120 protein-coding genes and 2 tRNA genes are annotated in these 115,343 nt (G+C 41.9%); 53 read left to right on the top strand and 69 right to left on the bottom strand.

Annotation, left to right across the window (positions count from 1 at the left end):
- Window positions 1–156: 156 nt before the first annotated feature.
- The 3 genes from FTU19_RS05200 to slyD all read left to right on the top strand — a co-directional run bounded on the left by FTU19_RS05200 (window position 157) and on the right by slyD (window position 3,588).
- Window positions 157–1,470: a D-alanyl-D-alanine carboxypeptidase PBP6B gene (locus tag FTU19_RS05200; RefSeq protein ID WP_180130303.1), complete on the top strand. Its 1,314-nt coding sequence runs from the start codon at window positions 157–159 to the stop codon at window positions 1,468–1,470.
- A 212-nt stretch (window positions 1,471–1,682) separates the two neighbouring features.
- Window positions 1,683–2,969 (top strand): NAD(P)/FAD-dependent oxidoreductase, encoded by a 1,287-nt coding sequence (locus FTU19_RS05195; RefSeq protein WP_166136073.1) that lies wholly within the window; start codon window positions 1,683–1,685, stop codon window positions 2,967–2,969.
- Between the two features lie 136 nt (window positions 2,970–3,105).
- Window positions 3,106–3,588 carry a peptidylprolyl isomerase gene (gene slyD, locus FTU19_RS05190; protein ID WP_004784172.1) on the top strand — a complete coding sequence of 161 codons (483 nt, stop codon included), beginning with the start codon at window positions 3,106–3,108 and terminating at the stop codon, window positions 3,586–3,588.
- A gap of 139 nt (window positions 3,589–3,727) precedes the next feature.
- Here slyD and FTU19_RS05185 read toward each other — a convergent pair whose 3' ends face one another.
- The 5 genes from FTU19_RS05185 to FTU19_RS05165 form a co-directional block, all read right to left on the bottom strand.
- A complete protein-coding gene (locus FTU19_RS05185; RefSeq protein WP_125279059.1) occupies window positions 3,728–4,501 on the bottom strand; it encodes a M48 family metallopeptidase in 774 nt (257 codons plus the stop codon).
- A 112-nt stretch (window positions 4,502–4,613) separates the two neighbouring features.
- Window positions 4,614–4,922: a hypothetical protein gene (locus FTU19_RS05180; protein ID WP_180025523.1), complete on the bottom strand. Its 309-nt coding sequence runs from the start codon at window positions 4,920–4,922 to the stop codon at window positions 4,614–4,616.
- Between the two features lie 93 nt (window positions 4,923–5,015).
- The gene (locus FTU19_RS05175; protein WP_179993213.1) at window positions 5,016–5,801 is read right to left on the bottom strand and encodes a M48 family metallopeptidase; all 786 of its coding nucleotides are present in this window, start codon (window positions 5,799–5,801) and stop codon (window positions 5,016–5,018) included.
- Between the two features lie 129 nt (window positions 5,802–5,930).
- The gene (locus tag FTU19_RS05170) at window positions 5,931–7,250 is read right to left on the bottom strand and encodes an adenylosuccinate synthase (RefSeq protein WP_004784184.1); all 1,320 of its coding nucleotides are present in this window, start codon (window positions 7,248–7,250) and stop codon (window positions 5,931–5,933) included.
- 79 nt (window positions 7,251–7,329) lie between these two features.
- A complete protein-coding gene (locus FTU19_RS05165; RefSeq protein ID WP_159123236.1) occupies window positions 7,330–8,496 on the bottom strand; it encodes an ATP phosphoribosyltransferase regulatory subunit in 1,167 nt (388 codons plus the stop codon).
- Window positions 8,497–8,969: 473 nt separating this feature from the next.
- On the opposite strand from FTU19_RS05165, the gene FTU19_RS05160 reads away from it, so the two are divergent.
- Window positions 8,970–9,716 carry an AzlC family ABC transporter permease gene (locus tag FTU19_RS05160; RefSeq protein WP_166136064.1) on the top strand — a complete coding sequence of 249 codons (747 nt, stop codon included), beginning with the start codon at window positions 8,970–8,972 and terminating at the stop codon, window positions 9,714–9,716.
- A complete protein-coding gene (locus tag FTU19_RS05155; protein ID WP_166136061.1) occupies window positions 9,713–10,012 on the top strand; it encodes an AzlD family protein in 300 nt (99 codons plus the stop codon). The genes FTU19_RS05160 and FTU19_RS05155 overlap by 4 nt, the downstream gene beginning before the upstream one ends.
- Before the next feature lie 36 nt (window positions 10,013–10,048).
- On the opposite strand, the gene FTU19_RS05150 is transcribed toward FTU19_RS05155, so the two are convergent.
- Both FTU19_RS05150 and FTU19_RS05145 read right to left on the bottom strand, forming a co-directional pair.
- On the bottom strand, window positions 10,049–10,345 hold the full coding sequence (locus FTU19_RS05150; protein WP_004815405.1) for a hypothetical protein: 297 nt from the start codon (window positions 10,343–10,345) through the stop codon (window positions 10,049–10,051).
- Between the two features lie 179 nt (window positions 10,346–10,524).
- Window positions 10,525–11,553 carry a type I glyceraldehyde-3-phosphate dehydrogenase gene (locus FTU19_RS05145; RefSeq protein WP_166136058.1) on the bottom strand — a complete coding sequence of 343 codons (1,029 nt, stop codon included), beginning with the start codon at window positions 11,551–11,553 and terminating at the stop codon, window positions 10,525–10,527.
- Window positions 11,554–11,962: 409 nt separating this feature from the next.
- Between FTU19_RS05145 and alaS the strand changes: the two genes are divergently transcribed.
- The 3 genes from alaS (at window position 11,963) to csrA (ending at window position 16,507) form a co-directional block, all read left to right on the top strand.
- Window positions 11,963–14,656: an alanine--tRNA ligase gene (gene alaS / locus FTU19_RS05140; RefSeq protein WP_180130300.1), complete on the top strand. Its 2,694-nt coding sequence runs from the start codon at window positions 11,963–11,965 to the stop codon at window positions 14,654–14,656.
- 64 nt (window positions 14,657–14,720) lie between these two features.
- Window positions 14,721–16,001, top strand: a complete 1,281-nt coding sequence (locus FTU19_RS05135; RefSeq protein ID WP_166136055.1) for an aspartate kinase — start codon at window positions 14,721–14,723, stop codon at window positions 15,999–16,001.
- 248 nt (window positions 16,002–16,249) lie between these two features.
- The gene (gene csrA / locus FTU19_RS05130; protein ID WP_004784202.1) at window positions 16,250–16,507 is read left to right on the top strand and encodes a carbon storage regulator CsrA; all 258 of its coding nucleotides are present in this window, start codon (window positions 16,250–16,252) and stop codon (window positions 16,505–16,507) included.
- 79 nt (window positions 16,508–16,586) lie between these two features.
- Here csrA and rnhB read toward each other — a convergent pair whose 3' ends face one another.
- The 7 genes from rnhB to yaaA form a co-directional block, all read right to left on the bottom strand.
- The gene (rnhB, locus tag FTU19_RS05125; RefSeq protein ID WP_180130298.1) at window positions 16,587–17,177 is read right to left on the bottom strand and encodes a ribonuclease HII; all 591 of its coding nucleotides are present in this window, start codon (window positions 17,175–17,177) and stop codon (window positions 16,587–16,589) included.
- Between the two features lie 57 nt (window positions 17,178–17,234).
- Complete coding sequence (locus FTU19_RS05120) at window positions 17,235–17,615, bottom strand: hypothetical protein (RefSeq protein WP_159123230.1); 381 nt, start codon at window positions 17,613–17,615, stop codon at window positions 17,235–17,237.
- A gap of 184 nt (window positions 17,616–17,799) precedes the next feature.
- Window positions 17,800–18,144, bottom strand: a complete 345-nt coding sequence (locus tag FTU19_RS05115; protein WP_004815392.1) for a hypothetical protein — start codon at window positions 18,142–18,144, stop codon at window positions 17,800–17,802.
- Window positions 18,145–18,226: 82 nt separating this feature from the next.
- A complete protein-coding gene (locus FTU19_RS05110; protein WP_004815391.1) occupies window positions 18,227–19,228 on the bottom strand; it encodes an adenosine deaminase in 1,002 nt (333 codons plus the stop codon).
- Window positions 19,229–19,305: 77 nt separating this feature from the next.
- Complete coding sequence (locus FTU19_RS05105) at window positions 19,306–20,628, bottom strand: NCS2 family permease (protein ID WP_004815389.1); 1,323 nt, start codon at window positions 20,626–20,628, stop codon at window positions 19,306–19,308.
- A gap of 441 nt (window positions 20,629–21,069) precedes the next feature.
- On the bottom strand, window positions 21,070–21,258 hold the full coding sequence (locus FTU19_RS05100; protein WP_180130295.1) for a hypothetical protein: 189 nt from the start codon (window positions 21,256–21,258) through the stop codon (window positions 21,070–21,072).
- Window positions 21,259–21,736: 478 nt separating this feature from the next.
- Window positions 21,737–22,519 carry a peroxide stress protein YaaA gene (yaaA, locus tag FTU19_RS05095; RefSeq protein WP_179993206.1) on the bottom strand — a complete coding sequence of 261 codons (783 nt, stop codon included), beginning with the start codon at window positions 22,517–22,519 and terminating at the stop codon, window positions 21,737–21,739.
- Window positions 22,520–22,641: 122 nt separating this feature from the next.
- Between yaaA and FTU19_RS05090 the strand changes: the two genes are divergently transcribed.
- Complete coding sequence (locus FTU19_RS05090) at window positions 22,642–23,274, top strand: alpha/beta hydrolase (RefSeq protein ID WP_159123226.1); 633 nt, start codon at window positions 22,642–22,644, stop codon at window positions 23,272–23,274.
- Between the two features lie 138 nt (window positions 23,275–23,412).
- On the opposite strand, the gene FTU19_RS05085 is transcribed toward FTU19_RS05090, so the two are convergent.
- The 5 genes from FTU19_RS05085 to pheA form a co-directional block, all read right to left on the bottom strand.
- Window positions 23,413–23,853, bottom strand: coding sequence for a GNAT family N-acetyltransferase (locus FTU19_RS05085; RefSeq protein ID WP_227607381.1), 441 nt, complete (start codon window positions 23,851–23,853; stop codon window positions 23,413–23,415).
- Window positions 23,841–24,206 (bottom strand): hypothetical protein, encoded by a 366-nt coding sequence (locus tag FTU19_RS05080; protein WP_166136040.1) that lies wholly within the window; start codon window positions 24,204–24,206, stop codon window positions 23,841–23,843. Before FTU19_RS05080 ends, FTU19_RS05085 begins: the two co-directional genes overlap by 13 nt.
- A 100-nt stretch (window positions 24,207–24,306) precedes the next feature.
- Window positions 24,307–26,553 (bottom strand): bifunctional prephenate dehydrogenase/3-phosphoshikimate 1-carboxyvinyltransferase, encoded by a 2,247-nt coding sequence (locus tag FTU19_RS05075; RefSeq protein ID WP_180130293.1) that lies wholly within the window; start codon window positions 26,551–26,553, stop codon window positions 24,307–24,309.
- Between the two features lie 3 nt (window positions 26,554–26,556).
- A complete protein-coding gene (hisC, locus tag FTU19_RS05070) occupies window positions 26,557–27,648 on the bottom strand; it encodes a histidinol-phosphate transaminase (protein WP_179993203.1) in 1,092 nt (363 codons plus the stop codon).
- A 66-nt stretch (window positions 27,649–27,714) separates the two neighbouring features.
- A complete protein-coding gene (gene pheA / locus FTU19_RS05065) occupies window positions 27,715–28,824 on the bottom strand; it encodes a prephenate dehydratase (RefSeq protein WP_125279073.1) in 1,110 nt (369 codons plus the stop codon).
- Between the two features lie 487 nt (window positions 28,825–29,311).
- On the opposite strand from pheA, the gene FTU19_RS05060 reads away from it, so the two are divergent.
- A complete protein-coding gene (locus tag FTU19_RS05060) occupies window positions 29,312–29,830 on the top strand; it encodes a DJ-1/PfpI family protein (RefSeq protein ID WP_180004045.1) in 519 nt (172 codons plus the stop codon).
- 82 nt (window positions 29,831–29,912) lie between these two features.
- Here FTU19_RS05060 and FTU19_RS05055 read toward each other — a convergent pair whose 3' ends face one another.
- Entirely contained in the window at window positions 29,913–31,055 is a 1,143-nt protein-coding gene (locus tag FTU19_RS05055; protein ID WP_180130291.1) for an acyl-CoA dehydrogenase family protein, read from the bottom strand.
- A 167-nt stretch (window positions 31,056–31,222) separates the two neighbouring features.
- Complete coding sequence (locus FTU19_RS05050) at window positions 31,223–32,566, bottom strand: dicarboxylate/amino acid:cation symporter (RefSeq protein WP_005236469.1); 1,344 nt, start codon at window positions 32,564–32,566, stop codon at window positions 31,223–31,225.
- Between the two features lie 414 nt (window positions 32,567–32,980).
- Between FTU19_RS05050 and FTU19_RS05045 the strand changes: the two genes are divergently transcribed.
- On the top strand, window positions 32,981–33,982 hold the full coding sequence (locus FTU19_RS05045; RefSeq protein WP_166136025.1) for a glycosyl transferase family protein: 1,002 nt from the start codon (window positions 32,981–32,983) through the stop codon (window positions 33,980–33,982).
- 59 nt (window positions 33,983–34,041) lie between these two features.
- Here FTU19_RS05045 and FTU19_RS05040 read toward each other — a convergent pair whose 3' ends face one another.
- Window positions 34,042–34,314 (bottom strand): YeaC family protein, encoded by a 273-nt coding sequence (locus FTU19_RS05040; protein WP_180011681.1) that lies wholly within the window; start codon window positions 34,312–34,314, stop codon window positions 34,042–34,044.
- 2 nt (window positions 34,315–34,316) lie between these two features.
- Entirely contained in the window at window positions 34,317–35,255 is a 939-nt protein-coding gene (locus FTU19_RS05035; protein ID WP_125279078.1) for an NAD(+) kinase, read from the bottom strand.
- 191 nt (window positions 35,256–35,446) lie between these two features.
- Here FTU19_RS05035 and mrcB point away from each other — a divergent pair, with 191 nt between their 5' ends.
- Together mrcB and FTU19_RS05025 are read left to right on the top strand one after the other, a co-directional pair.
- Window positions 35,447–37,837 carry a penicillin-binding protein 1B gene (gene mrcB, locus FTU19_RS05030; protein ID WP_180130289.1) on the top strand — a complete coding sequence of 797 codons (2,391 nt, stop codon included), beginning with the start codon at window positions 35,447–35,449 and terminating at the stop codon, window positions 37,835–37,837.
- Between the two features lie 14 nt (window positions 37,838–37,851).
- Entirely contained in the window at window positions 37,852–38,400 is a 549-nt protein-coding gene (locus FTU19_RS05025; RefSeq protein WP_125279080.1) for a tetratricopeptide repeat protein, read from the top strand.
- 41 nt (window positions 38,401–38,441) lie between these two features.
- On the opposite strand, the gene FTU19_RS05020 is transcribed toward FTU19_RS05025, so the two are convergent.
- Window positions 38,442–39,341 carry an NUDIX domain-containing protein gene (locus FTU19_RS05020; protein ID WP_180130287.1) on the bottom strand — a complete coding sequence of 300 codons (900 nt, stop codon included), beginning with the start codon at window positions 39,339–39,341 and terminating at the stop codon, window positions 38,442–38,444.
- Between the two features lie 138 nt (window positions 39,342–39,479).
- Between FTU19_RS05020 and hemP the strand changes: the two genes are divergently transcribed.
- Window positions 39,480–39,650: a hemin uptake protein HemP gene (gene hemP, locus FTU19_RS05015; protein WP_004784247.1), complete on the top strand. Its 171-nt coding sequence runs from the start codon at window positions 39,480–39,482 to the stop codon at window positions 39,648–39,650.
- Window positions 39,651–39,736: 86 nt separating this feature from the next.
- On the opposite strand, the gene FTU19_RS05010 is transcribed toward hemP, so the two are convergent.
- The 4 genes from FTU19_RS05010 to FTU19_RS04995 all read right to left on the bottom strand — a co-directional run bounded on the left by FTU19_RS05010 (window position 39,737) and on the right by FTU19_RS04995 (window position 44,085).
- A complete protein-coding gene (locus FTU19_RS05010) occupies window positions 39,737–41,062 on the bottom strand; it encodes a HAMP domain-containing sensor histidine kinase (RefSeq protein ID WP_180130285.1) in 1,326 nt (441 codons plus the stop codon).
- Window positions 41,059–41,730: a response regulator transcription factor gene (locus FTU19_RS05005; protein WP_180002863.1), complete on the bottom strand. Its 672-nt coding sequence runs from the start codon at window positions 41,728–41,730 to the stop codon at window positions 41,059–41,061. The genes FTU19_RS05010 and FTU19_RS05005 overlap by 4 nt, the downstream gene beginning before the upstream one ends.
- Window positions 41,731–41,866: 136 nt before the next feature.
- On the bottom strand, window positions 41,867–42,232 hold the full coding sequence (locus FTU19_RS05000) for a NirD/YgiW/YdeI family stress tolerance protein (RefSeq protein ID WP_034170733.1): 366 nt from the start codon (window positions 42,230–42,232) through the stop codon (window positions 41,867–41,869).
- 95 nt (window positions 42,233–42,327) lie between these two features.
- The gene (locus FTU19_RS04995; RefSeq protein ID WP_180033818.1) at window positions 42,328–44,085 is read right to left on the bottom strand and encodes a GspE/PulE family protein; all 1,758 of its coding nucleotides are present in this window, start codon (window positions 44,083–44,085) and stop codon (window positions 42,328–42,330) included.
- 212 nt (window positions 44,086–44,297) lie between these two features.
- On the opposite strand from FTU19_RS04995, the gene FTU19_RS04990 reads away from it, so the two are divergent.
- Together FTU19_RS04990 and FTU19_RS04985 are read left to right on the top strand one after the other, a co-directional pair.
- The gene (locus FTU19_RS04990; protein ID WP_180130283.1) at window positions 44,298–45,563 is read left to right on the top strand and encodes an MgtC/SapB family protein; all 1,266 of its coding nucleotides are present in this window, start codon (window positions 44,298–44,300) and stop codon (window positions 45,561–45,563) included.
- A gap of 130 nt (window positions 45,564–45,693) precedes the next feature.
- Window positions 45,694–46,734 (top strand): hypothetical protein, encoded by a 1,041-nt coding sequence (locus FTU19_RS04985; protein ID WP_180130281.1) that lies wholly within the window; start codon window positions 45,694–45,696, stop codon window positions 46,732–46,734.
- Window positions 46,735–46,836: 102 nt separating this feature from the next.
- Here FTU19_RS04985 and tsaA read toward each other — a convergent pair whose 3' ends face one another.
- Window positions 46,837–47,547, bottom strand: coding sequence for a tRNA (N6-threonylcarbamoyladenosine(37)-N6)-methyltransferase TrmO (gene tsaA, locus FTU19_RS04980; RefSeq protein ID WP_180130279.1), 711 nt, complete (start codon window positions 47,545–47,547; stop codon window positions 46,837–46,839).
- Window positions 47,548–47,652: 105 nt separating this feature from the next.
- Here tsaA and FTU19_RS04975 point away from each other — a divergent pair, with 105 nt between their 5' ends.
- Both FTU19_RS04975 and FTU19_RS04970 read left to right on the top strand, forming a co-directional pair.
- Window positions 47,653–48,432: a ferredoxin--NADP reductase gene (locus FTU19_RS04975; protein WP_005236496.1), complete on the top strand. Its 780-nt coding sequence runs from the start codon at window positions 47,653–47,655 to the stop codon at window positions 48,430–48,432.
- Window positions 48,433–48,606: 174 nt separating this feature from the next.
- A complete protein-coding gene (locus FTU19_RS04970) occupies window positions 48,607–51,021 on the top strand; it encodes a membrane-bound PQQ-dependent dehydrogenase, glucose/quinate/shikimate family (RefSeq protein ID WP_180130277.1) in 2,415 nt (804 codons plus the stop codon).
- 68 nt (window positions 51,022–51,089) lie between these two features.
- Here FTU19_RS04970 and FTU19_RS04965 read toward each other — a convergent pair whose 3' ends face one another.
- From FTU19_RS04965 to FTU19_RS04955, 3 genes are all read right to left on the bottom strand, one after another.
- Window positions 51,090–51,272, bottom strand: coding sequence for a hypothetical protein (locus tag FTU19_RS04965; RefSeq protein ID WP_005236502.1), 183 nt, complete (start codon window positions 51,270–51,272; stop codon window positions 51,090–51,092).
- An 18-nt stretch (window positions 51,273–51,290) separates the two neighbouring features.
- Window positions 51,291–51,482 carry a hypothetical protein gene (locus tag FTU19_RS04960; protein WP_227607384.1) on the bottom strand — a complete coding sequence of 64 codons (192 nt, stop codon included), beginning with the start codon at window positions 51,480–51,482 and terminating at the stop codon, window positions 51,291–51,293.
- 249 nt (window positions 51,483–51,731) lie between these two features.
- On the bottom strand, window positions 51,732–52,355 hold the full coding sequence (locus FTU19_RS04955; RefSeq protein ID WP_179993298.1) for a cation transporter: 624 nt from the start codon (window positions 52,353–52,355) through the stop codon (window positions 51,732–51,734).
- A gap of 85 nt (window positions 52,356–52,440) precedes the next feature.
- Here FTU19_RS04955 and FTU19_RS04950 point away from each other — a divergent pair, with 85 nt between their 5' ends.
- From FTU19_RS04950 to FTU19_RS04940, 3 genes are all read left to right on the top strand, one after another.
- Window positions 52,441–52,851, top strand: coding sequence for a Cd(II)/Pb(II)-responsive transcriptional regulator (locus FTU19_RS04950; protein ID WP_180130275.1), 411 nt, complete (start codon window positions 52,441–52,443; stop codon window positions 52,849–52,851).
- A 133-nt stretch (window positions 52,852–52,984) separates the two neighbouring features.
- Window positions 52,985–54,394, top strand: a complete 1,410-nt coding sequence (yegQ, locus tag FTU19_RS04945; RefSeq protein ID WP_180130273.1) for a tRNA 5-hydroxyuridine modification protein YegQ — start codon at window positions 52,985–52,987, stop codon at window positions 54,392–54,394.
- A 3-nt stretch (window positions 54,395–54,397) separates the two neighbouring features.
- A complete protein-coding gene (locus tag FTU19_RS04940) occupies window positions 54,398–54,652 on the top strand; it encodes a YfhL family 4Fe-4S dicluster ferredoxin (RefSeq protein WP_180130271.1) in 255 nt (84 codons plus the stop codon).
- Window positions 54,653–54,899: 247 nt separating this feature from the next.
- Here the strand turns inward: FTU19_RS04940 and ahpF are convergent, their stop codons facing one another.
- The 4 genes from ahpF to FTU19_RS04920 all read right to left on the bottom strand — a co-directional run bounded on the left by ahpF (window position 54,900) and on the right by FTU19_RS04920 (window position 59,588).
- Entirely contained in the window at window positions 54,900–56,465 is a 1,566-nt protein-coding gene (gene ahpF, locus FTU19_RS04935; protein ID WP_180053890.1) for an alkyl hydroperoxide reductase subunit F, read from the bottom strand.
- 226 nt (window positions 56,466–56,691) lie between these two features.
- Complete coding sequence (locus FTU19_RS04930) at window positions 56,692–57,609, bottom strand: hypothetical protein (protein WP_166135984.1); 918 nt, start codon at window positions 57,607–57,609, stop codon at window positions 56,692–56,694.
- A gap of 37 nt (window positions 57,610–57,646) precedes the next feature.
- Window positions 57,647–58,780, bottom strand: coding sequence for a toxic anion resistance protein (locus tag FTU19_RS04925; protein ID WP_179993421.1), 1,134 nt, complete (start codon window positions 58,778–58,780; stop codon window positions 57,647–57,649).
- 16 nt (window positions 58,781–58,796) lie between these two features.
- Entirely contained in the window at window positions 58,797–59,588 is a 792-nt protein-coding gene (locus FTU19_RS04920) for a tellurium resistance protein (protein WP_180130269.1), read from the bottom strand.
- Between the two features lie 400 nt (window positions 59,589–59,988).
- Here FTU19_RS04920 and FTU19_RS04915 point away from each other — a divergent pair, with 400 nt between their 5' ends.
- The gene (locus FTU19_RS04915; RefSeq protein ID WP_005236522.1) at window positions 59,989–60,477 is read left to right on the top strand and encodes a TIGR00645 family protein; all 489 of its coding nucleotides are present in this window, start codon (window positions 59,989–59,991) and stop codon (window positions 60,475–60,477) included.
- Between the two features lie 63 nt (window positions 60,478–60,540).
- Here the strand turns inward: FTU19_RS04915 and rnk are convergent, their stop codons facing one another.
- The 3 genes from rnk to FTU19_RS04900 form a co-directional block, all read right to left on the bottom strand.
- Window positions 60,541–60,945, bottom strand: a complete 405-nt coding sequence (gene rnk / locus FTU19_RS04910; protein ID WP_034171243.1) for a nucleoside diphosphate kinase regulator — start codon at window positions 60,943–60,945, stop codon at window positions 60,541–60,543.
- Window positions 60,946–61,338: 393 nt separating this feature from the next.
- The gene (gene glyA / locus FTU19_RS04905) at window positions 61,339–62,592 is read right to left on the bottom strand and encodes a serine hydroxymethyltransferase (RefSeq protein ID WP_004784306.1); all 1,254 of its coding nucleotides are present in this window, start codon (window positions 62,590–62,592) and stop codon (window positions 61,339–61,341) included.
- Between the two features lie 154 nt (window positions 62,593–62,746).
- Window positions 62,747–63,976 carry an alpha/beta fold hydrolase gene (locus FTU19_RS04900; protein ID WP_179993420.1) on the bottom strand — a complete coding sequence of 410 codons (1,230 nt, stop codon included), beginning with the start codon at window positions 63,974–63,976 and terminating at the stop codon, window positions 62,747–62,749.
- 351 nt (window positions 63,977–64,327) lie between these two features.
- On the opposite strand from FTU19_RS04900, the gene FTU19_RS04895 reads away from it, so the two are divergent.
- A complete protein-coding gene (locus FTU19_RS04895) occupies window positions 64,328–65,026 on the top strand; it encodes a putative quorum-sensing-regulated virulence factor (RefSeq protein ID WP_179993419.1) in 699 nt (232 codons plus the stop codon).
- A 278-nt stretch (window positions 65,027–65,304) separates the two neighbouring features.
- On the opposite strand, the gene FTU19_RS16465 is transcribed toward FTU19_RS04895, so the two are convergent.
- On the bottom strand, window positions 65,305–65,433 hold the full coding sequence (locus tag FTU19_RS16465) for a hypothetical protein (RefSeq protein WP_354667255.1): 129 nt from the start codon (window positions 65,431–65,433) through the stop codon (window positions 65,305–65,307).
- On the opposite strand from FTU19_RS16465, the gene FTU19_RS04890 reads away from it, so the two are divergent.
- A complete protein-coding gene (locus FTU19_RS04890) occupies window positions 65,377–65,673 on the top strand; it encodes a hypothetical protein (protein WP_373684928.1) in 297 nt (98 codons plus the stop codon). The two genes, FTU19_RS16465 and FTU19_RS04890, sit on opposite strands and share 57 nt — an antisense overlap.
- A 263-nt stretch (window positions 65,674–65,936) precedes the next feature.
- Here the strand turns inward: FTU19_RS04890 and FTU19_RS04885 are convergent, their stop codons facing one another.
- Together FTU19_RS04885 and FTU19_RS04880 are read right to left on the bottom strand one after the other, a co-directional pair.
- A complete protein-coding gene (locus FTU19_RS04885; protein ID WP_180130265.1) occupies window positions 65,937–66,161 on the bottom strand; it encodes a hypothetical protein in 225 nt (74 codons plus the stop codon).
- 621 nt (window positions 66,162–66,782) lie between these two features.
- Complete coding sequence (locus tag FTU19_RS04880; RefSeq protein ID WP_166138274.1) at window positions 66,783–67,436, bottom strand: outer membrane beta-barrel protein; 654 nt, start codon at window positions 67,434–67,436, stop codon at window positions 66,783–66,785.
- A 197-nt stretch (window positions 67,437–67,633) separates the two neighbouring features.
- Here FTU19_RS04880 and FTU19_RS04875 point away from each other — a divergent pair, with 197 nt between their 5' ends.
- The gene (locus FTU19_RS04875; RefSeq protein ID WP_180130263.1) at window positions 67,634–67,807 is read left to right on the top strand and encodes a hypothetical protein; all 174 of its coding nucleotides are present in this window, start codon (window positions 67,634–67,636) and stop codon (window positions 67,805–67,807) included.
- Window positions 67,808–67,867: 60 nt separating this feature from the next.
- Here the strand turns inward: FTU19_RS04875 and FTU19_RS04870 are convergent.
- Window positions 67,868–67,943 (bottom strand) — tRNA-Arg (locus tag FTU19_RS04870).
- A gap of 189 nt (window positions 67,944–68,132) precedes the next feature.
- Here FTU19_RS04870 and FTU19_RS04865 point away from each other — a divergent pair.
- The 7 genes from FTU19_RS04865 to FTU19_RS04835 all read left to right on the top strand — a co-directional run bounded on the left by FTU19_RS04865 (window position 68,133) and on the right by FTU19_RS04835 (window position 74,206).
- On the top strand, window positions 68,133–69,068 hold the full coding sequence (locus FTU19_RS04865) for an ABC transporter ATP-binding protein (RefSeq protein WP_180002841.1): 936 nt from the start codon (window positions 68,133–68,135) through the stop codon (window positions 69,066–69,068).
- On the top strand, window positions 69,065–69,838 hold the full coding sequence (locus tag FTU19_RS04860) for an ABC transporter permease (RefSeq protein ID WP_180130261.1): 774 nt from the start codon (window positions 69,065–69,067) through the stop codon (window positions 69,836–69,838). Before FTU19_RS04865 ends, FTU19_RS04860 begins: the two co-directional genes overlap by 4 nt.
- Complete coding sequence (queF, locus tag FTU19_RS04855) at window positions 69,838–70,653, top strand: NADPH-dependent 7-cyano-7-deazaguanine reductase QueF (protein WP_180130259.1); 816 nt, start codon at window positions 69,838–69,840, stop codon at window positions 70,651–70,653. Before FTU19_RS04860 ends, queF begins: the two co-directional genes overlap by 1 nt.
- A 19-nt stretch (window positions 70,654–70,672) precedes the next feature.
- Window positions 70,673–71,326, top strand: a complete 654-nt coding sequence (locus FTU19_RS04850) for a hypothetical protein (RefSeq protein WP_180002837.1) — start codon at window positions 70,673–70,675, stop codon at window positions 71,324–71,326.
- Window positions 71,327–71,615: 289 nt separating this feature from the next.
- Window positions 71,616–72,617 carry a lytic murein transglycosylase B gene (gene mltB / locus FTU19_RS04845; protein WP_159124080.1) on the top strand — a complete coding sequence of 334 codons (1,002 nt, stop codon included), beginning with the start codon at window positions 71,616–71,618 and terminating at the stop codon, window positions 72,615–72,617.
- Window positions 72,618–72,906: 289 nt separating this feature from the next.
- Window positions 72,907–73,521, top strand: coding sequence for a septal ring lytic transglycosylase RlpA family protein (locus FTU19_RS04840; RefSeq protein WP_004784482.1), 615 nt, complete (start codon window positions 72,907–72,909; stop codon window positions 73,519–73,521).
- A gap of 229 nt (window positions 73,522–73,750) precedes the next feature.
- The gene (locus FTU19_RS04835) at window positions 73,751–74,206 is read left to right on the top strand and encodes a DUF962 domain-containing protein (protein WP_180130257.1); all 456 of its coding nucleotides are present in this window, start codon (window positions 73,751–73,753) and stop codon (window positions 74,204–74,206) included.
- Window positions 74,207–74,251: 45 nt separating this feature from the next.
- Here the strand turns inward: FTU19_RS04835 and FTU19_RS04830 are convergent, their stop codons facing one another.
- The 3 genes from FTU19_RS04830 to rpsB form a co-directional block, all read right to left on the bottom strand.
- The gene (locus tag FTU19_RS04830; protein ID WP_180130255.1) at window positions 74,252–74,758 is read right to left on the bottom strand and encodes a DUF3465 domain-containing protein; all 507 of its coding nucleotides are present in this window, start codon (window positions 74,756–74,758) and stop codon (window positions 74,252–74,254) included.
- 75 nt (window positions 74,759–74,833) lie between these two features.
- Window positions 74,834–75,709, bottom strand: coding sequence for a translation elongation factor Ts (gene tsf / locus FTU19_RS04825; protein ID WP_004784491.1), 876 nt, complete (start codon window positions 75,707–75,709; stop codon window positions 74,834–74,836).
- Between the two features lie 141 nt (window positions 75,710–75,850).
- Complete coding sequence (gene rpsB, locus FTU19_RS04820) at window positions 75,851–76,597, bottom strand: 30S ribosomal protein S2 (RefSeq protein WP_004784492.1); 747 nt, start codon at window positions 76,595–76,597, stop codon at window positions 75,851–75,853.
- A gap of 207 nt (window positions 76,598–76,804) precedes the next feature.
- Here rpsB and map point away from each other — a divergent pair, with 207 nt between their 5' ends.
- Together map and FTU19_RS04810 are read left to right on the top strand one after the other, a co-directional pair.
- Window positions 76,805–77,632: a type I methionyl aminopeptidase gene (gene map, locus FTU19_RS04815; RefSeq protein ID WP_180130253.1), complete on the top strand. Its 828-nt coding sequence runs from the start codon at window positions 76,805–76,807 to the stop codon at window positions 77,630–77,632.
- 253 nt (window positions 77,633–77,885) lie between these two features.
- The gene (locus FTU19_RS04810; RefSeq protein WP_005236666.1) at window positions 77,886–79,121 is read left to right on the top strand and encodes a pyridoxal phosphate-dependent aminotransferase; all 1,236 of its coding nucleotides are present in this window, start codon (window positions 77,886–77,888) and stop codon (window positions 79,119–79,121) included.
- Between the two features lie 44 nt (window positions 79,122–79,165).
- Here the strand turns inward: FTU19_RS04810 and FTU19_RS04805 are convergent, their stop codons facing one another.
- Both FTU19_RS04805 and FTU19_RS04800 read right to left on the bottom strand, forming a co-directional pair.
- Window positions 79,166–80,428, bottom strand: coding sequence for an MATE family efflux transporter (locus FTU19_RS04805; RefSeq protein WP_373684927.1), 1,263 nt, complete (start codon window positions 80,426–80,428; stop codon window positions 79,166–79,168).
- 482 nt (window positions 80,429–80,910) lie between these two features.
- Window positions 80,911–81,321: a GFA family protein gene (locus FTU19_RS04800; RefSeq protein WP_180130249.1), complete on the bottom strand. Its 411-nt coding sequence runs from the start codon at window positions 81,319–81,321 to the stop codon at window positions 80,911–80,913.
- A gap of 161 nt (window positions 81,322–81,482) precedes the next feature.
- Here FTU19_RS04800 and FTU19_RS04795 point away from each other — a divergent pair, with 161 nt between their 5' ends.
- Window positions 81,483–81,926, top strand: coding sequence for a PaaI family thioesterase (locus FTU19_RS04795; RefSeq protein WP_180130247.1), 444 nt, complete (start codon window positions 81,483–81,485; stop codon window positions 81,924–81,926).
- Between the two features lie 12 nt (window positions 81,927–81,938).
- Here FTU19_RS04795 and FTU19_RS04790 read toward each other — a convergent pair whose 3' ends face one another.
- Complete coding sequence (locus FTU19_RS04790) at window positions 81,939–82,382, bottom strand: hypothetical protein (protein ID WP_159124074.1); 444 nt, start codon at window positions 82,380–82,382, stop codon at window positions 81,939–81,941.
- Window positions 82,383–82,618: 236 nt separating this feature from the next.
- Here FTU19_RS04790 and FTU19_RS04785 point away from each other — a divergent pair.
- Window positions 82,619–82,694, top strand: a tRNA-Asn gene (locus tag FTU19_RS04785).
- Between the two features lie 375 nt (window positions 82,695–83,069).
- On the opposite strand, the gene FTU19_RS04780 is transcribed toward FTU19_RS04785, so the two are convergent.
- The 11 genes from FTU19_RS04780 to FTU19_RS04730 all read right to left on the bottom strand — a co-directional run bounded on the left by FTU19_RS04780 (window position 83,070) and on the right by FTU19_RS04730 (window position 92,435).
- Window positions 83,070–83,723 carry a tRNA-(ms[2]io[6]A)-hydroxylase gene (locus FTU19_RS04780; RefSeq protein ID WP_179992703.1) on the bottom strand — a complete coding sequence of 218 codons (654 nt, stop codon included), beginning with the start codon at window positions 83,721–83,723 and terminating at the stop codon, window positions 83,070–83,072.
- A 15-nt stretch (window positions 83,724–83,738) separates the two neighbouring features.
- The gene (gene pdxJ, locus FTU19_RS04775) at window positions 83,739–84,464 is read right to left on the bottom strand and encodes a pyridoxine 5'-phosphate synthase (protein WP_034171229.1); all 726 of its coding nucleotides are present in this window, start codon (window positions 84,462–84,464) and stop codon (window positions 83,739–83,741) included.
- Between the two features lie 13 nt (window positions 84,465–84,477).
- Entirely contained in the window at window positions 84,478–85,188 is a 711-nt protein-coding gene (locus FTU19_RS04770) for a DNA repair protein RecO (protein ID WP_034171228.1), read from the bottom strand.
- Between the two features lie 11 nt (window positions 85,189–85,199).
- Complete coding sequence (locus FTU19_RS04765) at window positions 85,200–85,397, bottom strand: NF038104 family lipoprotein (protein ID WP_179992702.1); 198 nt, start codon at window positions 85,395–85,397, stop codon at window positions 85,200–85,202.
- Window positions 85,398–85,415: 18 nt separating this feature from the next.
- Window positions 85,416–86,444: a GTPase Era gene (era, locus tag FTU19_RS04760; RefSeq protein ID WP_004784513.1), complete on the bottom strand. Its 1,029-nt coding sequence runs from the start codon at window positions 86,442–86,444 to the stop codon at window positions 85,416–85,418.
- Window positions 86,444–87,142 carry a ribonuclease III gene (gene rnc, locus FTU19_RS04755; protein WP_004784515.1) on the bottom strand — a complete coding sequence of 233 codons (699 nt, stop codon included), beginning with the start codon at window positions 87,140–87,142 and terminating at the stop codon, window positions 86,444–86,446. The genes era and rnc overlap by 1 nt, the downstream gene beginning before the upstream one ends.
- Window positions 87,114–87,485, bottom strand: a complete 372-nt coding sequence (locus FTU19_RS04750) for a DUF4845 domain-containing protein (RefSeq protein ID WP_034171224.1) — start codon at window positions 87,483–87,485, stop codon at window positions 87,114–87,116. Before FTU19_RS04750 ends, rnc begins: the two co-directional genes overlap by 29 nt.
- 24 nt (window positions 87,486–87,509) lie before the next feature.
- Window positions 87,510–88,337: a signal peptidase I gene (gene lepB, locus FTU19_RS04745; protein ID WP_159124070.1), complete on the bottom strand. Its 828-nt coding sequence runs from the start codon at window positions 88,335–88,337 to the stop codon at window positions 87,510–87,512.
- A 21-nt stretch (window positions 88,338–88,358) separates the two neighbouring features.
- Window positions 88,359–90,176: a translation elongation factor 4 gene (lepA, locus tag FTU19_RS04740; protein WP_004784519.1), complete on the bottom strand. Its 1,818-nt coding sequence runs from the start codon at window positions 90,174–90,176 to the stop codon at window positions 88,359–88,361.
- Window positions 90,177–90,436: 260 nt separating this feature from the next.
- The gene (locus tag FTU19_RS04735) at window positions 90,437–90,922 is read right to left on the bottom strand and encodes a thioesterase family protein (protein ID WP_166138319.1); all 486 of its coding nucleotides are present in this window, start codon (window positions 90,920–90,922) and stop codon (window positions 90,437–90,439) included.
- A gap of 127 nt (window positions 90,923–91,049) precedes the next feature.
- Window positions 91,050–92,435: a Do family serine endopeptidase gene (locus FTU19_RS04730; RefSeq protein WP_004784522.1), complete on the bottom strand. Its 1,386-nt coding sequence runs from the start codon at window positions 92,433–92,435 to the stop codon at window positions 91,050–91,052.
- A 236-nt stretch (window positions 92,436–92,671) separates the two neighbouring features.
- Between FTU19_RS04730 and nadB the strand changes: the two genes are divergently transcribed.
- On the top strand, window positions 92,672–94,300 hold the full coding sequence (gene nadB, locus FTU19_RS04725; RefSeq protein ID WP_180130245.1) for an L-aspartate oxidase: 1,629 nt from the start codon (window positions 92,672–92,674) through the stop codon (window positions 94,298–94,300).
- Window positions 94,301–94,420: 120 nt separating this feature from the next.
- Here nadB and FTU19_RS04720 read toward each other — a convergent pair whose 3' ends face one another.
- The 4 genes from FTU19_RS04720 to pabC form a co-directional block, all read right to left on the bottom strand.
- A complete protein-coding gene (locus tag FTU19_RS04720; RefSeq protein WP_179992698.1) occupies window positions 94,421–94,861 on the bottom strand; it encodes a PaaI family thioesterase in 441 nt (146 codons plus the stop codon).
- A gap of 90 nt (window positions 94,862–94,951) precedes the next feature.
- Entirely contained in the window at window positions 94,952–95,551 is a 600-nt protein-coding gene (gene tmk, locus FTU19_RS04715) for a dTMP kinase (RefSeq protein ID WP_180130243.1), read from the bottom strand.
- 2 nt (window positions 95,552–95,553) lie between these two features.
- Window positions 95,554–96,612, bottom strand: a complete 1,059-nt coding sequence (gene mltG, locus FTU19_RS04710; RefSeq protein ID WP_180130241.1) for an endolytic transglycosylase MltG — start codon at window positions 96,610–96,612, stop codon at window positions 95,554–95,556.
- A 1-nt stretch (window position 96,613) separates the two neighbouring features.
- Window positions 96,614–97,429, bottom strand: coding sequence for an aminodeoxychorismate lyase (gene pabC, locus FTU19_RS04705; protein ID WP_180010709.1), 816 nt, complete (start codon window positions 97,427–97,429; stop codon window positions 96,614–96,616).
- Window positions 97,430–97,590: 161 nt separating this feature from the next.
- On the opposite strand from pabC, the gene FTU19_RS04700 reads away from it, so the two are divergent.
- The 8 genes from FTU19_RS04700 (at window position 97,591) to FTU19_RS04665 (ending at window position 105,607) form a co-directional block, all read left to right on the top strand.
- On the top strand, window positions 97,591–98,601 hold the full coding sequence (locus FTU19_RS04700; RefSeq protein ID WP_180130239.1) for a sulfate ABC transporter substrate-binding protein: 1,011 nt from the start codon (window positions 97,591–97,593) through the stop codon (window positions 98,599–98,601).
- A gap of 173 nt (window positions 98,602–98,774) precedes the next feature.
- Window positions 98,775–99,791 (top strand): sulfate ABC transporter substrate-binding protein, encoded by a 1,017-nt coding sequence (locus FTU19_RS04695; protein ID WP_180130237.1) that lies wholly within the window; start codon window positions 98,775–98,777, stop codon window positions 99,789–99,791.
- A gap of 30 nt (window positions 99,792–99,821) precedes the next feature.
- On the top strand, window positions 99,822–100,427 hold the full coding sequence (locus FTU19_RS04690; protein WP_180130235.1) for an alpha/beta hydrolase: 606 nt from the start codon (window positions 99,822–99,824) through the stop codon (window positions 100,425–100,427).
- Between the two features lie 86 nt (window positions 100,428–100,513).
- Window positions 100,514–101,347 carry a sulfate ABC transporter permease subunit CysT gene (cysT, locus tag FTU19_RS04685; protein ID WP_004784537.1) on the top strand — a complete coding sequence of 278 codons (834 nt, stop codon included), beginning with the start codon at window positions 100,514–100,516 and terminating at the stop codon, window positions 101,345–101,347.
- On the top strand, window positions 101,344–102,237 hold the full coding sequence (cysW, locus tag FTU19_RS04680; RefSeq protein WP_180002807.1) for a sulfate ABC transporter permease subunit CysW: 894 nt from the start codon (window positions 101,344–101,346) through the stop codon (window positions 102,235–102,237). Before cysT ends, cysW begins: the two co-directional genes overlap by 4 nt.
- 11 nt (window positions 102,238–102,248) lie before the next feature.
- Window positions 102,249–103,310 carry a sulfate/molybdate ABC transporter ATP-binding protein gene (locus FTU19_RS04675; protein WP_004784543.1) on the top strand — a complete coding sequence of 354 codons (1,062 nt, stop codon included), beginning with the start codon at window positions 102,249–102,251 and terminating at the stop codon, window positions 103,308–103,310.
- Window positions 103,311–103,362: 52 nt separating this feature from the next.
- Window positions 103,363–104,286, top strand: a complete 924-nt coding sequence (locus tag FTU19_RS04670) for a CysB family HTH-type transcriptional regulator (protein ID WP_004784546.1) — start codon at window positions 103,363–103,365, stop codon at window positions 104,284–104,286.
- A 118-nt stretch (window positions 104,287–104,404) separates the two neighbouring features.
- On the top strand, window positions 104,405–105,607 hold the full coding sequence (locus FTU19_RS04665; protein ID WP_180130233.1) for an outer membrane protein transport protein: 1,203 nt from the start codon (window positions 104,405–104,407) through the stop codon (window positions 105,605–105,607).
- A gap of 65 nt (window positions 105,608–105,672) precedes the next feature.
- Here FTU19_RS04665 and carO read toward each other — a convergent pair whose 3' ends face one another.
- A complete protein-coding gene (gene carO / locus FTU19_RS04660; RefSeq protein WP_180068927.1) occupies window positions 105,673–106,416 on the bottom strand; it encodes an ornithine uptake porin CarO in 744 nt (247 codons plus the stop codon).
- A gap of 299 nt (window positions 106,417–106,715) precedes the next feature.
- Between carO and dapD the strand changes: the two genes are divergently transcribed.
- From dapD to FTU19_RS04635, 5 genes are all read left to right on the top strand, one after another.
- Window positions 106,716–107,537, top strand: a complete 822-nt coding sequence (gene dapD / locus FTU19_RS04655; RefSeq protein ID WP_004784553.1) for a 2,3,4,5-tetrahydropyridine-2,6-dicarboxylate N-succinyltransferase — start codon at window positions 106,716–106,718, stop codon at window positions 107,535–107,537.
- A gap of 131 nt (window positions 107,538–107,668) precedes the next feature.
- Window positions 107,669–108,379 (top strand): 7-carboxy-7-deazaguanine synthase QueE, encoded by a 711-nt coding sequence (queE, locus tag FTU19_RS04650; protein WP_180130231.1) that lies wholly within the window; start codon window positions 107,669–107,671, stop codon window positions 108,377–108,379.
- A 33-nt stretch (window positions 108,380–108,412) separates the two neighbouring features.
- A complete protein-coding gene (queC, locus tag FTU19_RS04645) occupies window positions 108,413–109,081 on the top strand; it encodes a 7-cyano-7-deazaguanine synthase QueC (RefSeq protein WP_034704975.1) in 669 nt (222 codons plus the stop codon).
- A 27-nt stretch (window positions 109,082–109,108) separates the two neighbouring features.
- Window positions 109,109–109,570: a hypothetical protein gene (locus FTU19_RS04640; protein ID WP_034171206.1), complete on the top strand. Its 462-nt coding sequence runs from the start codon at window positions 109,109–109,111 to the stop codon at window positions 109,568–109,570.
- A gap of 80 nt (window positions 109,571–109,650) precedes the next feature.
- Entirely contained in the window at window positions 109,651–110,109 is a 459-nt protein-coding gene (locus FTU19_RS04635; protein ID WP_180130230.1) for a peroxiredoxin, read from the top strand.
- 76 nt (window positions 110,110–110,185) lie between these two features.
- Here the strand turns inward: FTU19_RS04635 and FTU19_RS04630 are convergent, their stop codons facing one another.
- Entirely contained in the window at window positions 110,186–110,785 is a 600-nt protein-coding gene (locus FTU19_RS04630; protein ID WP_166138351.1) for a LysE/ArgO family amino acid transporter, read from the bottom strand.
- A gap of 107 nt (window positions 110,786–110,892) precedes the next feature.
- On the opposite strand from FTU19_RS04630, the gene FTU19_RS04625 reads away from it, so the two are divergent.
- Window positions 110,893–111,795, top strand: coding sequence for a LysR family transcriptional regulator ArgP (locus FTU19_RS04625; protein ID WP_180130228.1), 903 nt, complete (start codon window positions 110,893–110,895; stop codon window positions 111,793–111,795).
- A gap of 46 nt (window positions 111,796–111,841) precedes the next feature.
- Here the strand turns inward: FTU19_RS04625 and FTU19_RS04620 are convergent, their stop codons facing one another.
- A complete protein-coding gene (locus FTU19_RS04620) occupies window positions 111,842–112,405 on the bottom strand; it encodes a YceI family protein (RefSeq protein ID WP_180015207.1) in 564 nt (187 codons plus the stop codon).
- Window positions 112,406–112,452: 47 nt separating this feature from the next.
- A complete protein-coding gene (locus tag FTU19_RS04615) occupies window positions 112,453–113,022 on the bottom strand; it encodes a nicotinate-nicotinamide nucleotide adenylyltransferase (RefSeq protein ID WP_004784571.1) in 570 nt (189 codons plus the stop codon).
- 101 nt (window positions 113,023–113,123) lie between these two features.
- Here FTU19_RS04615 and FTU19_RS04610 point away from each other — a divergent pair, with 101 nt between their 5' ends.
- Window positions 113,124–113,924 (top strand): enoyl-CoA hydratase, encoded by an 801-nt coding sequence (locus tag FTU19_RS04610; RefSeq protein ID WP_180130226.1) that lies wholly within the window; start codon window positions 113,124–113,126, stop codon window positions 113,922–113,924.
- Between the two features lie 73 nt (window positions 113,925–113,997).
- A complete protein-coding gene (locus FTU19_RS04605) occupies window positions 113,998–114,792 on the top strand; it encodes a nitroreductase family protein (protein WP_166138362.1) in 795 nt (264 codons plus the stop codon).
- Window positions 114,793–114,889: 97 nt separating this feature from the next.
- Here FTU19_RS04605 and FTU19_RS04600 read toward each other — a convergent pair.
- Window positions 114,890–115,343: IS982 family transposase (locus FTU19_RS04600; protein ID WP_180130224.1), on the bottom strand; the 454-nt coding region annotated here is incomplete at its 5' end.

The following is a 115,343-nucleotide window of genomic DNA, read 5'->3' as shown; positions in this document are numbered from 1 at the left end:
AAATAAATGAGTTATAGCTTAGCTTAGCATTTTTTAGGCCAGTATTGCTTAGCTGTCGCATTTGTCTACATTTCTGACTAGCTATCCTTAAAAAAAAGGCATAGCATGCGTGAAAATTAAATCGTTCATCGACCGGTTGGTTATTAAGGAACACCTTTGAAATACATCATCTCACTGCTTGCAGTTCTCAGCCTGTTTGTGCCTGCAATTTCATATGCTGCCCTTCTGAATATTTTGCCTGAAAGCGTTGAAGCAGAAGCCTGGACCATTCTTGACTCACAGTCAGGCCAAGTCATTGCCGAACACAATGCCGACGTTCAACGTGCTCCAGCTTCCCTCACCAAAATGATGGTCGCTTATATTGCATTGAAAGAAATTCAGGCGGGTAAATTAGATAAAAGTGAAGTATTAACTGCAACACCGATTGTGAAAACAGTGATGTGGGATGAGTCACAAATGTACCTGAAAGAAGGTGAGCAGATTTCGATTGATCAACTTCTGGCAGGTCTGATTATCATGTCGGCGAATGATGCTGCTGTGACATTGGCAGAAAAAATTTCAGTTGATATTCCGAGCTTTGTCGAGCGAATGAATCGGGAAGCAAAAGCTTTAGGTATGGTTCATACCCATTTCCAGAATCCGGCCGGTATTACCATGCCTGAGCACTATTCTACTGCAGCGGATCTGGCGCGTTTGTCGGCAGCTGTAGTCAATCAGACTCCGGACTATCTGTATTATTCCAAACAGCCAAGTTTTAGCTATAACAACCATTTCCACCGTGCCACTAACCGTGTGTTGCAAGTGGACTCAAGCGTCGATGGTTTAAAAACTGGCTTTACTCGTGCAGCCGGCTATAACCTGGCGCTCACCGCCAATCGTCCAACTTATGATATGGAACTGCCCCACCGTCGTTTGATCGTGGTAGTTCTAGGTACCAAAAGTGCTGCCAAACGCGCTGAAGTGTCGCATAAGTTGATGAATCTGGCGTATACCTATACCCGTAATGAAGTCGCCATTAAAGACAAACAGCTACTCGCTGAATTACCGGTGATCAAATCGACTTTGAAAATGTTTAAGGTTCAGACTAAACAGCCGCAGATTATTACGACATCTTTATATGATCAGAATTATGCCATTGACCTGAACCAGTTCGATCAAAACCATCAACGGGTAATGTTGAATACAGGTGATGGTGTAATGCAAAGCATTGAACCGCTCCATGAAACCCAGACCCATATTAATGTAGAAATGACTGCTTCTGAGTTGATTGCACCTATGGCCAAAGTGATGCCATTAGCGACGATTCATGTGTATCAGAATAATCAGCTTATTCGTACCATCCAGATTGAAGATATGGTGGAACTTGAAGAAGCCGGTTTCTTCCAGAAATTCCTGAGCTGGTTATCTAGCTTCTTTGGCATCTTTGCAGAAAATGCACCAAGTGCCAAACTCTATCCAATCCAGAAATAAACGCTGAATACAGTTAGAAGGCCCTCATTTGTCTTCTAACTCCCACCATAGATTTCTTCTCTTCTCTCGTCGATTTTACCTCTTCTGCCATAATTGCTACGTTTTGTAATTTGTATAACAATTCTAATCAAGACGGCCTGCTGCCCATGCCATAGTATATTTGGTCTAAATTTCTCTTATTTTTATTAGAAAAATAAATAGGTTAATAATATATGACAGCACATCGAATCGTAATTGTAGGTGGTGGCGCAGGTGGATTGGAGCTAGCTACTCAACTGGGCGAAACCTTAGGCAAAAGTGGCCAAGCGCATATCACGTTGGTAGATCAGAAACTGACACATATCTGGAAACCCTTATTGCATGAAATTGCTGCAGGTACGCTTAATCCGCATGCAGAAGAAACCAATTATTTTAGTCATGCTGCAGCTCATCATTATCACTTTGTGCTGGGAACATTTGTTGATCTGGATCGTAAGGCTAAAGAAATTGTTCTGGAAACAGATTACTTTTCTAAAAAAGCTCAGCCTAAACAGAAGAAACACATCAGCTATGACACGCTGGTGCTGGCATTAGGTTCCACTTCCAATGATTTTAATACGGAAGGTGTTGCCCAATACTGTCATTTTCTCGACAGCCGCCAGCAGGCCGATGTCTTTCAGCAGGATCTGCTACATCTTTATCTCAATGCTCAAAATCAGACCTCTTCGCGTGAGCTTAAAATTGCCATTATTGGAGCCGGTGCAACTGGTGTAGAACTGGCTGCCGAGCTGGTGATCGCCAAACAAAACTTTTTTAAATATGGTCTGAACAAGATCGATCCAAATAAAGTCAAAATCACTTTGATTGAAGCCGCTGACCGAATCTTACCTGCACTGTCTGAGAAAATGGCTGAACACACCATGGAGCAACTCGATCGTCTAGGTATTGAGGTATTAACCAGTCATAGGGTCGCTAAAGTCGATGAAGACCAGATTTATTTTGCAGATGGTTCAAGCCTCGAAGCAGAAATTAAAGTCTGGGCTGCTGGAATTAAAGCACCTGAAGTTCTGGCAAAACTTAAAGAGCTGGAAAAAGACAACATTAATCGCCTAAAAGTTTATGCAACTCTGCAAACTCTGTCAGACCCGGATATTTTCGTTTTTGGTGATTGTGCTCACTGTCAGCCTGAAGCAGATCAACCGGTTTTAGGCCCCCGTGCACAGGTCGCCAGCCAGCAGGCCGCTTTTCTGGTCAGAGCCTTAAAAGCACGCATTAATGGCGAAAGTTATTTACCGATGTTCAAGTTTTCTGACAAAGGTTCATTAGTGTCTTTAAGTCAAAACAGCGCTGTCGGTGAATTATTGGGTCAGGTCAATGTTCAAGGCTTTGTCGCGAAATCCATGTATGTATCCCTGTACCGGATTCATCAAGCCACTATTCATGGCTATACCCATGCTGGCCTGTTAACTGCCAAAGACTTTGTTACACGAAAAATTGCACCCAAGCTGAAATTGCATTGAAATTGTAAATATTGTCCTCATATATGAAAAAATCGTCATTAAACATGTCAAATTGCATTTTTTTGCTATTTTTAGTCTACAAAAATACAATTTCACTTTATGATGTACCCTTAAAAAATTGAATGGATCAATTAATATGACTGCTATTGCAAATAACCTCGTGGTTTCTTTCCACTACACATTGACTAACGCAGAGGGTGAAACTCTCGACAAATCTCAAGGTGAACCACTTGCCTATTTGCACGGTGCAGGTAACATCATCCCTGGTTTAGAAAAAGCTTTAGAAGGCAAAACTGTTGGTGAAAAATTCACTGTAAATGTTCCTGCTGCTGAAGGCTATGGCGAATATAACCCAGAGCTAGTGCAAGAAGTGCCTAAACAAATGTTCCAAGGCGTAGACAACATCCAGGCAGGCATGCAGTTCCAAGCACAAACTGATGACGGCGTTCAAATCGTAACTGTTAAAGCAGTTGAAGGTGATAACGTAGTTGTTGATGCTAACTTCCCGCTTGCTGGTCAAGATTTAACTTTCGAAGTTGAAATCGTGTCTATCCGTGAACCTTCTCAAGAAGAACTTGATCACGGTCACGTACACGGTGCAGGTGGTCACCACCACTAAGACTTCCCGGTCTTTAGCACAAAAAGGCAAAGTGAAAACTTTGCCTTTTTTATTGCCTTAAGATTTTAAATATAAAAAAGCAGGACTACTGCCCTGCTTTTCATCATTAAAATCGCGAATCACTCAAATTACGCAATCATTAACGTTTGTTATAGATCTGCATTGCTGCTGGCAGATTTTGACGCATTGCTGCGATACGCTGACTGTTCGATGGGTGAGTAGACAGGAAAGTCGCGCCAGTGCTACCACCTTCAAGCTTGTTCATTTTTTCCCAAAGAGTAATCGCTGCATTCGGGTTATAGCCAGCACGCGCCATGAGAGTTAAACCGCCCTGATCAGCACGGCTTTCTAGGTTACGTGAGTAAGGCAAGCCGATACCAATCTGGCTACCCAATTGTGCTACTGCAGCACCACCTTGTCCTACGCCCGCTGCATTTAAACCAATACCCAATGCCAGATCAGTCAGGGCTTGTGCACCAAGTTTCTGTTTCGCATGCTCTTCCAGGGCATGGACCATTTCATGACCCATAATGGCTGCAATTTCAGCATCGGTCAGATTCAGCTTGTTCACGATACCGGTATAGAACACCACTTTACCACCAGGTGCCACAAAAGCGTTGACCTGATCAGATTTCAATACGGCCAACTGCCATTGGAATGCAGTACCCGTCTGGTTCAGCTGGTTGGCATAAGGTTTTAAACGGTTAAAAACAGCATTAATACGACTGTATGTCGCTGAACTGGTATCCAGCTGGCCTTTCGCTTTAGCGTCTGCCACCATGGCATTGTAGCTTTGGCTGGCTGAAGCATTTAAAGTCGCAGTATCTGCACCTGCAATATCGGCAATAGTTGTACAACCAGACAAAGTAATGGCTGCGGCTGCACCCATACCTAACAAGAATTTATTTTTCATTATAGTGACTCCACCATAAGCAAAAGGTTAATTTACATTGTAAAAAATTATAAGTTAAAGGCCGGATCAACTAAATGTACAATTACTTCATCTTGTTATATTTTATGTAATTTTAACCCCAATACTGTATCGCAAGCCAATAAATCAGACAGACAATATTTAAACCTAAATATAAATAACACAAAGGTTTAATTTTTTCTTCTAAAATTTCACTTTTACGCTTAAAAAATAGAAAAGCATTCTGCAGTAAGATGACAGGTACTAGTACACAGGCAATGATCACGCTCAAGCCAATGAATGCCCCATAAATAATGTCAGGATCCTGAGTTTGGGCACGTATAATTAGCATCGCAATGGTCGGTGCGCCGCCCATCGCGAATAACAAGGAATAGAACATCGTTCCCGAGATATTTTTATGCATCCTGCATACTCATATTTTATTTTGTTTTATTCTAACAAGCGCCATGCCACTGCACAGCACTTGCTGTTAAGACTTTAGTCCTGAATTTCCAAATTATTTCTTAGCCTTATATACCGTCATCGCTTCAGGCATCAGCTGTTGCAAGGCTGCAATTCGGTCATCATTCGTTGGATGCGTAGAAGTAAATTTATTCAGGACGCTATTGCCACGGCTGTCTTGTGCATTCATTTTTTGCCACAACGTAATCGCTGCATTCGGGTTATAGCCTGCTCGTGCCATCAGCATGAGCCCGCCTTTATCGGCACGGCTTTCCAGATTACGTGAGAATGGCAAGCCCACACCAAATTGAGCACCCATATCCAGCAGTAGCCCACCATAACCACCAGCGGACTGCCCGACATACTTGCTACCGATACTTACTGCCAAATCGGTAAGTGCTTGCGCTCCTACCTTATTTTTAGAATGTTCCTCAAGCGCGTGCACCATTTCATGTCCCATGATGGCAGCAACTTCATCGTCTGTAAGTTTTAGTGTGTCGACAATACCCGTATAGAACACCACCTTGCCACCTGGTGCGACATAGGCATTAATCTCGTTAGATTTGATCACAGCCACTTGCCAGTCAAACTTCTGCCCAGTCTGATTCAGTTGATCCGCATACGGCTTCATTTTCAGGAAAACCCGATTTACTTTTTTATAGGTGGCAGAAGTCGTATCCAGAATCTGTTTCTGCTTGGCCTCTGTCAGCATCTGATTATAGCTTTGTGCTGCACTCAGATTTAATGTAGCTGAATCAGCTCCCATCAAATCTGCAACCGTAGTACACCCCGTTAATGTGGTCGCAATGACCATCCCCGCCAATAAATTTTTATATTTCATGACCTTCTCAAATATATAAGGTCAAAACATCATAAAGAATCCAAACAGGTTTTCAATCATTTTTATAAGCTTTTCCAAATAAAAAACCCTGTGAAATCACAGGGTTTTTATCATTTTCAGCTTAAAGGATTAAGCATCAAACGGATGGCGAAGAATAATGGTTTCTTCACGGTCTGGACCAGTTGAAATGATGTCGATTGGACATTCAATCAATTGTTCAAGACGTTTCACATAGTTAATTGCCGCTTGTGGCAATTGATCTAGTGATTTCGCACCGAAAGTAGATTCTTTCCAGCCTGGCATAGTCTCGTAAATTGGTTTTAAAGTTTCAAATGCAAGCGCATCAGAAGAACCAACACAGCCAGAATCAGCAGCTTCGTAACCTACACAGATTTTCACTTCTTCCAAACCGTCAAGAACGTCAAGTTTAGTCAAGCAAATACCAGACAGTGAGTTCACTTCTACTGAACGACGCAGGATTTCAGCATCGAACCAGCCACAACGACGTTGACGGCCAGTAGACGCACCAAATTCTGAACCTACAGTACCCAGGTGTTTACCAATTGCATCACCTGTATCTGTTGCAGCGTCATACACCAACTCAGTTGGGAATGGACCTGAACCTACACGAGTAGTATACGCTTTAGTAATACCAAGAACGTAGTCAAGGTGTAATGGACCAAGACCTGAACCTGAGCTTACGCCACCAGCAGTCGTGTTTGAAGAAGTCACGTACGGATATGTACCGTGGTCAACGTCAAGCAATGAACCTTGTGCACCTTCGAACATGATTTTCTTGCCAGCTTTACGGTAAGCGTGAAGTTCACCAGTCACGTCCATAACCATAGGCTCGATCACTTTGCGCCATTCGTCGCAAAGCGCAAGTACGTCTTCAACTTTAACTGCTTCAACACCGAAGAATTGAGTCAATTGGAAGTTGTGGTATTCAAGCAATTCTTCAAGCTGAGCTTTCAGATGTTCGCCACCACGTACCAGGTCAGCAACACGGATTGCACGACGCGCTACTTTATCTTCATAAGCAGGACCAATCCCACGACCAGTTGTACCAATTTTCGCATTACCACGTTTTTTCTCACGAGCTTGGTCAAGTGCGATGTGGTGTGGAAGAATCAATGGACAGTTTGGAGAAATGCGTAGACGTTCACGTACTGGCACGCCTTCTTTTTCAAGAATATCCATCTCTTTGATGAGCGCTTCAGGTGAAAGAACCACACCATTACCAATTAAGCACAATACGTTTTCACGTAAAATACCTGATGGAATGAGGTGTAATACAGTTTTCTTACCACCAACCACGAGAGTATGACCTGCGTTATGTCCGCCTTGATAACGAACTACTGCAGCCGCTTGATCTGTGAGCAGGTCGACGATTTTACCCTTACCTTCGTCGCCCCATTGGGTACCAAGTACCACAACATTCTTGCCCATAATAGCCTCATTACATCATGCTGTTAAAGTTGAAAGTCCCACTCAGCGACATGAACACTGAGTAAAACAATTAAAGCGATTAAATCGTTTTGATAGTCCACTCACCGTCCACATTCACCAGCTGGTGAGTTGCATACGGTACCGAGTTTAAATCATCATTACCTAATAACTGAATTACACTTAAGCCTTGTGCACGGGTTGCCTGAATCGCATTTAACAGCGCAGCATCTGTACCCTTAGGTGCTACCACAACTTTAGCTGTAGCAAACTTGCCTGCACTTAAAGCATATAAGTCACAAGAGAAACCAGTTGCCGGACGTGCACGACCAAAATGCTCACCAATGCCATCATAACGGCCACCTTGTGCCAGTGCCGCAGCACGGTTTGGTGCATAAACTGCATACATCAGGCCGGTGTGATAATGGTATGAACGTAACTCGACGACATCAATCCCAATATGCAGATTCGGCCAGCGCACCTGAACTTCATTTTTGGTGGTTTGCAGTGCATCAAATGCCTGTTTGAAGGCTGGATTTTCTAATACTTCAGCACTTAAATTCGTTTTTAAGGCATCCAGGTCACTTGCAAAGCGGCCAAGCGTATAGAAGTCTGAACCAAACTTAAGATTTGCAGTAAATTCAGCTAATTCTGGCAACGCTTTACGTTGATAAAGATCAGACAATTGGCGTTCGGTTGCCTTACTTAAACCAGCTTGTGCAATCAGACTACGGAACAGCCCCACATGACCTAAATCAAGGTGGATACCGTCGGCCAGACCTGCTTCCTGAATCAGGCTGATCATCAAGTCAACCATTTCCACGTCAGCGTCAATGCTGTCTGAACCAAATAATTCTGCACCTAATTGCAATGGTGCACGTGTGGTATTAAATCCTTGAGGTTTCGTATGTAAAACCGTACCCGCATAGCAATAACGAGCCACACCTTCCACTGGATGTACATGCGCATCGATACGAGCCACTTGTGGTGTCATATCGGCACGCACACCAAGCAAGCGGCCAGACAGCTGGTCGATCACTTTAAAAGTGGCTAAGTCTAAATCCTGATTCGATTCTGAGAGAGAAGATAGAGATTCAATGTATTCAATAAATGGCGTGTACACCAGCTGATAACCTCGAGATGCGAGGAAATCCAGTGATTGACGGCGCAGGCTTTCGATGACTTGCGCTTGTTCTGGTAATACATCAGCTACACCATCAGGTAATAACCATGTCTCTGAAATGGGCATGTTGTAAACCTAAATTCTTGTCAGCGCGGAATAAACCGCATAAAAAAATCGGGAGCACACCCGATTTCTCCTAGTCTAGCACGATCGTTTAGGCTGTGCATCGCAATTTTGATAATTTTCTCTGACTGAACAAAGGACTTAGATAGATAAACCAAATCATCTCTTTCTTATTAAGAGAAAATAGGCTGAATAAAATTTAATAACCAACATATCAACTTGATTTTCTAATATATTTCCCTAACCAAAACAATGACGAAAAACTTATTCTTGATTCAATCCTCATCTATCTAAGAGTAAAAATTTATAAAATATCAGTACTAGATGCTTAAAAATAATCCTATACAAAAACTCAATGTGGGAACTTAAATGACCAAGAAAACAGCATCATTCTGGTAGAGTTTAAAGGCACTGCAAAGACTCCTATATTTCTTATAAACTTTCTTTCTCCTTCTAGAATAAAACCCGATCATCTCATGCCTCCCTTTCAGCCACGTATTACGCCTTCTGATGCTACTCCTCTGAGTGATTTTCAGCGTGGTGTGAAAGACTGCCTACCTTTATTATTAGGTGTAATTCCTCTGGCGCTGGTCTTGGGCGCAACAGCAGCACAAAAAGATTTTAGCCTGCTTGAGGTTCCCTTGCTGACCGGGCTGAACTTTGCTGGCGGTTCCGAGTTTGCAGTTTTAGAAGCCTGGACTGATCCACCGCATCTGCTTACCTTAATCTTTATTACTTTTCTCATTAACAGCCGCTATATTCTGCTCGGTGCCAGTTTAGTACCTTATTTAAGACATCTTCCAAATCGAAAAGTCTTTCCGGCATTATTTTTTATGGTGGATGAGAGCTGGGCCTTAAGCCTGACAGATGCACAGCGTCGACTGTCACAGTTTGGTTATCGATATGCTTTTAGTCTGCCTTATTATGCCGGGCTATGTATTGTTCTTTATCTGGCCTGGGTCGGCTTTACGACACTCGGTGCCCTGCTTGGACCTGTGCTAGGTGATATTAACCGTTTTGGTTTTGATATGGCTTTCCCCGCCATTATGCTGGTTTTGCTGAAAGGCATGTGGAAAGGCTTTACTGAAGCGAGGCCCTGGTTAGTGAGTCTTGTTTGTGCAGCACTGGCTTATAGCTATCTACCGGACAACTGGTATGTGCTGATTGGCGCACTTGCAGGCATTACCTCTGCCTTCTGGCTCATTCAGAAGGATGAAGCATGATTCAGATGAGCACTTTTATTGCAATCTTATTGGTGGCGCTAACGACTTACTGCGCCCGGATACTTGGCTATGTCCTACTCAAGAACAAAACCTTAAATAATCGTCAGCGTAAAATTCTGGAAGTAATTCCAGGTTGTGTACTGATTTCGATGATCACCCCATATTTTTTACGAGATGATCCGGCTGATCTGATCGCTATAATGTCGACACTATTCGCTGCATCACGCTTTGGGATGCTGCCAACCATTTTGATTAGCATGGCCTCGGCAGCTATTTTAAGAATGTTACTAGTTTAAATCCTTTATATAAGGCTAAGCCAGCATGAAAGGGTCTTATGACTTTGGTTCTACTACTTTAGCGAGCAGATTTACCAGTTCTGCATTTTGCAGCTCAACTTTTTGCAGTTTGGCTGTAGTCTGATCTAGTACTTCCTGCTGTACATGCATCTTTTTCGCCAGATCCTGCATAATTTCCAAGGTCTTTTTTAAATTTTCTTCCAGATGTGCCACTTTTTCCTCAACTGGCACGCCTTCCACATTTTGTGAACTCTCATTATTATTAAATTGCAGCCAGATCAAAAAAATCACAGCCAAGGTCAGTAATATAATAAATCCCCAGATCAACATCATGTGCTTGCTCTTATTCCATTTAATTATCTTTATCTTAACGAAAAAATATCCAGATCACAGAAATATTCGGCATAAATCCGGAGCTTTTCGATCAATTACGTCCAACTTCTTATTCATTTTCTTCTAATTTTTTAATCTTGCATAAAAAAGCACCCCATTTGGGATGCTTTCAAAATAGCTTAATCTGTATAAAAGGATTCACAGAGATCCAGCAAACGGTTGGCATAACCCCATTCATTATCATACCAGGCAAATACTTTAGCCTGATGCCCCACTACCAGGGTTTGGGTCAGATCCACAATCAATGAGTAAGGCGAATGATTAAAGTCTGAAGATACTAAAGGCTCATCTGTCACAGACATGATTTCAGCAAAATCCTGACGTGCAGCGTTAATTAATAGTTCATTTAACTGATGATCAGTAATGGGTGACTGAGAAATAAAAGTCAGATCAATTGCTGCGACATTAATGGTTGGCACGCGAATCGAATAACCATCAATCCGGTTCTCCATCTTCGGCATTACGCGTTTTAAAGCACCCAAAGCTGAAGATGTGGTTGGAATAATATTTTGCCCGGAAGCACGGGCACGTCTTAAATCACGATGGGCATGATCCAGTACTGACTGATCCGCAGTCACCGCATGAATTTCAGTCATCAGTGCAGTCTCAATCCCAAAGGCATCATCAATGATTTTGACTAGCGGTACCAATGCCTGCGTAGTACAAGACACGCTAGAAATAATCTGGTCACTTTCTTTGACATCACGATGGTTGACGCCATAGACAATTGCAGCATCCACCGTATCAAACGGTGCAGCGCCGATAATCACCCGTTTTGCCCCGGCAGTAATATGCTGAGTCGCAGCCTCACGCGAACGGAATAAGCCGGTACATTCCAATACCACATCAATATTCAATTCCCGCCATGGCATTTCCACCGGATTCGCCTGTCTTAACACCTGAACTTTCTGATAAGCATCGCGATAAGTGACATGCAGGTAGGCATACTCATCTTCATACGTCAGATCAACCTGCCCCGGGAAACGGCCATGAGTAGAATCATATTTAAATAAATGCAATAAGGTTTCAACGTCGGCAACGTCATTAATGGCAACGATGTCAAAATTAAAATCTTTCGGATTTTCAAACCATGCACGCAACACATTGCGTCCGATTCGTCCAAAACCATTAATTGCGATACGTTGCATCGACGTTCCCTACTGCGGCATAAAACTTTATGCGCCTATATTAATGGAATTATCCAGCTGACTGATAACTATTCAGCTAAATCCACTAAAAATTACACAGAATGTCCAATATTTCATCGAAAAATTCATGCTTTACTTGAAGCAATCCAGTCTTTCTATCAGCGAGAATGAAGATAAATTGCTGTAATGACAATAGCTTTTGATTTTGCAGGGCATTTTTCTGATTTTTCTAATATTCATTCCTTATAGTTTTATGATCTATAAATATGAAAATCATTGGTTGAACAGGCATTTTCCGTTATAATTTGGCGTTTTTAAATATTTAAGCCCCGCATTGCAGCAGAGAACCAACCTTCTTGTCAGACTGTGATGTTTTTAGCCAAATCGGAAATTATGGAGTGACTTGGTTGTGAGTACTCGTTTTATGACATCAGCTGAAATTCGCGAAGCTTTTTTAAGCTACTTTGAATCGCAAGGGCATACACGTGTCGCGTCGAGTTCTCTGGTTCCTGCCAACGACCCAACATTATTATTTACCAATGCTGGTATGAACCAGTTTAAAGACTGCTTCCTGGGTCTGGAAAAACGTGACTACGTTCGTGCAACATCTTCACAAAAATGTGTACGTGCAGGTGGTAAACACAACGACTTAGATAACGTTGGCTACACAGCTCGTCACCACACATTCTTTGAAATGCTGGGTAACTTCTCGTTTGGTGATTACTTCAAACGTGATGCGATTAAATTTGCTTGGGAATTTCTGACCGGCGACAAATGGCTGGCACTGCCTAAAGACAAATTGTACGTAACTGTGTATCACACTGATGACGAAGCGTTTGATATCTGGAATAAAGAAGTTGGTCTAGATGCCAGCCGTATTATCCGCATTGGTGATAACAAAGGCGAAAAATACGCATCAGACAATTTCTGGGCAATGGGCGATACTGGTCCTTGTGGTCCATGTTCTGAAATCTTCTATGATCACGGTGAGCACATTTGGGGTGGCCTGCCTGGTACACCTGAAGAAGATGGCGACCGTTTCATCGAAATCTGGAACAACGTATTCATGCAGTTCAACCGTACTGCGGATGGCGTCCTGCACCCTCTTCCAGCACCTTCTGTTGATACCGGTATGGGCCTTGAGCGTATTTCTGCGGTTCTGCAACATGTCAACTCTAACTATGAAATCGACCTGTTCCAAAACCTGTTAAAAGCTGCTGCTGAAATTATCGGTCTAGATACTTCAGATATTGAAGCGAAAGCACAAGCTGAAAACAAACCGGTTGAATACCCTGCTTCACTTAAAGTTGTGGCTGACCATGCACGTTCATGCTGCTTCCTGATTGCGGATGGTGTGAACCCTTCGAATGAAGGTCGTGGTTATGTACTGCGTCGTATCATCCGCCGTGCAGTTCGTCACGGTAACAAACTGGGTGCGACTGGTTCATTCTTCCACAAAATGCTTCAGCCTTTAATTGATGTAATGGGTGCTGCTTATCCAGAGCTTGAAGCAAACAAAACACGTATCGAAGCTGCATTGCTGAAAGAAGAAGAACAATTCGCGAAAACACTTGAGCAAGGTCTGAAATTGCTTGAAGGCGAATTGGCAAACCTGAAAGGTTCTGTGATTCCAGGTGAAATCGTATTCAAACTTTATGATACTTACGGCTTCCCAACTGACCTTACAGCAGATATCGCACGTGAACGTGATTTAACGATTGACGAAGCTGGCTTTGAAAAAGAAATGGCTGCACAACGTCAACGCGCACGTGATGCCGGTAAATTCGCAATCGACTATAACAGCGTTGTTAAAGTTGAAGGCGAAACTCAGTTTGAAGGTTATGACGCGACCGCAGGTCAAGGTCAAATCATCGCAATCTACAAAGATGGCGAACAGGTTGACGAAGTGGTTGAAGGCGACGACGCATTAATCGTTCTTAACCAGACTCCTTTCTATGCAGAAAGCGGTGGTCAAATCGGTGATACAGGACTCTTCAAAAACGATACCGGTATTTTCGAAGTTCAAGATACCAAAAAATCTGGTGGTGCATTCGTTCACCAAGGTATCGTGACTATGGGTAACTTGAAAGTTACTCAAAACGTGGAAGCAACGGTTAAAGCCGACATTCGTGCCGCAACTGCACGTAACCACTCTGCAACTCACTTGCTACACGCTGCCCTACGTCAAATCCTGGGTTCACACGTACAACAAAAAGGTTCATTGGTTGCGTCTGACGTATTACGTTTCGACTTTGCCAACGATCAGCCTGTAACGTTTGAGCAACTGCAAGAAATTGAACGTCTGGTAAATGCCGAAGTGATTGCCAACACGCCTGTTACCACTGAACTGCTCGACATCGAATCTGCGAAAGCCAAAGGTGCGATGATGCTGTTCGGTGAGAAATACGGTGAAGAAGTTCGCGTATTGTCTATGGGTTCAGTGATTGACGAAAAAAACTTCTCTATCGAGCTGTGTGGCGGTATTCACGTGAAACGTACAGGTGACATCGGTCTGTTCAAAATCACTTCTGAAGGTGGTGTCGCAGCAGGTGTACGTCGTATTGAAGCCGTAACCGGTACTAAAGCGGTTGAAGCCGTACAGAAAGTCGATCGTGATGTTCAATATATCAATGGTTTGTTAAAAGCACAGAACCATCAAACAGTCGAAAAAGTTGAAGCTGTGGTGGACACTGCGCATCAATTGCAAAAACAGATTGAACAGCTGAATCAAAAATTGGCAAGCCTACAAGCCGGTGAACTTTTAAGCCAGGTTCAAGAGCTTGCTGGTCGTAAAACATTAATCACGACTGTTCAGGGTATGGATGCGAAAGCACTACGTAACCTGCACGATGGTGTGAAATCAAAATTAGAAAATGCAGTCATTGTTCTTGCAGGTGTAGAGGGTGACAAGGTTAGCTTGATTGCATCTGTAGCTAAAGACTTTACTGCTTCTATTAAAGCGGGTGACATCATCAAACACTTGGCAACTGAGCTAGGTGGTAAAGGTGGTGGTAAACCTGACTTGGCACAAGGTGGCGCGCCACTTAACGAGAAGTTTGCTCCAGTGATGGCTGATTTAGCAGCTTGGTTTGAAGCAAAATAAAAACTTCATTTTGTGTAACTGACCCTGATCGGAAAATCAGGGTCATGGTTTATATGGAACAACTATGGCATTAATCGTTCAAAAATATGGCGGTACCTCAATGGGTACTCCCGAGCGCATTCTCAATGTTGCTCGTCGTGTGAAGCGCTGGCATGACCATGGCCACAAGATGGTTGTAGTCGTATCTGCTATGAGTGGTGAAACCAACCGCTTGCTTGCTCTCGCGAAAGCCATTACCGAAACCCCTGACCCACGTGAACTTGACCAAATGGTTTCTACGGGTGAACAGGTAACGATTTCCATGTTAGCTATGGCGCTGAATTCAATTGGCGTTGAAGCTAAATCTTTAACTGGTCGCCAGGTTGGTATTAAAACTGACAGTGCATTCACCAAAGCACGTATCGAATCTATTGATACCGATGTATTGACTGAAAACCTGGACGCAGGCCGCGTGATTGTGGTTGCAGGTTTCCAAGGCTTTGATGCTAATGGCAATACCACAACTTTAGGTCGTGGTGGTTCTGATACTTCAGGTGTTGCCCTTGCTGCAGCGCTAAAAGCGGATGAATGTCAGATTTACACAGACGTTGATGGCGTATATACGACTGACCCTCGTGTTGCTCCTAAAGCGAAAAAAGTAGACCGTATCTCTTTCGAAGAAATGCTGGAAATGGCATCTTTAGGTTCTAAAGTTCTTCAAATTCGCTCTGTAGAATTTGCAGGCAAGTACCAAGTGCCTTTACGGGTACTCTCAAGCTTCGATAATGACAATGATGGCGCATTTGACGAAGACTTCAAAAACAACGTCGGAACTCTTATTACTACTGAACTGGAAGACAACATGGAACAGCCAATTATCTCTGGTATCGCGTTCAACCGCGACGAAGCTAAACTGACTATTCTGGGTGTTCCAGATGAGCCAGGTATTGCATCTAAAATTCTTAAACCAATTGGTGATGCCAATATCGAAGTGGATATGATTATCCAGAACGTTGAAGAAGATGGTACAACTGATTTCACGTTTACTGTAAACCGCGGTGAACTCGCTAAAGCCAAAAAAATCCTTGAAGAAACTGCTCAAGCGATTGGCGCACGTGAAGTTGCAACTCGTGATGACATCGTAAAAGTGTCTATCGTAGGTGTAGGTATGCGTTCTCACGCTGGTGTAGCGAGCAAAATGTTCACTGCCCTTGCTGATGAAGGCATCAACATCCTGATGATTTCTACTTCTGAAATCAAGATTTCAGTAATTATCGAAGAGAATTATCTTGAGCTTGCAGTTCGCTCACTTCACACTGCGTTTGGTTTAGACCGTGAACATGGTGAATCTAGCGCACGCGCTTAAGAGAACTACAAAATACCGTCATTGTCTGACAGTATTTCATTAAATCTCTACAAAAATGCAGGGCCACTATAGTTTTTTTTATAGTGGCTCTGTTATATTAAGCCTAAGGATTTTCAACAGCCTGGATAGTTAACCTCTTCATTTCATGGACAGGACTTTCTATTCAAACTTTAATTATATAATTTTAGGTTGTGTTTTTTTATTACATTCAATAGATTGCAGGTTTTGCATTTTGCAAGGAGAGAAACATGCTGATTTTGACTCGACGCGTCGGGGAAACTTTAATGATCGGAGACCAAGTCAGCGTGACTGTACTTGGCGTAAAAGGCAACCAGGTTCGTATTGGGGTAAATGCTCCGAAAGAAGTCTCTGTACACCGTGAAGAGATTTACCAGCGTATCCAGCATGAACGTGCAATGCATGAACATCTTCAGCATATTGACCAGGATTATCAGCCTTCTTCTTATGAAGATGATAACCAGACACAAAATAACTTTAACCGTTAATTTTGTATGAATATAAAAGCGGCTTTTAAGCCGCTTTTAATTTGTCTAATTTTCAACTGCATAGCAAAATAATCAGACTTTATCCTGCCTGCTGCTGATCAAGCAACGCTGCCAGCACTTTTTTCACCGGTCCGAAACTACGACGGTGCTCATCAATCACCCCGTGTAAGACAATCGCTTCAAAATGTGCTTTGGTCGGATAACCCTTATGCTTGGCAAAGCCAAATTGTGGATACCTCTGATCCATCTCTACCATCTGGCGATCCCGGGTCACTTTTGCCAGAATACTGGCTGCCGAGATTTCAGGATGCAGAGCATCCCCACCTACAACCGCATCACAGCTCATCGCAAGACCCTGAGGAATCTTGTTGCCATCGACCAGTACATGTTCCGGCTGAATGCTTAATGCTTCCACAGCGCGGCGCATTGCCAGCAAAGAGGCCTGCAAAATATTATGCTCGTCGATTTCTGCCGCAGAGGCTTCAGCGATGGCCCAAGCCAGTGCTTTTTCCTGAATCTCAATAAAAAGTTTTTCTCGCTTCTTCTCGCTTAGCTTCTTGGAATCATTTAAGCCCCGAATCGGGTTGTTCGGATCCAATATCACAGCTGCAGCGACTACCGACCCTACTAATGGCCCACGCCCTGCTTCATCTACACCAGCAATGTTCATTTTATTTCCCATAAAAAATAGGCTGAACCAGTCAGCCTATTCAAATTTGATTTTGACTTAGTTTACCGCTTCAGCCACGCAAGCGTTAATAGTATTTGCAACGACATTGCCTACAATAGTTGCACGTGCTGCTGGGTCAATTGCTGCAGTCGCCAAATCTACCGCAGTCACGTTTTGTGGTGCTTTTTCACTCACGCAACCACAAATTTCAGACTGGATATTCTGTTTTTGTGTTTCTGTCATTAAACGTGTTGCAGTTTGCCAAGCCGGAATATTATTTAGTTCAGTAACACATTTTGCATTGATGGCAATTTTAATGGCTGCAGAACCGAGTTGCTGACCTGTACTTGCTTGAGTTGGGGTGCCTGTACCTTGGGGTGCTACGCAGGCAGAAAGAACAAGTGCTAATGGAGCAACAACAGCCAATAATTTTTTCACGGATTTTATCCTTTTTTCAACTTTTAAAATATGCAGCTATTGTGCCGAAGTTTATCGCAATAAGAAATCTAAAAATGCGCCATGATGTCTAATCTGCGCACAGCCAGATTCACAGCCATCACAGGAAAGAAGACTCACTACTCATTTAAGGGTAAGGCCTGAATAAGCCAGCCCCCAAAAATCCTTAATTGATAAACTCGCCCATACAGCCTTTTAAGCTATTGGCAATTGCTTTACGGGTCAGCTCTTTTTTAGTTTCTTCATCAACGGTTGCTTTTAACAGGGTTTTAGCCGGAACACCTTCCAAGGCATGCTCACCTACACAGCCACATACTTTTTGCTGTAAATGCTGTTTATTGGCTTCAGCCATGAAATAAGTACCCATTTTCCAGACTTTGGAATCTTTCAGCTCTTGGCCACACTGATATTCAATCAGAGGTTTCAGGGCTTTCTGAGTCATTGAGGTATCTGCACAAGCAGGATTGATTAAGCTAACAGCCAGAACAGGCCACAGGAATTTTAATTTCATCTTTGGTTCACAGATCAGATTAAATAAAAAGGCAGAGCGAACTCCACCCTCTTTGGGCTAACAAATTTACTGGAATGATATTTTAAACGAGTGCCTGAATCAGGCTGATCCATTTCTGTTTTTCAGCATCAGAAATAAATGAAGCTTCAAAAGAATTGATCGCCAGCTGTTTTAGCTCATCATTGCTTAGGTCCAAAGCTTCAGCAATGGCAATGAAATTGTCATTCATATAACCACCGAAATACGATGGATCATCTGAATTCACTGTGACATGCACGCCGTGCTGCAACAGGCGACGGATATTATGCTGCTGCATATCATCTACCACACACAGTTTCAGGTTTGAAAGTGGACATACTGTAAGCGGCATCTTCTCTGCAATCAAACGCTGCATCAATTCTGGATCTTCCTCAGAACGTACCCCATGATCAATACGGTTTACTTTTAATAAATCCAAAGCTTCCCAGACATATTCTGCCGGACCTTCTTCACCCGCATGTGCAACCACCAGAAAACCGGCTTCACGCGCTTTGGCGAAAACACGTTCAAACTTAGACGGTGGATGCCCGACTTCACTTGAATCCAGCCCTACTCCAATGATTTGATCTTTATAAGGCAGTGCTTGCTCTAATGTCTCAAATGCTGCTTCTTCACTAAGATGACGTAGGAAACACATGATCAGATGTGAAGTAATGCCTAATTTAGCTTTCGCATCATCACAGGCTCTCTGCAAGCCATTGATCACGGTTTCAAAAGCAATGCCACGATCGGTGTGGGTTTGCGGATCAAAGAACATTTCAGTATGCACGACATTGTCATCTGCGCATTTTTCAAAATACGCCCAGGCCAGATCATAAAAGTCCTGTTCATGAATCAGAACATTGGCGCCCGCGTAGTAGATATCTAGGAAAGATTGCAGATTATGGAAATTATAAGCCTGCTTTACTTCCTCAACCGATTTATAAGGAATGCTAATTTCATTACGCTGTGCAATTGCAAACATTAACTCAGGTTCAAAGGTACCTTCGATATGCACATGCAGCTCAGCCTTTGGCAAGGCCTGAATCAATTCAAGACGGTTCATCGCTACTCCTGATTAAACCTGAGAAAAATAAAAAAGGGTGCAAACTGAGTTTACACCCTTTTGATATTCGACAAAAATTAGCCGCCAAACATCCAGAACTTCAATGCCCACAGTACTGCGATGATCCATACCATGTATGGAACAGTTTTCGCTTTACCTGTCAACAGTTTAATCAGCGCATAGCTGATAAAACCCATTGCGATACCATCTGCAATTGAGTACGTAAATGGCATGAATACAATGGTCAGGAACGCCGGAACCGCTTCAGTAATATCATCCCATTCAATATGGACAATACCCTGAATCATCAATACACCGACAAATAGCAATGCTGGAGCAGTAGCAAAACCTGGTACAGATTGAGCCAATGGAGCCAGGAACAGGCAGGCAATGAACAGCAAGCCAACTACGACGGCAGTCAGACCAGTACGACCACCTGCTGCAACACCGGCTGATGATTCAATATAAGGAGTAGTTGAAGAAGTACCTAACGCCGCCCCAGCAACAATCGCAGAAGAATCGGCAAATAATGCTTTTTTCAGACGCGGCAATTTACCATCTTTTAACAAACCTGCACGATGTGAAACACCTACTAGCGTACCAGTAGAGTCAAACAGATCGACCAAGAAGAATACGAAGATCACACCGATCAGGCTGGCTGTAAACAGACCTTGAAAGTCCATTTGCAGGAAGGTTGGTGCGAGTGAAGGAATTTGACCCACTACACCCTGGAACTGGTTATAACCTAAAGCAGTAGAAATCGCAGTGATTACCAAAATACTGATAATGATCGCACCACGGACTTTGAAGTGATGCATTACCACCACTAACAGGAAGCCAAGTAGCGCAAGCATAACAGTTGGCTGTTTCAAATCACCCAGACCCACCAAGGTCGCTTGATTATCAACAATGATGCCAGCATTTTTCAGTGCAACCAGGGCCAGGAACAGGCCAATACCACCGCCAATCGCCAGTTTGAGTGACATTGGAATGGCATTGACAATCGCCTCACGTATTTTGAACATACTGATGGCAATGAAGACCAGACCAGATACAAATACTGCACCTAATGCAGTTTGCCAAGGCACACCCATTCCCAGACAGACTGAGTAGGTAAAGAAGGCATTCAGGCCCATACCCGGTGCAAGTGCGATTGGATAATTGGCAATTAGCCCCATCACCAGACAGCCAATTGCGGCTGCAAGACAGGTGGCTACAAAGACAGCCCCATGATCCATCCCGGTTTCGGATAAAATCATCGGATTAACAATAATGATGTAACACATTGTCAGGAACGTGGTTACACCTGCCAGAACTTCTGTACGGAAACTGGTTTTGTTTTCACTCAGTTTGAACAGACGTTCCAGCATATTTTCTGAAGATGGATTAGGAGTCGTCATGACCTAGCCCCTATTGAGTAAACTTTATGCTTTAAGCATGCCGCCGAATCCAGGAAATTTTATAGAAAACTTCATGAATTTTAAGGATCTGTTAGCAACGAATATGCCAGCTTCGCCATTTAGCGGGTCAAAATGTTTCAATAGCGAACAGTAAGAAAACTGCGCTAGAAAAACTCAAAAAACAATCTAAACAAAAAAGCTGCATAACCCCTATGCAGCTTTTTTCATCATTAGAATCAAATACTTAATTTAAGTAAATTTGATCTAACTTTATCTTTTGCAAATTATAACACATTGATTTCTGATTGCTTCTTAGAATTTATATTTTATTAAAAATTAATATAATCTAGTTCTACTATTATTAAATTTTCTTTTATTTATTATAATTTTATTTTTATCTTTTTACCTGTTTCCCTAATCAAAGAGCTTAGTACAAATCTATTAAGGTCGGGGCCGATTTGCATTCAGCAATTTAGTTGAATGTTGTACTTCTTTCAGAATCTGATGAAGCTCTTCATATTTTTTTGTTTCGGCCTGTTGGTGAACACAATAACCGAGTAAACCCACCATCAGCACAAAAATAGGAATTGTATAAATTTTCATTTTTGTAGTTGAGTTATGTAACAGCATTGAAGTTATGCTAACAAAATAACAATAAAATTGTGACATAGTTTACAAATAATCCGATAAAATGCAGTTTTTTCAAATATTTAGGGTCTTTTCATTCTTCGTTTTTTTATACTTCTTATTCAATTAATCATAATTTTTTAAGTCATAATTTTTTTATTTTTTAGTCACTTTTTGAATATTAAAAGAAATTAATTAGTTGATTCTATTTTTTATTTCATTAAAAATTTATATTTACTATATAAATTTATCGAGTGAAAAATATCTTTTAAAGCTCACTATAGCTTGCATTATTTTATTTAGCTTTTCTTTTAAAAAAATTCTTCATTTCCTGTTAAAAATTCTTCTAAATAAATGATATTTTGAAAGTTCCTTCCCTATTCTTTAATTTTTATTCAATTCAACCCAATATTACTAAACTTAAATCCACCCAAGAATTTTAAGAAAATTTCTTCATTCAGTCTTGGGTGAATCTTTTATCTTAAGCAGCCAGCTGCTCATCACGTTTAAATACCAACTCACCTTTTAATGAACTTTCAGCATCAAAATAATACCCATCGGTATTAAAGGCTTTTAAGTCTTCAGTTCGTTTGATCTTGTTTTCAATGATAAAGCGCGCCATTAATCCACGAGCTTTCTTGGCATAGAAGCTGATGACTTTATATTTGCCATTTTTCTGATCTAAAAATACCGGCTTGATGATTTCAGCCTGAATTTTGCTTTCTTTCACTGCCTTGTAATATTCATCAGAGGCAATATTGACCAGAATTTCAGACTCTGCTGCTGCCAGATCATGATTGATCAGGTCAGTGATGGTTTGTCCCCAGAACTCATAGAGATGAGCACCACGTGGGTTAGTCAATTTGGTTCCCATCTCCAGACGGTAAGGCATCATCAGATCCAGCGGACGCAATAAGCCATATAGGCCGGATAACATACGCAGATGGTTCTGTGCGTAATGAATCTGATCCTGCTTTAACTGGTAAGCATCCAGACCGGTATAAACGTCCCCTTTAAAGGCAAAGATTGCCTGACGAGCATTGGAAAAATCAAAATCTGGCTGCCAGTCTCTAAAGCGTTCCGCATTCAGATTGGCAATTTTTTCACTGACGCTCATTAAGCTGGCAATTTCAGTTGCGGATAACTTGCGGGCAACTTCTATCAATTCCTGGGAATGTTCCAGCAATCTTGCCTGAGTAAATTGATCGGTAGGTAAAGGCGTTTCGTAATCTAGAGTCTTGGCTGGAGAAATTAAAGCAAGCATAGCAACCTGGTTAAAAAATGATTAATCAAACTATATCAGTAGACTTATTTTAATTCCAATTCATGTTTTTATTTATCATAATCGTTAAAATAGAAAATTCTCCTGCAATTTATCGGTTTTCTATGTCCGAACCAATCTTCCTCCAAGGCCCTGCTGGCCAACTTGAGGTTTTTGTGGATTATCCTCAGGGTGAAGTGAAAGGATTCGCGATTGTTTGTCATCCCCATCCATTACAAGGTGGCACACCACAACATAAGGTTCCAGTGTTACTGGCACAAATGTTTTTAGAGCGTGGTTGTGTTGTCTATCGTCCAAGTTTCCGTGGTTCTGGTCAAAGTGCCGGTCTGCATGATGAAGGCTTTGGTGAAACGGATGATATACTTGAAGTCATTAAATATGCGCGTCGCCAACATATTGGCCTGCCTTTCTTTGCAGGCGGTTTCAGTTTTGGCGCACATGTCATGGCCAAGTGTTACGCTGCCCTGCCCGTTGAACTGCAACCTTCAAAAGTGATTTTGTGTGGTCTACCGACTGCAACCGTAGCTGGCCTACGTCACTATGTTACTCCACAGATCAAAGGTGATATTTTATTTATCCATGGTGAAGCGGATGATGTCACGCTTTTATCCGACATGATTGAATGGGCCAAGCCTCAACGTCATCTGGTCACGATCCTGCCTGGCGCAAATCATTTCTTTACCGGTTATTTAAAACAGCTTCGGATTGCGATGAGCCGTTTCCTCGCATTAAGCTGATCAAAAAAAACCTCATCGAATGATGAGGTTTTTTTATTCAGAAATAAAATCTTTAGCATGAATTTCATAAATTACAGCCCGATATTTAGGTTTATCTAGGTGGTTGGTAATTTTTCCACTTACACGTTCTGCAATTTTTCAGCTAGCCCAGTTTTCTTCGGCTACCGGATAGCTCAAAGCTTTGATCCCTAATGTATTGAAAGCATAGGCCACAATGCAACGTACTGCCTCATGTCCATAATGATGACCATGCGCCTTTTCACGAATCCAGATACCCACTTCAGGTATTTCATCATGCAGTCGATGCAAACCGCATAATCCGATAAATTCATGTCTTTCAATATGACGGATCACAAAGATATATTCTTTATGATCAGCCATATTGTTTAGCCAGTTTTGCCAGACTGTTGCAAATATCTGTTCAGATTCCGGTGCATCCCATGCCATAAAACGAGTCAGACTCGGGGTAATCGAGGCATAGGCTTCCGCAGCATCAGATGGCTTAAAATAATCTAAAACAAGACGTTCACTTTGTAGTATGGGCAAAACCCTTTGCATTTGTTGAACTAGTTCTTCCACTCAAACTCACTAAAACTTTCTTGTTCTTTCAGCGATGCTTCAACAGCTTGTGCCAACTGATTTAATAAACTTTGTTCTGTAATCCGGTCCAGCCAGTCCTGTTCTTCATCCGGATAAGAAGCAATTTCACAAATCAGGTGCCCTTCCTGGTCTCGTGTCTCACAGCTCACTGATAATGGCAACTCATGTTCATCGACACTTACGGCCACTTGTGCACCACTTTGCGCCAAAGTCTTAAAGCCATATTTACCGAGCTCTTCCGTCAGCAGATGTGCCACATATTCCTGAGTCTGCTGACTGCCCTGTAATTGTTGCTGGCTCTGAGGATTGGCCATAAATTTTAATTTTCGCATTGCTACATCCAAATGGCTTTTTTGTTGTATGGTTTTAGCATAAGCCAATATAAACAAAACAGCCAAGCAAAAGCTTGGCTGTTTCATGTAAATTTTAGAATTATTCTGTCACTTCAATCGCCAGACCAGCTTGAGAAGTCAGTTCAGTGAAGGTTGGGAAACTGGTTGCGACAGTTTCAGTCCCAACAATCTTAATTTCACCTGAGTTACGCAGACCTGCGATTGAGAAGCTCATGGCAATACGATGATCATGATGCGATTCAATTTCACCACCGGTAAAGATTGGTGACCAGTCACCTGCCTTGCCCTTACCTTCAATGATAATGCCATCATCAGTTGGCGTACAATCAATGCCCATGGTTTTCAGACCATCTGCCATCACCTGAATACGATCCGATTCTTTGACACGCAGTTCAGCAGCACCAGTTAGAATCGTTTGGCCTTCTGCACATGCAGCAGCAATGAACAATGCCGGGAATTCATCAATCGCCAATGGCACTTGGTCTTCTGGCATATGAATGCCTTTTAAGGTACGTGTACCGCGAATGCGAATGTCTGCAATCGGTTCACCGCCCGCAATACGTTCATTTTCAACAGTGATGTCCGCACCCATCTGTTTCAGGATTTCAATCACACCAGTACGGGTCGGGTTAATGCCTACCGCTTCCAAAGTCACGTCAGCATTTTCAGTAATCGCTGCACCGACCATAAAGAAAGCAGCAGATGAAATATCCGATGGTACTTGGATATTGGTACCCACCAGTTTGCCGCCACCTTGCAGGGAAATACGGTTAGCTTCAGTTTTTACGTCATAACCAAACGCACGCAACATACGTTCAGTATGGTCACGGGTTGGTTCAGGTTCAGTCACTGAAGTTTCGCCCTCAGCCCAAAGACCCGCTAGCAAAATCCCAGACTTCACCTGAGCCGATGCCATTGGCAAGTCGTATTGAATACCTTTCAGGTTTTGATTACCGGTAATCGATACTGGTGGTGTACCACGTTCACCCGTAGTTTGAATCTGTGCACCCATCAAACGTAATGGTTTAGCAATACGCTCCATTGGACGTTTAGACAGCGAAGCATCACCGGTCATCACCGAGTCAAATTTCTGTGCTGACAACATGCCAGACAACAGACGCATGGAAGTACCCGAGTTGCCCATGTAAAGCGCAGACTTCGGCGCTTTTAAACCTTGCATACCTACGCCATGAATGGTCACTTCACCATTTTTAGGACCTTCAATGCTTACACCCATATCACGGAAGGCTTGTAAAGTTGCAAGCGCATCTTCACCCTCAAGGAACCCGGTCACATGTGTCGTACCTTCAGCGATGGCACCAAACATGATGGAACGGTGTGACACAGATTTGTCACCTGGCACGGTAAATTTACCCTGGAACGTCTTGGCACCTGGTTGAATGGTAAATTGTTGTGTCACTTTATTTTTCTCCATGAGAGGTTTCTTGGCGAGCATATGATTGAAGTGCTGACGAGCCGCCTGCGCATGCCCCAATAAGCCCATTAAGGCTTGTGAATCTTCATCTTCAATCAGCTTGCGGATAATCGCGAGTTGAGCTTCAAAGCCGTCCACGGCATTGAGAATCGCCTTTTTATTGGCAAAAAAGATGTCATGCCACATTTGTGGATCACTGGCAGCAATACGCGAGAAGTCGCGGAAGCCACCGGCAGCATAACGAAAAATATCCAGATTGTCTTCGCGCTTGGCCAGTTGTTCGACCAAGTTGAAGGCCATCAGGTGCGGAAGATGACTAGTATGTGCCAGCACTTCATCGTGCTTTTCCACATCCATACAAATCACTTCCGCCTTTGCCGCCTGCCACAGTTGAATCAGTTTCTCGACCGCCCATTGTCCGCTGCTTGGCAACGGTGTCAAAATCACCTTGTGATTAGCGAACAGATCCACCTTACCCGCATGTACACCAGTATGTTCTGCACCCGCAATTGGATGCCCCGGCACAAAACCTTCTGGCAGATTTTCACCAAACACAGCTTTGGCTGCTTCTACCACATTGCCTTTAGTACTGCCAACATCGGTCAGAATGACATTTTCCAACAAATAAGGCTTGATGGTTTCCAGCACTTTCTGGGTGGCACGAACAGGTAATGCCAGCACAACCAAGTCTGCCCCTTGAACAGCTTCTACAGGATCTGCATAGCCGTCTGAAATCAGACCAAGTGCCTTGGCATCTTCCAAGGTTTTTTGTGAGCGGGTCGATGCCACGATGTCATTGGCTAAATGCTCGGCCTTAATGACACGCGCCAGGCTTGAACCAATCAGTCCAAGTCCGATAAAGGCAACTTTTTCAAACAGTGGCTGCGACATAACTTAAGCTTTCGCCTCTAAGCCAAGTACTTTACCTAATGCAGCAAGAAATTTGGCATTTTCAGCTTCAGTACCAATCGATACACGCAGGTGATTTGGAATACCCACTGGACGTACGATCACACCTTCTTTCAATAACTTGTTAAATGTTTCAGCTGGATCAGCCTGTACATCAACCAAGATGAAGTTTGCGCGTGAAGGTACATAGTTCAGGCCTAAAGCTTTGAAGCCGGCTTCTAGCTGTGCCATACCTGCTTTATTTACTTCACGAGATTTCTCGATGAATGCTTCGTCTTTCAGTGCAGCCACTGCAGCAACCATCGCCAAGTGGTTCACGTTAAATGGCTGACGGATACGGTTCAGGTAATCAGTCACTTCAACAGAAGCCAGGGCAAAACCAACACGCAGTGCAGCCAAACCATAGCACTTAGACAGCGTACGGCTGACAATCAGGTTTGGATACTGTTTCAGGAATTTTAGGCTATTGAAGTTCTCTGGGAAATATTCCACATAGGCTTCATCTAGCACCACGATCACGTTCGCAGGAACTTTCTGCATGAATGCTTCAAATTCAGCTTCTTCAAACCAGGTCCCTGTCGGGTTATTCGGGTTTGCAATAAAGATCAGCTTGGTGTTGTCTTTTACCGCAGCCGCCATCGCTTCAAGGTCATGTGAGAAACCTTTAGCAGGTACTTCGATCGCTTCAGCGTTAATCGCTTGAGTCACCAGTGCATATACCGCAAACGCATGCTGGCTATAAATCACTGAATCTTTTTCAGAAACAAATGCACGGGCGAATATTTCCAGTAAGTCGTTTGAACCATTACCTAAAGTAATCTGGTTATGATCAAAACCGAATTGTGTCTTGATCTGATCTTTCAGGATAAAGCCACCGCCATCAGGATAACGACCAATTTCCGCCAGTTCCGCAGCCACTGCTTCTTTGACTTTATCTGAACAGCCCAGCGGGTTTTCATTTGAAGCCAGTTTTACGATATCAGTGATGCCCAACTCACGCTCAAGTTCACTGATCGGTTTACCTGGTTGATATGGCTTTAATTTAGAGATGCCTTCATTGGCTGGGACAAACGACATTTTATACTTCCGATTTACAGATGAAACAGTGGTTAGCACCCTCGCACTAACCACGAAAGGCTGCTTTTATAAAACAGCTGCAGGATATGAACCAAGCACGCGGACTTCTTTCACAAACGGACGAATTTCTTCGATCGCAGCTTTAACATTTTCCTGCTCAATATGACCTTCAAGATCGATAAAGAATACATAAGCCCATTTTTCAGGAAGTGCAGGTCGAGTTTCAATACTGGTTAGACTAATGTTGTGTTTGGCAAATGGAGCTAAAATTTCCAGCAATGCACCGGCACGGTCATGCGCAGACACCAATAATGAAGTTTTATCATTACCGCTTTGTGGCACTTTCTCGCGACCAATCACCAGGAAGCGTGTTGTGTTCTCTGGATTGTCCTCAATATTGCTGTGCATAATCTCAAGATTATAAATATTCGCAGCAATTTCAGAAGCGATCGCAGCAGAATGCCATTCATTCTGAATACGGCGCGCAGCTTCAGCATTTGAACTGAGTGCCACACGTTCTACACCTGGATAATGGGCATCCAGCCATTTACGGCACTGAGCCAGAGTTTGCTGATGTGCATAGATCTGCTTAATACTGTCTTTACGGGTATTTTCAGAGATCAGGAACTGGTGATGAATGGGTAATTCTACTTCGCCAATCACATTCAGATGCGAAGTCTTGAAACAGTCTAAAGTGTGGTTCACTACCCCTTCAGAGGAGTTTTCAACAGGCACCAGACCATAATGTGCACTGCCCGCTTCTACTTCACGGAATACTTCATCAATGGTGGGTAATGGACGAACCACAGCATCATGACCAAAATGTTTCAATACTGCTGAGTGTGTGTAGGTACCAACAGGTCCCAAGAACGCAATACTTTGCGGTGCTTCAAGCGCCAAACAAGCCGACATGATCTCGCGGAACAGACGTGCCATCGTCGTATCTGACAATGGTCCTTCATTGCGCTCCATAACATTGCGCAAAACCTGTGCTTCACGTTCCGGACGGTAAAACAGCGGATTTTCTTCAGATGCGAATTTCGCTTTTGCTACAGCCTCAGCCAAACGTGCACGACGGTTAATCAATTGCTGGATTTGTTGATCAACTGAATCGATATCTTCACGAATTTTAGCCAAATCTAAAGAAGCCGTTGTGTTTTGATCGTCGTTGATCATCGTGATGTCGCCCTTCATAAACCTTATCTGTGCAGTATAACAATTAGTGCGCTGCAAATGTTACACAATATAACTTTAGTAGATTAATTCTTAAAAACAGGGATTTGATTTTAACCGTTCATCGCTTTAGTCATATCTGGTAACATTTCTTTCAGCATTTTCGCATCTTTTACATTATCAAATTGTAAACTTTGCCCGCCCATCTTAACTGATTTTTATCAAGATGAAATATCACTATTTCTTAATCTACATAACGATTTTAAGCATAAGAAAATAAAAATAAAGCCATCTCGATTCCTCTAGTTTAACTACTTAAAATCTGAGTGACAGTTCACAATAAAATGCACATAGAAAACTGTTTTTTTGATCATTTTCCTTTGATTTAATTGGATTTTTTACACTAAATCACTATTTGGTTACAAAGCAGAGACGTTTTTTAAACCTTAAATCGCTAGTCTAATTTAAAACTATATTGGGGGTGCCTATAATGCCAAAAAGAATAGCGGTACTTGTAACGAATAATTTTGAAGATCTTGAATATACTGAACCTGTTGCAGCCTTACTTGCTGCAGAGCACAGTGTCTGTAATATTGAACTGCATGCCGGAAAAGTCGTACATGGACTACATGGCCAGTCGAGTGTGACCATTGATCGGGGAATTGATCATATCAGTATTGATGATTTTGATGCCCTGCTCATTCCGGGCGGTGAATCACCAGTGTCCCTCGCCAACGATACGCGAGTCTTACATTTCATTCAGGCTTTTAATGAGGCCAAAAAGACCATTTTTAGTCTTTGTGACGCATCTTTATTACTCAGTGAGGCTGATGTTTTAAAGAACCGCATCATTACCAGTATCCGTGCGCATGCACCTAGGGTACAACATGCGGGTGCGACGTATTATGATGTTGAACTGGTCAATGACAATAATCAGCTGATTTCATCTCGAGTGCCAAATGATTTGCCAATTTTTATTCATGAATGTCTGGATGTACTAAAATCTTAAAATACTAAAATATCTAGATTTCAAGAATATTCTTTCTATAAAAAAAGAGTCCATTTCGGACTCTTTTTTTATCTGTTGATTTTTAACGTCCAAGCAGACCACGTGCAACAATTTCTTTCATGATTTCATTGGTACCGCCATAGATCCGTTGAATGCGGGCATCAACAAAGAAACGCGAAATCGGATATTCCGTCATATAGCCATAACCACCAAAGAGCTGAAGCAGATTGTCAGCAACTTTCATCTGCATATCAGTAGAGAAACTCTTTAGCGCTGCTGCAGTTTCAACATCCAGCTTGCCTTGCATATACAACTCAACATTCTGGTTATAGAAAGCTGCTGTTGCCAGCTCGTCAATCTTGGCCTGTGCCAGTACAAAACGGGTATTCTGGAACTGGCCAATCGCCTGACCAAAGGCCTGACGCTCTTTGACATATTGAGTCGTTACATCAATCGAGCCACGAATGGCGCCCAGTGCAGTAGCAGCAATAGCGGTACGTTCACGTGGGAGTTCCTGCATCAGATAGACGAAGCCCTGACCTGGCTGACCCAGCAATTGATCTTTCGGTACTTTGACATTATCGAAGAACAGCTCTGAAGTATCCTGTGAATGCAGACCAATTTTGTCCAAGTTCTTGCCTTTTTTAAAGCCTTCCAGATGCGTATCCACCAGCATCAAAGACACACCTTTGGCGCGTGCTTGTGGATCTGTTTTCACGGCTAATACGACTAAGTCAGCATGCTGACCATTGGAGATAAAAGTTTTAGAACCATTCAACAGATAATGGTCACCCTGCAAGATGGCATTGGTTCGCATGGCTTGCAGATCAGAACCTGCACCCGGCTCAGTCATGCCAATCGCACCGACCACTTCACCAGACACCATTTTCGGTAACCAGTATTTTTTCTGCTCTTCTGTACCGATATGCAAGATATACGGCGCTGCGATATCCGAGTGACAAGACAGGCCGGTTGAGATGGCACTATAGCCTGCTCGAGCTGACTCTTCAATCAACATCAGGGAATAGTAAGTCGGAACACCGTAGCCACCATATTCTTCCGGGACATCGACACACAAGAAGCCATTTTCACCCATCGCATTCCAGACTGAACGCGGCATCATGCCTTCATGCTCCCACTGTTCATAGTAAGGCGCTACATGTTCATTCATAAAGCGTTTGAAATTGTCGCGGAAAAGTTCCAGGTCAGCATCGTAAGCCAGCATTCTTTTATCCTTATCGTGTTTATCGTTTTATTTCCTGTGCACAGGCTAACTATTTTTAGAAAGGCTGTCATGTACCTGACTTATTTTTTTGCTAACTTCACAGTCAGATAAAAATAAAAAAGGAAGCCGAAGCTTCCTTTTTTATGACCTATAAGACAAACTCAAACTTAATGAGCATTGTTGCCTTCTTGCGCCATTTTTTCATCAATTTCAGCCGGATTTGCTAATGCATAGTTCAGCTTGTCCATATCTAACTGACCGACCCATTTTGCTACAACCAGAGTTGCCAAAGAGTTACCGACCAGATTGGTCAAGGCACGGGCTTCAGACATGAAGCGATCAATACCGAGAATCAAAGCCAGACCTGCAACCGGAATATTACCTACAGCCGCTAAGGTTGCTGCCATCACGATAAAGCCTGAACCAGTTACACCCGCTGCACCTTTAGAAGAAATGAGCAATACGAGAAGCAAGGTAATCTGGTGAGACAAATCAAGTTGCGTATTGGTCGCCTGTGCAATGAAGATTGCCGCCATTGTCAGGTAAATCGAAGTACCATCCAGGTTAAACGAATAACCTGTTGGAATGACCAGACCCACCACTGACTTTTCAGCACCTGCCAGCTCCAGTTTTTTCAGCATACGTGGCAATACAGATTCAGACGATGAAGTACCGAGTACAATCAACAGCTCTTCACGAATCAGGCGAATCATCTTGACAATGCTAAAGCCGGTAAAGCGTGCAATTGAACCCAGCACAATAAAGATAAACAGCAAACAGGTGATATAGAAACAGATGATCAACTGGGCCAATTGCGCCAGAGAACCGATCCCATATTTACCGATCGTGAAAGCCATCGCACCGAACGCACCAATAGGTGCAAGTTTCATGATCATGTTCACGATGTTAAAGAACACATGTGAAATCTGATCTACCAGTTTGAGAACTGGCTTACCTTGTGCACCCAGTTTGTGTAATGCAAAACCGAACAGGATCGCAAATAAAAGGACTTGCAGGATTTCACCTTCAGCAAATGCACCAACCACCGTATTTGGAATGATATTCATAAAGAAATCAACGGTAGACTGAGAAGCACCCGACTCTACATATTTAGAAATCCCGGCCGTGTCCAGCGATGCCGGATCAACATTCATCCCAACGCCTGGCTTGGCAATATTAATCACCAGAAGACCAATGATCAGCGCCATTGTTGATACGATTTCGAAGTAAAGTAGCGCGACACCACCAGTTTTACCGACTGATTTCATGCTCTCCATACCTGCGATACCGCTAACCACGGTACAGAAAATCACAGGTGCGATGATCATTTTAATTAAACGGATAAATGCATCACCTAGCGGCTTCAGTTGTTCGCCCAGACCTGGAACATATTGTTCTGCACCATTAATGATTTGTGTACCACTTGGCGAGAAATGTCCGACGAGGATACCCGCAATAATGGCTACAATCACTTGAAAATAAAGCGACTTATAAATTGGTTTTTTAGCCATAACCTTACTTCACGATATACTTCTAACCAGAAGCAATATTCAGTTTTCACTTATTTTTAAAAAACAAGCGTCCAATACTTCATTGTCTGAAACAAAAAAGTGCCTATGTATCAAAAAATTAATCTGATACTGAAATTAGAATGTGTATGTACATTTAACAATCACAGGAACACCGATCTTTAAGAAAAGTCAGTGCATTGATCAGGAGATAAAGCAAACACAAGAATTGCGTGAAATTTTAACCGCTTTTTAGACTTTTGTTTAACCCGAAATGTTAAATTTGCCTAAATACTAAACAATACCTCTTAGACTATAGTCTTATAAAACTCTAATAATTCTGCAAAATAAGAAGGTGAAATACCAATATCAGCGTAAAATATGCCAATACTTGATGAACATGATTGATCTATGCCCATGACCACAAAGCGAAATATTTATAAAGATGCCGAACATCCTTTTGCCCAGTTTATTCGTATTATTGGCAAGGGAAAAAATGGTGCACGTTCTTTAAGCTATGAAGAAGCCTATCAGGCTTTTAGCATGATCCTGAAAAATGAAGTACTGGACGTACAACTGGGCGCTTTTCTGATGCTATTACGCGTCAAAGAAGAATCCGTTGATGAACTCGCAGGCTTTGTGCAAGCGACCCGGGACCAACTGAATTTTAAGGCGCTTGATGTTGATCTGGACTGGTCATCTTATGCAGGTAAACGCAAACATTATCCTTGGTTCATTCTGGCTGCGCTTACCCTTGCTAAGCATGGCTATAATATCGTGATGCATGGTGCTTCAGGTCATACCTTGAATCGGGTCTATACCGAACAGGTACTTAACTACTTAGGCTATCCGATCTGCCAAAATGATGTTGAGGTGGAACAGCAGCTTAAAGACAAACATTTTGCTTACCTGCCATTGGAGGTGATCTCTCCAATTCTGGCTGAGTTGATCGGGCTACGTAATGTCATGGGCTTACGCTCTCCGATTCATACGCTGGCACGTCTGATTAATCCATTTAATGCCAAAGCAACTTTACAGGCTATTTTCCACCCTGCTTATCGTAGTTCACACCAACAGTCCGCTTATAAGTTAGGTTATCAAAATAGTGCGGTCATTAAGGGTGAAGGTGGTGAGTTCGAACGTAATCCAGATGCCAAAACTTTAATCTGTGGAATTAAGAATGGCGAACTTTATGAGCACGAATTACCAAAACTGACTGACAACCGTAGTCCGATTGAAGAAGAGCTGGATCTGGCTGTATTTAAGCAAGTGTGGGAAGGTCAACGCTCACATGAATATGGGGAAATCGCAGTGGTTGAAACTATGGGCATTGCACTGTATACCATGGGCGAATATGACAGCTATGAAGCGGCGATGCAAAAAGCCAGAGAACTCTGGAATAGCCGTCTTTCAGTTTGATCAAACCAAAAAACAGACATTAAAAAAGACCACATCTGTGGTCTTTTTTTCGGTTTCGATTAAACGAAACGGATCGGTTTAAATTCCGGCTCATTTTTGTGATGATCATCATCACATTGTTCGCCTTCTTCTTTAGTGCCACGATCGATATAACCGCTACGTTCGGTTTCTGGCAGATTTTTCATTTCCCAGGCATAGACAGCCTGCATACAGGTATGACGCTGCTCCTGAGTCAGCACTACACCATTTGGCCACTTGCCAATTTCAATGGCTGTTCTTAAGCGTTCTACAATCTCAGGATTGAGTACGGCAAGCATTTGTTCAATATTCATATTTAATCCTGCTTAAGATAGTCGAAGTCCTGATTCCAGCCCAGTTTGGTTCGACATGCATTATAGAAGTCATAACCTGGCGGATGCAGAAGATTCAGTTTAAAGGGATGCTTACGAATATGGACGCTATCGCCAACATTCAAAGACACACTGTGTTGTCCATCCGCACTCACCATCGGCAGTACGCGATTTTCACGAATCATCAGTTTAATTTCACTATGCCCTCCGACCACAATCGGACGTGAAGACAAGGTATGCGGATGCATCGGCACCAGCACAATTGCATCCATACTTGGATGCACAATCGGCCCACCACCGGAAAGCGCATAGGCTGTTGAACCGGTCGGTGTAGATACAATCAGACCATCACTATGCTGGCGATAGACATATTGTCCATCAATATTCAGCTCGAAATCAATCATGTGTACCGATTTACCGGAGTGCAAGACCACATCATTCAGGGCAATCGCATCATAGATGATTTCACCTTTGGAGCGAACTTCCATTTCCAGCAGGAAACGGCGTTCTGCCTGAAAATCACCTTTTAATACCTGATCCAGTTTAAAGATGACTTCAGTTGGCTTGATATCGGTCAGGAAGCCCAAACGACCACGGTTCACCCCGATCACTGGCGTATTGTATTTTACCAATGCCCGCGCTGCATGTAACAGTGAACCATCCCCACCTACCACAATCACCAGATCAACCACTTCGCCCAACAAGGCGCGGCTAACTGTTTGGGTATTCTGATAAGGAACCAGTTCAGCTGTATCTGCATCAAAAACAGGATGTAGACCTAAATTGAGCAGATGATCGTGGATCAGGCATAAGGTTTCAACCACTGAAGATTTATCCGGGCGTCCAATCAACCCGATATTTCGAAATGTCTTGTGGGAAATTTGCACCAGTGTCGTCGCTCCGCTTCGAATCCTGCTTATCATAACATTAAGCTTGAATAGGATGACAATTTATAACATGACAAAGCTGTGCAGGATTGAATTGAAATAGATTGAAATTAAGGAGAAAATGTGAAGTTTAATTTTAATTTTAATCTCAATAATTGATTAAATATTGCAAAATAATGAAAAGCTTCGCATGATTAGCACAATTTCACAGGGTCTTATCGTCATTTATGAAATCTGAACGAGGTATGGGGTTCATTGCCTTAATCTTCTCCATTCTAGTCATTTCTGCATTTGTAGCATTTAGTATCTATTTGATTAAATTAGATAATATTGTGCGTAAAAAATTTGAAGGTCAACGCTGGGATATTCCGGCCAAGGTTTTCGCACGCCCGATGGAAGTGTATGTAAATGCCCCTGTCAGCCAGCAGGATTTCCAACAAGAATTAAAATTACTGGGTTATAAAGGTTCAGACAGCTATACCAAATCGGGCAGCTTTGTCAGCACTGGCAATACCATGTATGTGCATACCCGTGGCTTTGATTTTGGCGATCGCGTTGAACCTGAACAGGTATTGAAAGTCAGCTTTGATGGCGATCAGATTGCTGAAGTAAGTGCGACCAAGCCCTCTTCTAGCGGGATTGCCCGTCTGGAACCTTTATTGATTGGTGGTATTTATCCACAGCATAATGAAGACCGTGTGCTGATTAAGCTCAATAAAGTGCCTAAACCGTTAATTGACGCGTTAATTGCTACCGAAGACCGCAATTTCTACAATCACCATGGTGTATCTCCACGCGGGATTGCACGTGCAGTGGTAAGTAATATTACTGGTGGTAAACGTCAAGGTGGTTCAACCCTCACCCAGCAGCTGGTCAAGAATTTCTACTTAACACCAGAACGCACCTTAAAACGTAAGGTGAATGAAGCCTTTATGGCAATGCTGATTGAATTGCATTATGGCAAAGATGAGATTCTGGAAGCCTATTTAAATGAAGTGAATCTGGGCCAAAATGGCAACTATTCCATTAATGGTTATGGTCTGGCCTCACAGTTCTATTTTGGCCTGCCGCTACGTGAACTGAATATTTCCCAACAGGCCTTTCTAGTAGGTCTGGTTCAGGGTCCAAGCCTGTATAACCCGTGGCGTAATCCGGAAATTGCCAAAAAACGTCGTGATGTGGTCCTACATAACATGCTGGTCATGGGGTATCTGACAAAGGATCAGTATGAAACAGAAAAAGCCCGCCCTCTTAATGTCATTTCAAAACCGACTTTAGGTCCAGCGCGTTTTCCGGATTTCCTGGATATCGTTCGCCGTCAGTTACGTACCGACTATCAGGAAACCGATTTAACCAATCAGGGTCTGCGAATATTTACCACTTTAGATCCTTTAGCCCAAACCCGAATTCAAGAAAGTTTTAAAGATACCGTGGCACGCTTAAGTAAATCCAATCCAGGACGCCTGAAAGATTTACAGGGTGCGGTATTGGTAGCACATCCGGAAAATGGCGAACTGGTTGCAGCGGTAGGTTCTACCCAGGACTTTACCGGTTTTAACCGTGCTTTAGATGCCAAGCGTCAGGTGGGTTCATTACTCAAACCGGTGATTTATCTGACAGCGCTAGAATCGAATCGTTATCACTGGGCCAGTCCAATTGAAGACAGTCAGATCACCATTCAAAGTGATGGCAAACCCTGGACACCGAAAAACTATAGTGGTAGCGCACATGGTGTAGTACCGATGTCTCTTGCCCTGTCACAATCCTATAACCTATCCGCGGTGCGTTTGGCGCAGGAATTTGGCCTGTCGACCTTTATTAACCATCTACAAAAATTCGGTGTGACTTCTGACATACCAAATTATCCATCTATTTATTTAGGTGCAGTAGACATGTCACCGATGGAAGTGATGAATATTTACGGTAACTTCGCAACAGGTGGCTTTAAATATCCGGTGAAATCAATTCGTTCTGTAGTCGATGCGAATGGCCGCTCGCTTGAACGTTACAGCTTAAGTGTTCAGCCGACGATTGATCCAGCATCAGCCTATGCTCTGAATTATGGTTTACAACAGGTCATGTCGAGTGGTACTGGTCGTTCTGCCTATAACAGTTTGCCACGCAACCTGAATCTGGCGGGTAAATCGGGTACGACAAACGATACCCGTGATTCATGGTTTGCAGGTTATTCTGGCAACTATATGACAGTGGTCTGGTTAGGTCTGGATGACAACAAAGTCACTGGATTAACCGGTTCTTCAGGTGCACTTCCGGTCTGGACCAATGTCATGAAACAGCTGCATCAGAAGCCGGTGAATCTGGCTCAGCCTAATGAAATTGAATGGCACTGGCTGGACCGTTATACAGGTAAACTGACTGCCCAAGGCTGTGATGGTGCCATGTATATTCCGATTTCACGTCATGCCTTGCCTAATCAGGCAACTGCTTGTGGCATCTCGCATTACGCCACTGAACCTTATACGATTGATTCAGAACCTTCACCAGAAGATGAGGAAGATGATGATCTCAGTCGTTATATACAAGAAAGTGAAACAGAAATAGAACGCGAAGTTGCTAAACAAACCCGTATTATCGCGAGTGGAAGTTATAGCCAATAATTGAGTCTATGTTTATGTTAAGAAAATTGATTCCTGGTCTGCTCATCCTCGGTCTGGTGGGCTGCCAAAGCATGTCGGAGCCAGAACAGCCTGCGGCTCCTACCAAACCTCCGGTTCAGCAGAAACCAAAATCCTCTACACCTGATGGTGTAGTGATTACGCCCTATGATCGACCGGAGATTAAACGTCAGAAGATTGTGATCCCTGAGCAAAAGCCTCAGGCACAAAAGTTTGATGATGGACGTAACTTACCTGCATTTAAAAAATTGATGCAGCAAACTCAGCAGGCCTATAGCAAGCAGCAATATAATCAAGCTGAAACTTCTGCAGTACAAGCTCAGCGTTTGGCGCCCCAAGCTTCAGAAACTTATCTGTATCTTGGCTTGATCGCAAACCGTAAAAACCAGCCGGCCCGTGCAGATGCTTTCGCCTTACGTGGTTTGAGCTATGCGCAGACCAATGCAATGAAAAAGCAGCTCTGGCAGGTGCGCCTGAAAGCAGCTCAACTGCAAAAAAACACCAAAGCCATTCAGCAAGCTCAGCAGGCCTTAAAGAAATTTTAAGGCCCTGGCGTGAGCCCGGTTATTTATAATAAGTTTCTGACTTAAACATAACGGATCCCTGCAATCCCATAAGCATGCTGGTTTTGAGCATGGTCTAGATCTTCAGCTTTTATACCGCCTAAGGCAAATACAGGAATCTGTACCTGTTCAGCCATCTGTTTAAATTTTTCCCAGCCCAAAGCTGCGGTATCAGGATGTGTTTCTGTTGCCAGTACCGGGCTGAGTAAAGCTGCTTCACAGCCTATGTTTTCTGCATGTTTTAATGCTTCCAGATCGTGACAGGCTGCAAGATAACGATAGCCACCAGCTAACTCCCCTTTTTGCAGTTGCATCAATTGAGACTGTTTCAGGTGAAGCGTACGAATGGTTTGCTGCTGCAATTCATTCAATTGTGACCAAAGTTCCTGATTAATGATCAATCTGGATAACTGATCGACTGGAATCTGCTGTAACTGGCTAATGTGTTCAGGGCTGGCCATTACTCGCCAATACAGCATCTGGTCTGTTTCCAGATTATTCAGGTGACTTAAGTCTTCAGAAATTTTGATCTTTCTCGGCCATTGCAGCTTTTGAATCATGGCCTGATTGGCTTTAGGAAAATTTAGTTCACTGAGTTCATCCCGGCTATACCAGCGCCAAGGCTGCTTGATTCCAGCTAATTGTTCTGGCTGAACCGAAGCATGGAAAATATGCAGATTGACGATGACATCTTCATATTCATGCGAAATAAAATCAAAAGCCTGCCATTGTTCGATGTCAATTCCGACTTCTTCAATCACTTCACGTCGACATGCCTCTATAGGCAATTCGCCCTGTTCTACTTTTCCGCCTGGAAACTCATATTTATTGCCCTGATGCTGTTTAGCTTCACGCCAACCGACCAGAACCTGAGTTTGATGAAATAAAATAGCGATGGCGACATGAATTGTGGCTTTGGACATAATGTTCTGAACTATTGAAGTTTTACAGATTGTAAGCAAATTAGAGTTTTTTATAAATGCAGCAATTATTCGTTGACAGATCTATTCGATAATGATTATCATTTAAATCAATCCAAAACACACCACGGAGTCGACGGAATGAACGCACCATTTAGCCTATTTACCCGCAATAATGATACTCAGCATGCGCTACCGATGTTGCATTCGAACAATTTATTTGCGCTAGGACGAGAAATCCGGATCATGCATGCGGGTGAAGAATACCGTCTACGTTTGACTCGTAACAATCGTCTCATCCTGACTAAGTAATTTAAATACTCCAAAAATAATAAACGTGGGAACAGGCAGTATGAATCAGCGCATACTGCTTTTTTTAATTGCTATATCTAATATCTTTATTCTTCAGATTGAAAAATTAATGAAACTTTAAGCCCACCCAAAACTGACGGCGCATAATCAATCTTGGCCGTATGTAACTGCATAATCTTTTGACAAATCGACAATCCCAAACCTGAACCTTGTGTTCGCGTGCCCAAGGCGCGGTAAAAACGCTCACCTAAACGTTGAACAACTTCTTCCTGAATTCCCTCTCCCGAATTTTCAATCATAAGTTGTAGATTCTGACCTTCAACTATCGTCCTGATTTCGACCTGTCCCTGCATCGGCGTGTAACGAATGGCATTATCAACCAGATTGCGGATACAGCTAAAAATCAGCTCTGCATTTGCTTCAATCACTGCATCTTCAAGTTTTAAGTTCCAGTGGATCTCTTTTTCCTGAGCAAAAGGTTGTAAAGCTTGTAAGACCTCCTGAACCAATACTTTAAGATTCACCTGCTGTTTGGGCAACTGCTCTGCATGTTCTGGATCAAGCCGAGCCAATAGCAGTAAGTTTTCCAGAATCTGCGTTCCGCGGTTGACGTCATTCTGAATCATCTGTAACGCTTGCCTAAGTTGAGCATCTTCCTGATATTTACGTTTCAGCACCTGTAAACGCATTTGAATGGCAGACAATGGGGAACGCAACTCATGTGAAGCATCGGCAGTAAAACGTTGCTCGGCAGCCAATGACTTTTCCAGCCTGCTCAACATGGCATTCAGCTGACGGATAATCGGTTGCAATTCAGTAATCTCAGGATCAGGACTTTGAACCGGAGTGAGATCCTGTGCAGATTTAGAACCGATTTCTCGGGAAATTTTATTTAAAGGTCTTAATTGCCGCTTAATGGCAAAACGTAAAATCAGCCACTGTAATATCCATAGGATAAATAAAATCCCGGCGAAACCTAAAGTCGTTTGCCAAAGCTCATCAAAGCGTACCGAAAGCGGTTGTACCACTTTCACTTTCAAGTCTTGATCTTCAGCAATCAGGATGCGAATAAAATGACCATTTTCATAATCAAAGTGAAACCCGTTTTTCTGTGCAACTGGTATCTCATTAATCAGTTCATCATCAATTGAAGTGGTCAGTACCTGCTGATTCAGTAGTAAGGCATATTGAATATCAAACTGCTCACTGATTTCATCGACCTGCGCATTTTTGGCTTGATTAACATCTCCCAGAAGTAACTCTGAAATTTCCTCCATCAGGTCATCATGCAGATCAATCGCCTGATAGCTGGAAATTCCCAATAACAGCAGCCATGCCAGAAATCCTGCCAGTATGGAACTGAACATGGCATGTTGAGTCAGTCGACTTTGCAGGGAAATAGGTGCCTTCATATGGAGGCCTCAGGTTTATGCATCCGGTAGCCCAAGCCACGAATGGTTTTAATCATCTGACTGCCGATTTTTTTACGTAGCTGATAAATAAAGACTTCAATCGCATTGCTTTCAATTTCGTCTCCCCAGGCATAGAGTGATTCTTCCAGCTGTTCTCGGGTAATGATATGTTCTGGTTTTTGCATCAGCTTATATAAAATCTGGAATTCTTTTGCAGTCAGATTAATGCTCTGCCCCGCCTTCATTACAGTCTTGGCTTGGGTGTCCAGACTAAGATCCTGCCATTGCAGGACATGATTTGGCATTTGCTGTTTTTGTCTGAGCTGGGCACGCACGCGAGCGGAAAGTTCTTCCAGACTGAAAGGTTTTACCAGATAATCATTGGCCCCCAGATCGAGTCCTGCAACCCGATCATGAATACTGTCCTTGGCGGTGATAAATATAACGGGCGTATCTTTCTGTTTATTGCGCAAGCTTTTAAGAATGTCATCTCCAGTTGCATTCGGCAGGCCACGATCCAGCAAAATACAGTCATACTGATGCTGTTCAATCGCCAGAATGGCATGATCCCCACGATCAACCCGATCAATTACATAACCATCCATTTCCAGCCAAGTTTGAATACTTTCCGCCTGAGATTCATCATCCTCTGCCAAAAGAATACGCATGCTATGCTCCGCTTATTTTATCTTTCTATCATGCCTTGAAAAAGTTCCAGACTCAAAAAAACCACATGCTTTTTGGTAACTTGCATGTGGTTTTTTGTTGCTGTCTTCAGATTCAGTTCAGGAAATCCTGCTGAAATTAGAACTGAACTTGGTCGACATCAATTTCAACACGTTTCGCAGGTTTATAGTCAATGTCCACTTCACCAATGATTACCACAGGTGTTTTAGCTGATACTGGTTTACCTTGCCAAAGTTCATCATCAATTTCGACAGTGATGGTGCCAGTATTATCGCGGAACTGGTATTTTTCATCACCGACAGCTTTTACCACATAACCTTTCAGCTGAACCTTGCTGTCATCTTTCATGGTCAATGCTTGCTTAACTGTAGTCGTTTTAGCAAATGCAGCCTGATTCACCGCAGTTTCACTACTCGCAACTGCGACAGTCCCAATTGAACCCATTAATGCTGCTGCTAAAACAGTATTCATCATCATTTTCATTGCAGTTACCTCTTTTTAAAGTCTTGCCCTGTTTCGATAATGCTATTAAAACAGCCGAAGATGAATTGAATCTTAAGATCGCTTCATCTTTAGAATTAATTTAATGGCACAACTCTTAAAACCTCTTCAAGCGTGGTGACCCCTTCCAGAATCTTGCGAGCACCGGCAATCCGTAAAGGTTCTACCCCTTCTTTTTTTGCCTGCTGACGTAACTGATTCAGGTTAGCATCCGCTCCGATCAATTGCTTGGTGGTCAGGCTAAGCGGCATAAACTCATAAATCCCGATTCGGCCTTTATAACCGGTATGGCGACACTCTTCACAACCGACTGCTTTAAAAACAAATTCCGGACGTGGTAAAGGATAGTCCACTGCCAGATGTTGCCATTCCTGCTCATCCAGAAAACTCTCCTGCTTGCAGTGTGGGCATAGCTTACGCACCAGACGTTGGGCCAGAACCCCCAGGATAGTCGCTGCTGTTAAAAATGGTTGTACGCCCAGATCATGCAAACGGGTCAGACTCGACGGCGCATCATTAGTATGCAAGGTAGAAAGTACCAAGTGACCGGTTAATGCTGCCTGAATCGCCATATTGGCCGTATCTTGGTCACGAATCTCGCCGACCATAATAATGTCAGGATCCTGACGCATCAGTGCACGTACACCATCTGCAAAGCCCAGCTCAATTCCGTTATTGACCTGCATCTGGTTAAAGCTTGGTTCCAGCATCTCGATCGGATCTTCAATCGTGCAGACATTCACCTGCTCAGTCGCAAGCTGCTTTAAAGTGGAATACAGTGTGGTGGTTTTACCAGAACCGGTCGGTCCGGTGACCAAAATAATACCGTGACTATGGCTGGTCAGATTATTCCAGTCATTGAGCAGATGCCCTTCGAAACCGAGCTGCTGAAAACTTCTGACCAGAACTTCTGGGTCAAAGATACGCATTACCAGCTTTTCACCAAATGCGGTAGGTAATGTCGATAAACGCAGTTCAGTTTCCTGCCCTTTTGGAGTCCGAGTTTTTAAACGACCATCCTGTGGTTTACGTTTTTCTGCCACATTCATCCGGCCCAGAATCTTGATTCGGGAAATGACTGCGGTCAAGGTATTGGCTGGCATGTTATAGATGGTATGCAATACTCCATCAATCCGGAAACGGATCTTGCCGGTGTCTTTGCGCGGTTCCATATGAATATCACTGGCACCCTGCTCAAAGGCAAATTGCAGCACCCAGTCTACCAGTTTCACGATATGCTGGTCATTGGCATCCGGATTCTGTGAATCACCCAGTTGCAGTAAGGCTTCTACGCCTTTATTTTCCCGGTCATAAGCAGATGATTTTTGTGAGCCACTGACTGCACGACTCACCTGATAATATTCAACAATATAACGCTGGAGCTGTTCCGGATTGAGCAATACCCGTTCAATTTTTTTTGGTGCAATATTCTGTTCGAGGTTTGAGACCCATTCAGTTTTATAAGGCTGATCTGTAGCAATCAGAACTTTATCTGGTTGAATTTCTACTGCCAGAATACGGTTACGCAATGCATATTCCTGTGACATAACATTGGTCAAGGCCTGCACATCAGCTTTGAGCGGATCGATAATATAGAACATTAAACCGGTTTTTTCTGCCAGCCACTGGCATAAGCGGTTGAGTGTCAAAGTACTTTGAGGATGGGACTGATCAACCAGACTAAAGTGCGCGATCCATTGCAAGGGATGCCATTTTATTTGTTCACGTTGACGATGTGTGGTCTGAACTCGCATCCGGTCACGTTCAGTTATTTTTCCGTCTTTTAAAAGCTGATCCAAACACCAGCCTGTATCAATTTCAAAATCAAATTTCATGATCGATGGTCCCCAAAACTGCCTCCACTATAACAAGTTTTTCCTGTTTTTCGCATTCCATCGCGACTTCCAAACTTAAAAGCAATATTGTTTCTCATAAATGATAAACACATCACATGGGTTTTAGGTCATAACCTTTTTCTGCTTGTCGATGTGTCAATTTTTCGCCTATATTTCAATCAGGATATCTTATTCAATCGCTGAGGCCAGGTATGGATTTAAGCGTAGTTCCCTTAAATGAAAGTAGTTCCTTTCATGAATTGCTTACTATCCTGACTGCTGCCTTAGGATGTGGCTTATTGATTGGTCTGGAACGTGAACGGCACAAACAGCGTGAAGAACAGGCCAGTTTTGCAGGGCTACGCTCTTTTGCGATCTGTGCTTTATTAGGCGCATTGTGCTTTTTATTCGGAATGGCAATGGGCCTAGCTGGTGCACTCATTATTGGCGGTATTGTCATTTTTTCTATCCGAAATCAGATAGAAGACCCTGGGATAACCACTGAATTGGCCTTTATCATGACCTATTTTATTGGGGCGATTTGTCTGTGGAATATTCCTCTGGCTGCAGGACTAGCAGTTCTGATCACGATAATTTTAATGGCCAAACACTCTATGCATAATATTGCCGGACAGTGGATTACTGAGGCAGAATTTAGGGATGGATTACTATTATTAGCCTTGATTCTGATTGGTTTACCGCTAACCCCTGACCGGCCTTTATGGGGTGAAGTGCTGAACCCTTATCTGATTTTAAAATTAGTAACTCTGATTCTGGTAGTTCAAGCTTTGGCACATATCGCTAAACGTTTCTTCTCGACTAAAAATGCCTTGATATTGTCTTCAATTGCTTCAGGTTTTGTTTCCAGTACCGCAACTATTGCTCAACTGGGGATACAGGTGCGCAAAGGTGAAATGGATGCAAAATCCAATGCTGGCGCTGCCCTGATGTCATGCATTTCGACATTAGTTCTATTGTTTATTGTAGTAGGAGGCGTTTCCTGGGATTGGCTAAAAATTCTGCTCCTACCTTCATTGGTGGCTATGCTTATTCTGGCTGCATGTGCATTTGTATTATTACATAAAGCTGAACCTGCTAAAAATCAGGAGTCTCCAGAATCTTCTGATAGTAAAATGTTTAGTCTCAAAGAAGCTGTGATTATCGCTGCTGCATTAACCCTGATTCAGGCTGGAGTTTACGGACTGGAAATATTACTGGGCAATGCTGGTCTTCTGGCTGGTACTTTATTTGCGTCCTTATTTGAAATTCATGCCGCAATGGCCAGTGTGGTCATTCAAGGAGATCCCTCCAATACCCGTTTGATCTATGCCTTACTCTTAGGTTTAGGCGCACATGCTTTGGCTAAGTCGGTCAATGCAGCCTTAACAGGTGGTTTTAAATTCGCGTTATATTTTGCACCGATACAGATTTTACATATGGCTGTGTTGATCGGTATTTTTTGGTGGATGTATTTTTGACTATTAAATATATTCAAATAATTAATTTTTATATATTTTACAAGTTTAATTCTAATATTTTCTCGCTATAATCAGTTTGCTTCAATTAAGAAAAGCAATATTTAAATTAATTATTTTAATAAGGACTATTATGAAATTAAAAAATTTATCGCTCGCTATTTTCAGTACATTAATACTAAGTGCGTGTGGTGGGGGTTCATCTTCTGATTCAAATGGCGGTAATACTGGAACTGGAACTGGAACTGGAACTGGAACTGGAACTGGAACTGGAACTGGAACTGGAAATACTACCCTTACAAAACCTGACTTCCAACAATGGTCATCATTCTATATTGATGAATATTCCGACTCGGATCTAAATTATGAAATTGAACAGCTAACCTTTGATCAAGGGAATGTCTATATTAAAGTTGATGAGACAACAGGCTGGGATGAAAGTGAAACTTTCTATCTAACTGAAAATGGATTATATGATCACGGTTCTACACATGCGACCTATGGCAAATTGCAAGGGACTATTACGGCTAATGCAACCACTTGGAAGCAAGTTCCATATTCTCCAATTAATTCCACAGGATTAAGCAGTACACTTACATTCAAGGTCTTTGATATTAGTGGTAAAAATATTGCTCAAGTCCTCAGTCCAGAGCATTATATCAATTTAAAATATAATTTACTCGATACCTACCCTATGGGAGAAAAAGGGGAAGATTTTTATCGAGCACTTTCTAATTCAACCCTCCCTACCGGATCTACTTGTATTCAATTCCAAACTATTGATAACTCACAAAAATATATTGAGTTATATAAATATTCACTTGAAGATTATGTACAAGATTATTTGAAACTTGAATGGGCTGATATTTCAAAAGACAGTAAATATGCCAAACATACTTTTAAGGATGCTATAGCATATCTAGATCTTAGAGAAGATCAGCAATGGGGACTAGCTGAATATAAGAGCAAATATTATGAAGTTGATTATCATCCAGCTGGAGAAGAATATAATATTAAAAATATTTTAGCCGCATCTAAAGCACTGGTTAATTCAGCATCTGCTCAGGACAAACCAGCTCTACAGGAGTATGCAACTTTACAAGAGAATGCATGCACTTTATTTAATAATATTGCATCTGAAGAATTAAGAAAGCAAATTAAAAAATACTCATAATAACGTGATATAAAGTACTTCGAGTGCTTTATATTCATATTAAATAGGGACTCCAATTTAGTTGAGGTTCCTATTTTTAAATCAGTATTTCATTTTAAAAATTCAAAAAATTAACTGATCGACTACAATATCAGCTAAAGTAACTTTAAATTTCACATCCAAGTCCGCAAACTTCATTCCATAAACCCGGTTCTCATCATCCTGATATGCCGGTCTAGGATCGAGAGATAAAACGGCTTCAAGTTCTTCTAGCAATTGAGCAGATATTGTTCCTTTTTCTAATAATAATTTTTTTTGCTGTTCAGCGTCCTTACTCCACATCACGGACTTACGTGATGGTTCATCTTGCGCGTAGCCACTTTGCGCTTCAGGTACTGCATCCGAATATTGAATATAGGGTTTAATGTCTATAATCGGCGTTCCATCTAACAGGTCACTTCCTGTGACATAAACCCGGACATTTTTACCGACTTTTTCGACACGATTTAATTTCACGACTGATAAACCAATGGGTGCAGGACGGTACATACTACGTGTAGCAAATACACCTATTTTCTTGTTACCACCTAAACGGGGTGGACGAACCTGCGGACGAAATTGCTGGCTCTGCTGATTTTTATTATCATGAAACTCCCAGACTAACCAGAGATGACTAAACTCTTCGATACCTTCAAATGCGAGTAAATCATTATATGGGCCGGTCATTTCAACATAACTTTCAACCTGTACCAAATTAGGTTGACGCGGGATGCCAAACTTTTCTTTATAGGGAGAATACATATAGCCAATAATCGGCAGAGTGAGTTCGGTCATAATCACTTTTTTTGATAAGCTCAATTAAATATATTCAGTTTATAGAGAATGAATTTAGATTAGAATAGCAACCTGTTCTAATTTGATAACTTATTGAGACCTTTAATGGCTGCTTTTAACGTCGAAAAGATTACTCACGTCCACCATTGGAATGACACTTTATTCTCTTTTAAAACGACTCGTGACACTGCATTACGTTTTAAAAACGGTCAGTTTGTGATGATCGGTCTTGAAGTCAATGGCAAGCCTTTAATGCGTGCATATTCAATTGCAAGTGCAAACTATGAAGAAGAGCTAGAGTTTTTCTCTATTAAAGTGCCAGATGGTCCTCTTACTTCTATTTTGCAAAAAGTAAAAGTTGGCGACGAAATCTTGGTTTCTAAAAAGCCTACAGGCACGCTGGTTCTTGATGACTTAAACCCAGGTAAAAACTTGTACCTGCTTTCTTCGGGTACTGGTCTTGCACCTTTCCTTTCTGTAATCCGTGATCCAGAAACTTATGAACGTTTTGAAAAAATCATCGTGGTTCACGGTACACGTTTCATTTCAGAACTGGCTTATCAAGATTTGATTCTTAACGAAATTCCAAACCACGAATTCTTTGGTGAATTGGGTGCTAAAGAAAAATTAGTGTATTACCCAACTGTTACTCGTGAAGAGTTCCATACGCAAGGTCGTGTAACCACTGCGATTGAATCTGGTCAATTATTCGAGAAAATCGGACTACCCCGTTTCAATCCTGAAACTGACCGTGCAATGCTATGTGGTTCTCCTGCATTCCTGGACGATGTTGCTGCACTGCTGGACCAACACGGTCTGAAAGAATCTCCACGTATGGGCGTTCTGGGCGATTACGTGATTGAACGTGCATTCGTTGAAAAATAATCTAAATTCCTTCTTAAATGTTAGAATATGTAACTGTAATTGATTTCTCATGAGGATTTATCCTCGCTAAAGACTTAGTTACATAAACTCTGTAAACTTTTAATTCGATCTATTTAGATCCCATTCCCCTGTTTCACCGTTTATGTAACCAAGCCGTTTTTTTATAGGCAAGGTATGAGCACTGAACAACCCTCCTCTCTCGAGCGTACAGGGTCTAAAGTCTATCGATATTTTGTTGTCGTACTGACTTTACTTGTTGCGCTGTACTTGATCATTCAAGGCGCTAAATTACTCAGCCTCGGTGGTACAAGCTATTATCTCATTGCAGGGATTGCCTATGTTGCAATCGCCATTTTATATGCGATGAAAAAAGCCTTTGGTTTCTGGCTTTCTATTGTTACTTTTATTGCAACCATCCTCTGGTCTATTGCTGAAGTTCAAGGTTTGAGCTTCTGGCAATATATCCCACGTCTGGTGGTTCCAACTATTCTGTTTGTCCTCAGCATGTGGGCAAGCAAAAGCCTGCCAGCACTCAATGCTGCAAAAATCAAAGCTGCCAATCTTGTTGGCTTTGCCGGTTTCTTTGCCTGTGTCGCAGCCCTGATTGCTGCGTTCTTCCCACATGGCAAAATCCTCAATCCTGTTGATATCGTACAAGACCCTGCACTGGCTAAACCGAATGCAGAAAACCCAGACAACTGGGAATATTTCGGTCGTAATGGTAACGGTACCCGCTTTGCACCGTACACTGACATTACCCCTGAAAATGTCAAAGATCTAAAAGTGGCTTGGACTTATCACACTGGTCGTGATACTTCTGCCGGTGTCGATGAAAATACACCAATTCAAATTGGTAGTACTTTATATTCATGTACACCGACTAACATCATTTCAGCAATTGATGGTGACAGTGGTAAAGCACTTTGGAAATATGATCCACATGCAAAAACTGCAGAGCATATCACTTGCCGTGGTGTTGGTTACTATGATGCAACTAAAGACAAATCTTTAACTGCAGCAGACTTACAAGCACCGGGTATTAAAGCTTGTCCACAACGTATCCTGACTTCTACTGTTGATGGCCGTTTAATTGCTTTGAACGCCAAAACAGGTGCTTTATGTCCTGAGTTCGGTGTGAATGGTCAAGTCGATGTCTTGCATGACATGGGCCCAACTGAGCAAAGTAAACGTTACCACCCAACATCGACCCCACTCATTGCCGGCCATGTTGCTGTATTAGGCGGTTGGGTACGTGATATTGTGCATGGCGAACCTTCTGGTGTTGTACGTGCTTATGACGTTCGTACTGGTAAATTGGCTTGGGCGTGGGATGTTGGTAATCCTGAACTTGTGGGTGAACCTAAAGATGGCAAAGGCTTTACTTTAGAAACACCGAACATGTGGACTATCCCAACCTATGACAAAGACCTGAATTTGGTTTACTTACCTACAGGTAATGGTCCTCCTGACTATTGGGGCGGTGACCGTAACGCAGCCAAAGAAAAATTTGGTTCTGCCGTTGTGGCTGTCAATGCATCAACAGGTAAAACTGTCTGGACGTATCAAACAGTTCACCATGATGTTTGGGATTATGACTTACCGTCACAACCTGTACTTTATGACATGACTGATGATCATGGTAAAAAAGTACCTGCGTTAATCCAAACCACCAAAATGGGTCAAATCTTTGTCCTTGATCGTCGTACTGGTAAACCTATTACCAAAGTTGAAGAACGTCCTGTCGACACTAATGGTGCTGAAGGTGAAAAACTTTCTCCAACTCAACCATTCTCTGTGGGTATGCCACAAATTGGTAATGAAACGCTCACTGAACAAGATATGTGGGGGATTTCAACCTTTGACCAATTGGCATGTCGTATTGACTTTAAAGATTCTGTCTATAACGGTCTATACACTGCACCTGGTGAAAAACCATATATCGAATGGCCTAGTCTGCTTGGTGGTTTCAACTGGGGTGGTATCTCCATTGATGAATCGACTGGCATGATGTACGTCAACGATATGCGTATGCCACTTCGTATGTCATTGGTTCGTAAAGAAGATATGCACAAATACCATATCTCAACTGACGAAGTCCCTGGCTTTATGGGTACAGTACGTCCTCAATTGGCAGGTCCTTATGCGGGTGTAAAAATCGACATCATGCAATCTAAATTGGGTGTACCTTGTAACAAACCACCATTTGGTACCATGACTGCCATCGACTTAAAATCTAAAAAAGTCGTTTGGGAAGTACCAATGGGTACAGCCAAAGAATTGGGTCCATTAGGTGTGAAAACCCATATGCCAATTCCTTTAGGTATGCCGACATTAGGTGGTCCTACTTCAACCGCTTCTGGTCTGGTGTTCTTCGCAGGTACTCAGGATTATTACCTACGTGCGCTGGATTCAAAAACTGGTAAAGAAGTGTGGAAAGCTGAGCTTCCTGTTGCTGCTGTTGCTGCACCGCTGATTTATAAATCTCCAAAAACTGGCAAACAATATGTTGTGATTTCTGCAGGTGGTGCAAGCCATTCTAAAGATGTTGGCGACTATATTATTGCCTTTGCTTTACCTGATCAAAAATAATTTTTTGATGGATAAAGAAAAAACCGAAGCTTAGGCTTCGGTTTTTTTATTGCAATCATCATTAAAAATTAACGATCGCGACCTTCCTGGTTTGCAGAACCTGAACAGCCTGCACCACCACCGATAATAAAACCGCTTTCTGCTTTGCATGAACCAATCATACGGCCATGTGAGTCAAATGTAGTCACTGTTGATGCACAACCAGTTAGTACGATAGTCGCTGCTAATGCAATAAGTGCTGATAATTTCATGATATTCCCCTCTATGATTTATGGTGCTAAATGAATCTGATTTTGACTTGGTGGTACTGGCAATAAACCTGTCTTGGCATCCACCGTATTGTAGTTCACGCCAATTGCATTGCCTGATCCATTACAATGAGCACTAGCAGTTGAAAGCAGACCACGTGTAGCTTTACATGATCCAATCACCTGACCCGATGCATCATAAGTGACGACCATAGAACTACACCCAGTCATCAGTATAATAGTTGAAAGTGAAAGTAGTTTTATGAAGCTCATTGCTCCCCCTCAAAAACACTAAAAAATTTAAATTGTTTAGTTATATGAATCTTTTCTAAATTTCGCGCATGATTCTTCCTAAATTTATCGCATTTGTAAAGCTTTATTTTTCATCTATTTTTTAGACTTAAGGCTAATAAAAAGCTGCCTGATCAGCAGCTTTTTCATAATTAAATTTAATATTAAGGATCAGACTGACTCATGCTTCAATACTCGTTCAGCTAGAGCCTGTTTCACCACATGATATCCAGCGCTTAAGCCTAGACTTGCCATAATGAATGCAACAATAACATCTGGCCATAGACTGCCAGTGCCAAAGACTCCCACTGCTGCAAAAATGACGGCCACATTGCCGATCGCATCATTACGGCTGCACAACCAGACTGATTTCATATTGGCATCGCCATCCCGGAAAGCATATAAAATTATGGCTGTGACAACGTTTGCGATTAAGGCCAATACCCCGATGATCCCCATCGTAATGGCTTCAGGTGGAATACCTTGCATAAAGGCATAAATTACTTTGCCAATGACGACCAGACCAAATACTGCCATGGTCAATCCTTTAATCAGAGCAACTGTTGCACGCCAATACAGACTTGCACCAATCACCGCCAGAGAAATACCATAATTCACAGCATCACCAAAGAAATCTAACGCATCTGCCCATAAGGCCGATGAATGTGCATAAGCACCGCCGATTAGCTCTACACCAAATAAGGTCAGGTTAATCAATAATGCAATCCATAAAGCTGTTCTAAATTTGCTATTAGGTTTGGGCGGCGCGGGTTCATGACTACAACTACAGGCCATATTATTCTCCGATGATTTTTTATCCTGAATGCGATAAAGTCATTAGAAACTATAGAGTCACTCCAAGGTCAAGCCTGAGGTATTTATGTCACATTATTTGATTTCTGATATAGCCAAGAAAGCTGATTTAAGTACTGATACCATTCGATTTTATGAGAAAAGAGGTTTGATTCAGCCGAATTTTCGAGCAAGTAACCAATATCGTTATTATGGCGAAGAGGCCTTAAAACGCTTGATTTTTATCAAACGCTGTCGTGCTTTAGGCATGTCTTTAAAAGAAATCGAATACCTGATTCAGCTGGAACAGAATCCTGAACAGGATTGCTGTGAAGTTAACCAGATGATTGATCAGCACCTTATAGATATTTCAAATAAAATTAAAGAATTACAATTATTTAAACAGCAGTTAATGGCGCTTCGCGAAAGCTGTAATACCCCAACCACGATTAATCATTGCCAGATTTTAAAAACACTGGAATCTATTGAAAATAGCTGAAATATTTATGGATATTTTAAACCGTTTACTGTTTATCTTTTAACTTGAAATTGAGTTAAATTATGCCAATTCCGAGTTATTTACTAGGTTGAATCCTGATTTTAGATGACTAGAATAAAGACGTACTTTTTATATGTCTTTCGATTTTATCATGAGCATTTCTCACGTTACCGAACTTCTCTCACCTGCTGGCTCCCTAAAAAACATGCGTTATGCCTTTGCTTATGGTGCAGATGCAGTCTATGCCGGCCAGCCGCGTTATAGCTTGCGTGTTCGTAATAATGAATTTGACCATGACAATCTGGCGATTGGCATCAAAGAAGCGCATAAGCTTGGCAAAAAATTCTATGTCGTGGTGAATATTCAGCCACATAACTCCAAACTGAAAAATTTTATTCGTGACCTTGAACCAGTCGTGGCAATGCAGCCAGATGCGCTGATCATGTCCGATCCTGGTCTGATCATGCTGGTGCGTGAGCATTTCCCGCACATGGACATTCACCTGTCTGTACAGGCCAATGCTGTGAACTGGGCAACTGTAAAGTTCTGGAAGAATATGGGACTTACTCGCGTAATTTTGTCACGTGAACTGTCCATCGAAGAAATCGAAGAAATCAAACAGCAAGTTCCAGATATGGAGATTGAAGTCTTTGTTCATGGCGCACTGTGTATGGCCTACTCTGGCCGCTGCATGCTATCTGGCTATATGAACAAACGCGATGCCAACCAGGGCGCCTGCACCAATGCCTGCCGCTGGGAATACCAAGTACTGGATGCCAAGGAAGATGAAACGGGCGATGTGATCCCGGTTAAAAATATTGATTCCGGCTGTTGTTCAAAAGATGCTGATGAGTCACATATGCAAGTACAACATCAGTTTGATGAACCCGTGTTATTGCAACGTAATGACGAAGATATGTTTGCTGCTGAAGAAGATGAGCACGGCACTTATTTTATGAATTCCAAAGACCTGCGTGCTGTACAGCATGTGGAACGCCTGACCAAGATTGGCGTACACTCCCTGAAAATTGAAGGTCGGACCAAATCTTATTTCTATTGTGCGCGTACTGCGCAGATTTACCGTAAAGCCATTAATGATGCGCTTGCTGGTAAGCCATTCGACCCTTCATTGATGACTCAATTAGAAGGTCTGGCGAATCGTGGTTATACCGAAGGCTTCCTACGCCGTCATGTACATAGTGAATATCAAAACTATGAAAATGGTTCATCGAGTTTCGATCATCAGCAGTTCTGTGGGGAAGTATTAGAGCGTAATGGTGACTATATCAAGATTGATGTGAAAAACCGTTTTGTCGTTGGTGACTCACTAGAGCTGATGACCACTAAAGGCAACATCACTTTTACCTTAACTGAGATCAAAGACCGTCAAGGCAATCTGATTGAAGATGCTAAAGGTTCAGGTCATATCGTTGAAATTCCAATACCAGCAGATGTCGATATGCAGTATGCCCTGCTGATCCGTAATCTGCCATCATCATCTGTAGACATTTCAGCCTCTTCATTGGCTTATCAGGCGAGTTAAAAAATGGCGCTCTTGATTACCGATAAATGTATCAACTGTGATATGTGCTTACCGGAATGCCCAAATGAAGCAATTTATGAGGGCGAGAAGTTTTATGAAATTGATGTCAATCGTTGTACCGAGTGTGTGGGTTTCTATGGTCATCAAACCTGTATTGCCGTCTGTCCGATTGAATGCATTGTGCCGCATCCAGAGCATCGGGAAACGCAAGAACAGTTAATGGAGAAATTTAAAGGTTTGAATCTGTTCAAAGCTTGAATGATGCATGAAGTCTGATGACTTCATCTAAGAACAACCTTGGGGAAAGATAAAAATAAGGGTTGAAAACAAAAACTGTCCAGAGGAAAGGAACAGCTAAAAGCGATTGGGGACGCTTTTGGCTGATCTAACAATAACTAAAAAAAGGAACCCGGGTGTTAGCATCCTGAGTTCCTATAAAGCGAAAATAATAATAGGTGTTTGAGATGAAGCACCTGGAATGTGGGGATTCCAGGTGCTCTTTTTTTTACTGACCAGAGCGAATGATGTAATCAAAGGCAGATAATGATGCTTTGGCACCTTCACCAGTCGCGATGATGATCTGTTTGTAAGGAACAGTGGTACAGTCACCTGCAGCAAACACACCTTTGACATTGGTTTCATTGCGCTCGTTAATCACAATCTCACCACGGTTAGTTAACTCAACATCGGTTCCTTTCAGGAAGTCGGTGTTTGGCAACAAACCGATCTGAACGAAGATCCCTGCAAGTTCTACTGTGTGCTCTTCATCAGTTGCACGGTCTTTGTATTTCAACGCTGTGACTTGTGAACCATCACCGATCACTTCGGTAGAAAGCGCATTTTTGATTACGGTGGTGTTTGGCAAGCTGTTCAGTTTGTCCTGCAATACCTGGTCCGCACGCAGTTTGGTATCAAACTCAACCAGCGTTACATGCTCAACAATACCCGCAAGGTCAATCGCAGCTTCTACACCGGAGTTACCACCACCAATTACCGCAACACGTTTACCTTTGAACAATGGACCATCACAGTGTGGGCAGTATGCAACGCCACGGGTTTTGTATTCTGCCTCACCTGGAACATTCATTTCTCTCCAGCGTGCACCGGTAGATAAAATCACAGTTTTAGATTCAAGTTTGGCACCATTTTCTAAAGTCACTTCTACCAGACCATTGGCTGTGCGATCTGCACCTTTGATGTCAGACACGCGTTGCAGGTTCATGATGTCAACACCGTATTCACGCACGTGTGCTTCCATTTCAGCCGCAAATTTTGGACCTTGGGTTTTTTGCACTGATGTGTAGTTTTCAATGTCCATGGTATCCATCACCTGACCGCCCATGCGTTCAGCCACGATGCCAGTTTTAATACCTTTACGTGCTGCATAGATCGCTGCAGTATTCCCTGCAGGTCCACCACCAATTACCAAGACATCAAATGCATCTTTGGCATTGAGTTTTTCAGCATCTTTGGCTGCAGCATTGGTATCCAGTTTGGCAATGATTTCTTCCAGTGTCATACGACCCTGACCGATATGTTCATTGTCCTGGAAGACCATCGGTACGGCCATGATTTTACGTTCTTCTACTTCTTCCTGGAAGAAAGCACCATCGATCATGGTTGCTGTGGTACCCGGGTTATAGATGGCAATCAGGTTCAATGCCTGCACCACATCAGGACAGTTATGGCAGCTTAAAGAGACAAATACATCAAAGTCAGATTTAATGCCTAAACCTTTAATCGATTCCAGAACTTCGGCAGAGACTTTTGGTGCATAGCCTGAAGTTTGCAGCAATGCCAGAATCAGGGAAGTAAACTCATGGCCCATCGGCAAGCCTGCGAAGAACACACGAGGCTGTTCACCGGCTTTTGCCACACCAAAGCTTGGTGCACGTTTGTTGGTACCGTCAAAACGGGCAGTCACTAAATCAGAAAGCTGGGCGATTTCCTCAACCAGTTCTTTGATTTTGGCTGATTTGTCAGAGCCATCCAGAGTTGCCACTAATTCAATCGGGCCCTCCAAACGTTCAAGTAGTGTTTTTAATTGAGCTGAAGTATTTTGATCTAACATTGCTAACGTCTCCAAGGGAGTAAATATTTATTCGATGAAGCTATAATAAGTGAATAATAAAAATAGGTAAAACAGTTTGTTTTTATCCTAATGATCGTTTTTATAGATCAAAAACCATCTCCTCATTTTATTTTTTATTATCGCTAGAATTTATGCCTTTTATCCCAAAGAAACCGAATATAGATTGGAAAATAAAAATGCTCCTTTTAAAGGAGCATTTTTAAGTTTAGAAGATTCGCTGTTCAATACGTAGCGAACGCCCCTTAATTGAATTAGCTAGTACAAATATGATTAAGCTAAGCAAGGCAAATAAGATGGCAATGCCAATAATGATGACATTGGTAATCTTGCTGACTTGTTCGGCTTGCTGGGCTTGACGATCTACACTTTGTGCCACAGGCGTTAGACTTTTGCCATAGACCTGTTGCTGCATGGTCCAGATCTGTTCCGGTTTAAATCCGTATTGTTCAAACTTGTTATCCTGCCGCTCTGCTTCAACTACTTGTGCGACATAAGGTCTGGCTGCGGATAGATCCACAGGCTTATGCAAGAGTGCAGTTTGGGCAAGTAAATAAGATTTCACCGGTGAAGCAATATCGGAATCAACCAGATAACGAGCCACTTCACTATCATTGATATTACTATCGTAATAGACCACTTGCTGATAAGCGTCTTCACGGTCATTTCTCAGGTCATATTGCCAATAAGTCAGTCCTGACCAGATCACGATAAAGGAAATCAGCCAGCCTACAAACTTCAATATGAAAGACTGAAAGCGCACATAGAAGAAGCGAAACTTCTTCAGCAATCCAACCAGAAAAAATGCACCAATAAAAGAGGCAAAGATTTTCAGAATCAGCCAGCCAAACCAGCTTAATAGAGCAAAGAAATAATCCGGACTATCCCCAATACTGGCCAGATTAGCATCGACACTGACTGGTAAATGCAGCTGTTGAAGCTGAGTACTCAGGCCAAAAAAGCCATAAACCATTTCCTGCTGAAAGAATAGACCTATCACAGATGCAATACAGACCGTAGAGGTGGTCAGTCCCAAAAGCATCAAATTACGTTGACGCTTTTTGAGTGCGACGACCCCTTGCTTGATTTCCTGAGGATTTACAGCATATTCATCTAAGGGCGGCAATCTCTACTCCTTTTTTTAGATCTTGGCCCTACTGCATTTAGTTGGGTTTAGATCCACTGGTACTTGATTCAATCACCAAATGATTCAGATTATCTTGTAAGGCTCTTAAACGTACCGTTGCTTCAGTACGTTTCTGTACACCTTCTTTCTGGATCTGAATCACATCATTAACAGTTTTAATGAGGGTATTTTGCACATGTTCAAGCGTTTCAATATCAATAACAGAACGCTGGTTGGCTTTTGCCGTATCGACCGAGTTTTGATGCAATAAATCTGCATTACGGCGTAAAAGCTCATTGGTCGCATCATCAATGGTATTGGCCAGCTGTACGCTGTTCTTCTGTTCATTCAGTGAAATGGCCAGACTGATCTGGTTTTTCCATGCTGGCAATGTGATATTTTTAATGGCATAGAATTTATCCACCAGCATCAGGTTATTGGACTGAATAATCCGGATCATAGGCAAAGTCTGCATCGCAGATTGCTGCAATACCTGTAAATCACTGATGCGTTTTTCCAGATTATTGGCTAGATGATTTAGGTCATAGATTTTTTGCGTGGTGCTCTGATCTTGTGGCAAAGCTGTAAGCGCAGCAATTTCCTGCTGCAATTCCTGTTCACGTAAACGTCCAGCTGCAATATGAATACCCAGCTGCTTGTATTCTTCCTGCACCCCATCGAACATTTTATCCAGGGTATCAACGCGGGCTTTTAATCCAGATTGTGAAGTTTCAATTTCCTTGACCAGTACATCAATCTGTTCTTTAGTGGTATTGAAATGCGAGTCAAAATTATCTTTCACGCCCTTAAATTTGCTGATGATATTGCCCAGAAATCCTGAACTTTTTTTCTTGTTCAAGATACTGCTGGTATTCAGTTGCTGTGCCACCTGCACCACCTGATTCAGCTTTTGACCGGTTGCATCCAGATCTTTATTTTGTACCAGATTCAGCAATTCATCGGTATAGCTTGAAGTTTTGGTGGCTATATTTTTGCCATATTCGGCCACACTATTATGACTCATATTCTGCAGTTCTTTACGTGCTGCCAAGACCCCCTGAAAATCGGCAGGCTGCAAGCCCAGCTCTTTCAGATCCATTTGCTGGAACTTCTGTTCAGTCAGTTCAGTTGAGCTTTCGACAGGTAAATTTACTACATCAGATTTGGTCATGTTTCACCTTATATTGTTATGTATTCGAGGGTTTCTCGAGTGACTTTTTTAACGTTTTAATCAAATTGTCCCGGCTATTATCAAGTTTTTCCAGATCACTTGTCGAGTGTTTCGTCTGGCTTTGTTTGACATGATATTGCCAGGCCGGAATCAGCACCTGTTGCGCTTCTTTAAACCGATCCAGTAGGCTATAAGACAGTTGCTGGGACAATTGCATCTGGGTAATGGCAATGTCATTACTGCTTTGCAAGGTTCTTAAGGTATGCACCTTTTTTGACAGCCGCTCAGAAAAATTATCCAGTGGATGCTGATTCCTTACAAACTGCGGATATTCAGATAAAAATTCTTTTGCTGCCACAATATGCTTGGCCATTTGCTCACGTAAACCGATCAGCTGCTGGAATCGCGATTGGGATTTCTGGATTTCAATTTGCAACTTACGGCTAAGGTGATCTGCCTGATCCAGTAAATAGTCCAGTTTTTTATAGTATTCAACCTGACTTGAGCCATAGTCCAGATCAATACCCAGCCATTTCTGCAAGGCATTAAATTTACGTTTTTTTAAATATTTTTTTGATTGAGCCAGCATGTGAATCAGCTGTTCAATAGTATGGCTCAGTTGTTGGGTCAGATGGGGATCTACCCCATTTAATAGTACTGCCTGCGCCTGAATAAGTGAGTCCGCATAATGATTCAGCTTGTATTGATCGTGGAGTAAAGGCACAAGTTCGTTGCGCTTGATACTTAGAATCTCGCTCTGCTCTACTGCAATGTCTTGGATTGGAATCAAAACATCTATCTGTGACATGGCCCTTTAAACTCAATGAATTCGATTTTTATAGTACGTCTTTTCATTCAACATAACATGTAGCATTTTGCAAAGGAATGCTTCAAGCCATAGAATTTTCTTTATATACGTTGAAGATATTGTTGGAATTAAGTTTGGCCTACAGTCATTTCTTGTATGAATCATTTTGCTTCTAGCCTGCTGTTGCTCTCTATAACCTTTCCCATCAGCCTCAGATAGGCTAATAATCAACCAAATAAGGATAAGCACAATAAATGCCAAGTTAATTTATGGTCTTAATTAAGCTTTTTTAAACTTAAGAATACTTATAAGGCATTATAAAACATAAATAATTCTCGAATTTTAAGCATGAATTATTTATGATCAAGATCAACAATAAAGTAGGTAACCTGAGAATAAAATGGAACGTTTTTTTCATAATACGATGTATGCCGCACGCTGGATCTTGGCACCTGTCTATTTTGGTTTATCATTCGCTTTATTATTGCTGGCCTTAAAATTCTTTCAGGAAGTCATTCATGTCCTGCCGCATATCTTTGAATATACTGAAGCTGACCTGATCTTGGTAATTCTCTCCCTGGTTGATATGACCATGGTTGGTGGACTTATTGTGATGGTGATGTTTTCAGGTTATGAAAATTTTGTTTCACAACTCAAAATCGATGAAAATAAAACCCGCCTGAACTGGCTCGGCACTATGGATGCCAATTCGCTTAAACTAAAAGTTGCTGCTTCTATCGTAGCTATTTCTTCGATTCATTTACTACGTATTTTTATGGATGCTCGTAACGTCGAGAATGACAAAATCATGTGGTACATCATCATGCATCTGACTTTTGTGATTTCTGCATTTATTATGGGTTATCTGGATAAACTCACAAAGCATTAAAACATGGATATTAAAAAGCCCCGATTATAGGGGCCTTTTTATATTGGCGAATTAACTAAAAAATTATAGATAGTCACCTTCTCGTTCCGGCTGATACAGCACTTTTTCAATCGTGACTTTCATCAACTGACCATCAGGTTGTGGCCATTCAATGGTCTGTCCTTCTGCCAAGCCCAAGATTGCAGTTCCAATCGGTGCTACGACATTCACTTGCCCTTTTTCACCTTTAAACTCATGCGGGTAGACTAAGGTGATTTCTACAGGCTCCGTTGATGGTGCAATCGTCAGCAATGCACGCGCATGCATGGTCACCACATTGCTTGGCATGTCCTCTGGCTTGACCACTTCAGCACGAGCCAGTTCATCTTCCAGTTGAAGCATGGTCTCACTGAGCTTGTCCTGATTTTCAAGCATGGTTTCGAGACGCTCCACATCCTGTTCAGATAAAATAATTTTTGGTTTAGCCATTCTTACTACCTTGTTTAATGAATGATTGAATAGTCTTTAAAAAGCGAATGAATCTAGGTTCTAAGTGGTTAATCAGATTAAATTAAGTTCAAATATAAAAAATCTATTTTTAGCTGCTAAAAAAATTGTGTCTTAACTCAACTTATAAAGCTGTTTTTCAAAGAATGTAACCAGTTTTAGAAAAACTCAATACTCTTTTCGAAATCAGATTTATAGGATCTGTATTTCTCAACTTTGTTTTATAAAAGGATAAGTATTTTCTATATAGGATTGATTAAGCTTTGATCTTATCTTCCCTTTTAACTCATCGTAAAAGCTAGCAGCAGAAGATGAGTCAGAAAAAATATCACCCAATAAAAAAGCCCCCTTGAGGGGGCTTTTCTCAAGTTAGGCTTATTTTGCGTAAACAGGGAATTTAGCACAAACAGCAGCAACTTTTTCTTTAACAGCAGCGATCACAGCTTCATCGCCTTTAGCATCAAGGATGTCAGCGATCCAACCAGCAAGTTCACGAACTTCTGATTCACCAAAACCACGAGTCGTTACAGCAGGTGTACCGATACGGATACCTGAAGTCACGAATGGAGAACGTGGGTCGTTTGGTACAGAGTTTTTGTTCACAGTGATGTGAGCAGCACCTAACCAAGCGTCAGCATCTTTACCAGTGATGTCTTGTTTGATCAGAGACAACAAGAACAGGTGGTTTTTAGTGCCGCCAGATACAACATCGTAACCGCGTTCGATTAGAACTTCAGCCATTGCTTGAGCATTCTTAACCACTTGTTGTTGGTATGCTTTGTATTCAGGTGCCATTGCTTCTTTGAAGCAGATTGCTTTAGCAGCAACCGCGTGAACCAGAGGACCACCTTGGTTACCTGGGAATACAGCTGATTGAAGTTTTTTCTCGATTTCTTCGTTTGCTTTTGCAAGGATCAGACCTGAACGAGGACCACGAAGAGTTTTGTGAGTAGTTGTTGTTGTTACGTCAGCAATTTGAACTGGGCTTGGGTAAACGCCAGCAGCAACCAGACCAGCAACGTGAGCCATATCTACAAACAGGTAAGCGCCAACTTTATCCGCGATGTCACGGAAACGTTGCCAATCTACGATTTGGCTGTATGCAGAGAAACCAGCTACGATCATACGTGGTTTGTGTTCTACAGCTAGACGTTCAACTTCTTCATAATCGATCTCACCAGTTTCTGGATTCAGACCGTATTGAATTGCATTATAAGTTTTACCTGAGAAGCTTACTTTCGCACCGTGAGTCAAGTGACCACCGTGAGCCAAGCTCATACCCAATACTGTGTCGCCTGGGTTAAGCAGCGCTAAATAAACTGCAGAGTTTGCTTGAGAACCAGCATGTGGCTGAACGTTAGCATAATCAGCACCAAATAATTCTTTAGCACGGTCAATTGCCAATTGTTCAATGACATCTACATATTCACAACCGCCATAGTAGCGTTTGCCTGGGTAGCCTTCTGCATATTTGTTAGTGAGTTTTGATCCTTGAGCTTCCATTACTGCTGGTGAACAATAGTTTTCAGAAGCGATCAACTCGATGTGCGCTTCTTGGCGAGCATCTTCGTTAGAGATTGCTTGAGCGATTTCTGGATCAAATTCAGCAATAGAGATATTGGCAAACATTAGCGAGGTCCTATTAAATTAGGGCTTTTAAGCCGTGCTAAGATTGGCGCGTATTGTAACATGAACTTTGCCAATTTCGATCATGAACTTTATTCAGTTTGCAATAAAAATAGCTCATGCTTAAAAAAACATGAGCTATAGAGATAAAAATAAGTTATTGAATTGGCATTAGAGATTTTACATCTGAAATAATATTAGCGATATTCAGTGCATAGACGCTACCATGATCCCATGAACCGTCCGTAATATATCGTACCGAGGTTTGTTTCTGATTCGCTAAGCTCACTAAAACATCTGTTGCAGCCTTTGGAACAGTAGAATCCGCCTCTCCCTGATAAATAATCACAGGTGTAGACACTTTAACCTGTAAAGGCTGAGAGTCTTTATCCAGGAAATTCTTCACTACTGGAATACTCATAAAATTAGCTTGAGTACGCGGATATTCTTCCAGATTCCCATTGGTTTGGGCATAAGCTCCCATTGCCGTACCGAATTTGTTGCCTAATACATCATAACAATCTGTTTCGGCATTCTTGGCAATCTCGTCTGTTGGTGTTTTAAAGACCTGAATATATTGCAGATTTGGATTCGGATTACGCAATCCCGCGACAATCAGCGCGGTAAAAGTATCTAAAGAGGCTAGAGTTTGAATCTTTTTATTCAGATCTGGTTCTTGTCCAGCTTGAGCCTCACCACCTGCCAAAATCAGACTGAAATTAGAAGCAGGTGCTAAAGCTACCGTACCTTTATAAGTCATTTGAGAAGCACGTGCTGCATATTGGGCAGCGCCTAAAGCCGCTTGACCACCTTGAGAATGACCGACAGCCATCCATTGATTAGAGGCTTCCGAACCTAAATAGTCTTTTGCTGCGACGACAGCATCGGTAATGGAATAGGCTTCACTCTTAAGATTAAGGAAAGGATGAAGTTCTTTTCCACCCGGCTCACCCAAACCTTCATAATCAGGCGCAACGACCACATATCCCGCTTGAAGGAATCCGGCAATCATATTTTTGATATAAGAATTTATTTCATTGCGACTTGGTGCACACTGATCGGCCACACCCGTCGTACCATGTGCCCATGCCACTATCGGCCAACCTTTTGCAGGAGGCGTTCCTTTTGGAGTGAAAAGCAGTGCCGTCGCTTGGGTTTCCTTATTATTAATACCTAACATCTTATAGGTCATGACCACGCTCTCATCGGCAACAGCAGTCAGATCTGTTTTGGTATAGGCTACAGGTGTGGTTACGACTGGATTGTCAATATTATTTACGGGAATAGCGGGTTTGGATTCATAATAACGATCATCATCGCTATCATTACAGGCAGTTAAAGCTACGCTTAGCGCGAGTAGAGAACCAGTCAATACATGACGTTTCATCGATCTTATCCTTGTCTTAATTATTATCTCTCATAATTTTTATAGTTTTATCTTTATCAGTTGATAAAACTAGACAATAATTTCCCAAGTTATTTCATTAAATACAAGAGATTATTTTGTTATTTTTCTAATAAATAGCGATTTAATTTATGACCATTCCAACACGATAAATTTAAGTTTTGGAAATATTTACAGAAACTTTGAAAACTTTTATTTATAAGTGTAGATTACAAATATTCTATATCAGTCAAAAAGTCTGCAATTAAAGTTGAAATCCGGCATTTCAATTGTCAGGATCGAAACAATAATGTTAGATTTTGATATCCACTTTTTTTCAGGCATATTCTCGTCATGCAGGCTATCATTCTCGATACTGAAACCCATACCTTGAATGGTCAACCCATTGAAATTGCCTATGCGCCTGTAGAGATCATAGACCATAAAATCAGTCTGGATAAAAGTCGCTTGTTTGATCAGCTTTATTCATGCGACGAACCGATTTCCTTTGCCGCAATGGCCGTACATCATATTCTGCAGTCCGATTTGGAAGGACAACCGCATTACAGCAGCTTTGAACTCCCGCAAGAAACCACTTATATCATTGGCCATAATATTGATTATGATATTCGTGCCTTAGAAAAATGTGGCGTCGATTCATCGAATATTAAAGCAATTTGTACCCTTGCCCTCGCCCGCCGTGTTTGGCCAGAGGCTGAAGCACATAATATCTCTGCATTAATCTATATGATTACCAAAGGCAGCGAGCGCGCCCGGGAAATGATCCGTAAAGCCCATCGCGCCGATATGGATATCATTTTGACAGCAAATATCCTGATGCATATTGTGCATCACCTGAAAATCAGCAGTATTGAAGAACTCTATGAGGCATCTGAAGATGCGCGTATTCCACGGACCATCAATTTTGGTAAGCACCGTGGCACTGCGATTGCCGATCTTCCTGCTGACTATGTTCAGTGGTTACTTCGCCAGGACGACTTAGATCCTTATCTACGCAAAGCATTGGAAAATACCGCGATCCTTACGCTATAAATGAAATCTTTTCTTCCCTCTCTAAATATTGAGAGGGATTTTTAACTAATCATGTTTTGTTTTATTCAGCAAGTGAAATAAAGTATTTTATAGATGACTATCTTAGTCTTTAAAGCTCTTAACTAATCGATATTCAGAATAAAAACAGATACAAATCAATATTAATTTATTGATTTTTAATAATTTAATATTTAATCACTTCTTGCATCTAGCTGTTCTTATACTTTAGCGTGATAGAACACCCCCTCTAAACAGGTGCATATAGGAAATAATATAAATTAATCCTCTTTCTTCCCATGCAATATTATCTCGAATTCGATGCCTTTGATAATCCCATGCAGCTCAGTAAAGTGGGCAATTGGGTAATCACTTTTTTGAGTCCAGCTGAAGAATTGGACACTATACAACTTGCGATTACTTATGTACTGCCCCGCCAGATCAGTGACGCATTACAGCCACGACGGGTATTAATTCAAAAGAGTTCAATCGAACATCATTGGCTAATTCAAACAATTGAATGTTTTGACAGCGGAACCAATCAGGAAGTTCATATCAGGCCGGCAGATGAACTGGGACAGCAAACCTTGTATCAAATTCTGGATGAGTTTGACCGTTATGATGTAAATGTCACATTAAAAAATTTCTGAAATAATGCTTTTCTCAGAGCGTATTTTTGAAGAAGTTCATTTAGATCATCTATGTAGATAGCTTGATGCTATATAACATAAAAAATTAAGAAACTGAGAAATGATAGGAATTTATCCAATCTCTTTGAATTAAATTTATCAGTTTTTATTCTGCATCAAATATTTATAAAGAAGCTGAACTCAGATATCAAAATCAAGCTCATCATTGGATGAGCTATATCTTTTTTTAAGGGTCGCAAAGCAGCATAATGAATCCCGGATCCTTATTTAGGTTCTAAAACACGATAGATACAGTCGGTCTGCTCACTAGCAAATAACAGTTCAATCGTTGGCCGGATAATTTCATCATCCACGACAATATAGTCGACTTGCTGTTCCAAACGCTGGGACGGATCACTATGCTGAGCGCCAGCACGTAATAATGCTTTTACATTCAGAATTTTGCCATACTGGTTTTTGACTTGCACTTCAATTAAATCTTTTGTCATCGTCATACCTCCCTTTATTGGCATTATTAAATTTGCTTGTCTGAATTCTTATAACATAGTTATTTGAAAGGCTTTCAAACGAATATGTAAGATTTTTTAGCGAGCACCTTTTATTGACTATATATTGTCGCTAATGAAGAATGTGCCATACAAATAAAAGAGTCAAAATTATTAATAACTCACGCTTAAAATTTTGCATTAAAAAGCCCGCATCGCTGCGGGCTCTGTGTTGGATGGCTAGTGCTAGATCTATTGCCTGAACCGAAGTTCGAACTCAACTAACTGTCATTGATCCGTCCAACTTATTGGTAGCGTCGTTTCGTTTTATAACCTACCATGAGTTCAATATAGCAGGATTTTTTTTACCTACAATACGCTTTTACACTTCTAAAAGAAGACTTATACAATATTTAAATTGTGCTTTTTCAAAAGCAGATTAAAATATTTTGGCTGGCTCAATAGAGCACTACAAACAATTCTATTCTTTTCTATCTCTACATCCTATCTATTTAAATTTCAATAAAAAATATTCTTTATTTATGTGAAAAATGAATAATTTCATCTAAATACAATTTCAAGTCTTAAGTAAAAGAGTTCGCTATTAAGGCGATTGATTAGCCACTAAAAGTAATAGCGAAAACCAAATTGATAAGTAACCCCATTTAAGTCCAGATCATCACTCTTACCAGAGACACATGCGCCATTCATACAAATCTTGGCGTCACGGTTAAACATCCATTGATAACCAAAAGATCCAAATAAATCTGCTTCAGGAGCAACTTTATAACCGACTTCCAATGCAACGGGAATTGTAAAATAATCCAATTCAAGATCGATTCGACCAAGATCTGCATCCGTTTCACTTTCATCTACCCAGCTCATTCCCAGACCTATAGAAACTGCTGAATAAAGCTGATCATTTTCCAGAAATTTATTTTTTATCCCCACTGCAACTTGATTGTAATCAATATCTGAACTTTGAAATTTGTATTCGGCCCATAAGCTGGCCGTCGGATGGGATTGATATTCACCCTTAATAAACAGCCCATCGAATGATTCGGTACCCAAAAAACTGTCCGACCCTATTTTTGAACCGGCATAGCCAAAAGCCAAAGAGTACTGACTTATTAGGTTTTCTTGAGCATGATAAGGTGTAGTTGTAATTACTGCTTTATCTATTGGAACAGGATTACCATATTGAATAGCTAATGGTGTATTTGCTCCAGCAACTGAAGAAGCCCCAATCATCAACCCAATGAATAATAATTTTTTCATATCTATGTCTCATTTTTATTGTGAGCATAAGATACTAATTTTTTGATAGAAAAACTACTCAGTACATCTATTTATAGGAACAACAATTTATGAGATTAAACAAACTATAAATACAACAATGTAATTCACCCACTTTTATAGAATTAAAGGACCAAGGCGACTTATTCATATATATTCTCAACAAGAGGTAATTCCCGATGGTTAAACCAGATGAAGAGTTGAATGAAGAATTCCCAGAAGAGGAATTAGATCCGCAAGAGAAACAGGATCGAGAGATTCAACGCGGTCAGTTAGGCGTGGATCAAGACCCTCAGGTGAAAAGAGATCTAATACGTCAAAAACATCAGGATGAAGAGGAAGAGAATCCATAATTTATTTTATAAATCTGGAATTTTTTTTATTCTAATGAGGAAAGTGAACTTATAAAATGATGGTGCGGCCAGCGGGACTCGAACCCACGCCACAGGCTTCGGAGACCTGTACTCTATCCAGTTGAGCTATGGCCGCAGCTTTTTGGAATGCGCACATCATAACAAAAAAACGCATAAGGTAAAGCAACTATCTATAACTTCGTTATTTTTATGCCTATCCTTTATACAGTGTGCCAAAACAGCAACAGAGAATTCCATGTGAATGACTTGGTTTATTCTGCAAGATCACTCACAATATCTCAACTTTTCACCATTTGAGATCTCTATGACTGATGCGCTGACATTAAGGGATTTGTCGAAGACCTATGGAAATGGTTTTCAGGCACTTAAAGGAATCAACTTAACTGTACCTGAAGGTGAATTCTATGCCCTGTTAGGACCTAATGGTGCGGGCAAGTCCACTACTATTGGTATTATCAGTTCATTAACAAGAAAAACCTCTGGAACCGTTGAGATTTTTGGCCACAATCTGGATACCCACCCTTCTGAAGCCAAACAATGTCTAGGTGTGGTGCCCCAAGAATTTAACTTTGCCCAGTTTGAAAAAACCTTTGATATTCTGGTCACTCAAGCCGGTTATTACGGTATTCCTAAAAAAATTGCCCAAGCGCGTGCTGAAGAATATTTAAATAAACTGGGTCTTTGGGAAAAACGCTCTACTCAAGCTCGTATGCTTTCAGGGGGGATGAAACGCCGCTTGATGATTGCCCGTGCGATGATGCATGAACCAAAATTATTGATTCTGGATGAACCGACCGCCGGTGTAGATATCGAATTGCGTCGTTCCATGTGGGATTTTCTTAATGAAATGAACGGTAATGGTACTTCTATTATTTTAACGACTCATTATCTGGAAGAAGCAGAGATGTTATGTCGTCGTATTGCCATCATCGACCGTGGTGTGATCAAAGAAGATACCACCATGAAAAATTTCCTGAATCAGCTCAATGAAGAATCCTTTATCTTCGATCTGGCTGCGCCTATTGAGCCATTAAATATTGAAATTATTGGTGTGAAATTTAATTTAGTTGATCCAATGACCCTAGAAGTGACACTGGATAAAGCACACAGTATGAATGATCTGTTCCAGTTACTGGAATCACAAAACATTCAGGTACGCAGTATGCGTAACAAGTCAAACCGCTTAGAAGAACTATTTGTGAAAATGGTCGAGAAAAATCTGGATGGAGCTGTACAATGAATATAAATCAGCTCGGCGTCGCCTTATATACCATCGTTCATAAAGAAGTTCGCCGTTTTATGCGGATCTGGCCACAAACTCTGCTGCCACCAGCAATTACCATGAGTCTATATTTCGTGATCTTCGGTAATCTGGTCGGTTCACGTATTGGGGAAATGGGCGGCTATAGTTATATGGAGTTTATTGTCCCTGGTCTGATTATGATGGCGGTGATTACTAATAGTTATGCCAACGTTTCTTCCAGCTTCTTTAGCTCAAAATTTCAGAAAAGCATTGAAGAGCTAATTATGAGCCCTGTACCTTTACATGCCATTTTATGGGGCTATGTATTGGGTGGTGTAATTCGTGGTCTGTTTGTTGCCATTATTGTCAGTGCCATGAGCCTGTTTTTTGCAGACCTTTATATTACTAACTGGTTTGTGACTATATATACAGTACTCATTACCTCGCTATTATTCTCTCTAGGCGGCTTTATTAATGCTGTCTATGCCAAATCTTTTGATAATATCTCGATCATCCCAACTTTTGTACTCACACCACTGACTTATTTAGGCGGTGTGTTTTATGCGATTTCAGCCTTAAGTCCGTTCTGGCAAAATCTCTCTTTAGTTAACCCGATCGTGTATATGGTCAATGCGTTCCGTTTCGGCATTTTAGGTCATAGCGATGTCAATGTTTCCATTTCATTGGTCGTGATTACTTTCTGGTGTGCCGTGCTTTACGGTATTGCTTACTATTTATTGTCTCGTGGTTCAGGAATGCGTGAATAATGAGTGTAGAACATTCTCTCCTTGGTAAAGACACCAACTACCCAACAGAGTATCAGCCCGATATTTTGTTCCCGATTTCTCGTGCGCCTGCCCGTGAAAAATATGCCCATGTTGAAGCTATTCAGCAAGGCAAAGACTGGTGGCATGTTTTTGAAATTTCATGGTTAAATTCTGCTGGCGTACCTCAAGTAGCTAGTGGTCGGATTACCCTGCCAGCATCTTCCCCAAACCTCATTGAATCAAAGTCTTTAAAGCTATATTTCAATAGTCTGAACTTTGCCAAGTTTGATTCGAAAGAGGCCTTTATTGCAACTGTAGAAAAAGACCTCTCAAAAGCTGCCGGTGCTGAAATCACACTGGATCTTTTCCATGTTGATGAACTTGAAATTTCCAAGCCTGAAGGTATCTGTATTGATGACCTGACTCCGGAACGCCTGGAAAATCATCCAGATGCTTCTTTATTGTCTTTAGATCAGTACAGCGATGAAAATATCGAAGTACAACTCTATTCACATTTATTAAGAAGTAACTGCCCAGTCACTGGACAACCGGACTGGGGTACAGTATTTATACGCTATCAGGGCAAAAAACCTTGTTATAAGAGTATTTTGGCTTATATTATTTCGTATCGTCAGCACAACGGTTTTCACGAACAATGTGTGGAACAGATGTTTGCCGATATCTGGCAAAATCTGAAACCGGAAAAGCTGATGGTATATGCGACCTATACACGCCGTGGTGGATTGGATATCAACCCTTGTCGTGTATCGGATTCCACATGGATGCCTCGCCCTATTCGTTTAGCGCGACAATAAAAAACATTGAGGTTTAAGAATGCCTTTTTTTGGTTTTATTCCTTCTGCAGAACTATTAAATACAATTCAGACTGCACAGAAAAATAAAAACTCGAGTGAACCGCTTTATCCACTGCGGGATAAAACTGCATTAATGATTAATGATGAAATTATTGATGCAATTCTCACGGAACTGGTACGCCGTTTTCCTGCAAGCGAAAAACGCGATACGGCAGAAAAACTGGCAGGCTATATCAAGTCTACTGTGGCAGTGTTACTGAAACAGTTACTGAGTAAAGCACCAAATGAAGTCGTCAAGGAGTCGATTGCTTTTTCTGAACGCAGCCTGTTTAAAGATCCGGAAGGAAATTTCCGTATTGGTGAATCACTGGATGCCAATCTGGTCACCAATCTAAAACACCATTATGCAGAATTAAAAGCTGGCCAAAGTGTCGATAAGCAGAGTCTCAGCAATCTGTACAAACAGTTTGGTGAAGCGACTGTACGTCATTTCATGGTCGACTTTAATAAAACCTTAGATTTAGGCATGATTAAACGCAAGGCTGCTGATATTGGTGCTTCAGCGGTAATCAAAGCGATTAATATTGCAGCAGATAAAATCATCCTGAATTTAAATAAGGATGAACTTCAGGCAATGGCAGAATATCACGACACCCTATTCTTTACTGAATAAAGCCGCATATTTATTCAAATAATGCAGATTAAGCCTGACTTCGGTCAGGCTTTTTTGTGGCTTAAGAAATAGCTTGTTACAATTATTGTGAACTAAAATACAAAATGCTGAAAAAACAACCAACCCTTTCCTGTTTTTAAGGGAGTTTATATGACTCCTATTCATCAGAATGTTATCTTTAATATTGCCTCTAATGCCAGAAAATTGAGAAAAGTGAATTGATCTTTTTCATGGCACGATTCAAATGACATAGCCACAAACCTATCAAAAAATTGGAAATCATACCAAGATGTTGAAATCGAATTTTTATAAAAAATTGAAGCAGCTTTCGATCCTTGTCAGTGCATTCGGACTCAGTAGTTTAAGCCTGGCCAACGATTTTCAATATCATCCCTCTTATGCCAGTTTCAAGCAAAACACTATGCAGACCTATGGTCTAAGTGCCCAGCAAGTAGACAGTGCAATGACGGGAGCAAAAAATCTTCCAAATATTATCAATATCATGAATCGTCCAGGTGAAAGTAAGCCTTGGTATGCCTATAAGACCAATTTTCTGTCTGAAGGTACGATTCAACGTGGTGTACGTTTCAAGCAGCAATATGCTGCAACACTAAATCGCGCTGAGCAGCAGTTTGGTGTACCACAATCGATCATTTTGGGTATTTTGGGGGTAGAGACCGGTTTTGGCAGCAACAAGGGTTCATTTGTGACCCGTGATGCACTGGCAACTCTTGGCTTTGGTTATGAACGTCGTGCGCAATACTTCCAGGATGAACTGGCGGCATTGATCGCATGGTCATATAAAGATGGTGTGTCAGCATCCTCGATCGTGGGTTCTTATGCAGGTGCTGTGGGCTATCCGCAGTTTATGCCAAGTAATATTCCAAAGTATGGGGTCGACTATGATGGCAATGGCCATATCGATCTGCGCAATTCTGCGGTAGATGCGATTGGTTCAATTGCAAACTATCTGGCTCAAAATGGCTGGCAACGTGATCAGCCAATTGCCTTCCCTGCCCGTTATAGCGGTTCGAATCCTGATTCTGTCATCGCCAAAGATCTGACTCAGCCAACACCTTATGGAGTAATCAAAACCCAAGGAATCAGTCCGATGAATCCGATTGTTCGTATTGATGATCTTGATATGGTCAATGTCATTCAATTACAAGAAAATTACGGACCGATTTACTATATTACTTATCCGAATTTTCAAGTGATTACCACGTACAATCGTAGTCGTATGTATGCCACTGCATTGTGGCTTTTAGGTACAGAAATTACGAGCCGATAACAGTAAAAATTACTACATACTATTAAAGTCAAGATTTTTATTAAACAAAATGCCTAAATTTTAGGCATTTTTTACACCTTGTTACAATATTGATTATTTTTTAATCACTCATTGTTTATTTTGCGTACTTTTTTTAACTATTTTAATTAAATACTAGACAGCCAGTTGCCAGCATGAATATTATCCAATTCGTTAAATGTAGTTGCATAAGTTAAATATCAGGCATGTTTATAGGGTTATCAGCTACTTAGGCCCAATCTAATGAAACATGCTGTTAGGAGTTGATTCAATGCATTCTTCTTTTCTGAAGTATTTTATGGCCATTGCCGCGACCGTTACCCTAACGCAATCGCAAGCAGATATGGTTCAGTCGTCATCATTCAATAATGATCATGACAATTCGCGTCTTGCAGCGCGTGTATTAAATAAAGAAGCTCAAAGCTTCAATTCAAATTTCACAAATTTGAACAGCCTTTCAATCACTGAGCGTTCTGGCGATAAAGTTCGTCGTCAAACCATTGCAGCAAAAATTGCAATTCCTGCAGAAGAGCCTTCAGTGATTGAGAAACTGAACAATGTTGCTTCAAACACAGTTCGTAAATTCAGTCAGACAGGTACAGCATCTTGGTATGGCCGTCAGTTCCATGGCCGTAAAACTGCCAGTGGTGAAACATTCGATATGAATGCAATGACTGCTGCACACCGTAGCCTGCCATTAAACTGCTTTATCCGCGTGACTAACAAAAACAATGGTAAGAGTGTTGTCGTGAAGGTGAATGACCGTGGTCCATTCCATGGCAACCGTGTTCTAGATTTATCTTACGGCGCTGCTAAACAGCTTGGTATTACCAATGCTGGTACTGCACATGTTAATATTGAGCGTGTAGATGGTCCAAACTCATAAGATTTGACCGCTCTACATTTAACTCAAAAGCCACAGTCATGTGGCTTTTTTATTTGGTGATGTAGAGCAAGAATTCGAACTACTTTTATCCTTAATACTGTCGATATTATTCCATTCAGATATAGGCCTCCTCTCCTTTACTCACCCACTATCGATTTCACTTTGACCATCCCCTCAAACTGTTTTATATTTTGAAAATAACAGTACGTTCATGGATGGGAGCGATAGAATGAAAACAATATCCGAATGGTTAGATGAATATAGTGAAAGTCATCAAAATAAAACCAACAAACTGATCCATTGGGTCTGCGTGCCTACCATCTATTTTTCCATTATTGGCATCATGGGGCACTTTAGCGCTTTACTAACTGCCCTGCTCCTGGTTCTGGCTTTTGTGTTTTATGCACGTTTAGATATCGTACTGGCTGTGGCAATGGCAGCTCTAACACTGATGATGGCCTGGTTCATCTGGGTTTTACCTATAGGTGTGGGCTTCTTTATAGCCTTGTTTGTTTTTGCCTGGATTGGGCAATTTTATGGACACAAAGTCGAAGGTAAAAAGCCTTCTTTCTTCAAAGACCTTCAATTCCTTCTCATTGGCCCGTTATGGTGCATGGATGCCTATTTAGGCAAAGTCCTACCTAAATGGAAATCTCGTCAATCTGAGGCAATACAGTGCGCTTAAAGCGTATGTAATATCATTACATTTATAAAACCAAGGAAAATTCCCTTATTGATAGGTTTTTCCTTGGTGTTTTAACCAACCACTGATGTGCTTATTGGATGGATCATGATGGGTCCAATGAATCACCCCGCCTTTTTCGCTATATTCATACTCACCAAAAAACTCAACCTGATCACCTTTTTGAATATTCTGGATGCGTGGTGCCAGATCAATATTGTGCGCAACCAATACAGTTTGACCAGTGGATAACTCCAGAATAAATTTCTGATGACGGGAACCTTCATTATCATCTTTTAATAATGCTATCACCTTACCGCTTGCCTGAACCTGAAGATCACTTTGTCTTTGCTGGTAAGCTTGCTCTATACGCTGGGTATCATCAGAAAGCTTATGCGTACTTTTTTGAACATGAGTCTGCTGTTGAATCGCAACTTCTGCTGAAGGTACAAAAGTATTGGTCTGTTGTTTAGATTCTGATAAATCCAGACCTAAATAAGCAGCCACCAAAAGTGCAATGACAGCCCCGATCCCCATATGGGTTTTATTTGCCATAATTCCCCCTTGATCATTCTTTATTTAGTCATAAAAAAAGCCCCATTCGGGGCTTTTTTCTAATTCGTTACCGAATTATTTTGCAGCAGCCTGAGCAGCAGCAACTTCTTCAGCGAAAGAAAGCTCAGCTTTCTTCTCGATACCTTCACCCACTTCGAAACGAACGAAGTTAGCAACAGTAGTACCAGTCGCTTTAAGAACTTCAGCAACTTTCTTGTCGTTGTCGATTACGTATTGTTGACGCTCAAGAACAACTTCGTTCAGGTATTTCTCAACAGAACCTACAACCATTTTCTCAACGATGTTTGCTGGTTTGCCAGATTCAAGTGCTTTTGCTTCAGCGATTTCTTTTTCTTTCGCGATAAGGTCAGCAGGAACTTGTTCAGCATTTACAGCAACCGGGTTGAATGCAGCAATGTGCATTGCCAAGCCTTTACCAGTTTCAGCATCACCTGAGTAAGATACAACAACACCGATACGAAGACCGTGTTTGTAAACAGCAAGGTTTTCACCTTCAACAATTTTCGCACGACGTACTTGAATGTTTTCACCGATTTTTTGAACTAGCGCAATACGAGCTTCTTCTACAGTAGCGCCATCTTCAAGTTTAAGTTCAGCGATTTTAGCAGCGTCAGTTTCGTTTGCAGCAAGTGCAGCAGCAGCAACTTTCGCAGAGAAACCAGCAAAGTTTTCGTCTTTAGCAACGAAGTCAGTTTGGCAGTTTACTTCTAGAAGGATTGCTTTGTTACCTTCTTGAGCAATTGTGATCGCGCCGTCAGCAGCAATGTTACCAGCTTTTTTAGCTGCTTTTGCTTGACCAGATTTACGAAGGTTGTCGATCGCTAATTCGATGTCACCACCAGCTTCTGTCAAAGCTTTTTTACATTCCATCATTGCTAGACCAGTACGATCACGCAGTTCTTTAACCATGCTTGCTGTAACTGCAGTCATGTTTATCTCCTAAATTCGGTAGAAAATGAATTCTTTTTAGAACAGAAACGGCCCAGAGGATTCTCATGGGCCGCCTGCATACATAACGCTTACTTTGCCACCATCACGTGTCGCAAAAATGACAAGCTAGCGTCTAACGCATTAAGCCTCAGAAGCAGGAGCTTCTTCTGCTTTAGCTTGTGCATTTGCTTGTGATTGAGCATATTCTTTACCAGCAAGAATCGCATCAGCCATAGCAGAAGCATAAAGTGTTACTGCACGGATCGCATCGTCGTTACCCGGAATAACGTAGTCTACGTTGTCTGGGTTAGAGTTAGTATCAACGATACCGATTACAGGAATACCAAGGTTTTTAGCTTCTTTAATTGCAATCGCTTCGTGATCAACGTCGATTACGAATAATGCGTCAGGTAAACCACCCATGTTTTTAACGCCGCCTAAAGCACGTTCAAGTTTTTCCATCTCACGGCTACGTTCTAAAGCTTCACGTTTAGTAAGTTTAGCGAAAGTACCGTCTTGAGATTGAGTTTGAAGGTCTTTTAAACGGTTGATAGATTGGCGAAGAGTTTTCCAGTTCGTCAACATACCACCTAACCAACGGTGATCTACGTATGGTTGACCAGCGCGTTGAGCTTGTTCACGGATGATTGCAGAAGCAGCACGTTTAGTACCAACGAACAAAACTTTGTTCTTTTTGCTAGCCAATTGGTTAGCGAAGTTCAAAGCATCATTTAACGCAGGAACAGTGTGCTCAAGGTTGATGATGTGAATTTTGTTACGCGCGCCAAAGATGTATTGACGCATTTTTGGGTTCCAGAAACGAGTTTGGTGACCAAAGTGCGCGCCAGCTTGTAGAAGGTCGCGCATGCTTACGTTGTAATCTGCCATTTTCTTTACCTTAAAGTTTGGGTTAGGCCTCCATATATCCGCATTCTCCACCCTTGCGGGCACCCAGAGTAATGTGACGATATATGTGCGGATTTTTAATACACCATTCAATCAGCCTCGCAAATATATTCACGAAAAAGCATTTGATAAAATGGGCGGCTATTTATACCATAGTCACATACAAATTTCCAAAAGTTTTTAGAGATCATGAACACTACTTATCAAGCTCCCCGTCGTTTAATCAAATCCGCTGAAGATATCGAAAAGATGCGTATCGCTGGACGACTGGCTGCAGAAGTGTTGGATATGATCAAACCGCATATCAAACCCGGCGTAACGACACTGGAATTGGATACGATTTGTCATGACCATATTGTAAATGTGCAGAATGCCATTCCTGCATGTTTAGGTTATGGTGCAGCGCCTGGCCGCCCTGCTTTCCAGCATACAATCTGTACATCTGTAAACCATGTGGTCTGTCACGGGATCCCATCTGAAAACAAGATCCTGAAAAAAGGCGATATTTTAAACATTGACGTCACTGTCATCAAAGATGGTTTCCATGGGGATACCAATATGATGTACATCGTGGGTGGTGAAACTTCAATCCTGGCAAACCGTCTGTGCAAAGTCGCTCAAGAAGCCATGTATCGTGGTATGGCTGTGGTGAAACCAGGTGCTACTATTGGTGACATTGGTCATGCGATTCAAAAATATGTTGAATCTGAACGCTTTAGCGTTGTCCGTGAATACTGTGGCCATGGCATCGGCACGACTTTCCATGATGAACCACAAGTTCTGCACTATGGTCAACCAGATACCGGTATGGTTCTTGAAGAAGGTATGACTTTTACGATTGAACCAATGGTGAATGCCGGTGTTTGGCAAACCAAACTGCTGGGTGATAAATGGACTGTGGTCACTAAAGACCATAAATTATCGGCTCAATATGAGCACACTCTTTTGGTAACAAAAAATGGCATTGAAGTGCTGACTGCCCGTCCTGAAGAAGATTTGTCACGTTTTAGTGCATAACAACAACACTTTCTCACATAAATGGCCACTTTAAAGTGGCCATTTTTAGTTTATATTTCCCCTATTATTCTCATCCTCAAAGCATATTCTTAGTTCATGTCTATCTAAACTACCTATCGATGTTCAAGATAAGGTTGCACTGATTCAGCATTTTTTTCGTATATTTTTCCAAATTCTTTTGCCCAATGTGCACCATTTTAGGCTAAGATAATGTGCTTTTTATTTTTTAATCCCTATAAGAAGGAATACTGCCGTGGACGTACGTCTCTCTGATCGTGTGAATGCCATCAAACCGTCCCCTACGCTTGCTGTGACAAATAAGGCTGCTGAACTGAAAGCTGCTGGTCACAACGTTATTGGTTTGGGCGCAGGTGAGCCAGATTTTGATACCCCTCAACACATCAAAGATGCAGCAATTGCAGCAATTAACAACGGTTTCACCAAATACACCGCTGTTGATGGTACGCCAGGTCTTAAAAAAGCAATTATTGCTAAATTAAAACGTGACAATAACCTTGACTATCAAGCAAACCAAATCCTGGTTTCTTGTGGTGGTAAACAGTCTTTCTTTAACTTGGCACTTGCTTTGTTAAACAAAGGTGATGAAGTGATCATCCCTGCTCCATTCTGGGTAAGCTATCCAGATATGGTGATCATTGCTGAAGGTACACCAGTAATCGTGAAATGTGGTGAAGAACAACGTTTTAAAATTACTCCTGAGCAATTAGAAGCTGCGATCACTGACAAAACTCGTCTAGTGGTATTAAACAGCCCTTCTAACCCGACTGGCATGATCTACACTAAAGCTGAATTAGAAGCTTTAGCTGCAGTACTGCGTAAATACCCAGAAGTATTCATCGCATCTGATGACATGTACGAACCAATCCGCTGGGAAGATGAATTCTACAACATCGCAACTGTTGCCCCAGACCTTTACGACCGCACTATCGTATTAAACGGTGTGTCTAAAGCATATGCAATGACAGGCTGGCGTATCGGCTATGCAGCGGGCCCTGCTAAACTGATCGGTGCGATGAAAAAAATCCAGTCTCAGTCAACTTCTAACCCAACTTCTATTTCACAAGTTGCTGCAGAAGCTGCATTGAATGGTCCTCAAGACGTTCTTGTACCAATGGTTGAAGCATTCAAACGTCGTCATGACCTGGTTGTGAATGGCTTGAATGACATTAAAGGTATTTCTTGCCTACCTGCTGATGGTGCATTCTATGCATACGCAAACATCAAGCCATTGATTCGTGCGAAAGGCCTGAACTCTTGCACAGAATTCTCTGCTTGGTTACTGGAAGAAACTGGTGTTGCAGTCGTTCCTGGTGATGCATTCGGTCTAGGTGGTTTCATGCGTATCTCTTACGCAACTGCTGACGAAGTATTAGTTGATGCGCTTGCACGTATCAAAAAAGCTGCTGATTCTATCGAAGGCGTTGATGAGGCGATTGCTTCTATCGAAGCTGAAAAAGCTGCGAAATAATCTAATTGATTAGATAAAAAAACCCGCGATGATCGCGGGTTTTTTTATGCAGTTTGTAGATGCTTACGGTATTTAAGTCCCAAGCAAAGCAAGCACATCAATGCGGCAAAGGTATAGGAAATAGCCAGCATCCACCAGAAACCACTTATTCCTGAAACATCCAGGTTGAGATTGAAGAGCGACACTGGATGATAAGCCAAATACCAGCCTCCGCCCAATCCGCCTAATAGCAGTACTCCACTAAAGATAAACATGGGGAAGACCACCACTTTCCAGCAGCGCAGCATATTGACGCTAACCACCAGAATCGCATCAAAAATATGCATCCAGCACAATAAGAACATCAATGCCAGACTCACCGCAAGCACATCCTTATTATCACTAAATAGCGTCACAATCGGTTTTTGAAAAATTGCGATCAAGATCGCCAAAACAACTGCGCTTGCGACCACCACACGTAACGCTTTAAAAGTTAAATCCCAGGCAGATTGCACTTGATTTGCACCAATCCTGGTAGAGACCAGAATGCTAAAAGCAGAGCTCATCGAAAATGGCACCATAAACAGCAGGCCAGCCAAACCCATCGCTACTTGATGCGCATTCACCATTATCTCCCCCAAAGGCAAGATCAATAATGCAATCGCACTAATTGTAAAGACATCAATAAATACGACAATTGCTGAGGGTAAGCCGATTCTTAAGATTTTTAGCAAAGTCTTAAAATGGAAGAATTGTCCGGACCAGTGCACACGCAACTGCTTTTCTAGAAATATCAGGTAATACACCACTAATAGTGCCCATTGAACAGTCAGATGAGCAATGAAAGCTCCCTTAACCCCATAGGCAGGTACATAACCCTGAATCCCAAAAATCAGGCAATAGGCCAAACTCACTTTGAATATCAGATAAAAAATATTGGCATAGAACACACGCTTCGCCTCACCACAGGCTTGCGTTAAAATATATAAAATACGTACTAACAAATGTGCTGGAAGCGTCCAAGCCAGTAACCATAAACAAGGTTGAATCAAAGCCTGTAATGCACTATCTGCTTTTAACAGATGTAGCAAAGGATCTGCATGAGTTAATAGCCATCCTGCAAATACAGACAGGACGATGACAATAAGGATGCTCTGTTTCAGAATTTTTTGAATATTATCAAAAGCACGTCGCCCATATGCTTCAGCAAGTTCCTGCATCATACCCTGCAAAATCCCCGTCCCCGAAACAAATAATAAAGAATAAATAGATAAACACACAGCCATAGCAGCCACATGTTGCGGTGAGTAATGAGACAGGAAAATCATGTCAAATATTCCGACCAACATTATGATGCTATTACTCAAAAAAATCGGTACCCAAAGATGCAAAAACTGTTTCATTGCAAAATCACTCTATTCTTAATTCTTTTCTCGGGTTTTATTTTTAAACTGAATTATTTAAAACTGAGATATACAGTGGAAATCACATACAATCCTTGTGCCATAAATCTTTATATTTATTGATTTTTATAGAAAAGTTTAGTTTCTATCTTTAGTTCGCTTATAGAAAATAATAATTTATTGAGCTCAGAAACTATGAGTTTTTTTCGTTCCAATTTAACAATTTAATCAAAAGAAAGAATGATCATGACATGAAAAGCAGGATGCTATTTGAAATACGAACCTGCTAATCAGTATTTTTATTTAATGATATATATGCACTTATATAGTGTTCTTAATTTTAAAAAGATTATTTTCATCAGATAAAATCACCAGACTTGCTCTTCCTTTATCTGATTATATTTATTTCAAGAATCAGGTTGCTGGAACATGGCAATTACCTCAGCTTCTGTCATTTTTTTGGTTTGATTGTTAAATGAATAAAATGCTGGCTGATGATCTATATAAATTTCTAAATTGAAATCCAGATCCTCTGGCAGTTGCTCCAAAGTAAATACATTAATATTGGCAAAGGAATGATCTTTGGTCCGCCAGAAAATAAAAGTACCACAGGCATTGCAAAAACCACGCTCTGCCCATTCAGAAGTACTCGCAACAGATAAATGCTGCTGATCAATAAAGTGAATATTTTCTATATCAATCGACATGAGAGGCCCACTTGTCTGGCGGCGACACATGGAGCAATGACAGGCAGCCACTTCATGATTTCTAAGCTGCACTTCAAATCGAGTCGCACCGCATAAATATCTCGCTTTCATGATTATTCTTCCTCGGTATTATTATTTTTAATCATTTTACCGGATTCATCATAAGTAAAAGGCTTTGTACATTTCCTCATACAATTTTTTATTGCTGATCGAAGCACCATCTGCCTAAACTTGTCATTCAAATCCAGTATTTAAAATAATAAGGACAAGCTATGGATCTCAAGAATCTTTCAGGTTTGCAGATTATGCAAGAGATGCTTAAGGGCAATCTGTCTATGCCTTCTATGGCAACCACCATTCCCATGTCTGCTGGCGAAGTCGAACCGGGACATGTGACCTTTTTTGTAAAAGCTGATGAACGCCATCTGAATCCTATGGGAGGTGTACATGGCGGTTTTGCTGCAACTGTTTTAGATACGGTAACAGGCTGCGCGATTCATACTTTACTTGAAGCCGGTGTCGGTTATGGCACAATTGATCTGAATGTAAAAATGTGCCGTCCAATTCCTCACAACCAAGAACTAAAAGCGATCGGAAAATCAATTAATCTCAGTAAAAACCTAGGTATTTCCGAAGGTCAAATTCTGGATGACGAAGGTCGTATTTATACCCATGCCACAGCAACCTGTATGATTTTTCGCAATTCCGACCATTAACGTGTTTAAGGCTTAAAGTACGCCCCATTTCCCTTGCGGTGCTTTTACCAGCTTCGGCTGAGTCAAAGCCCGATATTCAAAATAATGCTTAGAAACATTCGATACACTCAGCACCTGAGTTTCTTTAGCAGAAGCCTGCCACACTTTAGACTGGTTCGACCCAGTCAGAAGATTGCCAGTAAGCGCATAAATATAAAGTTCTTTTTGCCGAGTTTCAGGCGTGTTCAGAAAGATCTCAAAGCTAAATTGGCGTTCTTGTTCGACCAGCCACTTTTCTGCAAACCATAATTGCAGCAAGTCACCCAGATACAATTGTTTGGTCGCTAAGGGCCATAAACGGATTTCTGCACCAGCCACAGGGGTAAAGTATTGAGCTGAATCTTGAATAATATCGAGATAATGATCTTGATAAAAAGACAGTTGAAAGAAGATTTGAGGGATAGTGAGCGTATTCATTCGCTTTCTCCGGTTTAGCCATTTTTGTGCTGGCAAGTAGGTTTAAATCCACACTGTTTGACCATTTGGTCAAACGACTTTATGTTTTCAATCTAGCAAGTGAAATTTGTTCTGACAAGCATTTTTTAAGAATTTAATGCAATCGTTTAAATTAAAATCAGATAAGTACAATTTGTAATAAATATGACAGTTTTTGCTTGACCCTTTGCAAAATCTCTCTATAATCGCATTCAGATTCTCCCATAGCTCAGTCGGTAGAGCGACGGACTGTTAATCCGCAGGTCCCTGGTTCGAGCCCAGGTGGGAGAGCCAAATTCAAGAAAGCCCAAGCATTTAAGACTTGGGCTTTTTTATTGCCTGAAATTTCATTTATAAAATGATTCGATTCTTCTTTTCTCTTATATATTCTTACTCTGCCCTTTTATTTACCTAGTTAGATTGGCTTATATTCTCGTTTAATCAAATGTGCTGTTATAAGCCGTTATTCTAAAATTGACGACAGCTTTTGCTATCTTGCATGATGCTAATTTCTTCATTCGTACTGTATAGAACAGCAGATTAAATTATAAATTGCTTAGGCTATTTTAAATCCTTTTAATAGATAAATAAGCTAGGCAGAGACTCTTATATTTATAAAAAATCCCCCGATTTGGAGGATCTTTTTTGATGTCTTAATTAAGTAGCTTTTTAAGCTGCTTTTGCAGGTACACCACTATGGAAACGGAACATTTCATCTGGACTAAGAATCAGATTCTTTTCTACTTCACGGATATGCTCAATTCGGCTTTGAATATCTTCTTGTGGATTTTTCAGTTTTGCAGTTTTAGCCACATCTAAAGCTAAGGCCAAGTAGTCCTCAAAATGGCGAGATTCAGATTTAAGCAAGTAACGGTAGTAACGTCCTAGCTCATCATCCACCAGCGGCGCAAGCGCATAGAATCGCTCACAAGAACGTGCTTCTACAAAAGCACCAATCACCAGCACATCAATTAATGCTTCGGGTTCATAGGTCCGGATTTCCTTACGCAAACCACCTGCATAACGCCCTGCACTGAGTCCAATCCATTGCTGGCCACGCTTATTCATGAATTCCAGCACCTGTTCATAATGCAGCATTTCTTCACGTACCAGCTGCGCCAGTTTCACCTGTAAATCTACAAAGAAGCTATAGCGGAACATCAGGTTCATTGCTGTACTGGCTGCTTTCTTCTCACAGTTGGCATGATCCTGCATCAGGATCTCCAGATTCTGTAATGCCTCATCGAGCCAGGCTTTTGGTGTTTCACAACCTAAGAAGCCAATGACAGGCTTCATCAGTTCATCATAATCAATATTTGACATATATCTTTTGCAATCTTAACGCGCAGCTTTAATTGCAGCCTTCATTTGTTGTACAGCTTGCGCCAGTCCAACAAAAACTGCATCTGCAATAATCGAGTGACCAATATTTAATTCATGAATTTGAGGAATCGCAGCAATTGGAGTGACATTATCCAGGTTCAGACCGTGACCTGCATTGACCACCAGACCTTTAGAAGCCGCATACTCTGCCCCTTTGATAATGCGATCCAGCTCAACTTGCTGTGCTTCTGGCGTGTCAGCATCGGCATAAGCACCTGTATGAAGCTCAATTGTAGGTGCGCCACAAGCGACTGCCGCATCAATCTGGGCAATGTCTGCATCAATAAATAGCGACACGTCACAGCCAATCGCAGACAGTTCCTGGGTGGCTTTTTTCACATCTTCAAAATGACCAACGACATCCAGACCACCTTCAGTCGTCACTTCCTGACGCTTTTCTGGTACAAAGCAGACATGCTGCGGCTGGATTTCTTTAGCAATCGCCACCATTTCATCAGTTACGGCCATTTCCAGGTTCATATGGGTAGTTAATACCGGACGCATACGACGTACATCTTCATCCTGAATATGTCGACGGTCTTCGCGCAAATGCAGGGTAATTCCCTCTGCACCGGCCTGCTCACAGATCAATGCAGCATTGACTGGGTCTGGGTACGTCGTACCACGTGCTTGTCTTAAAGTTGCGACATGGTCAATATTGACACCAAGTAATGCAGCCATACTATTTTCCTAACTACGATTGAGATTGAGAATTTTGGATCCACAATTGTCGACTTTTCAGTGGTCGGTCACCGAGCAAAGCAGTGATCACCTGTCGATATAGCTTCGTCAGTAATTGTAACTGTTCTGGATTAAAATCCCTACCATTTTCATAGTGCTGCATTGTTAAAATCTGCTGGCCCGACATGGTTGAACGTAAAGCTTTAGCCGAAGGCATAAAACCTTCATTCAACTGAAAATAGTAATGTTGCACGGGATTGATTTGTGCCTGATTAGCATCGACTGAAAAATCCAGTTCATAGCCCAGTTCTTCTAATAAGATATGTTCAAACTGACGCAGAACCTGTTTTAAATAAGTATTGGGATTTTCCTGATCGGAGAGTTTTTGCAAGGCATTCAACGTTTCGCCATATTTGGCAAAGGTCAGCGGCATTTGCACTTCAAGCGGACATAAACGCAACAGGATTTCATTCAGATAAAAGCCAGAAAAGAAGGCATCACCGAAAAAAAAGATCGGCTGATTAACAATTTCTAATTTGGTGAAGTTTTTCAGTTCAGATTTGCCTGAAGCTAACAAGCTGATGGGTTGATATTGGGGTGGAGGATTTTGTCTCAGTATCCCGTCGATACGGCCATATTCCTGGGTAAATAAATGCACAATATGACTGCGATCGCGATATTTACGATGATGAATCAGGTATCCATGCAGCACTTCATTACGCATAGGCTGCTTCTTTAATCTTTATTCTTTTTTGATTTTTTCTCGTCTTCTTCGTCATCCCCATCAGGAATGGCGGCACCCACAACAGCCACGGTCCCTTTGACCGCGTACTTTGTGGTTTTATAGGCAACTTTGGCAGGAACGGTCACTACTTTATGAATACAGCCTTGCAAGAATAAAACACATGCAACAACTGCCAGAAATTTCATCATGATCCGTTCCTATCCAATTTAAATGTCGCTATAACCTAGACTTTTCAATGCCCGCTCATCATCAGACCAGCCGCCTTTGACTTTCACCCAAAGCGTTAGCATGATTTTCTGCTCGAACATTTTTTCCATGTCGACACGAGCATCCATACCGATTTTTTTCAGCTTGGAGCCTTTTTCACCAATCACAATGGCTTTTTGGCCAGCACGATCAACGAAAATGGTGGCATCAATATAAGTACATGCCGGCTTCATACGACCTGTTTTTTCGTTCAGGGTCGGCTCTTCAGTTTTGAAAGATTCGATCTGAACAGTTAAATCGTATGGCAGTTCTTCACCTAACTGACGCATGATTTTTTCACGGATAATTTCAGAGGCCAGGAAACGCTCTGAACGATCGGTAAGCTGATCCAGTGAATATAGCGGCGGCTGGAATGGCAGATACTTGGCAATCGTATCGCGTAAGTGTTCGAGGTTGGCACCACGAAGTGCAGACACCGGTACGATTTCAGCAAAGTTCATCAGTTTGGCACGTTCACGAATCAGCGGTAAGGCCTCATTCTTGTTCTCGAACGTGTCCAGCTTGTTGATCACCAGAATGACTGGCATATCCGCATTTTTTAATTTCTCCAGAACAAGCTCATCGTTCTGGGTCCATTTTTGTGCATCAACTACAAACAGCACCAAGTTCACGTCACGCAATGCAGAGTGCGCAGCTCGGTTCATCATTTTATTGATGGCACGCACTTCTTTTTTATGCATCCCCGGTGTATCAACAAATACCGCCTGAGACTTTTCACGTGAATCAATCCCTACGATTTTATGACGTGTGGTTTGTGGTTTACGTGAAGTAATTGAAAGTTTCTGGCCCAGTAAGTGGTTCATCAAGGTCGATTTACCCACGTTTGGACGTCCGACAATCGCCACGAAACCGCTGCGATAATCAGAAGGAATTTCAGTACCCTGTGCACTGAAAAATTGACTAATCAAGTCATTGCTGTCGCTTTGCGACTCGTGATCAGCATCAATGTGATCGGAATGAGTAGTCATTAAGACTTATGCTCCAAATGTTTTAAAATATCTGCCGCAACCGCCTGTTCAGCGAATCGTCGGCTTGAACCTTCACCGGCCATGACCGGCAAGCCTTCTACCTGGCATTCCACTTTGAAATGCTGGTTCGGCGCATCACCCTGAATATCTACAACCTCGTAAACTGGGAGAGGTTTTTTACGTGCTTGTAAATATTCCTGTAGGCGTGATTTAGGGTCTTTCAGCTGGTCAGTTGGCTCTATATTGTCTAAATACGGCTCGTACCATTTTAGCACAATTGCCTGTAATACAGTGAGATCACCGCAATCCACATAGATCGCACCAATGATGGCTTCGACCGTATCCGCAAGTATAGACTCACGATGATGACCACCCGATTTCAGCTCACCCGTACTGAGAATCAGGTTCTGACTCAATTTTAGATCATTGGCAATTTTCCCTAGCGCTTCCTGTCGGACAAGAGTCGCACGCATACGCGTCAGACGGCCCTCATTTTCCTGCGGGTAAGCAGTAAAGAGATAATTGGCTATGATCATTCCTAAAAGAGAATCGCCTAGAAATTCTAGGCGTTCATAGTTGTGTTTATGACTGACTGAACGATGGGTCAATGCCAGTTTTAACAGATCAGCTTGTTTAAACTGATAGCCGATCCGTTTGGCAAGACGCTCATCATTTAGTTTTGACTGTGCTTTGATCAAAATCTTTCTCAAACTTCATCACTAAATCGATATTCATTATAAAATTCTTGCGAATTTCATAATTCTTGTGCACCTGTAAACCATCAGTGTTGGTTACCTTGGCAATTTCATCAAATTTCAGATCGCGAATATTGTTCATTTCTAAACGCTGACCCATCTGTTGACGAAATTTTTCTGGCGCAATATTTGCTGGAGAACTCTTTAAAAGTTCCTCAATCTGATTGTCCACCATACGATCATCAAAGTATGGCCCCCACACTGCAATCGCCACTTTGGCAAGAAAAGCAAACCCCACGATTGCAAATAAAATTCCAATATACGAAGCACCTTGTTGATGTTTCATTTTTTATTTTCCTGACTGAAATAATTAATCGATTATTCCGTTTCGACTAAACGATGGCAGTTTAAAGCCAGGTTCTTTATGCATCCAGATATAGAATGCGCGACCTGTTAAGTTTTCTTCCGGAACAAAGCCCCAGAAACGACTGTCAGCACTTTGATCGCGATTATCCCCCATCGCAAAGTAATGACCTTCTGGAACTTTCACTTCCCAATATAAACCATTTTCAGTTGAAAACTTACCATTTTCTATATAGTTAAGGAATGGAGCCTGACGAGCTACATTGACTCCTTCCAGCTCACGCATAGTGAAAGTATGTTCGCCAATGGTTTCTTTATGATAAATCGAATTTGGCGTATCCAGGCGATCTTTTTCACGACTGAATTCTACTGGAACTTTTGCTACTTTCTCACCATTAATGGTTAACTGACCATGATCATAAACAATATGATCACCTGGCAAACCAATTACACGTTTAATATAGCTAATCGTTGGTTGTGGCGGATAGCGGAAGACCACGACATCGCCACGTTCCGGACTACCTGTATCCAGAATTTTTGTATTTACAATCGGTAATTTCACACCATAGTCAAATTTATTGACCAGGATAAAATCACCGGTTTCCAGTGTTGGAACCATAGAATCTGATGGAATATTGAAAGGTTCGTACAGGAAAGAACGCAATACTAAAACGACGGCCAAAACCGGCCAGAAATCATAAGCCCAGGTAATAATGAAGTTTTCATTGCCCTTGCCTTTGGTCTGTCGTTGTTTCAGAACAAACTTATCCAGCAACCAGACCGCGACAAAAAATAAGGTCGCAGGAACAAGAATCAAATTAAAATCAAAATCCATGGGCTTATTATCCTTATAGTATTAGCGTTCGACTTTCAGTACAGCTAAGAACGCTTCTTGTGGAATTTCAACACTACCCACCTGTTTCATACGTTTCTTACCTTCTTTCTGTTTTGCAAGAAGTTTCTTCTTACGTGATACGTCACCACCATAACATTTTGCCAATACGTTTTTACGCATTGCTTTTACGGTAGAACGGGCAATAATTTGCGCACCAATAGCCGCCTGAATTGCCACATCAAACATCTGACGAGGAATCAGGTCTTTCATTTTTTCAACCAGTGCAATCCCACGGTGACGTGCATCCTGACGGTGGCAGATCATTGCGAGTGCATCGACTTTTTCACCATTGATCAGGACATCCACTTTCACCAGTGATGAACTTTCAAAACGCACAAAGTTGTAATCTAGTGACGCAAAACCACGTGAACAAGATTTCAATTTATCAAAGAAATCCATCACCACTTCGGCCATTGGAATTTCAAAAGTAACGGATACCTGATTCGCCATGAACTTCATGTCTTTCTGTACACCACGGCGCTCAATACATAGGGTCATGACATTACCCAGGTATTCCTGTGGTACCAGAATATGACATTCTGCAATTGGTTCACGCAGGTCTTCAACAGTTGAACCATCTGGCATTTTTGACGGGCTATCGATGTAAATGGTATTGCCATTTTTCATCACTGCTTCATAAATTACCGTTGGTGCTGAAGAGATCAAATCCAGATCGTATTCACGTTCTAGACGCTCCTGTACGATCTCCATGTGCAGCATACCTAAGAAACCACAGCGGAAACCGAAGCCTAGAGCATCAGAACTTTCTGGTTCAAAGAACAGCGCAGAGTCATTGATTTGCAGTTTATGCAATGCTTCACGGAAAGGTTCAAAATCACTGGAATCGATTGGGAACAGGCCCGCATATACCTGTGGTTTTACTTTTTTGAAACCAGGTAATGTTGGAACTTCTGGAGTAGTTGCCAGTGTAATGGTATCACCCACTGGTGCGCCAAAAATGTCTTTAATACCGGCAATCACGAAACCAACTTCACCCGCTTCAAGGATATCGGTTTCAGTATGCTTCGGATTGAAAATACCGACTGAAGTGATGATATGTGTCTGACCAGTCGATTTCACCAGCATCTTGTCGCCCTTGCGAACACGACCCTGTTTCACACGAACCAGAGATACTACGCCCAGGTAGTTATCGAACCATGAGTCAATAATCAACGCTTGCAGCGGTGCATCACGTTCACCTGTTGGTGCAGGAATGACATTCACCAGCGTTTCAAGCACACCTTCAATACCTAGGCCAGTTTTTGCTGAACAGGTCGGTGCTTCAGTCGCTTCAATCCCGATAATATCTTCAATTTCCTGAATTACACGTTCGGGTTCAGCTTGTGGCAAGTCAATTTTGTTCAGTACTGGTAAAACTTCCAGACCCTGCTCAATGGCGGTATAGCAGTTTGCAACAGACTGCGCTTCTACACCTTGTGCTGCATCTACCACCAGTAGTGCACCTTCACAGGCCGCCAAAGAACGTGAAACTTCATAAGAGAAATCCACGTGTCCCGGGGTATCAATGAAGTTCAACTGATACTCTTGACCATTTGGATGGGTATAGTACAAGGTGACCGAAGCCGCTTTGATGGTAATCCCACGTTCGCGTTCAAGTTCCATAGAATCAAGAACTTGAGCTTGCATTTCACGATCCTGCAAACCACCACAAGTTTGAATAAAACGATCTGCCAGAGTCGATTTACCGTGGTCAATATGCGCAATAATCGAGAAGTTACGAATGTTTTTAATATCAACAGATTTTTTAGCTTGCGCCATGGGCTACCTTGAGAAAAAAACGCGCCATGCAATTTAAAAAGTCATTGCATAACAAAAGCCGAATAGAAATTGCCGAGGATTATAGCAGAATGGAGATACAGAAAAAGAATTATCTTTCTTCTCTCTCGCTTATCTTAAATACGTAACTGCTTTATTTTTTATTTTCTTTTCCTCAGCTTTTTTCCAAGAAAACAGCTTGTTAAATGAGCTGCTTCCTATTTGGTAGCTCCCCTCTATTCAATCTCGATATCATCACCTTATTAGATTGATTCTTCTCTTATCGCCTTTGCTTCTTCGCTCAAATATAAAGTAGAAAAATCATAAGGGTTAATACTGTCTGAGAGGGGCTGATAAGCTTGGGTAAAACTTGGCGACATACGCTTCGGGCGACCCGATGCAATTTCGATACAGGCCCACTGCGTACTACCGGTAAATAAGACATTCTGATCCTGTGGACGATAAAAAGCATACTGTCTGAATGAATACAAGGCATTTAGATCACTTAACCAAGTTCGTAGAATCAGCTCATCCCCTTCAAATGCCGCCTTGCGATACTGGACATGATGTTCAACTGCAACCATGGCATGTTTAAGTTGCAGATACTCATTTAAACCGAGTCCTAATTGCTCGATATGCGCCGAGGCCACATCCTGCATCCACTGCACATAAACTACGTTATTCACATGTCCTAGACGATCAATATGTTCAGGTTGTACCTTCAAAACTTGGTCAAAAATACCGGTCACTTTTCTCTAATCCTTTATCGCAATTTTTTCTATATACAGAGTCTACAGAAATTATGCCTCGGGTAAATTGCGAAAAATAAAAAACCGCCTATACAAGCGGTCTTTTATTATTGAAGATTCATTTATTTTATGAAATGCGCATCCCGACAATGGCACGTTGACCCTGACGAATCAGACCGACACGGGCAACACTGCCTTTTTTAAGATCTGCTACAGCTTCCACAAACTGGTTACTGTTCAAGATTGCTTTACCATTGATTTGAGTCACGACATCATTTGGCATAATCCGTGCCTGAGCTGCGATCCCGTCTCTACGAACGTCCTGAATGACTACACCACCCTTAATCTCTAAACGCTCTTTTTCAGCCGGGCTTAATTCCCGAATAGTAACGCCTAATACCGGACCTTTATTTGGCTGAGCCTGGTTTCCTGCTTTGGCTGGCGTTTCATCTGGCGCAGTCGTGAGTGTTGCATTGATATTACGGCGTTTATCATCACGTAATATTTCTAACTGGATCTGCTGTTTAGGCGCAGAACGGTTCAAATAGTTCAGCAACTGGCTAGTGCGTGAAATATCAGTACCATTGTATTTTAAAATCACATCACCGGCTTGCAGACCCGCTTTAGCCGCTGGCGAGTTTGGTGCCACCTGAGTAATTAAAGAACCTTCTGGCTTAGATAATTTATAAGATTCAGCCAAAGTACGGTCGATATCTTGCAGGCTTACACCCAGATAAGAACGGGTCACTTTACCATCGCGTTTCAGCTGGTCAGCGACTTCCATAGCGACATCAATGGGAATCGAAAATGACAGACCCATATAACCGCCAGTACCACTGAAGATTCGTGAGTTCACCCCCACCACTTCACCGCGCTGGTTAAATAACGGTCCACCCGAGTTCCCCGGGTTGAGAGCAACGTCAGTTTGAATAAATGGTACGGCTGTTTCGCCCATCATGTTACGCATCTTGGCACTGACAATGCCGGCAGAAGCGGAGTAGTCAAAACCAAAAGGCGAACCGATTGCTAGTACAGGCTCACCTACACGTAATTTATCGACATCACCAGTACGCAGTTCCGGGAAACCTGAACCATTGACTTTCAATAAAGCGACGTCAGTACGCTCGTCGCTTCCTACGACTGTCGCATCAATTTCCCTACGATCATTCAAGGTAATTGTCACTTTAGACGCATCTTCAACTACGTGGTGGTTGGTCAGCAGATAGCCATCCTTACTAATGAAGAAGGCACTCCCATATCCGGTTTTTTCCTGCGGTACACGTGGCTGCGGAATAATCACCTGATTACCAAAGAAACGGCGTAAAATTTCAGGAACCTGTTGTTGCAAGAGCTCTTCTTCGCTCATTTTCTTGACAACACTCACACTGACAACTGCCGGACTGACCTGATCAACCAGGTTAGAAAAATCGACGGGTGTTACTGCCTGTAACTGAGCAGCACTCATGGTAACAGTCGCTGCAAATAATCCTTTTTTTAAATCCAGAATTTTCATATAAATTATTCACCCAAATTGTTGATAAATTTATGTAAATAGGTTTTATCACAAACTTCATATATTTTAAGTAACAATATGTTCGAAAGCTTGAATGTTGGCAACCTTTAATTTTTCTAAAGCATTAAGTTAAAGCTTTTATTAATTTTTTTCATCAATAAATGAGCACTTAAACGCTTGCCTTTTGTACAAAAAAGCGCTCTGATTAACAGACTTTTTTCAATTAGCTGATGGACATGTCTAATTTTCCCCTTACCCATCATTTTGACGTGATCATTGTGGGCAGTGGTGGTGCCGGTCTTAGTCTAGCACTTTCTTTGCCTGAACATTTTAATATTGCAGTTCTTGCCAAATCCACCCTGACCGATGCCAGTACCTATTATGCACAAGGCGGCGTTGCAGCAGTACTGGATGAGACAGACTCGATTGAACAGCATATTGATGACACCATGATTGCAGGTGTACATCTGTGTGAAATGGATGCGGTGAAGCAGACGGTTGAAGGTGGTAAGCCTTCGGTGGATTTTCTGCTGAAACACGGCGTCCAATTTACCCTGGATGAGCAGGAACAATTACATTTGACCCGTGAAGGCGGCCATTCACAGCGCCGAATCATTCACGCAGCTGATGCGACTGGGCGTGCCATTTCTACCACGTTGGTACAGCGCGCTCAGGAAAAAGAAAATATTACCATCTTTGAAAATTACATTGCGATCGACCTGATCTGCTCACAAAAACTGGGCTTAGATGGTAAAAATCGCGCTTTAGGTTTATATGCACTCAATGAAGCAAGTGCACAAGTCCACACTTTCTTAGCACCATCTACTGCTCTGGCTTGTGGCGGTGCTATGAAAGCTTATCTTTATACCTCGAACCCTGATATCGCGACCGGTGATGGGATTGCGATGGCTTATCGTGCCGGTTGCCGGGTTGCCAATATGGAATTCAACCAGTTCCATCCGACCTGTTTATATCATCCACAAGCCCGTTCATTCCTGATTACAGAAGCTATGCGTGGTGAAGGCGCCTATTTACGCCTTCCTGATGGTGAGCGCTTTATGCTGCGCTTTGATGAGCGAGCAGAACTGGCACCACGTGATATTGTGGCGCGTGCAATTGACTATGAGATTAAACGTCTGGGCATTCGTCATGTCTGGCTGGACATTACCCATAAAGATGAAGGCTTCATCAAGGAACATTTCCCGACCCTGTATGCACGTCTGCTAGAGCTTGGCATCGACATCACCAAGGAAATGATTCCTGTGGTTCCTGCTGCGCATTATACCTGTGGCGGTGTGGTCGTAGATGAAAACAGTCAGACCGATATTGCCGGGCTCTATGCCATTGGTGAAACTTCTTATACTGGCTTACATGGCGCTAACCGTATGGCCAGTAACTCACTTTTAGAATGTTTTGTGTATGGCATGAGTGCTGCCAAACATATTCAGGAAAATTTCAAGGCAGATCAAGCTATCCCTGAGGTACCAGAATGGGATGATTCTCAGGTCACTAATCCTGATGAAGATGTTGTTATTCTGCAAAACTGGGATGAGCTGCGTCAGACCATGTGGAACTATGTCGGTATTGTGCGTACCACTAAACGTCTGGAACGTGCCCTGCACCGGATTGAGATGTTGAAGAAAGAAATTACCGAGTACTATCAGGATTATCAGGTCAGTAAAAATCTGATCGAGCTGCGTAATCTGGTACTCGTTTCAGAGATGATTGTACATTGTGCCATGCAACGTAAAGAATCCCGTGGCCTGCATTTCACCCTAGATTATCCAGAATTGCTGCCTGAACTACGTAAAACTGTACTAATTCCACCAAGTTTTGAAGTAGAAACTCCTTTGGTGAATGCTTAAAGATATAAATAAGGCAGATCATATTTTTAAATGTTATCTGCCTTTTCTTTGGTTGTGATTTTTTTAAGTTTTTAGAATAATCAGGTTATTTAAATAAAGCATATGATTTGTATGAGTTAATCAGCATTTTAAGGAGTGTATGGGTTCTTTACGTGGTGGAACCGAATAGGTCGCTGTCACATGGGCAACCGGCTCTTCCTGATCAATCGAATAAATCCAAACTTCTCCCACAATGAGCGCCTTCCCCACTTTCATCAATTTACTTTCCCCTCGCAGATCAACACCACCCGAAGGTTTACGCAGAAAATTGATATTCAAGTTCGTGGTCACTGCAAGGCCAACCAGTCCAATTTCACCGAGGATCGCAATATATAAAGCCAGATCAGCCAAAGTCATCATGGTGGGCCCAGACACCGTGCCGCCGGGACGTAATTCCTGCTCGCTCACTCGATACAGTACGGTTGCACCCTGAGGCACTACAGCTTCGATCTGGCACTTTTCCAAGCTCTGTGGAAATTCCTGCTGTAAAAACTGGATGATTTCTTCTCTTGTACTTTTCATCATGTTTTATCTTCCTGATTTATTCCAATATAGAGATTCTTCCTTGAAATAACTAGAGAAAAGTATGCCAAAAATATCTTTAGAATAAAATTATTTTAAATAAGACAGTGCCTGTTCAAATACCTGATCCGGTGTTTGAGTCGCATCCAGACGTTTAATCCGCTCTGGGTGATGCTGGCATAGCGTGGCATACCCGGCGCGAACTTTCTCAAAGAAAGTAACTTTCTCTTGCTCAAACCGATCCAGCGCACCTCGGGCACGAGCGCGATTCATACCCAGTTCAATCGGTGCATCCAGCCAGAACGTAATATCCGGCATACGTTCCACAAAATTTTGATTTAACAGATTCAGCTTGTCTTCACTGAGTCCACGTCCTGCACATTGATAGGCAAAACTGGCATCACTGAAGCGATCACATAAGACAATTTTTCCAGCATTTAAAGCGGGTAAAATCACTTGTGCCAGATGCTGGGCTCGTGCCGCATACATCAACAATAACTCTGTATCATGGCACATCGCTTCTTCATGGTTTACGGCCAACAACAGTGAACGGATCTGTTCTGCCATTGGCGTACCGCCCGGTTCGCGGGTCAGCACGACCTCTTTACCTTGAGCAATAAAATCATCATAGATACGACGAATGAGTGTGGTTTTCCCTACACCCTCAGTGCCTTCAAAGCTGATAAACATGCTCATTCCTTATTTTTTGAACGTAAAACAGAAAGATACTCTTGCACTGCTCTATTGTGGTCTTGCAGACTGCTGCTGAATTTATGCCCACCATTACCCGTTGCAACAAAATAAATATTTTGTGAATTGTCCGGATGCATCGCTGCTTCAATGGCTTTCTTGCTTGGCAAGGCAATCGGTGTCGGTGGTAAGCCAGCCATGGTATAGGTGTTATAGGGTGTTGGAGTGCGTAGATCCTGACGAGTAATATTACCTTTGTAATTCTCACCCATACCATAAATCACGGTTGGATCTGTCTGTAGACGCATGCCGATTTTCAAACGGCGTACAAATACACCAGATACCTGTTGTAACTCGCTATCCAGACTGGTTTCTTTTTCAATGATCGATGCCATGATTAGCGCTTCATATTTATTCTGATATGGCAGATCTGAAGCACGTTTTTCCCAAGCCTGATCCAGAGACTTCATCTGGCGCTGATAAAGATCGGTCAGAATCTTGCGATCCGTTTCACCTTTGGCAAAGAAATAGGTATCTGGAGCAAACAGACCTTCAGGATGATTGAATGGAATATTAAGTTCTTTGAGCAATTGATCGGTTGGCAAATTCACCACTTCTTTAGTCACCAGATCATCTTTCTTTAAGGCATCAATCAGCTGTTTAAAGGTCGTGCCTTCGATGACCAGAATCCGGTTCATCTGAGCATTTTCTGCATTGGAAATCATGTCCAGCACTGCACGGATACTCATACCTTGAGGAATTTCATAAACACCCGCCTTCATGGTGTCATGAATCATGATGCGCTGATACAGCTTTAAAATAATCGGAAAGCTGACATAATTTTCTTTGGCCAGCCGATCAATAAATCCAGAATAGGTTTCACCGTTACTAATTGCCAGTAACTGTTTTTGACTTTCTACAGGATAATCTTTCCATAGGCTAGCTTTCAGGATCAACCCTAGAACCAAGAGTATCCCGATTAGAAATAAAACTATCCCTTTCATGAAACCAGGGCGTTTGGCATTATTTTTCTTTTTGGTTTTAGACTTGGAAGCTGACATATTAATAAGGCATCTGATTCAATCGAAGACGGTTAAAAAGTTCAATACAAGCATCTACATTTAAAGCACGCTGCTCAAATTGAGTGGCAATTTTCATCGGACTGAGCGCATTGCAGAAAAACAGACTGTCGATATGGGGAATTTCATCCATTTCCACATCACGCTGCTGACAGATAATGCCCTGATCCTGCATACGTTGCAAAATTTCTGCACGCATCACACCGAAGACGCCATTATAACGAAGTTCTGGTGTAATCCATGTATTGTTTATACGAATGAAGCAATTACTGCTCACCCCTTCAACAATTGTACCCTGCACATCAGTTACCAGTGCTTCCGGCCAGCCATGCTGATCCGCTTCCTGTTTAAGCAACACCTGTTCCAGACGGTTTAAGGTTTTCAGCCCCACCAGATTCGGCATACTGAGGCCAATGGCCTGTTGCAATACACCCGTCTGAATCTGCTCATAACTGAAGTCCTGTACTGTTTTCGGATAATAGAACACCCAAAGATCTGCCGGATGCTCTGGCAGGCTATAACCACGCTGTCCTATACCACGACTCAGTACAATCTTTAAGGTTCCGTTCAATTCATCTTCTGATTTCAATAACGCTTGCAAACTTTTTTCAATCAGGTCCAGATCAGCCTGCAAACTTATTTTTTGCTGGCTCATCCTTAAACGGGCTAGATGACGGTCTGCTAACTCGATCCGATTTCGACGGATGCGCGCGGTAGTAAAGCAACCATCACCATAATGAAAGGCACGATCCAGCACATCTATATCTTTGACGGGTTGAGCATTTTTTAAATACAACATGCTTTTAAGGCCTCTCTGGTGACGGATAGAGCGATGAAATATAAGCTCTGTCTATATATCTGTTTTACTCACATAAAATTCGTTTTTAATTATTTTTTATGCAAAAAATCTCCAGCTATTCTTGCCCCATCCAACAAAACAAAGAAACATTTGAGGCAAATATGAACATCCGTAAATTAAAAATTGGGGTATTGACAGCACTTATTTCAGCAACCGCTTTTAGCGTATCTGCAAAAGACTTCCTAAACGTGTCTTATGATCCAACTCGCGAATTGTACGATAACTTTAATAAAGAATTCAGTGCTTACTGGAAAAAATCTACTGGTCAGGATGTGAACTTTAAACAGTCACATGGCGGTTCAGGCAAACAGGCACGTGCTGTCATTGATGGTCTGGATGCGGACGTTGTGACTTTGGCCCTGGCTGCAGATATTGATGAAATCGCTGCTCGTGGCCTGCTACCTAAAGACTGGCAAAAGAAATTCCCACAAAACTCAACACCTTATACCTCAACCATCGTTTTCTTGGTGAAAAAAGGCAACCCTAAAGGCATTAAAGACTGGGGCGATCTGGTGAAACCTGGCGTAGAAATCATCACACCAAACCCGAAAACCTCTGGTGGCGCGCGCTGGAACTATTTAGCAGCTTGGGCTTGGGCGAAACATCAGCCAGGCGGCAATGATACTAGAGCTCAAGACTTTGTTCGCCAGATCTACAAACAAACTAAAGTACTCGACTCAGGTGCACGTGGTTCAACCACCACTTTTGCTGAACGTGGGATCGGTGATGTATTGCTGGCTTGGGAAAATGAAGCGCATTTAGCGATTCGTGAACAGCCTGGCAAGTTTGAAATCATCACCCCTTCTTTGTCGATTCTGGCTGAACCACCAGTAGCAATCGTTGAAAAGAATGCCAAAAAAGATGGTAATGAAAATCTGGCTAAAGCTTATTTGAACTACCTGTACTCACCTGCAGGTCAAACGGTTGCTGCAAAGAATTTCTATCGCCCACGTAATGCGGCAGTATTAAAACAATACAGCAATGTCTTTAAATCGCTGAAGCTGGTGACTATTGATAAAGAGTTTGGTGGCTGGGACAAAGTACAGAAAAAACACTTTGCCAATGGCGGTATCTTTGACCAGATCGTAAAGGCAAATAGTACAAAATCGTAATAATAAATGTCTATGCAATGGCCTTATTGAATAAGGCCATTGTTGTTTCAAATACTTATAAAATCTTTTATCTTATATTTTCATATAAAATTCATTTTTAATTATTTTTTATGCATAAAGAATAGGTTTATTCTTCACTCATGTTACAAAACGTGTAAGAGTTTGAGGTTCACATGAGCATTTCAACAAAACTAAAACTAGGGGTTCTTGCTGCTGTTATTTCAGCAACTTCGTTTTCTGCTGCAGCACGCGACTTTTTGAATGTCTCTTATGATCCGACGCGTGAACTCTATGAAGACGTCAACAAAGAATTTGGTAAATACTGGAAAAGCCGTACTGGCCAAAGTATTAACTTTAAACAGTCACATGGTGGTTCAGGTAAACAGGCGCGTGCCGTGATTGATGGTCTGGATGCCGATGTCGTAACTTTGGCATTAGCCGCTGACATTGATGTACTGGTCGAAAAAGCCAAACTGTTACCTGCAGACTGGCAGAAAAAATTACCACAAAACTCAACACCATATACTTCTACTATTGTATTCCTGGTACGTAAAGGCAATCCAAAGGGCATCAAGGATTGGGGTGATCTGATAAAACCAGGTGTAGCGATTATCACGCCAAATCCTAAAACTTCAGGTGGTGCACGCTGGAACTATTTAGCAGCTTGGGCATATGCCAAACACTTACCGGGCGGTAACGACAAAACTGCACAAGAATTTGTTCGTAAAATCTATAAACAAACCAAAGTACTTGATTCAGGTGCGCGTGGTTCAACCACTACTTTTGCTGAACGTGGCATCGGTGACGTATTACTGGCTTGGGAAAATGAAGCACATTTAGCCCTTCGTGAACAACCGGGCAAGTTTGAAATTGTGACTCCTTCCCTGTCAATTCTGGCTGAGCCACCCGTGGCGATTGTTGAAAAGAATGCCAATAAAAAAGGCAACAAATACTTGGCACAAGGTTATTTAAACTTCCTTTACTCACCACGGGGTCAGGAAATCTCAGCACGTAACTTCTATCGCCCACGTAATGAAAAAGTACTGGCGAAATATAGCCAAGTCTTTAAGCCATTAAAACTGGTGACTATTGATCAGGAGTTTGGTGGCTGGGATAAAGTACAGAAAGCCCACTTTGAAAATGATGGTGTTTTTGACCAGATCGTTAAAGCTAACAGCGCAAAAAAATAATTTAAGCTGATTTCATACAGGAGCATCGACATGACTCATACGCTTATTGTTCCCGGTGTAGGTGGCAGTGAATACAATCACTGGCAAACCTGCCTGCAACACCGGCTCATGCGTTGCTCCCGTGTACAGCAAAAAGACTGGAATCGTCCGGTACTGGATGTATGGGTCGCAGAATTTGTTAAAACCCTGCAAGCCATTCCAGATGATGTACAAATTGTGGCACATAGCTTTGGCTGTTTGACCAGCGTGGCAGCACTGGCCCAGCATCCTGAACTGAATACTAAAGTCAAAAATCTGGTGCTGGTTGCACCTGCCAATCCGGCACGTTTTGGGGAAAATGGTTTTGCCCGTGATAGCCAGATGGATTACAGCGCCTATTTTCAGCAGCTCAAGATTCAGGCTCCAACGACTTTGCTGATCAGTGAAAATGATCCTTGGCTGAGTTTTGAAGATGCCCAGGTTCTGGCGAAAGCCTGGAAGATCAAACCGATTAATCTGGGAGCTGTAGGCCATGTCAATGTTGCTTCCGGTTTTGGTCCTTTCCCTGAAATTGAACAATATTTGATTTCAGAAAAGGCTATGCACCATATCAGCAAAGTTGATGAGAGCAAGTATTATTTTAAATTTGCATTTTAGTCCCTGCAAATTATGCTTGTGCCGATTCTATTTTCTAATTTTCGCTGGTTAACTTTAACCAGCATTCTCTCTTTTGAGGAGTAATCATGTCGCAGCGATCCCGAGTGCTGCCAGGATTTGGTCTTTCTCTAGGCTTTACCCTAGCGTATTTGTCATTAATCGTTCTGATCCCGCTATCTGCCGTTTTTATTAAATCACTCGGCATTGGCTGGGAAGGCTTATGGGAAATCCTGAGCTCTGAACGTATCTTGAAATCATTACAGCTAAGCTTTAGTTCAGCCATTATTGCTGCTTTGATTAATGTAGTTTTTGGCCTGTTACTGGCATGGTGTCTGGTGCGTTATAGCTTTCCGGGCAAACGTATTGTCGATGCACTGGTCGATCTGCCTTTTGCCCTGCCAACCGCAGTTGCCGGTATTGCTCTGACTTCTTTATATGCACCGACTGGCTGGATTGGTCAGTATTTAGATCCAATCGGCATCAAGGTGGCTTATACCCCGATCGGTATTACCTTGGCCTTGATCTTTATCGGTATTCCTTTTGTGGTCCGTACGGTACAGCCGGTTCTTTCTGATTTAGAAACTGAACTGGAAGAAGCGGCTTCTGCACTCGGTGCAAACCGTTTTCAGATTGTCACCAAAGTCATTTTCCCGATTCTGCTGCCAGCACTGATCACAGGTTTTGCTTTGGCCTTTGCACGTGGTGTCGGTGAATATGGTTCGGTCATTTTCATTGCGGGTAACCAGCCTTTTGAAACTGAAATTGCACCGCTGATGATTATTTCCCGTCTGGAAGAATATGACTATGCAGGTGCGACCACAATTGCTGTAGTGATGCTGCTCATTTCCTTTGTAATGCTCTTCCTGATTAACTTATTGCAAGCTTGGGCGAGCCGCCGTACCGGGAGAACTGCACGATGAGTTTAAATACCAACAGCAATGCGCTGGCTGAAAAGCTGCAATCCCGCGATGCGACTCGTGAGCCGACCTGGGTACGTTATACCCTGATTGCGATTGCACTGATCTTCTTTTTAAGCTGCCTGATCCTGCCTTTGGTTCTGGTCTTTGTTGAAGCATTTAAACAAGGGGTTGGCGTATATACGCAAGCCCTTGTTCATCCAGATACTTTATCTGCGGTCAAACTGACTTTACTAACGGCTGTGATCGCGGTACCAATGAATGTAATATTCGGCATAGCTGCAGCCTGGTCAGTAGCGAAGTTTAACTTCCCTGGTAAGTCAATTTTAACCACCATTATCGATATGCCTTTCTCAGTATCACCTGTTATTGCAGGTTTGATGCTGGTACTGATTTTCGGTACTCAAGGCTGGATGGGTGGCTGGTTGATGGATAATGACATCAAGATCCTTTACGCCGTTCCTGCGATTGTTCTAGCAACGATCTTCATTACCGTACCTTTTGTAGCACGTGAGCTGATCCCTTTAATGGAAGCGCAAGGTACTGAAGAAGAAGAAGCTGCAATTGTACTCGGTGCATCTGGCTGGCAAACCTTCTGGAAAGTGACCCTGCCAAATATCAAATGGGGTCTGATTTACGGCGTAATTCTGTGTAATGCCCGCGCCATGGGTGAGTTCGGTGCAGTATCAGTGGTTTCTGGCCATATCCGTGGTGAAACCAATACTTTGCCGCTACACGTCGAAATTCTATATAACGAATATACCTTTAGCGCTGCGTTTGCCGTGTCATCGCTCCTGGCTCTCCTCGCAATTGTGACTCTGGTTCTGAAAACCTGGGTAGAACTGCGCCAGGAAAAACAAGACAAACGTAATGACGATTCAACAGTTTCTTAAGGAATGCCCACATGAGTATTCAAGTTAAAAATATTGAAAAACACTTTGGTGCATTCCATGCACTGAAAAACATTTCTCTGGATTTCCCGGATGGTCAGCTGGTTGCCCTGCTCGGCCCTTCAGGCTGCGGTAAAACTACCCTATTGCGTATCATTGCTGGTCTGGAATCTGCTGACGGTGGTCAGGTGATTCTGGAAGGACAGGATGCAACCAATGTTCACGTTCGTGAACGTGAAGTGGGTTTTGTATTCCAGCACTATGCCCTGTTCCGTCATATGACCGTATTCGATAACGTGGCTTTTGGTCTGCGTGTCCGTCCACGCTCTACTCGTCCATCGGAAGCAGAAATTAAAAAACGTGTGACCCGCTTGCTTGATCTGGTACAACTTGGCTTCCTGGCAGACCGTTATCCGGCTCAGCTTTCTGGTGGTCAGCGTCAACGTATTGCTTTGGCTCGTGCACTAGCCGTTGAGCCACGTGTACTGTTACTGGATGAACCGTTCGGTGCACTAGATGCCAAAGTCCGTAAAGAACTACGTCGCTGGTTACGTACCCTGCATGATGAACTGCACATTACTTCAATTTTCGTCACTCACGATCAGGAAGAAGCCTTAGAAGTTGCTGATCAGATCGTGGTGATGAACAAAGGCAATGTGGAACAGATCGGTTCACCACGTGAAGTGTATGAAACACCGAAAACACCATTCGTGTTTGACTTCCTGGGACAAGCCAACCGCTTCGAAGGCCAGAATAATGGCGGCATACTTCAGCTAGGTGAAGACCGTATCCAGTTCGATGCCGCCAAACAGGCAGCTCAGGGTAATGTCATTGTCTTCGCTCGCCCGGATGAACTGCGTATTCATGCCCAACCACAAGAGAATGCGATTCAGGCCACGTTTATTCGTGAACTCTGGATTGCAGGAAAAGTCGTTGCAGAATTGAATGACCGCCAAGGCAATCTGATTGAAATTTCACTGACACCAGAAGAAGCCCGCGCTCATCAATTCCGTCCGGATCAAACTGTTTGGTTGAGTGCATTAAATCTGCATTTATTTGAAAACCAGGTCGCGTAAGACTGCAAGATGGGGCTTTAAAATGCCCCATCCTCTTATAGGGTAAAGAATTATGAATTTCCAACAATTAAGAATTATTCGAGAAACTGTTAGACAGAATTTTAACTTAACTGAAGCTTCAGCCGCGCTTTATACTTCGCAGTCAGGTGTCAGTAAGCATATTAAAGATTTAGAAGATGAGCTTGGTGTACAGCTATTTATCCGTAAAGGTAAACGCCTATTAGGACTGACTGAACCAGGTCAGGCACTTCTTGGTATTGTAGAACGTATGCTGGTTGATGCAGACAATATTAAACGTCTTGCAGATGACTTTAACAAGGTCGATGAAGGTACATTAACGATTGCAACGACGCATACCCAAGCACGTTATGTATTACCGCCGATCGTGAATCAGTTCAAAAAAGAATTTCCGAAAGTTCATCTGATTTTGCAACAAGCCAGTCCAATGGAAATTACTGAAATGCTACTTCAGGGTGAAGCAGATATCGGGATTGCGACTGAAGCCTTAACGACTGAAGAAAATCTGGCGAGTGTGCCTTATTATAACTGGCAGCACAGTATTATTACGCCGCAAAATCACCCGCTAAATAGCAAAGAACAGGTACGTATTGAAGACCTCGCTGGCTATCCGATTATTACTTATCATGGTGGTTTTACTGGCCGTTCTAAAATCGACTCAGCCTTTGAAGAAGCCGGTGTAGATGTGGATATCGTAATGTCAGCTCTGGATGCCGACGTGATTAAAACTTATGTCGAGCTCAACATGGGTGTCGGTATTGTCAATGATCTGGCTTATGATCCAGAACGTGACTATCGTTTGAAACAAATTAAAACTGATATTTTTGGGGTAAATACTACCTGGATCGCAGTACGTAAAGGCCACTTATTACGTGGTTATGGTTATGAGTTTATTTCTTTATGCTCACCAGATGCGGACATCAAGGCACTGAAAAAAGTGGCTTATCCAGATGAATAATATGGATTGTACTTTCTGAATTGAAGAGGCGTATTGCCTCTTTTTTAATTTTAACGGTAGATTATTTCAATAAAAATCAAGCATAATCACAGTATAATTCAATAAATAAATTATATTAATGATGAGCTACAAATTTTCCCTCTTGGGATGTGGACTGATTTTTTCCGGGACAAGTTTTGCTGCCGCTTTTGAGCAATCCAATCAAACTATCCAGTCCTTTTTTGAAAAGGAGCATTATGTCGAAGTATCATTTGCCTGGACAAATCCCAATGTCAGCGGTCAGGTGCAGCATACCGAAGTATTAGAACAATTAGGTATTCAGGATTTTTCCACGGGTCAGCTTGCGAATAATCAGTTGGTTGCGAATGCTGCATTAAAATTACAGCTTCATCCACAGATCTCTTGGGGTCTTATTTACGATCAGCCCTTCCATGTCGATGTTGCATATCAATATAGTCCAATTTTTGCAGGTAAGCCTACAGAGATTGAAGCAGCCGATATTGAGTTTGATAGTCATAATCTGACTTCCATTCTTGGATATCAGCCTGATCCCAACTGGAATCTCTATGCAGGACTAAGTTATCAGACCTTAGAAGGTAATCTAAGTTTGGTAGGTGAATCTTTTTCTATCTTTAATGGTTATCACGTTCAGCTTGAACAAAATGCTGCCTGGGGTTGGCTCGCTGGAATGAGCTATCAAATTCCTGAGTATTTCTTTAGAACTGCGTTAACTTATCGTTCAGCCATAAATCTTCAACTGGAAACCACAGAATCACTTACAGTCGGCACAGCTACGTCCTGCTTTACCCACGTGCAAACACCTCAATCCATTAATTTTGATTTTCAGACTGGGCTTCCCTCTCAGAATATTTTTTATGCGGGTTTACGCTGGGTAAATTGGCAAGATTTTGTTATTCAACCGCCGAAATTCAGTGCAGTGATTGATTATGCCGCTTTGGAGTTTCCTGAAGTGAAAGATATCAAGATGATCGATTATCAGGAGGATCAATGGTCGGCTAAATTTGGAATCGCCCATCAATGGCCTTCCTCTATGATTAATTCTTTTGAAATTCTATGGGACTCAGGTACGGGAAATCCAGCTTCTACCTTGAATCCGAGTGACGGCTATTGGGGAGTCAGTTTGGGCTATTTTCAGAATTTTCAAAAACACTGGGATGTTGCTACAGGACTGTATTATTTAAAATTTCAGAAGCCTAAAACAGATACAAACGCTGCTATACCCCAGTTCGTGGGCTTATCCGCAGTAGATGATAACGATGTTTGGGTGGTCGGTATGAAGTTGGGCTATCACTTTCAATAGTTTTTAATAAATAAAAAAAAACGAGCCGAAGCTCGTTTTTTTTTATTAGGTTAAGCAGCTATAGCTTAGAAACGGAAGCTTACACCTAGTTTAGCCACTGGTAACCATTCGTATTTATTATCGTTACGAAGTGCATCTCGCTCATCAGCTAATGCTTGCTCTAAAGAACGACCATCTTCAGCAAGACCAACTGCTGCATATGCTTCTGGATTAGCTGTTAGATCTACTGTTGGATTACCATTGTAGTATGCGCCGATTTCACCAAATACACCCCAACGATTAGTAATTGCTGGAGAGAAACCGATACCTACATAAGGTGCAATATTATTTTTATATGATAAATCACCATTGATACGAACATCTGCACCAGTTGGGTTGCTAAAACGTGCGCCATCCACTGTGAATGAAGCATTCGTGCCTGGTCGACGTTCTAAGCTATAATCATTATCAATATAAGCGACACCTGCTGCCATATAGAACCAGTTCGCCCAAGGACGAATCTCAGCATTTAAGTAAGTCAGGTTATTGTCCATATCTAGGTCATATTTTGTACCATTGATTGATAAATCATCAGTCCAAGAAATATCACCACCATTATAACCTAGAGTAACACCTACATAAGGGTTAGCATTCCAAGAGATCGCGCCACCATAACCGGTAGTACCGACTTCAGCACGAACGGCTGCAGGTTTAAAGAAAGAGAATTCAGCTACGCCTTCATCTGTTACAATTGTTTCATCAGCAGCCATGACAGATCCAGCTGTGGCAGCTAGAACGGATACTGCTAAAAGTTGATATAAAGCTTTCATTATTTCTCTCCTCAAAAGAACTTTTTTTTCATCAATAGTTATTCGTGATGAGCTCAATATAAAGGAGCCAATGAATATTTTTTATTCGTGTTTTGCTGAGCTTTTGTTATTTTTTGATACATATTAATTTTTCTTGTTGAATGATAAGCCTTTTTTAAACAATGTTTGTACATATCTAAAATACGAAAAGGATACTAATCACTTTACTTGCGAATTTAATTCAGCACCCTTCCTAGTTTTCCATCTTTTTAGAGCAATATAGTGTAAAATATCGGAAATTTTTTTCTGGAAGGAAGATCATGTCTCAGCTTTCAACAATCATTGAACAAGCGTTTGAAGACCGTGCGAATTTCACAGCAGCAGACTGTCCTGCTGAAATCCGTCAAGCAGTTGAGGAAGTAATTGCTGGCCTGGACAATGGTACTTTACGTGTTGCTGAAAAAATCGAAGGTGAATGGGTTGTTCATCAATGGATTAAGAAAGCGGTATTGTTATCATTTAAATTAAACGATAACAAACCAATGGAAGCTTGTGATCTTCGCTTTTACGACAAAGTAGATACTAAATTCTCTGACTGGACTGACGAGCAGTTTAAAGCTGCTGGCGTACGTGTTGTTCCTCCGGCGGTAGCGCGTAAAGGTTCTTTCCAGGCGAAAAACGTGGTACTGATGCCTTCTTATGTGAACATCGGTGCTTATGTAGATGAAGGTACGATGGTTGATACTTGGGCAACTGTAGGTTCATGTGCTCAAATTGGTAAAAATGTTCACTTGTCTGGTGGTGTAGGGATCGGTGGTGTTCTTGAACCGCTTCAAGCTAATCCAACTATTATTGAAGACAACTGTTTCATCGGTGCACGTTCTGAAATCGTTGAAGGCGTAATCGTTGAAGAAGGTTCTGTCATTTCAATGGGCGTATTCATTGGTCAATCTACCAAGATTTATGACCGTGAAACTGGCGAAATCCATTATGGCCGCGTACCTGCTGGTTCTGTTGTGGTATCAGGCAGCCTGCCATCTAAATGCGGTAAATACAGCTTATATGCAGCTGTAATCGTGAAAAAAGTAGATGCGAAAACTCGTGCTAAAACTAGCCTGAACGATCTGCTTCGCGAAGACTAAGATGTCTTAACTTAGAGGGTACATTTGTGTTCCCCGGAGCTTCAACCGCTCCTCGTCTCTACGGTCAGCAATGATCGTAGGGATTTTTATTTTTATACATTGTTATTTATTTTTCAGTGGTTAATGTTGTTATGAATACGCTTCGATCTTCCGCAATTCCAGTTTCTGATCCGTCTGCGGGCTTACGCATTACGGAGATCTTCTATTCATTACAAGGTGAAGCCAATACTGCAGGTTTACCGACCGTATTTATCCGCTTAACCGGATGTCCACTGCGCTGTACCTATTGTGATACTACCTATTCTTTTGAAGGTGGCGTACGCAAATCTTTAGATAACATCATTCAGACCACGCTTGATTTTAAAACGCCTTATGTCTGTGTGACCGGAGGTGAACCATTGGCGCAACCGAACGCCCTGCCTTTGATGCAGCGACTTGCAGATTTAGGCTGTGAAGTCTCTTTAGAAACCAGTGGTGCGTTAGATGTATCTAAAGTGGATACACGTGTATCCAAAGTTCTGGATTTAAAAACACCAACTTCAGGTGAAGTTGCACGAAATTTGCTTACAAATCTGGATCATTTGACTCAGCATGACCAGATTAAGTTTGTGATCTGTAATCGTGAAGATTATGAATGGTCAAAACAGCAGGTAGAACAGTACCAGTTGAATGAAAAAGTCAGTACGGTCTGGTTCTCCCCTGCATTTTCAGTTGAAAAAGGAGCTGCGCGCTTGCCACAATTGGCACGTGATCTGGCTCAATGGATTTTAGAAGACCATCTCCCTGTTCGTTTCCAGCTGCAGCTGCACAAGTTGTTATGGAATGATGAAACTGGTCGTTAATTTTTGTAAATTTACTATATTGGAGTATTTGTTATGCGCCCTCGTGCCATTGTATTGTTATCTGGCGGATTAGATTCAACAACCTGTCTGGCTTGGGCGCAGGCACGCTATGAATGTATCGCACTAAGTTTTATGTATGGCCAACGCTCTACTACAGAACTTGATGCAGCTCGTGCGCTGGCTCAACGCTCGGGTGTAGAACATCGTGTCATCAATATTGATTTAGGTAACCTGGGCGGCTCAGCCCTTACTGATCATAGCATTGAGGTACCAGACCAATTGCAGGAAGGTATTCCGGTAACCTATGTGCCTGCACGAAATACCATCTTCTTATCTTATGCTTTGGCTGCTGCAGAAGTGTTCGGTGCTGAGGCAATTGTGATCGGGATTAATGCGGTGGATTATTCAGGTTATCCAGACTGTCGCCCGGAATTTATCGAAGCTTTTGCCAACATGGCACGCCTTGCAACCAAGGTTGGTGTCGAAGGTCAGGCCCTGAAATTTGAAACACCTTTGTTACATTTATCCAAAGCAAATATCATTCGCTTAGGCCTAGAACATGGCGTAGACTACAGTCAAACGGTATCTTGCTACCAAGCAGATGACCAAGGACGTGCGTGTGGAACATGTGACAGTTGTCGTTTACGCAAGCAAGGTTTTGCTGATGCAGGTGTTGAAGACCCGACACGTTATTACCTTTAAAATCGATCAAGGTTATAAATCCATATTATGAATATTAAAGCCAAATTACTTGCGACTAGCCTACTCTCTTTGTCTGCCCTATTTTCAACTGCATCTTTTGCAAATAATGATCAAGCTAAGGCAAAAGCAGAATTTGAGGCAATGAAAAAAGAATACACAACTGCCATGAAAAATGCTGGAAGCAGTTCAAATGTACGTGACGGTTTAATTAAAGCCTGTGCTATTCCATACAAACAGGCAGTGAAGTACAAAAAACTGACTCAGTCTGATGTGAATAAGCTTTGTACATGTGAAGTAGATGCAGAAGGTAAATTGACTCAAGCTCAGAAATGGCAGATTCAAAGCACCATTAACCAGAAGAAAAACCCTGCAACTTTAGACTTTGTTAAAAAACAAAGCCAGAATGTGCAGTCTTGTGTAGGCCCACAGCTCGCAGGTAAATTAAATTCACTTGCTGCAGAAGCCAATAAAGCCGCTCAAAAGAAATAATCCTGACGGATGTTTTTCTAGAATAAGCCACTATAATGTGGCTTATTTTTTTGAAAAAATTTAGAAAAATTGGAGAGACCATGTCTGAGATCAGCTTACCTGAGCACACTTTTTCAACCACTACAGGTGAAATTAATCTGGCCCAACTGGATGCAGAATGGCTGGTTATCTATTTTTATCCTAAAGATTCGACACCTAGCTGTACCACTCAGGCAGTCGGTTTCTCTTGTTTAAAAGATCAGTTTGATGCACTCAATACGACTATCTTGGGCGTATCACGTGACTCGATTAAAGCGCACCAGAACTTTACTGAAAAACAGAATCTGACTATCAATCTGATCAGTGATAAAGAAGAAGTGTTATGCAAACACTTTGATGTCATTAAAGAAAAGAATATGTATGGCAAGAAAGTGATGGGCATTGAGCGCTCTACCTTCATTTTCCATAATGGCAAACTGGTCAAAGAATACCGTAAGGTGAAAGCTGCTGGCCATGCTGAACAGGTTTTAGAAGATTTGAAAGCTTTACAGACTGCTTAAGGTCTTTTATAAAATCAAAAAAAGGCATGAATAGAAATATCATGCCTTTTTCTTTAGAGTTGCTGCAAAGAATAATTTAGTTCACTAAAGAAACTGCAATTGACCACATTACACAGCCAATGAGTACATCCAGTATTTTCCAGGCTTTTGGACGCTGAAAAATAGGTTGCAAATAACGTGCTGCATAGCCCAGTCCAAAAAAGAATACAAAGGACGCACTAATCGCTCCTAAGGCAAATTGTATCTGCGCATTGGAATATTGGGTGGAGATAGAACCAATCAAGACCAGTGCATCCAGATAAACATGCGGATTGAGCCAGGTCAGCATCAAACAGATCAGCAAAACTTTATATAAAGAAGGCACATCTTTTTGATCTGTGTCCAGACGCTGCTCATTCTTCCAGGCCTGATAAAAATGCTGAGCGCCATAGATCGCCAGAAAAGTTGCACCCAGATATTTCGCCATATTGATCCAGTGCGGATTGACCAGCATTAATTGTGAAAATCCCAGAACACCGGCAAAAATCAATATTGCATCAGACAATGCACAACACATACAGATTGCAAAGACATACTGCTGTTTCAAGCCCTGTTTTAATACAAAAGCATTTTGTGCACCAATGGCAATAATCAGGCTAAAGCCTACCGCCAGACCTTGTATATATGCATTTAACATTGGAATATCATGGAATTATAAAGATGGGGATCATTATCTATGTTATTCTTTTCAATTAAATATAATTAAGAAAATATCATTTAGACTAAATTTTATTTAGGTAAGCTATGCCACTTAATTCTAAAAACTGTGATGCTTTTCTGGCTGTTGCAGAAACCCAAAGTTTTGATGCTGCCGCAAAAGTATTAAATATAACGGCTTCGGCAGTCACTTTAAGAGTGCAAAATCTGGAAAGAGATTTGGGGCAAGTTTTGGTGCTACGTGAGCGTCCTTGTAAAGTGACCAATGCTGGTCAAACCTTACTGAATTATTTGCAGCATCAACGCCTGTTACAGCAGCAATTGATCCAGCAATTAAATGGTCAAAATAAAGCAGAATTCAGCTCGATTCATATTGCGGTAAATGCAGATTCACTCGCGACCTGGTTATTTCCCTGTCTGAACACCACCCTGCTTGCAGAGAAAATCACTTTGAATCTTCAGGTCGCTGTTCAAAGTGAAACTCATAAGCTTCTGGAGCAGGGTCAAGTCAATGCCTGCATTAGCAGTGAGAGTGAAGCCATGCCGGGCTGTAAGGCTCATTTTATCGGGCAGATGCATTATAGAATGGTCGCAACACCTGCTTTTGTGCATTCCTGGTTTAAACAAGGCATTCACCGGGAATCACTGCGTAAGGCACCTGCTGTAATTTATAATGATCAGGATCATTTACATAGCCATCTACTGTTAGCTCAATTTGGTTTAAACCAGCAATGTTTTCCTTTTCACTATATCCCCTCCTCGACCGCCTTTGCGGATGCTATTTTTTCAGGATTAGGATATGGTTTGGTGCCGGACTATCAAATTGCGGACCGGATTCAAAATGGGACACTGATCGAAATACTGCCTGAATGCTGTTGTGATGTACCTTTATATTGGCATCACTGGAAACAGCAGTCTCCCGCTCTAAAACAGTTAACCAAAGTCATTCTGGAACAGGCAGAACAATGTATGAATAATCCAATTCAATAAGCAGTTCTATGATGTCCTGCCGAATTCACAGAAATTGAATATCAGATTATTGGGTTTTCCACTGTCCCATTAGGTGAATATTAACTTTTTCACCCACGCCTGCAGTGGCTTTCTTCATCCCAAAATCTGAGCGATTAATTACCGTGGTTGATTTCACATCGAGTAGATTAGGATTACCCTTGTTCGGTGTCAGAGTGGTATCGAAAACTACTGGTCGAGTAACCCCTCTTAGAGTGAGTTGACCCATGACCTGATAACGATTCGTACCATTTGGCTTAAACTGGGTACTTTTGAAATTGACTGTTTTATAGCGCGATGCATGAAACAGGTCCTCACCCATAATCATATTTTTAAGGCTGGGCTTGGAAACCTCCAGGCTATCCACCTGCATAGTGAACTCAGTAGATGACTGTTGTGGCCGATCGGGATCAAACTGCATGGTTGCCTTGAACTCTTGAAAATTTCCCTTTACCACATTCAAACCCAAGGAGTTAATGCTAAAGCCGACACTACTTTGAGGCGTCAATGTCCAGCTTTTAGCATACGCAGCCGATATACACATAGCAGATAGAGCACCCGCATAAGCTATATTTTTCAGGAATAGATTCATTGTGTTCATCCTTAACAATCAAATGAACTCACTACCTTAAAACGGTTTTAGCCCAGATTTGTTTTATCATTTAGTTCAAACTTGTTGACCAATTGTTGATAAATCTCATTATTTTTAAATTTATGTAAAAACTCACTGGTGCCTAAAGGAAAAGCCGATTCCACCACTTCACCGCGATAATACGCTTCACGTAAAGGAGTGGCGGATATAGCGCCAACCAAGCTATCCAGTTCCACCATTTCCCATTCCGGGAACAAACTTAAATAATAAGAAGATTCATCTTTAAAGTGTCCAATTAGACCAACTTTTGCTTCTGCTTCAACTACTTCAGACACCAGCGATTTCACCAGTTTTTGCCATTTTTCATCATTATAGACATCAATGACATGGACAAATTTAATCCGTTTCTGATCTGCTTCAGAAAAATTCGACAGGATCATTTCTTCACGTTCAGTGGCCAGAAATGGATTTTTAATATTACGTTCTTGCTGTGCTGAGCCTAATGCCAGAATCACCTGCTGGCTCTGCTGCAAGGCAATTTTAATCGTTTGCATATGGGCCAGATGGAAAGGTTGAAAACGACCAATAAACACCAGGTAATCAAATTTATACTTCATAGCACATCTTACTTTTATGAACGCATCAGTTATGCCGCAGGGAATTTTTTGCGACATAATAAGCGCCAATAAATTCATATTAATAAAGCAAGGATAGTACGATGACACTGAGCTGTATTCAACAACCGCATCAGCATTTAAATGCGAATTTAGACCATGGCGTATTGACCTTAGCCATTCACCGCCCTGAGGCAAAAAATGCGCTTTACGGCGAACTATATCTATGGATCGCACAGGCGCTGGATGAAGCAGATCAGGATAGTAGTGTGCGTGTCGTGATTCTACGTGGTCAGGATGCAGACTTTAGTGCCGGCAATGACATGCAGGACTTCATGAAGTTTATTCAGACACCTCTGCAAGCTAAGGCTGGTGATACCCCTCCTTTTGTCCTGTTGAAGTCCGCTGCAAAATTTACCAAGCCTTTAATTGCTGCCGTTCGTGGCGTTGCGATTGGGATCGGGGTAACGATTCTGCTGCATGCTGATCTGGTTTATAGTGATAATACTGCCCTGTTCCAGATTCCATTTGTTAGTCTTGGCCTGTCTCCTGAAGGTGCTTCAAGCAAGCTGCTGGTACAACAAGCGGGTTATCATAAAGCAGCTGAACTATTACTTACTGCACAGAGATTTAATAGTGAAAAAGCATTGGGTGCAGGTCTGGTAAATAGCATTGAAGAAGATGTCTATGCTGCTGCTGAAAAACAGGCAAAAACTCTTGCTGCTTTACCCCTGGCTTCTATTAAACAAACCAAAGCACTGATGAAGCATAATCTGGCTGAAATTATCGAATGTATTGATGATGAAGCTGAGATCTTTATGAAACGTGTGGGTTCACCTGAAATGACGGAAGCCGTTCAGGCGTTTATGCAAAAACGGAAACCTGATTTCACACAATTCAACTAATTCTGAAACTTATCTTTTAATTGAGGCAGTTTAGACTGCCTCAATCTTTTATATTTTTGAAAGAATCACGCTTATGACTAATGAAAACTCCCAAACGACTTCTCAAACAACCGATAGTTCAAATCCTGAAAAGAAACGTTATTACGAACCTGCACCTCAGGATATTGATGTAGACAATTTCCGAAAGGTCATCGAAAGCCGCCGTTCAGTGCGTAAATTTACCAAGAAGCCAATTCCTGCTGAAGTATTAGATGCCTGTCTGGATCTGGCACTGCTGGCACCAAACTCTTCAAACCTGCAGCCGTGGACATTTTATGTGGTGCAAAACCCCTCCAAGAAAAAACGTCTGGTTAAAGCATGTATGAGCCAGCTTGCTGCTAAAACAGCTTCAGAACTGATTGTCTGTGTGGCACGTACTGACCGTGTTGATGAAATGGCTAAACTGAATATCAGCGAGTTTCCATTTCCTGAGGCTCCACCAGCCATTAAAAAGTACTATAAGTACATTCCATACAACTACAAAACCGGTTATTTGAATGCCTTTGGTAACTTTAAGAAAGTTGCTTTCAAAGTAGCACGTACACTCGATAAACAAATGCCGGTTTCTGCATTTAGTCCTGCCGATGCCAAGCTATGGGCAAGTAAAACCACAGCACTAGCATGTGAAAATCTGGTACTGGCTTTACGTGCTTATGGTTTTGATAGCTGTATGATGGAAGGCTTCGATGAACCAATGGTTCGTGAAATTCTGGACCTGAATGATCAGCAATATCCGGTGATGGTGATTGGTGCTGGTGAACGTGCCAAAGATGGCGTGTTCTTCCCGCAGTATCGTTTTGATCGAGAGCTGTTTATTCAGAAGGTTTGAGTTTAAAAATAGTATTTAAAGGATTTAAGAATATTAATTTACTTAATATTTGATGACATGGATGTCGCTTAATTAAGTATATTAACCCGAATCCTGCTTAAGCCGATGACTTCATAATTTGAATTGTTGGCTTATTTTTATGGATCAGTTGATATGCACACAAGGACGCGTAAATCCCTCCTAGAAATCCATGAACACTACGTGCTTTGCTTGTCACTAAATTGTACTGACCTTTCAATAAACTGAATAAAGTCTCTATCTTATTGCGCTGTTTTAAGTGATATTTATCTGACTCAGAAAGTTGTATAGCCTGCATATTTTTTCGATGATAGGTAATTAAATCAATACCTTGCTCTTTCAACCTACTCTTCAGTTCTTGACTAATATAGCCACGATCTCCATACAACTTTGCTTCCATCTCTTTAACGAGTCTCTCAACCATTTTGATATCAGCCAAATGTCCATTGGATAAAGCAGAACAAGCAATTTCACCAAATTGATTCATCACAATATGTAATTTACAGCCATAAAACCAGCCCATTGAGCTTCTA

Source organism: Acinetobacter sp. YH12072, from assembly GCF_013419565.1.
Classification (GTDB): domain Bacteria; phylum Pseudomonadota; class Gammaproteobacteria; order Pseudomonadales; family Moraxellaceae; genus Acinetobacter.
This window is presented reverse-complemented; position numbering and strand designations above follow the sequence as displayed.

Bases quoted from the DNA above. Each gene is read 5' to 3' on its own strand.
- FTU19_RS04665 (WP_180130233.1), top strand. From the start codon at position 104,405: ATGATGAGCTACAAATTTTCCCTCTTGGGATGTGGACTGATTTTTTCC.
- FTU19_RS04720 (WP_179992698.1), bottom strand. From the start codon at position 94,861: ATGAAAAGTACAAGAGAAGAAATCATCCAGTTTTTACAGCAGGAATTT.
- FTU19_RS05115 (WP_004815392.1), bottom strand. From the start codon at position 18,144: ATGAAATTAAAATTCCTGTGGCCTGTTCTGGCTGTTAGCTTAATCAAT.
- FTU19_RS04950 (WP_180130275.1), top strand. From the start codon at position 52,441: ATGTCACATTATTTGATTTCTGATATAGCCAAGAAAGCTGATTTAAGT.
- FTU19_RS04615 (WP_004784571.1), bottom strand. From the start codon at position 113,022: ATGAAGTATAAATTTGATTACCTGGTGTTTATTGGTCGTTTTCAACCT.
- FTU19_RS04620 (WP_180015207.1), bottom strand. From the start codon at position 112,405: ATGAATCTATTCCTGAAAAATATAGCTTATGCGGGTGCTCTATCTGCT.
- rpsB (WP_004784492.1), bottom strand. From the start codon at position 76,597: ATGGCAGATTACAACGTAAGCATGCGCGACCTTCTACAAGCTGGCGCG.
- FTU19_RS04700 (WP_180130239.1), top strand. From the start codon at position 97,591: ATGAACATCCGTAAATTAAAAATTGGGGTATTGACAGCACTTATTTCA.
- queC (WP_034704975.1), top strand. From the start codon at position 108,413: ATGCGCCCTCGTGCCATTGTATTGTTATCTGGCGGATTAGATTCAACA.
- pheA (WP_125279073.1), bottom strand. From the start codon at position 28,824: ATGATCAACGACGATCAAAACACAACGGCTTCTTTAGATTTGGCTAAA.
- FTU19_RS05005 (WP_180002863.1), bottom strand. From the start codon at position 41,730: ATGCGTATTCTTTTGGCAGAGGATGATGAATCTCAGGCGGAAAGTATT.
- tsf (WP_004784491.1), bottom strand. From the start codon at position 75,709: ATGACTGCAGTTACAGCAAGCATGGTTAAAGAACTGCGTGATCGTACT.
- FTU19_RS05045 (WP_166136025.1), top strand. From the start codon at position 32,981: ATGACCACAAAGCGAAATATTTATAAAGATGCCGAACATCCTTTTGCC.
- mltB (WP_159124080.1), top strand. From the start codon at position 71,616: ATGTTGAAATCGAATTTTTATAAAAAATTGAAGCAGCTTTCGATCCTT.
- FTU19_RS04630 (WP_166138351.1), bottom strand. From the start codon at position 110,785: ATGTTAAATGCATATATACAAGGTCTGGCGGTAGGCTTTAGCCTGATT.
- FTU19_RS05075 (WP_180130293.1), bottom strand. From the start codon at position 26,553: ATGTCGCAGCCACTGTTTGAAAAAGTTGCCTTTATCGGACTTGGACTG.
- FTU19_RS04920 (WP_180130269.1), bottom strand. From the start codon at position 59,588: ATGTCACAGATAGATGTTTTGATTCCAATCCAAGACATTGCAGTAGAG.
- FTU19_RS04840 (WP_004784482.1), top strand. From the start codon at position 72,907: ATGCATTCTTCTTTTCTGAAGTATTTTATGGCCATTGCCGCGACCGTT.
- FTU19_RS04670 (WP_004784546.1), top strand. From the start codon at position 103,363: ATGAATTTCCAACAATTAAGAATTATTCGAGAAACTGTTAGACAGAAT.
- FTU19_RS04955 (WP_179993298.1), bottom strand. From the start codon at position 52,355: ATGGCCTGTAGTTGTAGTCATGAACCCGCGCCGCCCAAACCTAATAGC.
- mltG (WP_180130241.1), bottom strand. From the start codon at position 96,612: ATGTCAGCTTCCAAGTCTAAAACCAAAAAGAAAAATAATGCCAAACGC.
- slyD (WP_004784172.1), top strand. From the start codon at position 3,106: ATGACTGCTATTGCAAATAACCTCGTGGTTTCTTTCCACTACACATTG.
- FTU19_RS05100 (WP_180130295.1), bottom strand. From the start codon at position 21,258: ATGCTGTTACATAACTCAACTACAAAAATGAAAATTTATACAATTCCT.
- FTU19_RS04805 (WP_373684927.1), bottom strand. From the start codon at position 80,428: ATGATTTTCCTGTCTCATTACTCACCGCAACATGTGGCTGCTATGGCT.
- queF (WP_180130259.1), top strand. From the start codon at position 69,838: ATGAGTGTAGAACATTCTCTCCTTGGTAAAGACACCAACTACCCAACA.
- FTU19_RS04865 (WP_180002841.1), top strand. From the start codon at position 68,133: ATGACTGATGCGCTGACATTAAGGGATTTGTCGAAGACCTATGGAAAT.
- FTU19_RS05040 (WP_180011681.1), bottom strand. From the start codon at position 34,314: ATGAATATTGAACAAATGCTTGCCGTACTCAATCCTGAGATTGTAGAA.
- FTU19_RS04850 (WP_180002837.1), top strand. From the start codon at position 70,673: ATGCCTTTTTTTGGTTTTATTCCTTCTGCAGAACTATTAAATACAATT.
- queE (WP_180130231.1), top strand. From the start codon at position 107,669: ATGAATACGCTTCGATCTTCCGCAATTCCAGTTTCTGATCCGTCTGCG.
- FTU19_RS04750 (WP_034171224.1), bottom strand. From the start codon at position 87,485: ATGAAACATCAACAAGGTGCTTCGTATATTGGAATTTTATTTGCAATC.
- glyA (WP_004784306.1), bottom strand. From the start codon at position 62,592: ATGTTTGCCAATATCTCTATTGCTGAATTTGATCCAGAAATCGCTCAA.
- FTU19_RS04940 (WP_180130271.1), top strand. From the start codon at position 54,398: ATGGCGCTCTTGATTACCGATAAATGTATCAACTGTGATATGTGCTTA.
- era (WP_004784513.1), bottom strand. From the start codon at position 86,444: ATGACTACTCATTCCGATCACATTGATGCTGATCACGAGTCGCAAAGC.
- FTU19_RS04695 (WP_180130237.1), top strand. From the start codon at position 98,775: ATGAGCATTTCAACAAAACTAAAACTAGGGGTTCTTGCTGCTGTTATT.
- csrA (WP_004784202.1), top strand. From the start codon at position 16,250: ATGCTGATTTTGACTCGACGCGTCGGGGAAACTTTAATGATCGGAGAC.
- yegQ (WP_180130273.1), top strand. From the start codon at position 52,985: ATGTCTTTCGATTTTATCATGAGCATTTCTCACGTTACCGAACTTCTC.
- rnhB (WP_180130298.1), bottom strand. From the start codon at position 17,177: ATGAACATTGCTGGTGTAGATGAAGCAGGGCGTGGGCCATTAGTAGGG.
- FTU19_RS05060 (WP_180004045.1), top strand. From the start codon at position 29,312: ATGCCAAAAAGAATAGCGGTACTTGTAACGAATAATTTTGAAGATCTT.
- FTU19_RS04885 (WP_180130265.1), bottom strand. From the start codon at position 66,161: ATGACAAAAGATTTAATTGAAGTGCAAGTCAAAAACCAGTATGGCAAA.
- FTU19_RS05165 (WP_159123236.1), bottom strand. From the start codon at position 8,496: ATGCCCATTTCAGAGACATGGTTATTACCTGATGGTGTAGCTGATGTA.
- FTU19_RS04875 (WP_180130263.1), top strand. From the start codon at position 67,634: ATGGTTAAACCAGATGAAGAGTTGAATGAAGAATTCCCAGAAGAGGAA.
- pdxJ (WP_034171229.1), bottom strand. From the start codon at position 84,464: ATGGCTGCATTACTTGGTGTCAATATTGACCATGTCGCAACTTTAAGA.
- cysW (WP_180002807.1), top strand. From the start codon at position 101,344: ATGAGTTTAAATACCAACAGCAATGCGCTGGCTGAAAAGCTGCAATCC.
- FTU19_RS04830 (WP_180130255.1), bottom strand. From the start codon at position 74,758: ATGGCAAATAAAACCCATATGGGGATCGGGGCTGTCATTGCACTTTTG.
- FTU19_RS04605 (WP_166138362.1), top strand. From the start codon at position 113,998: ATGACTAATGAAAACTCCCAAACGACTTCTCAAACAACCGATAGTTCA.
- FTU19_RS04965 (WP_005236502.1), bottom strand. From the start codon at position 51,272: ATGAAATTATCAGCACTTATTGCATTAGCAGCGACTATCGTACTAACT.
- hisC (WP_179993203.1), bottom strand. From the start codon at position 27,648: ATGTCGTTTGTCCCAGCCAATGAAGGCATCTCTAAATTAAAGCCATAT.
- FTU19_RS04610 (WP_180130226.1), top strand. From the start codon at position 113,124: ATGACACTGAGCTGTATTCAACAACCGCATCAGCATTTAAATGCGAAT.
- FTU19_RS05080 (WP_166136040.1), bottom strand. From the start codon at position 24,206: ATGCGAAAATTAAAATTTATGGCCAATCCTCAGAGCCAGCAACAATTA.
- FTU19_RS04795 (WP_180130247.1), top strand. From the start codon at position 81,483: ATGGATCTCAAGAATCTTTCAGGTTTGCAGATTATGCAAGAGATGCTT.
- FTU19_RS05195 (WP_166136073.1), top strand. From the start codon at position 1,683: ATGACAGCACATCGAATCGTAATTGTAGGTGGTGGCGCAGGTGGATTG.
- tmk (WP_180130243.1), bottom strand. From the start codon at position 95,551: ATGTTTATCAGCTTTGAAGGCACTGAGGGTGTAGGGAAAACCACACTC.
- FTU19_RS05025 (WP_125279080.1), top strand. From the start codon at position 37,852: ATGTTAAGAAAATTGATTCCTGGTCTGCTCATCCTCGGTCTGGTGGGC.
- FTU19_RS04915 (WP_005236522.1), top strand. From the start codon at position 59,989: ATGGAACGTTTTTTTCATAATACGATGTATGCCGCACGCTGGATCTTG.
- FTU19_RS04675 (WP_004784543.1), top strand. From the start codon at position 102,249: ATGAGTATTCAAGTTAAAAATATTGAAAAACACTTTGGTGCATTCCAT.
- FTU19_RS05145 (WP_166136058.1), bottom strand. From the start codon at position 11,553: ATGCAACGTATCGCAATTAATGGTTTTGGACGAATCGGACGCAATGTG.
- hemP (WP_004784247.1), top strand. From the start codon at position 39,480: ATGAACGCACCATTTAGCCTATTTACCCGCAATAATGATACTCAGCAT.
- FTU19_RS04970 (WP_180130277.1), top strand. From the start codon at position 48,607: ATGAGCACTGAACAACCCTCCTCTCTCGAGCGTACAGGGTCTAAAGTC.
- FTU19_RS05175 (WP_179993213.1), bottom strand. From the start codon at position 5,801: ATGAAATATAAAAATTTATTGGCGGGGATGGTCATTGCGACCACATTA.
- FTU19_RS05185 (WP_125279059.1), bottom strand. From the start codon at position 4,501: ATGAAAAATAAATTCTTGTTAGGTATGGGTGCAGCCGCAGCCATTACT.
- FTU19_RS04625 (WP_180130228.1), top strand. From the start codon at position 110,893: ATGCCACTTAATTCTAAAAACTGTGATGCTTTTCTGGCTGTTGCAGAA.
- mrcB (WP_180130289.1), top strand. From the start codon at position 35,447: ATGAAATCTGAACGAGGTATGGGGTTCATTGCCTTAATCTTCTCCATT.
- FTU19_RS04860 (WP_180130261.1), top strand. From the start codon at position 69,065: ATGAATATAAATCAGCTCGGCGTCGCCTTATATACCATCGTTCATAAA.
- lepA (WP_004784519.1), bottom strand. From the start codon at position 90,176: ATGGCGCAAGCTAAAAAATCTGTTGATATTAAAAACATTCGTAACTTC.
- FTU19_RS04880 (WP_166138274.1), bottom strand. From the start codon at position 67,436: ATGAAAAAATTATTATTCATTGGGTTGATGATTGGGGCTTCTTCAGTT.
- FTU19_RS04975 (WP_005236496.1), top strand. From the start codon at position 47,653: ATGGCTGCTTTTAACGTCGAAAAGATTACTCACGTCCACCATTGGAAT.
- pabC (WP_180010709.1), bottom strand. From the start codon at position 97,429: ATGTTGTATTTAAAAAATGCTCAACCCGTCAAAGATATAGATGTGCTG.
- FTU19_RS05150 (WP_004815405.1), bottom strand. From the start codon at position 10,345: ATGATGTTGATCTGGGGATTTATTATATTACTGACCTTGGCTGTGATT.
- FTU19_RS04690 (WP_180130235.1), top strand. From the start codon at position 99,822: ATGACTCATACGCTTATTGTTCCCGGTGTAGGTGGCAGTGAATACAAT.
- FTU19_RS04960 (WP_227607384.1), bottom strand. From the start codon at position 51,482: ATGGTCGTCACTTATGATGCATCGGGTCAGGTGATTGGATCATGTAAA.
- cysT (WP_004784537.1), top strand. From the start codon at position 100,514: ATGTCGCAGCGATCCCGAGTGCTGCCAGGATTTGGTCTTTCTCTAGGC.
- FTU19_RS04985 (WP_180130281.1), top strand. From the start codon at position 45,694: ATGAAATTAAAAAATTTATCGCTCGCTATTTTCAGTACATTAATACTA.
- FTU19_RS05160 (WP_166136064.1), top strand. From the start codon at position 8,970: ATGCCTCCCTTTCAGCCACGTATTACGCCTTCTGATGCTACTCCTCTG.
- ahpF (WP_180053890.1), bottom strand. From the start codon at position 56,465: ATGTTAGATCAAAATACTTCAGCTCAATTAAAAACACTACTTGAACGT.
- FTU19_RS04995 (WP_180033818.1), bottom strand. From the start codon at position 44,085: ATGAAATTTGATTTTGAAATTGATACAGGCTGGTGTTTGGATCAGCTT.
- tsaA (WP_180130279.1), bottom strand. From the start codon at position 47,547: ATGACCGAACTCACTCTGCCGATTATTGGCTATATGTATTCTCCCTAT.
- FTU19_RS05105 (WP_004815389.1), bottom strand. From the start codon at position 20,628: ATGACGACTCCTAATCCATCTTCAGAAAATATGCTGGAACGTCTGTTC.
- FTU19_RS05050 (WP_005236469.1), bottom strand. From the start codon at position 32,566: ATGGCTAAAAAACCAATTTATAAGTCGCTTTATTTTCAAGTGATTGTA.
- yaaA (WP_179993206.1), bottom strand. From the start codon at position 22,519: ATGCTTGCTTTAATTTCTCCAGCCAAGACTCTAGATTACGAAACGCCT.
- FTU19_RS04900 (WP_179993420.1), bottom strand. From the start codon at position 63,976: ATGAAACGTCATGTATTGACTGGTTCTCTACTCGCGCTAAGCGTAGCT.
- FTU19_RS05090 (WP_159123226.1), top strand. From the start codon at position 22,642: ATGTCCGAACCAATCTTCCTCCAAGGCCCTGCTGGCCAACTTGAGGTT.
- rnk (WP_034171243.1), bottom strand. From the start codon at position 60,945: ATGGCTAAACCAAAAATTATTTTATCTGAACAGGATGTGGAGCGTCTC.
- map (WP_180130253.1), top strand. From the start codon at position 76,805: ATGAACACTACTTATCAAGCTCCCCGTCGTTTAATCAAATCCGCTGAA.
- FTU19_RS04765 (WP_179992702.1), bottom strand. From the start codon at position 85,397: ATGATGAAATTTCTGGCAGTTGTTGCATGTGTTTTATTCTTGCAAGGC.
- FTU19_RS05170 (WP_004784184.1), bottom strand. From the start codon at position 7,250: ATGGGCAAGAATGTTGTGGTACTTGGTACCCAATGGGGCGACGAAGGT.
- FTU19_RS04640 (WP_034171206.1), top strand. From the start codon at position 109,109: ATGAATATTAAAGCCAAATTACTTGCGACTAGCCTACTCTCTTTGTCT.
- FTU19_RS05135 (WP_166136055.1), top strand. From the start codon at position 14,721: ATGGCATTAATCGTTCAAAAATATGGCGGTACCTCAATGGGTACTCCC.
- FTU19_RS04790 (WP_159124074.1), bottom strand. From the start codon at position 82,382: ATGAATACGCTCACTATCCCTCAAATCTTCTTTCAACTGTCTTTTTAT.
- FTU19_RS04925 (WP_179993421.1), bottom strand. From the start codon at position 58,780: ATGACCAAATCTGATGTAGTAAATTTACCTGTCGAAAGCTCAACTGAA.
- FTU19_RS05010 (WP_180130285.1), bottom strand. From the start codon at position 41,062: ATGAAGGCACCTATTTCCCTGCAAAGTCGACTGACTCAACATGCCATG.
- dapD (WP_004784553.1), top strand. From the start codon at position 106,716: ATGTCTCAGCTTTCAACAATCATTGAACAAGCGTTTGAAGACCGTGCG.
- FTU19_RS05035 (WP_125279078.1), bottom strand. From the start codon at position 35,255: ATGATAAGCAGGATTCGAAGCGGAGCGACGACACTGGTGCAAATTTCC.
- FTU19_RS04895 (WP_179993419.1), top strand. From the start codon at position 64,328: ATGCAGGCTATCATTCTCGATACTGAAACCCATACCTTGAATGGTCAA.
- FTU19_RS04730 (WP_004784522.1), bottom strand. From the start codon at position 92,435: ATGAAAATTCTGGATTTAAAAAAAGGATTATTTGCAGCGACTGTTACC.
- FTU19_RS05155 (WP_166136061.1), top strand. From the start codon at position 9,713: ATGATTCAGATGAGCACTTTTATTGCAATCTTATTGGTGGCGCTAACG.
- FTU19_RS04990 (WP_180130283.1), top strand. From the start codon at position 44,298: ATGGATTTAAGCGTAGTTCCCTTAAATGAAAGTAGTTCCTTTCATGAA.
- FTU19_RS04635 (WP_180130230.1), top strand. From the start codon at position 109,651: ATGTCTGAGATCAGCTTACCTGAGCACACTTTTTCAACCACTACAGGT.
- FTU19_RS04835 (WP_180130257.1), top strand. From the start codon at position 73,751: ATGAAAACAATATCCGAATGGTTAGATGAATATAGTGAAAGTCATCAA.
- FTU19_RS05020 (WP_180130287.1), bottom strand. From the start codon at position 39,341: ATGTCCAAAGCCACAATTCATGTCGCCATCGCTATTTTATTTCATCAA.
- FTU19_RS05000 (WP_034170733.1), bottom strand. From the start codon at position 42,232: ATGAAAATGATGATGAATACTGTTTTAGCAGCAGCATTAATGGGTTCA.
- nadB (WP_180130245.1), top strand. From the start codon at position 92,672: ATGTCTAATTTTCCCCTTACCCATCATTTTGACGTGATCATTGTGGGC.
- lepB (WP_159124070.1), bottom strand. From the start codon at position 88,337: ATGGATTTTGATTTTAATTTGATTCTTGTTCCTGCGACCTTATTTTTT.
- carO (WP_180068927.1), bottom strand. From the start codon at position 106,416: ATGAAAGCTTTATATCAACTTTTAGCAGTATCCGTTCTAGCTGCCACA.
- FTU19_RS05110 (WP_004815391.1), bottom strand. From the start codon at position 19,228: ATGAACCGTCTTGAATTGATTCAGGCCTTGCCAAAGGCTGAGCTGCAT.
- FTU19_RS04770 (WP_034171228.1), bottom strand. From the start codon at position 85,188: ATGCGTAATGAAGTGCTGCATGGATACCTGATTCATCATCGTAAATAT.
- FTU19_RS04800 (WP_180130249.1), bottom strand. From the start codon at position 81,321: ATGAAAGCGAGATATTTATGCGGTGCGACTCGATTTGAAGTGCAGCTT.
- FTU19_RS04780 (WP_179992703.1), bottom strand. From the start codon at position 83,723: ATGTCAAATATTGATTATGATGAACTGATGAAGCCTGTCATTGGCTTC.
- FTU19_RS05055 (WP_180130291.1), bottom strand. From the start codon at position 31,055: ATGCTGGCTTACGATGCTGACCTGGAACTTTTCCGCGACAATTTCAAA.
- FTU19_RS05180 (WP_180025523.1), bottom strand. From the start codon at position 4,922: ATGCATAAAAATATCTCGGGAACGATGTTCTATTCCTTGTTATTCGCG.